This window comes from Candidatus Micrarchaeota archaeon, from assembly GCA_028866575.1.
Taxonomy (GTDB): Archaea; Micrarchaeota; Micrarchaeia; order Micrarchaeales; family Micrarchaeaceae; genus UBA12276.
The window spans coordinates 1-83,619 of the sequence record JAGWHU010000005.1 but is presented as its reverse complement, the minus strand read 5'-3'; the positions used below and the strand labels follow the sequence as shown (position 1 = coordinate 83,619).

Below are 83,619 nucleotides of genomic sequence, written 5' to 3'. Positions count from 1 at the left end.
TTCTGGACTGCAGGGTACAGCAACGGAAGTGTTGGTCCAAGAGACGAGAAAACATTGCAGAATTACATACGAAAACAAGATATATCTATGCAAACAACACTTACCTGAATGATACCACGACCTTTAGGTCGTGGAGAAGGTCATTTTATAAATGCCGGGATGGCGGAATCCGGTAACGCGCCGGTCTCGAGATTCGTATCTCAAGAGCTGATCTGTGATGCAAACAAGGCAACCGGTTTCCTTCGGGAATTTAGGGTTCAAATCCCTATCCCGGCGAACCATAATCCAGGAACTCCTCCAGCAGCACCGTGGCATAGGACCCTGCGGGCAACGAGAATCGCATCTCCATGGTATCGTCTCTGCAGACATAGCCAATATCCTTGTACGGGGCAAACATGACCCTGTAGGTTCCGCGCGAGTTCAATTCATTGAGACCATTGACCTTGAACGACTCTATCCCTATCCCTAGCTCGTCAAGCAGCCTCTGCTCCGTTTCGGTAACTGATTTTGTGTCGTATCCTATGATGTTTCCCACCGCGAACTGCGCATTTCTGTCCTTGTCATACGGGGTAACCTCCTTCAAGTCCGGGAATCCGAATTCATTTGCCTTGCATACGAGGTCTTTGCTTTCCGGCTTTGATGTGCCGTTGGCTATCCTTTCCTCAAGGACCCTGTTGAATATGTACGCCTCTACCGAGTGTACAAGCATCAGGGATATCGACCTAGGGAGCTTCCTTATCGCATTTGCGTAATTGTTCGGATACCTGGAAAGGTATTCTATCATCAGCCTTTCGTATTTCAGATACTGCGGGAAATATCTAATCGCATCCTTGAAGTCGCGCTCCTCTGCAAGCCTCTTCCTTGATTCCATTGCATCCTCGTTTGTCTCGTTCTGCGTCTCCGTTAGAAAGCTCATGGCCGCGCCCTCAAAATCCCCTTTCAGTATTGCTACTCCAATATCCACGTTCGCGCCCCTGTTACCGAAGCGCTGCTCCCCGAAATAATTTGGGAAAGTACCGTGGAGTTCGGAAATTATCCCTTCCATTCCGCTGCAATCGCGCGCATCCCTTGCGAGGATCCCGAACCTGTTGCCCATCAGGTCGCCCATCTCTATTTTTGAATTGCTGTACCATGCGCCGTTGATGCTTATGTCCTTTATGTGCACCGAGCTAATCTGCTCCGGCCTTACCCCGAAAATGCTGCAAAGCTGCGTTGAAACCGAAGTCCTGTCCTTGGTGCCGGCGAAAGCGGTAGACTTTATGCCCCTCCTGAACTTCCTCGCTATGGCCTTCAGCGCCTGTGAGGTATTCCATCCGGTTTTCTGCATCACAAAAATGGAGAATTTTCCATCCGCCTGCGCCCCGATCCCGAGCATTTCCGGGGAATATTTTTTTCCTATCTCCAGGACGACCCCGCCTGCCGTTATCTCCTCTACCCTGAAATCGCCCGGCATGCTCTTTATCATACCATGGGCCCTTCCGCCCTTGGACAGCCTCAACATCTGCAACAACTAGTTAAATTTCGTAGGATTCCCCGTTGCGCGGCACTATCGCCTTGTACTTCCCCGATATGCTGCTCCTCAAGTCCTCTGACTTGCTCTTTTCCCCGTGCATTATGAACACGTTCTTGAGCCCGCTCACCTTGCCTATCATCGTCTCCAGCTGCCGCCTGTCAGCATGTGCTGAAAGGTGGTGCGACTCGACCGAAAGCTTCACCTCCACGTTGTACTTGTCAAGCTTTATCCTCTTGACGCCGTCCTGCAGCTGCCTTCCCGGCGTTCCTTCCGCCTGGTAGCCTACAAGTATTACCTTGTTTGTAGAATTGCCCGCAAGCTTCTGCAGGTAGTATATTACAGGACCGCCCGTAAGCATTCCGCTTGTGGTGACTATTATGCAGCTTTCCTCCTCATTCACTATCTTGCTCCTCTGGCTCTTGCTGTCCACCGGCACAAAATTGCTGCTCTTGAACGGATCGTAATCGCTCATGAGTATTCGCATCTGCAGCTCCTTCCTGCAGAATATGACGTTGTGCCTGTGTATCCTCATCGCCTTGTTTATCATGCCGTCTACGTAAATCGGCACCTTCGGCAGCAGCCCGGAATTAACATAATCGTCAAGCATGAGCAGTATCTCCTGCGCCCTTCCGACCGCGAACGACGGTATTATGACCTTGCCTCCGATGCTTAGGGTTTCCTTTATGCCCTTAAGCATCTTTTGCGCAACCACTCCCTCTGCCGGGAAGATATCATTCTTGCCGCCGTAAGTGCTTTCTATTATCAGGCTCTTCGCCGCAAGCCCCTTCATGTCAGCTCCCTCTAGCAGCTTTGTCTTTGCCAGGTTCAGGTCGCCGCTGTATATCAGCGTGCTCTTGCCGTCGCTTACGCTTATCATCGAGCTTCCCACTATGTGCCCAGAAGGCAAAAACCTGACTGTAAGGTCGTTGATTTTTACATCCTTCCTGAAGTCGCATACCTTGTAGCTCTTCTGCAGCCTGTTCAAGCCCTCCTTTGTCACGTCCCTCGGATTGGATATGTGCATGTAGTCGCTTATCAGCACGTTGGTAAACTCCATGGTCGGCTTTGTCGTGTATATGCTACCCCTGTAACCTGCTGAATATATGTGCGGCAGATAGCCTATGTGGTCCAGGTGCGAATGGGATATGAATATCCCGTCTATGCTCTTGAGCTCCTCGTCCTTTATTGTCGGGTGCTCCTCGACCTCTCCGAGCTTGATGCCCGCATCAAGCAATATCTTTGTCTTCCCAGTGCTTATCAGGACGCAGCTTCTTCCGACTTCCTGTGCGCCTCCAAAAAAAGTAACTTTCAATTATTCACCTATTTGTATATTGTTTTTCTGTTTTCTATTTGTCATTTATTTTTGCATCTTTTTTCTTTATTACCGCTATGTCCTCGAGGTTGACCGTAGGCTCTTCCGCAGACTGCGCCTTCCTGTGCCTCTGCGGCTTGCTCTGCCAGCTCCCTATGCCGAGAATCTTCCTCAGGGAAACGTATAAACCATCGAGCCTTGAGTCCAGCTCGACTATCTTGGAGTTTATCTCTGTCACGTTCTTCTTGTACTCCTCGATGTCCTTGCTTATGAAGCCGATCTTGCGCTCGAACCTTACCAGCGCAAGCGCCTCGTCGAGCTCCTGGTTTATCTCGTTTATCTTTCTGATTATGTCCTTCTCCTGCGCAAGGGACGATGCCTCCGTGGATATCTTGAATTCAAGCCTGGATTTTAGCCTTTTCAGGTATCCTATCCTTTTCCTCTTGCTCCCGTCCTTGTCCTCCTCCTTCTTCATCTTCAAAAGCCTGTCTATCGCCGCGGATTCCGCCTCCTTGTAGTTAAGCCTCCTCCTGCAGTCCTTGACCTGCGTTATGAGCTTGCTCCTCTCCTTCCTCAGGTTGTCTATCTCGTCCTTCAGCTTGACGGCTTCGGGATTATTAGACTCCTTTATCAGCACGTTCAGCGACTGCCTGTTGCTGTCGACTTTTTCGCCCCTGCCACCATGCTGGTTAGGATTTGCTCCTCCGGGCTTTGCCGGGTCTGTATTGTTTATCTGTTTCTGTTGATCTTTGTTTTCCAGTAAATCGCCTTGGATATTACTAAAAGTTAGTGTGATTATGAACTTTCATTATTTAATATTCTTCTGTATAAGTCTAGTAGGTCGGTAGTCGTATTCTCTATTGAATACCTTTTGGCCGTAATTCTCATTTCTTTATAAGAGTCAATATTATTTATAACCTTCTTTATTTTTTTTGCACAATCCATGCTGTCGTTAGGCCTGAATTTCTCCCCGTTCTTGCCGTCCTTTATGACGTCCCTGAGCGCCAGGTAATCTGCCCCTATGACCGGCTTTCCGGATGCCATCGCCTCCAGGGACACAACCCCCTGGGTTTCGAACGTTGAGGGTATGCAAAAAGCGTCGCACGCTGCATAGTACCTCGGCAATTCAGAGTTGTCTATGAATCCCGCGAATTTTATCCTGTCCTGGAGGTGCATGCGCTCCACCATGCTTTGATAATGCTCCTGGGCTGGCCCAGCCCCTACGATTGCGAACCTTATCCTCTCTTTCTTCAGCGCTCCGGCAGCCTTTATCAGCGTTTCAAGCCTCTTCTCCTTGCTTATCCTGCCAACATACATCACGAGCTTCTCGTCGCCCTTTGCAAACCTTTTCCTTATTGTGTATCCGCTTACTTCAGGATTGAACTTCCTTATGTCAACGCCGTTTGCTATGACATCCACATTCCTTATGCCCTTGCCGTTTAGCATCCTCCTTATCGCATCGCTCGGCGCTGCAACCCCGTCGCACTTGTTGTAGAACAGCCTTGCGTACTTCCATGAATACTTTATTATGGTGTTTGTGACCCTCCTGTTGCCTACAACATACTCCCTTATTACAGACCTGTCCGTGAAAAGCGTATGGAACGAACCAACTACCGGGGTTTTGTCGAACTTGGACAGCAGGAGCGCATGCATGCCCATCATGAATGGGGTATGCGCGTGGTTTATGTCCATCCTTAGGTTCATTGTCCTTAGCCTTGAGCCGAGCGGGAAGAGCGCAACGCTGTACTGCGGGTATCTCCTGAAGCTTACGCCCCTGACCACGACTATGTTCTTGTATTTGCCAGCCATCTGCCTTGTCTTGCCGGTGCCGCTGGCGTATACGTATACCTCATGGCCCCTCTTCTCTAGTTCTCTCTTGAAATTGAGTATGGATATAACGACCCCGTCAACAGCTGGCAGGAACGTATCGGTATAAAAAGCAATCTTGAGGGATTCAGACATTAACTTGCCTTAATTAGATCTTTACGGCATCGCCGCCAGAACTCTTTATCTTTTCGATTGCGGTCGCGGAAAAGCCGCTTGCCTTTATCGTTATGGCCCTGCTCAGCGAGCCGTTGCTCAATACCTTGTAGTTCTTGAGCTCAATTACGTTGTCCTTTGAATCTGCCAGCATCCTGTCAACGTTGCGAAGGGTTATCTCCTTGAGCCTGCTCCTGCTCCATGGCTTGAAGCCAACGCTCCTTATGAGCTCCGGGGTCTTTGCGGTGACGTAGGTCCACTTGTGCTTTTTGCCGCCCTTTCCTACCCCGCCGCGGTCGCCCTTTCCTCGGGCGTTCTTTATGTTGCCGGCCCCCCACCTGCGAGTTCCAAGGTACTTCCTGTCTCTTTTTTCCCTTCTGACAACCATTTTTACACCATGCGTATTATGAGCTTGTTTATTTCCGCGCCCATGTATCCTAGGGAGCCTCCCTGCTTGAAGTGCAGCTTGGTGCTCTTGTAGCCGTGCCTGGGCGGATGCAGCCTGAAGGGCAGATGGCTCCTTACCTTTTCCGCATCGTATTTCCCGTCAAGCAGTTCCTTGGCGTTGAGCTCCTTGGCGTGCTTTTCAAGCAGCTTTGAGAGCGTTGCCTCGTCTATCTCGCCGTATGCGACATAGTTGGTGCACTTGTTTAGCATTCCATTGTAGGAGTCCGTTACCTTTACCAGCGTGCAGTTGCTTACCCTCTTGAGGTTTAGCCTGTTGAGCGTCTCTGTTATGTCAGACCTAACGTTAACCCTGCCCCTTATCCTTACTACTGCCACTAATTTGTCTTTTAATTGATTCTTTTTCATAAAAATTCGAACCTTAGCTTTCTTACATTAAGGGATTAAATATTACATATCTATTATGTTGGAATAGGTATATAATCCTTGCTGTATGCTCTGAATCCCATTTGTATATTATGCTGCTGGAAGGCAGTGCATGCGCGTTACAAAGCATGACGATGCAACATCTCTGCCTGCAATGAGTCCAGATGTGAGCGCATATTCCCTATCCGAAAAGCGCCTTCTGCCTGCTTTCGCCGCTTTCCGGCTTCCTCTTCCTGTTCAGGAGCTCAAGCTCACCGAACACACCGTCATACCCTGGTATTATGGTTATCCTGTTGGCCCTGACGTTGGCTATCGCATCTGCTATGTCCCCAGAGGAGTTTTCTCTTATGGTTTCAAGGTCTGCATTAGCAAGTATGTCGAATTCCTTTCCTATGGAGAGGAGCTTCCTGTACTCGGATACTACGCCAGGCGTGTATATGCTCTTCCGCATCACGTATGCTATGATCTCTATAAGCGGCACCAGGCTGGTATAAGGTATTGCGTTTTTAGGCCTGTACCCTATCGGCCTGTCGGCCAGGTCCTTCACCCTGTGCAATACGCCTATTGTGAGCCTTTTGCCGCACACCCTGCAAACAGCAAGGTCGCTCCTCGTCGGATCCACAGAAAACTTGCACTGCCTATGGCCGTCAAAATGGTATTTGCCCTCCTCTGGATAGAATTCAATGGTGCTTTTCAGACGCCTGACGTCCTTATTTTCTATTGCTCCTATCACTTCACCGTAGGAAAAGTCCTTTTCCTCAAGCTCCAACACGTTCGCCTCCCTTCCCAGCTTCGGAAGCGAGTGCATGTCGCTGTTGGAAAGGAGCGTGTACTTGTCAAGGCTGGAAACCATCCAGTTCATCTGCGGATCGCTTGACAACCCTGTTTCCAGGGCGTGTATGTGCTTTTCCTGGTCTTCATAAGCTTCCTTTATGGAATTGAACCCGGAAAGCGAGCCGAGAACCCCGAAGTACGGGGTCCAGGCATGGGCAGGAAACACCATAGACTTGCTGCTTACCTTGAAAACCTCCTCTACGAGTTGCGCCGCGCTCATGGAAAGCTGCGGCCTTCCATCGGACTCCAGGTTGCCATGCCTGGAAAGCGCCTCCCTTAGCATATCCACAGAATCAAAATCCGGAAGCGTTATTACATGATGGACCTTCTTTACCCTGTTGTCGCCTCCTGTGAATATTGTTGATACTTCGCCGCTCAAAATGAACCTGACTCCAGAGTCCGATCCATTTACCCTGAAAAGACCAGTGTCACCCACCTGCTCTAGGTTTGCCTTGAGCTCAGAAAGCCAAAGCCCATGCACGAAATCGCTGGTGCCTATGAGCCTTATCCCCTTTTCAAATGCCGCAGTTTCCATTCCTTTGACGGTAATCTTGGAGCTGCACGCCATGGCGAACCTTGAATGCGTATGAAAATCAGCTATTATCTGCATATGTCAAAGCCTCTTTGCAACCCCGTTCTTTGGGCATATGCCTTCAACCGGGCATTTGCTGCAGTAAGGCACCTTCTGGCAGATGGCCTTGCCGTGCGCCTTGAGCACGTACCCGAACTTGCCCCAATACTGCCTAGGTATCCTTTTCTTCAGGTCGTCTTCTATCTTCTCGGGGTTGCTGTTCAGGCTGAGTCCCAGCCTCTGCGACAGTTTTATTACCCATGTATCTACAGGTATGCCCTCAACTATGCCGTACGCGTTTATCAGTATCGTGTTTGCCGTCTTCTTTCCTATTCCCGGAAGCTCAACAAGCTCCTGCATCTCCTTCGGCACCTTTCCCGAATGCCTTTCCTCAATTGCCCTGAAGGTATTGATTATGTTTTTGGCCTTGTTGCCTGCAAAGCTCACGCTCCTTATCATCCCGACAAGCTCGCCTGGATTTGCATTGGCATAATCCTTTGCGGTCTTGTACTTCTTGAACAGGTCAGGGGTTATCCTGTTGACTACCTCGTCCCTTGTCTGCGCAGAGAGTATTGCAGCCGCGACAAGATCCACCGGTGTCCTAAAGTCAAGGTAATAATGCGCGTCGCTGTAGCGCTTGATCAGCCCAGATGCAAGCTTCCTGGCGCTATCATCATCCAAAAGCCTTGGAGACCCCATGAATATAATTTAACAATGATATTTATTTAAATCTGAGAATGCAATGTATATACTCAGCACTTTAATGGCACGGCATGGATGCTAATTTTAGGCGCTAGGATGGACAACTTCTGCCCCAATTGCAAGATTATGATTTTTCCAAAGGACTACGGGAACGATGTGTACGTAGAATGCATGAGGTGCGGATACAGGAAGGAATTCACCAACTGGATAGAGCACGAATGCCCGGAATGCGGCCACGGCAAGGCCATTGTTGTACTGGACCAGATGGTAAGGGGCGATGAGGGAATGACTACAATACTCAAATGCCTAAATTGCGGGAACGTTGAGAAGGAAGGATACAAGGGGTACTAGGCGATGGAAGCCAAAGCATATGCAAACGAGATCCTCAGGAGGCTCAAGAGAAAATACCGCAGCGAGATGGAAACTTCGCTCAGGCATTCAGGGGAATGGGAGCTCCTGGTGGCAACCATGCTATCGGCGCAGGCGCAGGACAAGCAGGTGAATAAGATAACCGCGCGGCTGTTCAGGAAATACGGATCAATAGGGGATTTTGCAGAATTGCGGCCGCAGCAGCTGTATCCTTACATAAAGAGCATAGGCCTATACAGGGCGAAGGGCAAGAACATAATAAAGACCGCAAGGGCGCTGAGGGACAAATTCGATCTTAAGGTGCCTGATACGCTCGAGGAGCTAACTACGTTGAGTGGCGTGGGCAGAAAAACGGCAAACGTAATACTTGCAAACGCCTTCGGGATCAACGAAGGCATAGCTATAGACACTCACTGCATCACAGTTGCCAACAGGCTAGGCCTGGCAAGGACGAATAACCCTTACAAGATAGAAAAAAGGCTCATGAAGTTAATCGATAAAAGGGACTGGGGCAACCTGACGCACCTTTTCATAGCACTTGGAAGGGACGTCTGCACCGCAAGGGCAAAGCACTGCGATAGGTGCGTGCTTAGGGACATATGCCCCTCCAGCACTGCGAGATGATGGATTTGATGGCATGCCTTTTTAGTGGTGGAAAGGACTCCACTCTGGCTCTGCACAAAGTGCACGATAAGGGCAACGGCGTAGAGCTCCTGATAACGATGGTCTCCAAGAACGACTTCAGCTATATGTTCCACAAGCCAAACATAAACCTGTCATCGATGCAGGCCGAAGCGCTAGGAATAAGGCAAGTTGTGTACGACACAAAGGGCGAGAAGGAGGATGAGCTTAAGGACATTGAAAGGGCCCTAGTTGAAAACAACGTGACTGAGCTCGTGACTGGAGCTGTTGCCAGCGTTTACCAAAAGGAAAGGATAGAGGCCATATGCAGGAAATTATCGATAAGCGCCATATCCCCTATATGGCATATAGACCCGATGGCTGAGCTGTCGGAGCTTGCAAGAAATTACAGTGTCATAGTCACGCAGGTAGCCGCGGAGGGCTTTGGCAAGGACTTCCTCGGGGCAAGCATAAACGATGAGATGATCGAAAAGCTTTCGTCATTGCATAAAAAATACAGGATCAACATGCTGTTTGAGGGAGGAGAGGCTGAATCATTCGTACTTGACGCGCCTCTGTTCAAGAAGCGGATAGAGATAACCGAAAGCCATGTTGAGTTCTCCGGCAGCGTGGGCAGGTACGTGATAGATACTGCGCATCTCGCAAGCAAATGAATCCGAAAGGGATATCTAGATTGTTATACAAAATAGAATAGCTTTTTGTAGGTGCTAATGGGGCCTGTGGTCCAACGGTTAAGATATCAGCCTTACACGCTGAGGATCGGAGTTCGACTCTCCGCGGGCCCATTTCCGGTTAATGCAGCCTTTTGGACGGGAATAAACCCTATTCTTGATAGATGTTTTATATATTATGCTCCAAAGGATAGTGATTGGATGTCTGATCTGGAAAAGGTCGTTGATAAATTTTCCGGCTTCATAACAAGGGAGCAGGCGGAATACATACTGGAAAACACGAACCATCAGGCAACGAAGACGAATTTCACAATAAAAGAGCTGCTAAGCTCAATCGATGCCAAGAGGGAAAACAACACCGTAAACATAAAGGACAAGGTTTACAGGATTTTCAACCCTACAGGCAACGGCAGCGTTGCAAAGAAGAGGATCATGATACTTGGTGAGGAAGGCTCGACGATGGCGCTGAGCCTAGACGGCAAGCTTTCGGAGTCCGTTGACATTAACCCATTCGAGCGCGGCGACAATGTGCTTGTGAGCAACGCAGTTTTGGATCTTTCCAGCGGGTTGAAACTGACCAGTACAAGCAACATAAACAGGATAACCCAATCAAAGGTGGAGCCCATAGCCGACTATTCTTCAATAAAGGAGGAGCTGCGGAAGGTTGATGTTGCCGGAAGGGTCGTTGAGATAAGCCCGATAAGGTACGTGAACAGGCTGGGCAGCCAGGGTCAGATAGCGGTTGCTTCATGCGTAGTTACCGACCTTGCCAATACGATGAATGCTTCATGCTGGGGCTCGTCAGCATTGGTGACTGCGGGCCTCAAGGCAAACGATTTCGTGAAGATGGAGTTCTGCGACGTGAGAATGTGGAACGGCAAGTTGCACATATACGTCAACGACGATTCAAGGATTTTCAAGAGCAACTCCATGGCGGGCAGGCTGGTGCAAAACAGGAAGTAGCTATCTCTGCCCGTACTTGTCCAGGAACGCCTTGTACGAATTTACCAGGGCATCGGGCGCGGAGGGCTTGAATTTCTTTATTATCTCCTGCAGGCTGGCCATTGCTATTTCAACCTCCTTGCCGGTGCTCACGCTCTCGTTAAGCGCCTTCTGTTTCGCTTCCCTGCATATGTTGGCTATGTCGGCACCGGTATATCCCTCAGTCTCCTTCGCCAGCTCGTTGAAGTCCACATCGCCGCCGAGAGGGACGTTCTTTGTGTAGTTTTCAAACATCACCGCCCTGTGCTTCTCGTCAGGCGGCCCTACGAATACCAGCTTGTCGAACCTTCCCGGCCTAAGTATTGCAGGATCGAGCGAGCTGGGCCTGTTGGTAGCGCATACGAGCACAACTCCCTGCGTTTCCTTGAGACCGTCCATCTCCTGTAGGAACTCATCCGTGAGCTGGACGCCCTTTTCAGTTGCATGCTTCCTTTTCGGGGCTATCCCGTCTAGCTCGTCTATAAACAATATGGACGGCGCGTTCTCCACGGCGCGGTTGAATATGTCCTTTATCGCAGCGGTTGCCTTTGCTGAGCTCTGCTGGCCTATTTCCGCACCGTTTATATCAAGCATAGTAACGCCCTTCAATTCGTTGCTTATAGCCCTCATGAACATCGTCTTTCCTCCTCCCGGGGGCCCGAACATCAATATGCCCTTTATCGCCTTGACGTTGTATTTTTTGACCAGCTCCGGATGCTCCATCGGCACCTTTATTGCATCAACAACCGAATTCTTCGCATCATCAAGCCCGACTATGTCCTCTATCGCGGTTTCCTTGTACTTCTCTATCTTTTCCTGCTTCAGGGTCCTCCTTTCAAAGTCAATCTTGAACTTCTCGTAATCCTTCAGCTGCGAGAGCGAAGTTGACGGCTTGGTCGCCAGTATGAAGCTCTTCAGGTCCTCCTGGGTTATTTCCAAAACCCTGTGCTGGCTTGCGGCCTCCTGCGCTATCTCCTGCGCGACGTTGTCGCAAAGCGTCTTTATATCAGCTCCGGTGAACCTCTCCGTCATCTTGGCTAGGTCGTCTATCTTCACGTCCTTCGATACTGGTAATCTGCTAAGGTATATCCTGAAAATCTCTTTCCTTCCATTGAAGTCCGGCAACGGCATGTATATCGCCTTGTCGAACCTTCCCGGCCTCAGGAGCGCCGGGTCTATCAGGTTTGGCACGTTGGTAGCACCTACCACTATTACGTTCCTCAGTTGCTGGAACCCGTCCATCTCTATGAGCAGCTCCGAAAGGATCTGCCTGTGCACCTCGTCCACGTTAACCTGGGACCTGTTCCTAGCTACTGAATCGATTTCGTCGAAGAACAGCACGCAGGGCGCATTCTTCTTTGCGGTTGCAAATATATTGGCAAGCCTTCTTTCAGTGTCACCCGGCGAAGAAGAGATGAGGCTCGGTGCCTTAACCAGGAAAAACCCTGCCCTTATGTCGTTTGCTATGGCCCTCATGAGAAGGGTCTTCCCGGTTCCAGGGGGCCCGAACAGAAGTACGCCCTTTATGGGCTTTATGTTATACGCCCTGGATACCGCCTTTTGCTCTATCGGGGAGATTATGGCGCTCCTCAGCTCCCTTTTTGTAGCCTCGTAGTCCCCTATGTCTGAGAATTTATCGGAGGTATTGCTGTATATCAAGTCTTCAAAGGCCTCCCCGAACTTTAGCCTGAGGTCCTCCTTCCTAACGTCAAGTGCCTTCACAACGTCAATCTTGTAAAGCTCCAGTATGTATATGAATGCCGGTGCTATTATGAAGCTTCCAAGGGGGAGTAAGTACGTGAAGCTGTTCCTGAAAGAGAGGGATACTGCAAAATATATCAGCGGATAGCCTATTCCTATGAGGCTTGCCTCGGCGCCCTTGTATGCGGATCTGCTGGCTACCGCAGTGGTATCGATAAACATCACAATTATGACTATTCCTATGAGGTCAATCATGTACTGCAGCGGCTGCACCTCCAAGGCCATGAAAAGGGCCGCGAACTCCGAATACATGTAGCTCACTATGTTCTGATTCCCGATATTGGCCGTTACCACGCCCACGTCGCCAGGGAACGTTAGCATGCTTGCCCCCTGCTTGTTCGGAACGGAATAATTCAATGCCGGAGTAGTGGCCAGTTTATTGTGCGCTATCTGGGCATTGTAGGATATGTAGCCGGTGTTCTGCACGCCGGTTACCCCTGAAAGCATGACGACGCCGAGGACGAACAGCACGCCCAGAAATGCCGAGCGCCTGTAGCCTACTATGAGAACGCCTATTATCAGCGTGGGTATGGCGAATATGTATCCCAAAGGCGACAGCGCCAGCGGAAGGAGAATGGCTGCGAATATGAATGTCCTGTAATGCCTGTATCCAAAGACCAGGCCTATGGACATTATCATGATGAAGATATATGCCAAAGATGGGGTTTGGTACATGAGCATGGGGAATATGACGGCCATGAGTACTATCAGGCCCAGGAATGCATGCCTTAGCGTCACTATGAAAAGGGCAAATGCGATCAGCGCAAGCATTATTATCGGATAGAAGGGGAATGCGCCCCCGAAAGCTATCAGAGCCGCAATCACCAAAAGGGAGTCTACAAAATTGGGGTTTGTCGTTACGTCGGCATATACGTCCTTGATGCGGTAAAGTGCCATAGGTGCCCTATGATACTTCCTTATCACGTCCTTGGATATATTGCTCCTTATGGAGACATTTTCATCATTCTCCTGTTGGACCATTTAAATCAATCAAATCATTAATATTTTTACAATACCAAATCCATAATCAATTAAACATTAATAATATTACTTTTTATAATATCCAATGCGCTACGGCGAATTTGGTGCGTCTATAAAGAATATTAAATATTAATGCTTAAATAATCAATATCCCGTTGTAGCTCAATGGCAGAGCGGCCGCCTGTAGTCTGTTATGCTAACAGGAAAATGTTAGAAAGCGGCAGGTTGTGTGTTCAATTCACACCAACGGGATCTTCCAAAATCAAGCCGATGACAAAACCAATCAAAAAATTAATATATTACTGATTTTATAGTATCAATGATAGTATGGCAACTACACTTAAGAATAGAACAGAAGAAAAAACAAAATTTCATGTGCAGTTCGGCTACAGTACTAGAAAAGGATATACAACAGCGATATTAGGGAGTCCAAAGGTAACATTCAGCGATGATGATCCCCATAAAATTCTACATATGTTGCCAAAGAACGTTCAATCATTTCGGTTTTTCCAAGTATCTCCGCCCCTACGATCATTTGAAGAAATGACGGACGAGGCTAAAAAACCTGGAAGAGGTATGTATTACATAAATGGAGAAATAATGAGCTTAATCGAACTTGTCCGTAAAATGCCGGAACAGGCCAAATTAGCAAAAAAAGTAATTAATGATTATAATAAAACCGCGGGCAGTATATCTGGAGAACCTAAAGCAACAAAAATAGCAATAACAAGGACTGGCGCACTTGTGGCTGCTTTCGATAACGATACGGTTATGACGCTTTCAGCCGAAGAGATCAAGAAGATTGGTGTTGATTACAATAAAAATTTACGTTCGCAATGAGCGAATGTATCAAATACAATAACATATAAAACAGTATGTAGTAGACTGAAACTATAATTAGATTCCTTGTGATAATGGTGGCGGAGGAGGCTAAATTTGAAATAGGCATAAAGGCCCTGATTTTAAATGACAGAAACAGGATACTTGTACTTAAGGCAGGCGAAGAGGAGCTCAGGTACGAAAAACAGGACTTCTGGGACCTTCCAGGGGGGAGGATACAGCTAAATTCCGACATAGAGGAAACGCTGAGAAGGGAAATTAACGAGGAGCTGGGCATCCCCGGCAGCACCTTGAGGATAAATGGGATATTTGATGCCTCAATATCCAATTTTAAAATAACAAGGAAGAAGGAAAAATTGTCCCTCATGCTGATAACTTACGAGTGCGGATTATCGGCGCACAAGGAATTCAAGATCAGCAAGGAGCACTCGGAATACAGGTGGATGCCCGTCAACGTTGCCGCAAGGCATCTGGGTAAAAAATTCCCCAAGGCATTCGTAGACAAGCTCAGAAAACTGTAGAAATCCGATATGACAGAAATTCATAGTATGTTCGGTATCAGCATTTTTGTTTTCCTTGCGTAATTCTCGTATTCTTTGCCGAAGTTCCTCCTCAAGGCACTCTCCTCAAGATATATGCGATAAGAGTATGCGAGGAGGATTATGCCTGCCGCTGCTACCACGCCGATCCACGAGCGCACCACAAATCCGAATGCCATCACTATCAGCAATCCCCCAAGGTATGACGGGTGCCTTATATACCTGTATGGGCCCCTCCGCACCAGCCTATGGCCTTTTAGCACCATTACCGGATACGTGAAGAACCTTCCAAGCGTGTATTCGCTCCATAGCCTCATGAATATGCCAAGGAAGAGCACAGCCAGCCCGAGGTAGAAAGTCCATACCGGCATTCCGCCAAACCCTGTGGAAACCCTCAGGCCACCAAGCCAGCCTACGGTATACAGTATCGCGATGTAGCCGATATATATGGCCACTATGGAAAATTTGTCGTTCTTTATACTTACTTTTGCATTCCTGTTCCGGAATGTGGCAAATACCTGGTTTATTATGTCAAAGTAAAACCAGATGAAATATGATATTACAAAGATGAATTCCCCCATTCCCGAAGGGAACAGCGGCGATACCGGGAACCTTAACAGCGATGGTATGTCAAAATAAACAAGCACGGAATTCACTTCGCGACTTAGTGTCCAGTATTAATCCGACATTCAGCATAAAAAGGTATTGCACATAATATATTATTCTGCAATTAGCCCATTGCGCATGATGAGTTTATGATGAGGACGCACTTGATAAGCGAGCTTAATGAAGGGATGGACGGCAAGCACGTTGTACTGGCAGGCTGGGTTCATGAAGTAAGGGACACCGCCAAGATCACGTTTCTTATACTGCGCGACAGCACGGGCCTGGTCCAGGTCATAGGGAAGAAAGGCGAAATTAACGAACAAACCCTGAAGAATATGATGCTGCCGAAGGAGAGCGTGATAGAGGTAAAAGGCGTAATAAAAAGGAACAGCGAGGCAAAGAAGGGGTTTGAGGTAATACCGGAGGAAATAACGGATTTGAATCCGCTTTCAAGGCAGATACCTTTCGAGATAACCGGGAAGGTGCCCGCAGATATCGATGTGAGGCTGAACCATAGGTATGTGGACCTAAGGAGGCTGGAGTGCAGGGCTATATTCAAAATAGAATCAACGATACTGCAGAGCTTCAGGGATTTCTTTGCGGAGAAGGGATTCACCGAGATAAGGACCCCGACAATAGTAGGCGAGGCGACAGAAGGGGGTGCGGAGGTGTTTCCGGTTGTGTATTTTGAGAAGGAAGCGTTCCTTGCACAGTCGCCACAGCTGTACAAGCAGCTTGCCCTAGTCGGGGGAATGGACAAGGTATTCATGATAGTTCCTGTATTCAGGGCGGAAAAGTCGAACACCACATACCATTTGACGGAGGTAACGCAAATGGACATAGAGGTGGCGTTCGCCGATGCGGATGACGCGATAGAATACCTCTCGGGATGTGTAGTGCACATAATAAAGAGCGTAATGGAGAAGAACCAGGAGGACCTGAAAACCCTCGGTTCGGAGCTGAAGGTCCCTGAAGTGAGGGTAACTACCTACGGCGAAGCTGTCGCTGCGCTTAAGAAGAAGGGGGTAACAGTTAACGAGGGAAGCGACCTGTCAAGGGAGAACGAGGAAAAGCTTCAGGAGATCTACGGTGACGCGGTAATAGTCAAGGATTATCCGACTGCTGTTAGGGCATTCTATAGCATGCCCAAGAGCGATAATCCGGAGCTTACGAACAGCTACGATTTCATATACAAGGGGCTTGAGATAAGCAGCGGCGCACAGCGTATCCACAAGCCCGAGCTGCTCGTAGAGGCGCTCAAGAAAAAGGGCCTGAACCCAGACAACTTCGCGTTCTACGTGGATGCGTTCAGGGTTGGCGCGCCCCCGCATGCTGGATGGAGCATAGGCCTGGAAAGGCTCGCTATGAAAATTATCGGGCTAGCGAACATAAGGGAGGCCTCGCTCTTCCCAAGGGATAGGAAAAGGCTGGCTCCGTAATGGCTTGCTACATGCTATGCTTTATCCAAAGGGCCTCCCCTATGATGCCCATGCCTGTGCTCACGACGGATTGGGTCTCCATCATCTTTACGGCTACCGACTGATTGCGCTTATGCGCCTCAACATTCTGGTATTGTGCCTGCCTTCTTGCCAGTTCCTGCTGTTGCTCCTGCCTATATTCGCTTCCCTGGACTGCCATGTTTTGCCTGTCCTTGGCAAGCCTATCCAGGTATTGGTCCATCTGCCTTTCCTGAGAAAAGTGAAGGCTTGCGATGTTCTCGACATCCTTGATTATGATAGACGTGGTCTGCGATGTGGACAGCTTCTTGCCCACTATTAGCTCGACGTTGCTTTCCACCGTTTTCTGGTATTTGTTGTAGTAATCCTGCTGTTTTATCCTGTACGTTTCGATTTCAGAGTTCTGTTTCCTTGCGATGATTGCAACTTGCGGGTTTGCCTGCGCCCAACCGATAGTCAATTTGTCAAACAGGCTCTTCATCTGCTTTTGCTGGGCAAAATGCAACTCTGACATGTGCTCTATGTCTATTTTTATGATGGATACCGTCCTGGCCTGCGGCAGTTTCTTTCCGACTATTGATTCGACGTTATTTTCAACCTCTTTCTTGTATTTGTTGTAGTAGTCGTCCTGCGCCCTTTCGTATACCGCCATTTTGTAAGCCGCTTGCGAATTTATGCTTTGCGCATACCGTGTCCCTTGAGTAGGGCCTTCCGCGAAAGACTTTGAAGGCGTGCCCGAAAGGAGTGCAAAGCCAAGCGCCCCCATGGCTATGTACCTTTTCAGCCTTGATGGCTTCCCTCCGCTGCTCTTGCTTCCTGTGCTTTCATTTTCGTAAGCTTCCTCATGGCTTTTCGGCACGTTCTTATAATTGTTTTCAATGAAGGCGTTCACCGTCGCGCCTACTGCTTGTCTTTGCTCATTGGTTCCTGTCAGCTCGAAGAACTCCTTCAGGCCCTCAAGCCCCTTGCGCGTAGTCTCCGTGGATGCCCTCCCCTCTTTAAACAGCTCCAGCGACCTTTCGATCTTTTTGGCCGCTGCCTTTATCTGCAACGATGTGTGCCTGTCTTTGCCTTCATAATTGTAGTTTCTTACAATATCCAGCAAGTCATCGGTTGTGTAAGTCCTAGAATCCTGCTGTGCCTTCGAACTCTTGGTTGCATTGACCATTAAACCACTTGCAATAATATTGAAGTTGGCACTCTAAAAATGTTTTGGATTTATGGAATAGCGGGAATATGCAAGGCGAAACTGCAGAATATCGAATATACAGAATATTTAAATAGCTGAAATGAACAACTAATTCAGGCAGTGCTAAAATGGTAGAATACTGGAAGATAGACAAGGAGCTTGTTGAGCACATAGCCCTTATATCAAGGCTTGACCTTACCGAGCGGGAGAAGGAGCTCTATACGAAGCAGCTTGGCGAGGTCATAAGCTCGTTCAAGATGCTCGACGAGCTTGATAGATTCCTCCAGAACGAGGATACCGCGTTCCATGCAATCAATTTCGAGAACATATGGAGGGAGGACAAGCCTAAGAGGGTAAACTGGGACCCGCTGTCTAATTCTATCAGCAAGGAAGATAACTATTTCAAGGGACCCAAGATACTATAGGTGGTTACATTAATACAAACTGTTAGCGAACACGTGAAGGCGGCAAAGGATGGAAACGTAGACATAACAGAGTTCTTGCATAAGACCATCGAGGAATCGAAAAGAATACAGCTGGAATACTCTCCTTTTATAACTCTGAACGAGCATGTGGAAATGCCGAAGAGCGAAGGCATGCTCTATTCGCTTCCTGTGTCTGTCAAGGACTGCATATGCACGAACGGGATAAGAACAACCGCGGGATCCAAGGTCCTTGATGGGTATGTGCCTCCTTTCGATGCGACATGCGTGTCTAAGGCAAAGGATGCCGGCGCGTTCATACTGGGCAAAACAGCCCAGGACGAGTTCGGGTTCGGCACCTTCTCGATAAACTGCTCTTATTCCGTGCCAAAGAACCCGATAGACAAGAGCAGGACCTGCGGGGGAAGCAGCGGCGGCGCCGCATGCCTTACGGCAGCATCAAGCTTTCCCCATATGGCGATAGCCGAGTCTACAGGAGGCAGCATAACCGCTCCAGCCGCATTCACCGGCACCGTGGGGCTTACCCCTACATACGGAATTGTATCCAGATACGGATTGATAGACTATTCCAACAGCATGGACAAGATAGGGATAATATCAAAATCCGTGGAGGACGCAGCGCTCGGGCTATCCATTATCTCCGGGTACGATCCATTGGATTCCACAAGCGTGGAAAGGCCGTCTGAAGACTATACGAGATACGTGCATGAAGACGTAAAAAAATTAAGGGTAGGCGTCCCGAAGGAATATTTCACCGAGAACGTTGACGAGAGGATATCGAAGCTGGTGCTCAAAAGGCTGGAGCAGCTGCAGTCTCTCGGCATACAATGCAAGGAGACGTCGCTGCCTCTTACGAAATACGCGCTTCCTGCATATTATCTTATCGCGATGAGCGAGGCTTCCACGAACCTTGCAAAATACTGCGGCCTGAGGTACGGCAAGCAGGAGCAATCAGAGGACAATTTTGACTCATATTTCTCAAGGATAAGGTCCGGCGCATTCGGCGAAGAGGCCAAAAGGAGGATAATACTTGGAACATACGCACGCATGGCAGGATTCAGGGATGCATATTACCTGAAGGCATTGAAGGTGCGCTCCCTGATCATAAAGGAATTCAAGAATGCATTCAAGGATTTCGACGCGCTGATAACCCCATCGATGCCGATACTGCCGCCGACGTTTTCTGATATAGGGAAGCTCACTCCGGCGCAGACATACGCGATGGACGTGCTCACAACTCCAGCAAACCTCGCGTGCATGCCCACGATTTCGGTGCCCATAGGGCTCGCCGAAGGGCTTCCTGTAGGGATCCAGATAATATCCAATCACTTCTGCGAGGGGAAGACAATTGCATTGGGCAGTGCAATAGAGGGATTGAAATGACAAAGATAGGATTGGAGATACACTGCCAGCTCAACACGCGTACAAAGCTGTTCTGCGCGGATCTTACCAGCTCCGGCAACGCGAAACCCAACGAGAACACATGCCCCATATGCCTCGGATTCCCGGGTTACAAGCCTAAGATAAACAAGATGGCGATAGACTACACGATAATGGCTGCTTTGGCGTTGGAATGCGGAATAGCTGAGAGGTCGCTTTTCTCAAGAAAAACCTACTTCTACCCGGATCTGTCGAAAAACTACCAGATAACGCAGTACGAGATGCCCATCGCGGAGAACGGCCAACTTGCGATAGGTGAAAAGAAAATAAGGATAAGGCGCGTGCATCTTGAGGAGGACCCTGCGCAGATAGCATATGTCGGAGGCGGAATAACAAACGCAAAATACACGCTCATAAACTACAACAGGTCCGGAACCCCGTTGATAGAGATAGTGACAGAGCCGGATTTCGAGTCGCCAAGGGAGGCAAGGGACTTCCTCGAGAAGCTGTCCTCGATCCTCGAGCACATAGGAATCTACGAGCCCACCAAGGAGGGCTCCATAAGGATAGATGCGAACGTATCGACACACGGGGAGCGGGTCGAGCTCAAGAACATAACCGGATTCGAGAACGTGGAGAAGGCGCTCAACTTCGAGATAGTGCGGCAGAACGGGCTGGCAAGGATGCAGGAGGAAATAAGCCGCGAAACAAGGCACTTTGACGCCAATACTAATACTACTAAGAAGCTCAGGTCCAAGGAATACGAGGAGGATTACGGCTACATATTCGATCCTGATCTTCCGATGCTGAAAATAGACAGGGAATGGGTTAGCAGGATAAGCTCGACTATGCCTGAGTTACCGGACATAAGGATTGCAAGATTCATAAAGGAATATGGAATTGACGAGTATACGTCCAAGGTCATGATATACTACGACAAGAACATCGCTGATTTCTTCGAGAAGTGCTGCAAGATGTACCAAAACCCTAAAACCGTGGCAAACTGGATATCAAATTACCTCATGAAAAGCCTGAACTGGCGCTCCGAGCGCATAAAGGATTCCAAGGTTAAGCCGGAAATGTTCGTCGAGCTTCTTCAGATGATGGAAAGCAAGGAAATAACCGAGCGATACGCAAAGGAGCTGATAAAGGAATATGTCGATACCGGAATTTCTCCGAGGGAGCTCGCAAAAAAGAATTCGATACACATAAATAATGATGAATTAAGAAATATTGTAGTCAAGGCAATAGAAGAAAACAGGAAGGCAGTTGAAGATTTCAGGAAGGGGAACAACGATGCTCTGCAGTTCCTCATAGGCGTAGTGCTGTCGCGCACAAAGAAGCAGGGAGATCCAATCGTAATAAAAAGGCTGATAACGGAACAACTGAATGGCTAATACGTGCCTCGATAGCTCAGCAGGTAGAGCGATCGGCTGTTAACCGATAGGTCGCAGGTTCGAGTCCTGCTCGGGGCGCCATTAACGTATGATTATTAAATAATCACAGCAAAATAATATCGTGCCTTGGTAGTGTAGTGGTCAGCATACGGCCCTGTCACGGCTGCGACTCGGGTTCGAATCCCGACCAAGGCGTCTTCTTTTATTAATTTATTTCTCTAAATTAATATTGGTGATTTAATAGTATCAAAAAAACCAAAGATCACAAAAGCATGGGCTAGGGGACCATCTGTCTCTGCGTTGCGGCCTCTTGCACCTCTGGTAGGCCATTGGAAGACTAGAATCCGCTGGTCGGAGGAAACCTATAAACTTGCTGGAGGACAAGGACCTAGAGAGTTCAACTCGTCAGCAACCTTTACGTGGCTTGCAGATGAACAATTCCTCGTAGGCAAGCTTCGAATCGGATTTCCTACTTACTGGGTCATTGGTGGAGATGACTCCTCGCATAACTTCACAGTCTTGGGATCGGATACACGTGGTGTATCTCGCATTTATTCGATGAGTATGAAGTCGCAAATCTGGAGGATATGGAGGGCAGCTCCAGGATTCCATCAGCGCATGGAGGGCAGATTAAGCAAAAATGGAAAACGCATGACTGTCTTATTCGAAAGATCGGCTGATGGCAAGAAATGGATTCGTGATGCGGATGCGGTGTTTACAAGAAAATAGGTGCTGGTGAAAATATGGCTTTAAGATGGTATAATGGAAAAGTATGACAAAGAGTTTTTGGACTACATGGAGAAAAAGTACAGGATTACTCTGGAAAAAGCAACGCGTGGAAGAGAGGTAGAGATAATAACTTTTGCGGTTGCCTGGAATGTATGGAAGCAGGCAAAGAAATTATACTTGGGCAGTCCTTCAAAAAGAAAGTGATTTCATGAGAAACAAAGCTCTTAGTCTAAGGGAAGAGGTTAAAAGTGGTCAGCATACGGCCCTGTCACGGTTGTAACCCGGGTTCGAATCCCGGCCAAGGCGTATTACTTGTAGTCTGAAGCCTTTAACCCCTTATATATAAAGGTTATCATAAGGTATAAATACTCGTCTTTTTATATATAAGAGAGGTGTTTTATATGGAACTAGCGGATGCTCTCCGTTACTTTAAAGGCTACAAAAAGGAAACTGCCAGTGGGCAGTCGAGCATAACAGTTAATCTATCAAAAAGCAACTATAAGGCTGTTGAGGATTTTACCCAATTCTTAATAGCATCAGGAAAGAACAGGAAGACTATACTGAGGCATTTATACTGTTTGAGAATATTTACCCAGCTTTATGGTGAGAAAAAAGACTATAAATCAGCAACAAGGGCTGATATTCAAAGTGCTATACTAAAAGTAGAAACTGGAGATTACGCAGAGAATACGAAGTTGAAAATACGCATTACTACTAAATATTTCTATAAATACTTGATGGGCAGTATTGAGGATAATTATTATCCAAAACAAGTATCTTGGATTAAGACATTCCTACCATCAAATCACAAGAGAATTCTACCTGAGGATATACTTACGCCAGAAGAAGTTTTGAAGCTTATTGATGCCTCAAAATACACAAGGGACAGAGCAATTATAGCCCTTCTTTATGATAGTGGAATTAGAGTGGGTGAGCTAATGCATTTGAGAGTAAAGGACATCAATCTTGAGGGCAGTTTAGGGCATATAATGGTCGGAAATAAAGAGTATAAAGGTAAAACTGGTATGAGAAAAGTAGGGATAATGATGTCGGTTCCTTACCTTGTTAATTATCTAGAAGAAAACAAATACTTGAAACCTGATGATAACCTTTGGCGAGCATTAGGCAATAATAGAGAAGAGGAAAAGAATGGTGTAGTCAAGGGTGCATCTATAAGACGAATGCTACAGAGGCTTAGTAAAGAAGCTAAAATCAATAAGCCTGTGCATCCTCACGCTTTTAGGCACGCGAGAGCGTCTAATTATGCTAACCAATTAACAGAACAACAATTAAAAAAGCACTTTGGCTGGACTCAATCCTCTAAAATGGCTGCTGTTTATGTGCATCTAAATGATAAAGATATGGATGAGGCTGTTATGCGAGCAAACGGAGTTAATCCGCAGAAAGAGGTTAATACGCCACCAAAATTGCCCTATAAAGAGTGTCAAAGGTGTAAAAATCAGAATAAATTAACTGCTGTTCACTGCGATAGATGTGGTGCTCCTCTTGATACTTACATAGCTATCTCTGATGATGAGAAAATAAACAAGCTGGGTGAGATGTTTGCTGCTGCATCGCAGGACCCTAGATGGCTTGCTAAATTACTTAAATCAGCACAAAAATATAAAAAGAAATGATTAGGTGATTTTATGAAGAAAAACGAATACGAAGTAAAAGCACATAAGGACAGGAATGGTTTCTACAGCGTAGAAATCCCAAAGGCGGTTTATGAGAACAAGAGCATAAAGATTGTTGCCAAAGGCAAGTATAAACAGGGGATGATTAAGGATGAGGTTAAGGTTATGGTTGATGATATAAACAGGCAAAGGAATAGGCTTAATTTTAAGTAAATCTCTCTATAAAGGGGTTATAACCCGCTTATCCTGATATGGCTCTGTAGAGAGCCTTAGAACACGCGAAATAAGGCTCTGGCAGACTCTTTAAGTTAAGATAACCTATAAAACCCCGTTTCCACGCTGGAATTAACGTGTATAAGACGATAATTGAGAGGTCTTATAAAGATAAGGGGCTGGAGGGGTGACCTTCCAAGAGAAGTAGCGTTTTTGACAACCTTTTTAAGCCTTATTAGAGTATATCTTCTATGGCTAAAGAAATACCTAAAAAACAAGGCAATAAGAAACTGATATTCGGTTTGGCTGTTCTAATTATTGCTATAATTGCTTTGGCAGGTTTTATTCTTTTTAATCAAAAACCAGCTAATAAACTGCCTCTTACTTTTATCCCTTCTTGCAATTCTAACAATAATTGCACAGAATCAGGATGCCCTGCAACATCTTATTATAATTCGTCATTAGGGTATTGTTATTGGAATGCTAGTATTTACTTTAGTGGTAGTGGTGTAAGACCTAACTGTCCTCCTGGTGCAGTATACCAAAATAATTCTAATTGTAAAGCAGAGGGCTCACAATTAGCAGGTGCTTTAGGGGTAAATAATAGTAATTGTGCTGCTGGTTATGTCTACGATAAACAGAACGGTTTATGCGAGCCACTACCCGACTCTTGCACAGCCGGATACTCTTTATTCTCACAGAACGGAAAAGAAGAATGTGTATTATCGAATGCCTGTGGTAATAGTGGTCAATACAGCCTAACATTCAATACAAGCATAAATCAGTTCTTATGTGTAAGACAATCATAAAGTCTGTAAGTCCTATGCTGATTCTATGATGTGTGTAAAAACAAAAATCAGACAATCTAAAATACACGGAATAGGGCTTTTTGCTGACCAGAATATCAAGAAAGGAACTATTGTATGGCGATTTACACCTAATTTTGATTTAAGATTCACTAAGAAACAAATTAAAAAACTCCCAAATCAAGTCCAAAAATACCTTGAAGAATATGTTTGGTTAAGTAAGAAGAGCGGTAAATATTGTTTTTCTTCGGATAATGGTAAATACTTCAATCATTCAGATAGTCCAAATGTCTTGAGTGCTTATTATAAAGGCGAGGAAGAAGTTATAACTAAAGCAATTAGAGATATAAAAAAGGGAGAAGAAATAACTGATGATTATCATTCTTTTGAAAAGAACTTTAGAAAACCAAAGACCTACAATTGAGATGATTCTATAAAAATACGACCAATAAGAAAAGAAGAAGCAGATATGGCATCAAAAATAGTCGGCATAAATTACTCTAAACTCTATCAAAAGAAGTCAAAGCTAGAAATAGAGGCTATGTTTAATAATTATGTGTATAATCCAAGATACTTGGTAGCAGAAGATAATAGTAAAATATTGGGTTTTGCTGGTTACATTCAATCGTGGATGGATTACAACTTCTATCAAATGTTCTGGGTTAATGTTTTACCCGAACATCAAGGTAAAGGAATAGGAACTACACTTGTCAAAAGAATTATACAACTAATAAAGAACAAGAAAGATGCATACTTTATCTTATTAACTACAACAAAGCCTAAATTTTATGAGAGATTTGGGTTTAAAATTATGATGAAATACAGAAATAATTATGTGCTTATGATTTTAGACCTAAAGAAGAAATAGAAATTACCCATACATCTTCTCATACCTATAGCCAAAGTAATATGCTAATGCTATCATCACCATAAAACTAATCAGTCCGATAGCTCCTGAGGATAAGGTTCTAAGTTGTGGGAATATCAGCAATAAAAAGCCCTCAAATATTACCAAGAAGGTCGCTATTGATACAGGGACAGATAAGTAATTGTAATAGCCTACTCTTATTCGATTGTATGTATTATGTGCAGTTTTCTCAATATGCTTGACCTTCATTTTACCACTTAATCTTATCTTATGATTTATGAGAGATGACACTTTACAGCGGTAAAAATAACGCTTACATTTAAGCTCCAAGGCTCGTATTCTTGACGTTTAATATAAGAGTTAAGCCCCTGACATCGTTTGTTCCAAGTTAAATGGAGCGTTATTCAGGCAGTCCATACAATAGAAGTGCATTAGATTTTGTTCTTTGAATATGGGATCCAGGATGGTTTATTTATCATCTTTGAATAAGGCTGTTAGCAGTTCTCATACTTACGCTCAGTTTATTTAAAGTCCTTAACCCTTTAAACATCATTAAGGGTTTTTAAAATATCAATACCGACTTTAAAACGTTAGAATATGTTGCTCATTAAGAATAGGATAAATACTAATACAGCAATTAAGGCTGGGGCTATGTAACTAGTGTTATTGTCTTTATACGACCATTGCCTTCGTTTATTACCATAAAGTATCAAGGCGGTAAATAATAAAATTATCTCAAAAATTATCCATACTGGGATACCGATGACACTAACACCATACGCATATTGTAAGTCTAAAATTACTGGTGAGTTGGTAACAGCGACTGCCACTGGCGTTATTATGGTATTAGATATGGTATTGGCTACTGCTGTTATTGTATTAGAGAATGGTGAGCCTCCCCCACCACCTGCACCACCAGAAGTTCCCGGAGTGCTTGATGATATTGTGGCATTTACTGATATGTTAAATGCTGAATATGATGCAGAATCACTGACTAAAACATTAGCTACATATCCACCATTCTGATTTATACCTAATGTTACAGAGTTGCTAGTGCTACCAAATGCTTTGTAAGCTATGCTACCATCAGGAGCAATAACTAACCAATTGTAAGTGTATGGTTTAGTCCCACCTGTTACTGTAGCAGTTAATGTTGCTGATGCTCCCGGAGTAGAAGGCTGGGTAGATGGTAATATTACAGCACTTAACATAGCATTTACTGTTATGGTATTTGTTATTGAATTAACAACATCATTAGCTGTTGTCCCATAATCCGTAGCCACAGCATTAAATGTGAAGCTGTTTGAATTGACTGGGCTATTAACAATAAAAGATACTGTATTAGTTCCACCAGCAGTTGTTATTATTACGTTTGAACCCTGCTGTTTTGAGCCTGTAACATTATACAACTCAACAGTGAATGGTGAGGTTCCACCACTATCAGATATTGTATATACCTCTAACTGATTTGAGTCTATAATTTCATTTGATGGGCTTATTGTTATTACTGGTATTGAATTAACACCAAAAGTGTTAGTTGTTATCAGTTGAGTATTTGTAGTTGCTGAGTCCTGCACATTTGCAGTTATGGTGGTTAATCCTGTGGCCATAGAAATAGGTAACTGTAGAGTAAATGAGTTAGTTGTCAGTGTGCAACCAGTATAAATCTTATTGCTTGTTTCCGAACTTGCCGAATCAGTTATAATAAAGTTGTATGTATATGGCTGTTGTCCTCCAGTTATTTTATAAGTGAAAGTTTCAAATTGACTTTTATCAGCAATTGTGTTAGACGATACTAGAGAGGTTAATGTTAATGCGGGATTAGTTGTTTCAGAATCACCTGATGAACAGGCAGTGTTAGCACTTAATGAAGCAGAATCAGTTACCTGATATGCGTAAGCATTCGAGGTTGTGGGTGATGCAAAATAAGTGCTTGATGTTGCTCCACTTATGGCATTACCAGTTCCAGAGCAAGTAACAGTAGAACCATAATTCGTAAACCACTGATAAGATACATAAGGTTGAGTTCCTTGCGATGGGTTAGCGGTCTGTAAAGTCTTTTGTCCTACATCAATTATACTATTTGATTCTGTAGGTGAACCTACTAAGAACACAGAGTTATATCCGAAATATACGAATACCGAATTAACAACATCAGACGAGCTATCCGTAATAACTACATTTGCGTGGAATATGCTATTGCCAATATAAAGATTACCTGAAGGCTGCCAGAACCAAGTGTTCGATGTATAAGAATTGCTTGTAAATAACATATTTGCTATTAGCGTATTTGATGAGGTTTGAGAATTGTATGCATAAACATTATACGCATAGCTATACGGCTGCCCACCAAAAGAAACTCCTGCTGTAAATAGTATTCCTTGACCTTGGTCTATCAGAGTATTACTTTCTATTAATGTAGGATTTGAGAGTGAAATCTGAACTGGATTAAAGGTAGCAGCTGGCATTATGCTGTTTGGTGGTAGTGTTCTTACTCTAAACCACTGGTTATAGTTTTTGAAATTGCCAAAACTTCCCATATAAATTCCTGCATAAACCGCATTACTTGTTACTGTATTAGAAGCTGTGTTTGTTAATGTAAAAACTGTAGTATAATTTGTTGCGAAACTTGACGTTATGCCATTAGACGGTATCGCTAATGACAAAAGAAAATTTGATGCAGAAGATGCAGTTATATGACCATAGTTGAAAAGAGGAGCAGGATTTACTATAAACGAATTTTCCCCAATACCGATACTCCAAATATATCCACCAATTATGCCATTATTTCCTAAGTTTAATCCCTCAGTATCAGATGCTGAAAAGGATAATCCTGTGCTGTTAGCAGATGCTGTATGTGTATTTACATATCCCATTAAAGAATCAACCGATTTACCTAAGGGATTATATAATGTATTCCAAGATAATGCTTGTCCAGATGAATCAGTGCCTACGGTAGTTATTCCGTTTGAAACCACTTGACCAGATAGTGTGTTTGTATCCCAGCCACTTGATATGGTCTGTCCTTTAAAATTATCATAAACAGTAAATATAGAATTTCCATCATCATATTCCCCATAAATCCCCTGAACCCCATTACCTTTACTGCAAGAAGCGGTTGCTAATGGATTTGAGCAGGTTAATTGTGGTGCTACTCCTACATTAGCAGTTAAACTCAATAGTAGATTGCTAGTTGTAGCTGTATTACCCGCAAAGCCAAGATATATGGTATTAGTTAATGGTGTTCCAGTGTTAGCTCCTATCCAAGTGTAAGCAGGTGTTTTAAACCAAAACAAAACGGAGTTTGAGGTGTATAATGTATTTGTTTGCTGTTGCTCATTAAGATAGTTTCCTTCAAGCCAAGATGGTGCTATAGTTCCATTTGCAAAGAATAGCTCCGTATTGTTAAGCGTATTTGTTTCGTATTGCTGATATGCAAGTGCATTAAACGTAAATGATAGTGGTGTTCCGGCAGTTACAGGATTACCTTGATTATTTGTAAATGTAATTGGGATATATTTTACTATATTTGTCGGGGGTGTTACTGCACTATTTACTCCCATAAACAACAGAAACATCAGTGCTACCGCTAATATTGGTATTATTTTTCTCATCAAATCACTTAGTAATTATATTCATTCTTGATATTCTGAAACTTTGACTGCTTGTTATAACAGGCACTAATTCTTGACTACCTGAATTATTGCTTATACAAGGAGAGCATCGCCACACATCTTTTGACAGATTATAAAGATTCTCTTGTTTATTGTTTATTGTAGCACTAACATTTGTGAAATTTGTTGAATTGAAAGAACCCATCTTTATGAGTTGATTAAAAATACTAGGATGTTCTACTACATAATCAGCATATATTGGCGTATAATAAGATGAAAGATTAGTGGGTGATGAAGCCCAATCTATTGTGTGTAAATCAGTAATGTTTTTGATAAAAACAACATTAGATGTGGTGTCATTAATTATTATGGTGAAATTACCCAGCGATGTTTCTTTTATAACTCCCGATATGTTATCACCAATATGAGCCACAAGAACAGATGTATAAGAGTTTTCGGGAAAATATTCCCACCAAATTGTAGCCGTCCCATCCTCATTACTTTGTGTGCCAGCTTGCAGTATATTCGTGTGGTTATCTTCTAGACCAATCCACTGAGCCATACTATTATTAGTTACATTTTGAACTTTCCACTTTGCACTTACGCTTGTTACGTTATAAACAGAACGATTAGAGTAAGTTGTATTCCTGTGTAAAAATGTAGTATAATTTATGAATTGCATAACAGTTATTCCAGCCCAATTAGGAGTTTCTACTGTTACATTTCTTATTGGTTTTATTGTTGTAGTCGTTAAAATACTTGTCGTAGTAGTTGGTGAGGTAGTAGAACTTGATATAATACTTGTTGTTGATATTGTTGTTTTTGTTGTTACCAGATTCGCTTTATTACCGCTACTTTTAACTGGGAATAAAAGACCTACTCCTATAATGAATATAAACAAAGCTGATAGGAGCAATTCGCCTCTGTAGTTATTTACATTTATCTTTTTGTTTTTCATCTATACACCTATAAATATCAGGTGTGTGGTCGAAAGCCATTTGAAATCCCACACACCATCCCAAATGTCGTTCACCAAATTTGGAAGAAAAGGTGCAGCATTTAGCGTAAAAAACGATAGAGGTTGAGTAGAAAGTGATAGCGAACTACTCAACATATCGTCGTATTCTGTGGTTCTGGATATTGGCATCTAACCTCTGCAATATTGCCCTATAAAACGCCAATAATATCAAAATTAATCTGTATTTGCTTTGAAAATTAACCCTTTCATTTGACTTTAAACCCTTTTTATTTGATGGTGTTTGAACTGGGAAAAGTCTTGTTTCTCATTTGTGAGGTTATCTCAGGTTTTTAAATATCACAGTCGTCAAAATCTCTATTACCTGTTTTGAAGCACATTTTCATCCTTTAATTCTCCTTTATAAAACCCTGACTTTATTAAACATCAATCCTCTTTCTCAAAACCTTGCCGAGGCAACTTATCTGAGGTCTTTGGAACGATAACTAAGCTTTACCTATCGGATAGATTAAAATTTAACCTGACTGATTTGTTTATGGACTTCTGGTTGAAACACTGTTAAGTAAATCATCGTGTCCTCTATATTTCTATGCCCCATAATCACTTTCAAAGTGTTAATCAACACTCCATTCCTCAAACAATTAACAGCAAATGAGTGCCTAAAAGTATGCAAGTGTATCCATTTTGGCAGCATTACTCTTCTCAATACGTGCTTTAACGCTAAATGTGCTGCTTGAGGTGTCATCTTAAACAATCGTTCATTAGGATTTAATTTATGAGTTGTGATGTATGTTGATAATGCGGTTTCTAACTCTGGTTGAATCGGTATCATCCTTTCGGCTAAATCATTTTGTTTTACTGTAAGCATTCTGATTTGATGCTCTCGCCAATCAATATCACAATATCTTAATGATAGTGCTTCAGATATTCTTGCTCCTGTCATCCATAAAACTAAGAACAAAAGTCTATACCTGTCCTTCTGTGCTCCATTTATGATTGTCCTTATATCATCAGGATAAAGAAACTTTGGTGGCTTACGATTTGCTATTCTCATCAATTCCTTTCTTCCTACTACTTGCAGTTGTCCCAAATTAACCACACTCTAGTCCTCATCTTCTGCAGCTTTTTCTTCTAAAGCATTACGGATATACCCTAACTCATCATTCATAGATTTTAGATACTTGGATATTTTCTCAAACATCATTATCTTGTAGCATTCTCTATGATAAACATCTGTTTTCTTCTCTTTCTTATGGTATCTACCAATTCTCGCATCATTATCTACAACAGCAAAGCCACAAAACTCACAAAGTTCTGCCATTAAATCATCTCGCTTTATGTTCCAAGAACGATTTTAACTGATTCTCATTCTTGAATTGTTTATTCGTTGCCCATATCACTTCTTTTTTACAGCTACCATCAAGGCTCTCACCAGTAGGATTTTTCTTAACTAGCCTCAACTTTTTACTTTTACTATCCCTTACTACTCTCACATTACACCTATTGCATAATTCTTTAAGACTAGTTTTTTCTTTTCTTTTGAATAACGAAAAACCTTCTTTGCTATCATCTTCTTCCTCATCATCCTCGCTTTCTTCGGTTTCCTCAGTTTCCTCCTCATCATCTAAGTTGTTTGACATACACTCACTGTTACTTTCCTGCAACAGAAAGTTATCACACCAGTGATTTCTGGCATATTTAAAGAAAGGCAGCATTACGGAGCTAAATATTTGCCAACTGCTGTTAGCCCATTATAGATATTTGTTAAGAAAGTTGCTACTCCGATAATGTAATTATAAATTATCGGTATCCAGCCGAATACAGCAGCAAATATTAAAAACATCAACAACATACCTGCAAATACATAAGCTATTGCTCCCATAAACTCACCAGCTTATCCAATTCTTACTAAATAAATTCTGTAGCCAAGTAAAGAATTGCTGTAATATATTTTGACTACCTGAAGAACTTTGTTGTATTGTTGTAGTTGTTGATTGTGTTGTAGATTGACCTACTATTGTGCTGGTTGTTGATGCTATTGTGGTTACTGTTGAAACAGAAGTCGTTGATTGCTGATTATTAAACGCTATAGCGCTGTTTATAATTGCTGCTGTTTCAGTGCTAGCTTGTATTCCCAGCAGTTCTACTGAACAAGTGTTGCTATTAAAACCACAGGAATTATCAGCCGAGTTTTGCTTTAATTGTGCTTGTGTTTGGTTTAAAGCTAACATAACTGTTTGTAGTTGCATTTGGTTATACTGATTTGAAGCAGATATAAGCGAAGCTGTTCTTGTTGAAACTACTCTTATTGATGCACTTTGTGCTACTCCGGGATATGGTGCTCCAGTAGATGGGTTGTGATTAACGTAATACACAAAGCTATAGTTGATATAAGCAGGTGTTAATGAGCTATTCTGATATTGAGCAACGCAAGACACTATTGATATGCCTGTTGATGAATACCCTGTGCCTTCACTGCCAGTTGCATTAGCTCCACTATAAATTGCTGGAGGTAGTGGTGGACAGCTACTAAAAGATAATAGATGAGAACTAAACAAGAACCCCAAAACTATTATTATAAGAAATATAGCAACTATTCCATACAGCAAGTTTCCATCCTTTTGCTTCTCACTTTTTACTCTTCTTGGCATAAAAACACCTTTAAGGCAATTTCGCACTTATAGGGACATTTACAACAGGTTTGCTCAGAATATTTGTTACTCCCGATATTGACAGATATCCACCAGCCCCTAATATCACAAATACCAGTAGAATTATCAATATAACGACTAGTGCTAATGCTAAGTTGTTATTGTTTTTTCTCGACATATCCATCACTCTACTATATATCCCGGATAGAACAGTTTCTTAACGAACTTTATGATACAGCCACTATTTCTTAGCTCGCCAAGGTCTTTCTTTAGATTCTTATCCCGTTCAGCTATTACAGGTTCTTCTTCTACACCCACATAAAAATATTTTGCTACTTTCTTTGGCTTTTCTGCAAGAGTTTCACCATCTTTGCCCAAATAGGTAATGATATACCCAGCTTTGGGAAATTTAGTGAAGGTCATCAAATCACTTACTCTTAATATGATTGTTTTTATTGACATAATTATCAAACCATTTTTTAGTAATTTTTTCTTATAAGTAAATGCCTTATAAACCCACAAATTGCATCTTTCGGCTTTATTGGACATCATCAAAACCTTCTAATTTACTCTCTTTAAAACCATATTTTTATTTTCAAAATAAATAATTGATTACGTCGTCAAACAGCCATATTTTTATATTTTTATATCTTTTACTTAAAATAAAAAATATATATTTATAAAGTTAAATAGCGTAAAAATATAAAAGATATAACCTTTTGACGTCATAAATCATATTTTTATAACCGAAAATAAAATATTGATTTTTCACCTTTTCCTATCATCGTTCATATTTTTATTTAAACCGAAAGTTCGTGGTAGCCTTCTTTTAATGTCAATTTTATGCCTTGCTAAAGTATCATTTGGTAAACTCTTTATCTCATCATCTGAAAGTTGTCTAATATCTCCACGCCCCACTGCTGCCTCTATTTTTCCTTTTCCATCGGTATACGGGGTTCCTGAGTATGTCCAGCCGATTTGGTTAAAAATCTCTTCCATAGTTAGTATCTTATCTGGTGAATCGGCTATAGTTCTCTTTATGGTTTCAAAGTATGCTTCGTATGATTCTACGGGCTTGATTCTTGGTTGTGTATACCATTCTTTTAACATTTCATCAAATGAGTCTAAGTGTCTATTTACCTTGTCTATTGCCCACTGTGCGTCTTCTACTCTTACTTCTAGTTTAATCTCATCTTTAGCATTATGCACTTCTATTGTGTTATACTGGCTACTAATTGCCTTCAGGGAAGATAGTTTTAATACTGACAATAACGACCTATCTAAATATGACTTTTTGATGTCGCTTTCTTTGCCTTTATTTACTCTTTCAGATATTGTGTTATCAAATTTGGTTATTAGTTCAGCAGCTTTACTCTTTGGGTTTATCTCTACTGTCAAGTTCTCTAGTTTATCAATATTATAGAGCATCTTAGCAAACTCTACTATTTTATCCGCTCTTAGTCTATGGATTTGCGTATCACCAAAAAGGTCGGTAATGTTCCTTACTGGTCTATCTATCTTATAATGCTCGAACAGTATTCTATTTCCTAGTCCCTGAACGAAGGCACTTTGTTCTAAAACAGAATATATGTATGGTGTTGCTGCTCCTATCAAAGTAATATAGCAGTCGTCTATATCGTTTAAACCGTGAGCAAATGTAAATCTCTTGTCTATCTTGCCATCATACATATTGCTCATAATCTCTATCATCTGAGCAGTATAGCCCTTGCCTGAAGTTTCCTTGAACAACTTTGATATCTCATCCCTTGCTATAATGCCATAGGATTGTCTTTTCAGATAATCTACTATTGATTCCGGGCTAAAACTCGAAGGCAATTTATAGTCTGCTTTTGTATATTTCTCTAATTCCTTTAAGGTCGGCTCTAAGAAATGGTTAAATGGTGCACTCTTTACTCCTCTGCCACTTGGAGCAATTGCTATATGCCATACGTTGAGCCTAAACTGCCCTATTCTACTGTATGCCTTTACTTTACTGCAACAGGTTGATAGCAAGCTGGTTGCTATGTCCTCTGCCCAGAAGTTATAGGTTTGTATGTCTTTTAGTATAGTTTGAGTAAATTGTGTTATAAAATCACCATCATTTTTTGTTGTTCCGTCCAAAGCTTCTTCAACAGTTCCATTAGTTACCTTTTCTTCTACCATCTATATCACCTAACAAACATATCTTCCTTGATACTCTCTATAGTATCAATTGCGGTCAATTCTGTTTTGCCATTTCTAAACAACAATTCTACAAAATTATTATCAGCATTCGTCAATTTTCCAAACTTTTTAAATCCGCTTCCTTTGAGCCTAACTACAACATTTTTCCCTATAAAATTACTGTAAATACTCTCTACCATCTATATCACCGAACTGAATCAATTATAACATCTTTTGGGCATCCATCATCCTTTTCTCAATAACATCAAGCAATAAAGCCAAAGTTCTGTCATTTTTTCTTATGAGGTCTTTATTCTCCAAACCCCATAGCAACAGCTCTACGTCCTCATCGCTGGGCTCCGCTAAGGGTTTAGATTTATTTTCCATCAAATCACAAGAAAATTACTTTTCAGAATTAGGCATCTTTACGTTATTCTCATCTGGGTTAAGCCCGTATTTCGTAACGTCAAATCCGTATTTTTTGGCGATAGCTATAACTCCAAGTCTGAGAACCTGCTGACGATTGAAACCTGCCTGTTTCATTTCCTCTAACAGTTTTAATCGTGGTTTATCAATATGGAAACTAATCTGTGGCATACAAATTCCTCAAAGCGTTACAGAAATATACCTATAGAACACAGTTGAGCAAAAGTGAAGGGTTTTTGCAACCCCAAGCATATTTTTTAACGCTTTATTATATCATTAAACTTAAAGGTATAATAACCTTTTGTCGTCGAAAATATACCATTTATTGACGTCTAACAACCTGTATGTTTAGTCTGCACTGTGCAGTCCTTCTATAAAAGAAAAATGCTTTTTGGAGTCCATAATAATCTCTACTAGTATCTATGCTTTGATTTGCTATCATTTTCTACTTATTTTAAATTCAGAGAGCGGATTTTACAGACCTTACCTATACATATTGTTGTAATCGCTTCTGTCTTGTGCGGAAGACGATTTCTTTAATGTTGGTATAATTGTTGAATCTATCTCTTTTATACCATCACCTTCAATCATACCCCGTTGTATATAAACAGTCGCCATACTATTGAGCGATACGTCATCAAGAGAATTAAAGTGGGACTCGCTGCCGCAACCGACTTTTAACGGCAATTTATTTTGCCTAATATATTCCTCCAATCTGCCTTGAAGATATAATGCAAAATTCACAGGAAATTTAGCCCATAGCGAAGCATTACTAGAAAGTAGTCCCTCCTTACATTCCTCTATTTTCTCTATTATTTCCTGCACTATTTCTTCTTGAGTTCCTTTAATCCCGAACGAGATTGTCTTTTGCTCATTTTTTGCGTTTTGTTTAGTCATATTACCCACCATCATTTTACACCTTCAGCCGTAACCTTGCTCATATATTCATCTGATTTTGCCTTCTCTGAAAGCATTTGCTTAACAACAACATCAAAAAGTTTCTCTACTTCATCTATAGATGCTGTCTTCAGGCTGTCATAAACCTCTTTGTTCTTATTACTAAACTCAAAAAATTCCTCAGTCGGTATGCTGAAGTCATTACCCATCCTTTTAATCCATTCACTAGCTGCATCTTGGAGACGAATAGCCCACAATTTTGAAAAGAATTCGTGCTTTATAGCTTCTATCGCCAACTTCCTGTTTGCTTGAACCTCGTCTGAGGTCCTATTCCTTTGTCCCTTATTTTCGTTTTGGTTTTCCATAAAATCTACCAATATAATGCCTGCTCAATTCAGCGGGAATCTGGTGATTATATGAAAACAGGTCTAGACCAAACCTATTCTAATTCCCTTTACTGCGAGCAGGCTCGCGCTAACCTTTACATTCTACAAAAACTGAATGGCTCGCGCTAATTACTCAATTAACAATCTGTAAAAATCGTTGATTTTGGCAGATTTGCCAAAATGCAAAAGCTAAACTTTTATTTTTTAATTCAAAATACGTGATGGGTGCGCCTAGCGGCTGTTTTGGACGGTTTTATCCCCGGACATCTCGTTCTTATGTCGCACCACTCGTAAAAGAAAAATGGGTGCTTGAGGTTTATTAACCACAAGTATTGGAATAATAAATTATTTAAAACCATATGTCAATAAATTAGTGTTGAGGCTTCTATAAGAAAACTTTACACTCGACGACATCCTTATAAGGCTTCAGACTGGAAGTTTGATTATCGGCCAAGGCGCCTTTTATGTGTTTTCATTTATTCTATTAACTGGGTGATGCATCTATGGACAGCAAATGGCGTGCAAGGATAAGGCGAGCAGCACTCGGCATACTTGTTTTTTTAGTTATACAGTTCGTCCTGGGAATGACCATGAACCTGTTTACCAGCTTTCCAACTTATCCTGGAAATGCTGTCCAGCCTGCCGATTACGTCCCACTGCTTGCAGGGCATCCAATACTGTTGGCTCATTACGTAATCGGAATACTGGTTTTCATAGGCTCGATAGCCGTGGTGGGTATGTCGTTCGCGTCAAAAGACAGGAAACTATCAGCCATAAGCGCCATAGGGTTCCTTGGTATGCTCATTGCGTTCGCATCGGGAATACAGTTCCTGGTTACTGCATTTACCAATGACATATATTCGTACACCATGAGCCTGGGATTCATTGTGGCTGTGGTTGCTTACTTTGCAATGTTCTACTTCACCAAGCAAGCTGGTTAGAACATGCAAATGCATGATAAGAATTAAGGTTAATTCTACTAATGTTAACAATACTATGATCTTGGTTCCAATCCCGGCCAAGGCGTCAGAATACTTTCTCTAGGTCAAGGTAACCGTGTCGTTAGGATTGTAGACGTTGAAGTTGCACGGGTTCGCATCCCTGTAAGCTCTTGGTATTATAATATCGCTCTGGTTCACGCCGACAGCATTGAATTGGGAATGATGATTATCCCAATCATCAATCCCTTTCCTAATCCCATGCTAATACATGACGAGGATGTTTTATATATGTTTTTGTTCCTGCATCAATCGTCTTGAAATGCTGAAATCTTTTTGCAGGAAGCCAGCGTCCCGGATATGGAATTGTCCTTAAATCTTGTATGATTCGTAAGGATCGAAACTGCACACAAGGTTCTTATCGGGCTTATCGTTGATATAAAAATCTATATTTCTTTATATCAATTAACTGTTGGTGAATATATGTCAAACTATGAGGTCAAGAATATATCTGGTTCCGAAGAAGTTAGAGAGTTAGGTCGTGCCAAGCTCGAATCCGTAAACGTCGGGGGCGCAAAGGTCGCGCGTTTTGTATTGGGAAAAGGGTGGAAGTGGTCTGTCGATATCAAACCTTTGGTCAAAACAGAATGGTGCGAGGCTTCGCACTTCCAATACCAGATTTCCGGAAAATTACACATCAAGTTGAAAGACGGGACCGAATTCGAAATCGGGCCCGGAGACGTGTCTTCTGTCCCATCAGGACATGATGCCTGGGTTGTCGGCGATGAGCCCGTAGTTGGTATCGAATGGACTGCAACAGAAATTGTCAATGAGCTATCAAAAGGGGACAAAGATTAGCCGACTTTGGTTTACGGGATTCAGCGATAAAAAGAGGGGTTCTTAATGCAAAAAAGCATGGCATCCAAAATGGAACTCATAACTAAAACGGAAAACTACGTCAGAAAAGAGCTCCTTGGGGAGGGCTCCGGACATGACTGGTGGCATATATTGAGGGTAAGGAACAACGCGATGCAAATAGCTTCAAAAGAGAGCGATGCGGATACGCTTGTAGTGGAGCTCTCCGCGCTCCTTCATGACATAGCCGACTGGAAGTTTCACGGGGGTAATGACAAGGCAAGCTCCGACGCAGCAAGGAAGTGGCTCAAGGGCCTAAATCTGGATGCCGCAACAACGGCAAAAATATGCAATGCCATAGATGAGGTTTCGTTCAAGGGTGCAGGCGTAAAGACGACCCCAACGACCCTGGAAGGCAAAATAGTCCAGGATGCCGACAGGCTTGACGCGATGGGCGCGATAGGCGTAGCGAGGGCATTTGCATACGGTGGTAAAATCGGAAGGGAGATGTACAATCCTGAAATAAAACCGGAAATGCACGAATCTTTCGAGAAGTACAAAAGCGGCAAGGGCCACACGATAAATCATTTCTACGAAAAATTGCTATTGCTGGAGGACCGTATGAATACTGAAACTGCAAGAAGAATTGCCAAGGGGCGCCACAAATACATGCAGGAATTTCTTGAAAGGTTCTACAAGGAGTGGGACGGGAAACTGTAATAAACGCTTAAATAGCTTTAATACCAACGAATTTTGGAGGTAATGATCTTTGGCTGTGGCAAGAGTTTCGCTGTTCGAGGCGCAGAAGGAGCGCATAGAGCACGTAAACGGTAAATTAATCTACAAATTTGCCAGGAACGGAGGCAGCTCTTATACCATGATATGCACTCCTATGCCAAACACCGAGAACTTGAAGGAGTTTAAATCCTTCTTTTTCGATCTGCAGGACATTTTGAAAGCGCGCACGCCATTTAAGGGGGAGCAGGAGCCGTTCTACAAGGACGAAAGCGGCTCCCATAGCGTATTGGTAATACCTGCGTTGATGGTTGAAATGGAAAAGTCCACGTTCAGCATATATCCGTTTCCCATGGACAGGGTCGCAAGCAAGTACTTCAGGGCAGCATCCGCGCTGACGATTAACATAGGCACAGATGATTTGTACAGGTATAAAAACTGGGAATTTTTGGCGGAAGACAGGTCCCGGCCCTACAAATCGCGGGAAGTGATTGAAGAAACAATACGTAGGCTGAAGAGCAACAAGGACCTGTCGGGGCTGTTCAAGGAGAGTCCCGCCCATAGTAATTTCTACGAGCTGTTCGTGAGGAGGATAGCCAATCCCTATAACCCAAGGGATCTTTCTATGGCTTGGGATGAGGCGTTGTCCAGGAGCTTCGCAAGAAGCAACGACGATGCATCGAAAGCTGACGAGAAATTCGAGCGCGTTGTAAGAGGAATGCCCATACCTGAGGAAGTTATCCAGAAGGCTGTGGCTTACAGGGCCTTCAAAAAAGAGAGGATAAATGAGATGAAAAAATTCGTCAGAAATTACGGAATGAATTAAATCCCTTAATTGCGCTTCTATTTACAATCGCTTCATCAAATGGTGAGTTAAATGAGTACAAAAGAGATAGGCTTGATAGGGCTGGGGAATATGGGGAAGAACATAGCGGACAAGCTGCATCACAGCGGCTATTCGCTTGTTTTGTACAACAGGACCGACGAGAACTACCCGCACTTCAAGGACAGGGAGCGCATATACCTGTCCAGAGGGATAAAGGAATTTGCGGATCGGCTCAATGCCTCGGAAGGAAGCTCAATAGTATGGATGATGATTCCGGGAGGCAAGGCAACCAACGACACCATAGCGGAGATTTCTGCAATGCTAAGGAAAAACGACATTGTCATAGACGGATCCAATTCAATATATGAGGATTCCATCGCCAACTACAACAAGCTGAAAAAATTCGGCATATCATACCTGGACGTCGGCTGTGCAGGAGGGCCGGGCGACCTTCTTGACGGCGTCGCATTGATGGTCGGCGGGGACAATGATGCATATGAAAGGGCAGAGGACGTATTGAAGGCAGTATCCGGCAAAGGCACCTACGGCTACGTCGGCGCAAGCGGCTCCGGGCACATGGCCAAGCTTGTGCATAACGGCATATTCTATGGCATATTCCCTGTGTATTCGGAAGGTGTTGATCTGATGCTCGCAATGAAGGGGAAGCAGCCCGAAATGAACTTCGACATAAAGGAGGCGCTCAGGCTGCTCGGCTCCTGCCCTCCAATAACTACGGGAATAATGAAGGCGATATACAGCGCTGTCGAGGAGCACAAGCTTCCCGAGGATGCTCCTGTCGTAAAGATATCCGAGATGGTGAGCTGGGAAGTGGAGAAAGCTGGAAAAATGGGCGTAAGGCTAAGCATAACCAAGGCCATACTTGAGGGGTATTCGTCAATGTCTGAGGGCTCCAGGAGGATATATGCCGGAGCGAAGAGGATCCTAACAGGGCATTGAGAACGCACGCTACCTTTCGCCGTATTTATCCACGAATGCCTTGTACTCGCTTAGCACCGAGTCCGGCGCGGATGGCTTAGTTGCCCTTATCGTGCTTAGGAGTATTTCCATGGTTATCTTGCCGTCGGATCCGGTGCTGAGCTCCCGCTTAAGCGCCTTTATCTTAGCCTCCCTGCACACGTTTTCTATATCTGCGCCGGTGAAGCCTGCGGTTTCAGAACCCAGGACGCCAAAATCTATGTTCGGCTCCAGCGGAACCTTGCTCAGGTAGATGCTGAAAAGTTTTGACCTTTCCTGCTGCTCTGGCGGCCTCACGAATATGAGCTTGTCGAACCTTCCCGGCCTCAGGAGCGCCGGGTCTATCGCCGATGGCCTGTTGGTCGCCCCTATTATTATGACGTCTGTAATCCCGTTTATCCCGTCTATCTGGCTCAGTATCTCGCCTGTAGCAGAGCTGCCATCGTTGACAGAGCCCCTCTTCGGTGATATGCTGTCCGCTTCATCAAGGAATACTATGGCCGGCGCGTTCTCCCTTGCCCTGTTGAATACCTCCTTTATCTTTGCCGTTGAGCTGTCGGAGCTTGCCTTTGTCAGTTCTGCGCCGCTAAGCTCCAGCATCGTGACCCCTTTCATGCTGTTGCTTATGGCTTTCATGAGCATCGTCTTGCCCGTTCCAGGGGGCCCGAACATGAGTAGCCCGTTTATCGGCTTTATGTCATATTTTTTGGACAGCTCCGGATTGAGCAGAGGTATCTCGATTGTCTCCTTTATCACCCTCTTTGCCTGTGTATTTCCTACTATGTCGTCCAGGCTAATGTTCTCTTTCGCCTCCTCTCCTGCTTCCTGGAATATGCTCCTTTCAAAGTCCAGCTTGAATTTTTTGTAGCTCTCAAGCTGGGCAATGGATGTTGAGGGCTTCGTGGCCTTTATGATCTTGGAAAGCTCCTGCCTGGTTATTTTTACTGTTTTTCCTGCGCCAGGCACAAGCTTTGCAGCATTCTCGCACACCGCCTTTATGTCTGCTCCGGAGTACCTCTCTGTTTTCTTTGCAAGCTCGTTGAGGTCCACATCATCAGAAACCGGCAACCTGCCAAGATAGATCTCGAATATCTTCCTCCTCCCTTCCGCATCCGGGAGCGGCATGTATATTATCTTGTCGAACCTTCCCGGCCTTATTATCGCCTTGTCAAGCAGGTCCGGCCTGTTGGTCGCGCCGACTATTATCACGTTGCCAACTTTCTGGAACCCGTCCATCTCGACAAGTAGCTGCGACAACACCCTCCTGTGTATGTTGTCTATTCCCGCGCTCTCCCTGCTTATCGCGAGCGAGTCTATCTCGTCGAAGAACAATATGCAGGGTGCATTCCTCTTTGCGGTGTTGAATAGGCCAGATATCTGCCGCTCGGATTCGCCGATGTTGCTCGAGACAAGAGTTGTAGCCTTCACATAATAGAAACCGGCATGTATCTCGTTAGCAAGGGCGCGCATCATCATAGTCTTGCCTGTTCCCGGGGGCCCGAAGAACAGTATGCCCTTCGCGGGGTTTACGCTGTAAGTCCTTGATGCGTTCTTTTCCTCTATCGGGGATATCACCGTTTCCTTAAGCTCCCTTTTTATCGATTCATAATTGCCTATGTCGTCAAAACTTTCATAGGCGTTGTTTTTTATGTCGCTGAACTGCTCGCCGAACTTCATCCTTATGTCGTTCTTCTTTACCTCTAGCGACAATACGGTGTTGATGTTGTAGTACTCAGCAAAGTAGAGCGCCAGCGGGGCTACAATAAAGCTGAGGAAAGGCATGAAGTAGTCAGTACCTATGCCTATGAACCCGGCCAAGGCTATGAATGATACGGGATAAACGATCCCGAACAGGCTTGCAACAGTTCCCCTGTATTTCGACCTGCTTGAATACACATACCAATCTGCTGCGAATATCACCGCGGCAATAAGCCCTATCTGGATTATGTATCCAATCGGATTTGCAATCAGTATCCTTGCTATCGAGCTGAAGAAATACGCAATCTGCGAAGTGACTTGATCGCTCATGAAGCCTGACAGGGTTGCAGCGATCCCTGGGCCGAAATTAAATACCGTGAATCCCTGCTTTATTCCCAATGCCTGGTTTTCGTATATGCCTGCAATTGCGCTGTGCCCGCTACCGGCGTTATACGCTATGTAGCCTGTGTTCTGCACCCCAGTAACTGCCGAAAGCATCAGGACGAGCACGAAAGTCACCACGACGACAATCGCGGTTCTTTTGTTGCCTATTATGAGTATGCAGAACAGCAGCATCGGAATCTCGAATATGTATCCCAATGGGGAGAACGCAAGCGCAGTCAGGGCGTATATGAACGCCGCAACCCTGTAGTGTATGTACCCGTATATGAGCATGAACGCGGCACCAGCTAGAAAAGCCCACGCAAGCACGGGCACCTGGTACATGTATATGGGAAAAGCTATGAGCGTAAACAGGATAAGTCCCAGGAATGGCTTGCGAAGCGTCACCGCAAACAGCGCTATTATCAATATGAGGGCTATTACTGCAGGATAAAACCCGAATGCCGTGACAGTTGCCAGGAATGCCAGGGCTATGAGCGCTGCATCAAGGAAATTGGCATTGGATACGACATTAAGCGCCCTGTTGAGCAGCGGATACTTACTGTTCAGCTCCCCGTTGTACAATCTATCCAGAACGTCCAAGACTTTCTTGCCTGGGGGCTCCCCGTATCCTATGATTTCTACTGGCTCGTCTGATTTTTTAGCATTTGCCATCCAAACATTAGCATGGATAATGATATATTTATATCGTATGCCCTGCAATAGCGGCACAATCTTGCTTCCATTGAAAAACGCCCCGGGATCGCTCCTTGTGGCTCATATGGCTCCTATGAAATGTCCTATCAGGTATCCTGCAAAACCTGCAGTCAACCCTATTATCAGCATGCGCATTCCGCTGCGCCATACAGATCCTACCGTCTTCTTTGCCTCATAATACCCTATCATGAAAAGCACGCACCCGCTCAAGGCCACGGATACAATCGCGCCCAGAAGTATGTGTTTGGACAGGAATATGAACGGAATTATGGGCACCATGGAGCCGAAAATCGTCGATACCAGCACTATCGCGAAGCTGCGCATTGGCGCCCCATCCTCAACAGGCTCCATCTTGTGCCCGAGCGACATGATGAACTCCAGCGATGCCTTGGGATTGGAGGATATGCTTGCGGCTATCCTGTCAATCTCCTTCCCGCTGTAGTTCCATCTACCGAGTATCTTCCTTATCTCCTTCTTGCCGTGCTCTGTGGTACTGTCTGACTGCTCCATCACCTCTTTGGTTTCCCTGATGTACTGCATGCGCCTAGCCATTGTGGAGGTGTATGCAACTGCGCCCATGGATATGGATTCGGCCCCGAGCGCCGCAAGCGCGCCTACGAATATTATCCGCACATCCGTTGTAGCAGCGGCAATTCCCAGTATTATCCCAAGTACATTGACAAGCCCGTCCTGGCTCCCGAGTATGAAGTCCGACAGGAACGTTGAGTGCACATGCCTGTTGCCATCGCCGGATTTTGATTGTGACAAAATTTCGCACCTTAGCGAATAAGCTGTTATATTTAACCTATATAGAGCTTACTGTGGCTCCCATGCCTCAGATAAGAATAAATACATTGATATCAATATAGTTACGTCTAATTTCTAGGGGTGTTTTAAATGGACGACAAAGAGCTAGCTGAACTTATGGACCAAATAAAGCGGCAGATGGATTTCCTGCTAAACGACACCAGCGTTCCCAGGAACGTTAAGAGTGCAATAAAGACGGCAAAAGATCATCTTGATGCGCCCGAGGCTGACTACGTGGTCAAGGTTTCCTCTGCAATATACAGCATAGACGCCATAAGCAACGACATAAACCTGCCGTCGCAGGCCAGGACCTCCGTATGGAGCATCCTAAGCATGTTGGAGTCTATAAAGACGGAAACCAGTAATTGACATGGCTGGCGAAAATACCGAAGATCCAATCAAGTATCTTGTGAAAAGCCTTTCAAAGTTCGGCGTCCTCGTAGCTGCAGACGTGAATCCCGGGGTCTTGGAGGGGTTCAAAATAGACGACATAGCGTCGAGGATAATAGAGAGGAGGGTTTCTGATCCTGAGCTTAAGATCGTGAACGATTCTGTAATAAAGGGGATAGTCAGCGACATGCTTCTGGAGAAGGCCCCCCGGCCGATAGAGATAGTGCCTAAGCCCGATTTCAGGGCCAGCGCGGCTGATGTCGAAGCAAATTACAGCATAAGCAACCACGAGATGGAATACTCGAACGGCAGCATTGACGGATTCGTATCGCACTTCAGGAGCAGGATGCAAAAGCTCAGGGATATAATCGAGCAGCACAGGGGCACGTTAAGCGGGATGATGTCCAACCTCGAGGGGCTTAAATCATACTCCAGCGGTCGCGAGGTCGCTGTTATAGGCATAATACTCAACAAGATAACCACGAAGAACGGCAACATAATGGTGGTCATAGACGACGAAACTTCAGAGGCAAAGATAATGTTCATGAACGGAACGTCGCAGCAGGCGAAGCTCCTGTTCGAAAAGGCAAGGCACCTGGTCAACGACGAGGTGGTAGCCATAAAGGGGAAGATATCAGGACCGTTCGTCATAGCGACCGAGCTTGTATGGCCCGACGTGCCGATACACGAAAGGAAGCGCGTGGATGACGATGTGGCAATAGCGTTCATATCCGATATACAGATAGGGAGCAAGCTTTTCATGGAGAAGAACTTCGCCAACTTCATAAAATGGATAAACGGAAACTACGAGGACAAAAGGGACGTCGCCGGGAAGGTGAAATACCTTGTCGTGGGCGGCGACGTTGTAGACGGGATAGGCGTTTATCCAAACCAGGACAGGGACCTTGCGATACTGGACATATACGCGCAATACAAGCTGTTCTTCAATTTCATGAGCATGATACCCGAGCACATACACGTGTTCGTCATACCTGGCAACCACGATGCGGTGCAGAGGGCCGAGCCCCAGCCTGCCCTAAACAGCGAGCTCGTCGGCGACTTCAAGTCCGATACTGTCCACATACTCCCAAACCCAAGCTTCCTGACACTTCACGGGATTGACGTGCTCGCTTACCACGGCACTTCATTGGATTCAATAATAAGGTCAATCCCTGGTACTAGCTATGCGAACCCCGAGAAGGCGATGATAGAAATACTGAAAAGGAGGCACCTCTCGCCGATATGGGGCGGGAACATAATAGTGCCGAGCAGGGACGACAATCTTGTAATAGACAAGGTTCCTGACATACTCCTGATGGGCCATGTCCACAAGAACTGCATATCCAACTACCACGGCGTCGATATAATAAACAGCGGGACATGGCAGGCAACAACAGAATACCAGCTTGTGCAGGGGCACATACCGAGCCCGTGCGTCGTGCCTGTGTACGAGGCAAAGTCGAACAGCTTCATCACAGTTAACTTCAACAAATGATGCTATGGACACCTCCGGTTACTTCGGCAGGCTCAAGACGGATTTCGACGCTGCTTACTCAGTTGCCACAGGCGCAAGGGAGAGGGGCCTTGACCCTGAAAGGTTCGTTGAGATTAAGCCCGCTCCTGACCTCGCATCAAGGGTTGAGGGAATAATAGGCATAGAGGGCCTTACGGGGATGATAAAGGGAAAAATGGAGGGAAGGGGAAGGAAGGAGCTTGCATTCGATATGGTGAAGGAGATATGCACCGGGAGCGCATTCTCCGGAAAGGATGTAGAGGAAAGGCTTACGATAGCTGTCCGCGTGGGGCTTGCAATACTAACCGATGCAGTGGTCGTGGCGGCTACCGAGGGCCTGCAGGCAGTGGTGCTCCACAAGAGCGCCGACGGTTCCGATTACATCGCAATAGTGTATGCAGGGCCGATAAGGGGAGCGGGCGGTACGGGCGCAGCGATGTCCGTTGCGCTCGCAGATTACGGGAGGAAGCTGCTCGGGATAGGCGCATACAGGGCGCAGCAATCAGAGGTGGAAAGGTGCATAGAGGAGATGCAGCTGTACCATGCAAGGATAGCAAGGCTGCAGTACTACCCCCCGGAAAGCGACATGAGGGTCATACTGGAGAACCTTAGCGTATGCGTTGACGGGATGCCCACGGAAAGGATAGAGATAAACATACACCGCAACATAAAGAGGCTTGACAAGTCCGGCAAGGAGGAAATGATAACGAACAAGGTGCGCGGCGGGATAGGCCTAGTCATATGCGAGGGCATAGCGCAGAAGGCGAAGAGCGTGCTGAAGTACACCAAAGCCTTCGACCTTGACTGGAACTGGCTCAACAGCATCATAAGATTCGACAAGAGCCCTGCAAAGGAGGATCCAAAGGAAAAATCCAAGACAAGCGCGGTATTCCTGCAGGAGCTGGTAGCTGGAAGGCCGGTCATCGCATACCCGAACAGGAACGGCGGGTTCAGGCTGAGGTACGGCAGGTCGAGGATAACCGGAATAGCCGCGAAAGGCTTCAACCCAGCAACAATGATAATACTAGACGATTTCATAGTCTGCGGCACCCAGCTGAGGGTCGAAAAGCCCGGAAAGGGATGCGTTGCCGCGCCGGTAGACAGCATAGAGGGCCCGTTCGTGAAGCTTGACACTGGAGAGGCCTTGAGGATAAGCGACGCAGAAACCGCACGCGCGCTCAAGGGCAGGGTCACGAAGATAATATCAGTCGGTGACATACTAGTAACGTACGGCGACTTCAAGAAGTCGAATACGCCGCTGCAGCCAACGAGCTACGTTGAGGAGTACTGGACTGAGCAGCTCAAGGCATCGGGTGCAGATGCGCCCGGAAAAACTGGCTTCAGGTCTGCATACGAATTGTCGCAGAGGCACGGGGTACCTATGCACCCCCAATACATATACGACTATTCGGACATAAGCACGCAGGAGCTTGGCATCCTGTCCGAATGCGTTTCCATGTCTGAGGTGGAGGGCGCTCAGGAAGGCCTTTTCGGGGTAAAAAGGATAACCTTCCCCAAGGCGCACGGGGACGACTCCATAGTGGAGGTCATGGAAAGGCTTTGCATACCCCATGCCGAGGGGGAAAGGTCCATTACTGTCGATGGCGAGCATGCGCAGAGCCTGCTTGCGTCGTTGGGCTTTTCCAAGGACGGTGCGCTTGACATGTCCAAAACCCACGAATATGACGAATCCAAGACATCTCTAGAGAATGTCAACTCCGTGGCGCCGTTCAAGGTCATGCGCAGGGCAACAAGAATAGGCGGAAGGATAGGAAGGCCGGAAAAGGCAAAGGAAAGGCTCATGAAGCCCTCGCCGCATGTGCTGTTCCCTGTTGGCGAATCAGGCGGCAAGGAGCGAAGCATAACGAAGGTATACAGCAACGAGAAAAACAAGTTCGGCAACAGGGGCATAAGCGTGGAAGTTGCAAAGTACAGGTGCAGGTCCGGTAGGGAGGTGCTCTCCCAGCCGTATTGCAGCAAGCACGGCTCCTTCGCGCGCCTTGAGCGAACCTGCGCCAGTTGCGGAAGGGTAACGGAGAAGCGCGTATGCCCAAATTGCGGCGGCAACGCATACGCGAAGGAGCAGAGGAGCATACACATAATGGAGCTGATAGAATCCGCAATGTCAGGGCTCGGCGTGAATTCGCTAAGCAAGAGCTTCAAGGGCGTCAAGCTCCTCATGAACAGGGACAAGATACCAGAGCCAATGGAGAAGGGGATATTGCGCGCCATGAACAACGTGCACATATTCAAGGACGGCACTTCCAGGTTTGATGCCACGGACATGCCGATGACACACTTCTATCCAAGGGAGGTGATGGTTCCTGTGGAAAAGCTAAGGGATATGGGTTACGAGAGGGACTGCTACGGCAAGGAGCTTACTGGTGAGGACCAGCTCGTGGAAATGTTCCCGCAGGACATAGTGATAAACAGGGACGGAGCGCAGTGCATGCTCAACGTCGCGAAGTTCATAGACCAGCTGCTCGTGAAATTCTACAAGATGGAGCCGTTCTACAACATAAGCTCGATGGAAGACCTGGTTGGACACTACGTGATAACGCTCTCCCCGCACACTAGCGCAGGCGTGCTTTGCAGGATAGCAGGTTTCACCGATGCGCATGTGGGCTTTGCGCATCCGTACGTAATCTGCGCCAGGAGGAGGAACTGCGACGGCGACGAGGACACGATGATGCTGCTCATGGACGCGCTGATCAACTTCTCAAGGAGCTACCTGCCCGTGACCATAGGCGGCACCATGGACGCTCCGCTCATACTTACTACAAAGCTGGACGTGAGCGAGATAGACGACGAGGTGCACGAGATGGAAGTGGTAACAAGCTACGGCCTGGACTTCTACGAGAAGACCAACCAGTATGCGTCCCCGTCGGAAGCAGAGGTGTGCATAGTAAGGGACAGGCTCAAGGAAAGCCACGAATTCTCGGACATAATGTTCACCCACCTGAGCGGCATAGACGCGATAAACGGCTCGCCGCACAAGAGCATATACACCAGGCTGAACAGCATGAAGGAAAAGATAGAGGCGCAGTTCAGGCTGATAGACATGCTCTACAGCGTAGACAAGGCGGATTCCGCAAAGCGACTGCTCCTCAGCCACTTCATACCGGACCTGATAGGTAACATGCACTCGTTCTCCAGGCAGAGCTTCAGGTGCGTCGCATGCAACGCCAAGTACAGGAGGGTCCCATTGATAGGCAAATGCACGCGGTGCAACGGAAAGCTGGTGCTCACGATCTCAAAGGGCAGCATAGAGAAATACCTTACCATGGCCATAGACCTGGCCGACAGGTACGACCTCGAGCCCTACATAAAGCAGCGCCTTGTGCTGATAAAGGAGGAGATAAGGGACGTATTCGGCACGGACGCCGAGCCCAATGCTCCTGTAAAGCAGTTCAACCTCTCAAGGTTCATGTAGCGGATTTCTCCCTTTTCCTGGACGAATAGGACCTTATGTCAGTCACTCCCTGCCACACCACTCCTGTAATCAGGCCTATGGTGAGCAGCGCAGCACCCATTTCCGGGTTCGTTAGGGACATCTGGTGCTGCAACGGATTCGGCGCGGTAAGTATGCCGTTTATGCAGGAATTTATGCTTGGCATGTAATTGTATGCTGCGCCAGAGCCCACAATCCCCACTGCCCCCAGGGCCAGCTCGCTGGCCTTCAATTCGCCCCTCCAAAGGTCCTTCACTACTTTTGGTATGTATGTAAGCCCAACACCTGCAGCGATGTATGCGGATTCCATGCCTATGTTGTTCCTTATGCTGATTCCGTTGAAAAGATTGTCAACACCGTGCGCCAGCAGCTCCGTGCCTGCCCAAACAGACCCGGCAATCGCTATTCCCTTGACTGCACCCAGCGCCTTTTTGGTGTAATGGGCCGCAATAGGCATTGCCACGTGCTTCCCAAAAAGCCTGTGCGGCTTGTCGTATAGGCTCAATTTACCACTGTTAGTAAAGCGCATTTCCTAATATTTATATGTTATCTGGATGTACGTCATTCGCGCAACGGCAAAACAGTCAGGCCAATTCCTTCATCAGGCGCTTCAGCGGCAGCGTGCTGATTATCCTGTCCTTGGTGAGCCAGCCCCTTCTTGCCGTGCCGACCCCGTACTTCATGAATCCGAGGTGCGAGGTCCTGTGCGCATCAGTACCCAATGAGAAGCTTACCTTGTAGTGCGACGCCTTCATTATGTTGGTGTCGTTGAGGTCAAGCCTGTTCGGGAATGCATTTATCTCCAGCGCCACGCCGTTGCGCTCCGATGCCTCGAAAACCCTCTCGATATCAAGCGGGTACTGCTCCCTTATGTTTATCTCCCTTCCGGTAGGGTGCGCGAGTATGTCGACAAGGCCTGTATCCAGCGCCTTGATTATCCTGTCGGTCATCTCCTTTTCCGACATCTTGAAGGATGAATGTATGGCTGCAACAACGCAGTCCATGGATTCCAGGCACTCCCTTGACAGGTCCAGCCTCCCGTCCTTGAGTATGTCGACCTCAGCGCCCTTCAGTATCGTTATCTTGCCATCTAGGGATTCGTTTAGCTTGTCAACGCGCCTGAAGAACCTGGCGAACTGCTTTTCGTCCATACCCCTTGCAATGCCGAGGCTCTTGGTGTGGTTTGTAGTGGCGAAGTACTCGTGCCCTGCATTTATAGCTGCATCAGCCATCTCCTCTATGCTGTTTGCCCCGTCGGTATCGTTGGTGTGCGTATGCATGTCGCCCCTCACGTCCCTCAGATCAACCAGTTCGGGTATCTTTCCAACTTGGGCAAGCTTTACCTCGCCCCTCGCCTCCCTCATCTCCGGGGGCATGTACTGCATGCCAAGCCGCTCGTATATCGCGCTCTCGTCCTTTGTGGGTATTATCTTGCCCTTGGAGTCGAACAGCCCGTACTCGTTCAGCTTGTAGCCCTTGTTTACGGCTATGGTCCTCACCTGCACGTTGTGGTCCCTGCTCCCTGTGAAATACTGCAGCGCAGCGCCGAAGCTCTCTGGCGCTATGACACGCAAGTCGCAGTTCAGGCCTATCTCTAGGTTTACCGTTGTCTTGGTCCTGCCCTTTGCCACTACACTTGAAACCTCTGGAAGCCCGGAGAAGAAATCCATGACCTTGGAGCTGTCGTCAGCAAGCGCGAGTATGTCTATGTCTCCTATAGTCTCGCGCATGCGCCTGAGCGATCCCGCTACCATTACAGTATCGACAAGCTTGCTGCCAGCCAGCTTGCCGGCGATGCGCTCTGCAACGGGGAACGCATCACCCAGGAGCATCCTTCCCTTCCTTGCTTCCTCGAGCTTTATGTTCTTCCCTATTGCGCTTTCGCTCTTCTCCCCGAATCCCGGGAGCTTGCTTATCCTGTGCTCCTCGACCACCTTCTTCAAATCCGCTATGCTCCTGACGCCAAGCTCCTTGTAGAGAGCAACCGCCCTCTTGGCCCCAAGCCCCTCTATGTTGGTCAGGCCCTTCATGTCTATCGGGTACTTCCTCTTGAGCATCTCGTATTTCTTCATGTGCCCTGTCTTGATGTATTCCTCTATGGAGCCAGCTATTCCCTTCCCTATGCCCGGAAGCTCCATCAGCCCCTTCGTACCTTCCTTCCTGTATATGTCCTCGACCTGCTCCTGAAGCGTTCCCACGGTAAGCGCAGCCTTCCTGTAGGCCCTGACCTCGAACCTCGAGCTTTGCGTCTCCTCTATGCTGAGCATGGATGCGATCTCGTCCAGCATGTCGGCAATAACCCTGTTCTCCAAGACCACCACCAACTATAAGTATATGAGAAAAGGGATAAAAATTGGTAGGGATTGCTTTGCAAGGGAAAGCCGGAGCTGTATATGCGCGCTTACCTTGCATTGAATGTTACAGACATAGGCCCGACGAACGTGCTGTTCGGCGTCCTAAGCTGTATCTCTATGTACTGCGTCGATCCAGGGGGCAGGTGGAGCGGCAGCGCTGGAACTGTTTTGTTCACCACGAATCCAGGCGTTGTTGAATATATTCTAGTTATCGTCAGGTTGCATCCGTAGCTGTATACTGTCTGGTTCATGTAGAACATAGTGTTGCCTGTAAATATCCTCTTCGCGTAAAGCACCTCTGACCTTGCGGCCTGCCCGCAGAACTGGCTGCCCTCGTACGAAGGCCCGCTGTAATTGTAGAAGGCATTTATGTTGTCTATGGTGATCGTTGCTGGCGGAGGGGGAAGTATAGTCGTAGTGCTCGTGTTTACTGTGGTTGTCCTTACTGTTGTTGTTGAGGTGCTGCTGCTCGTGTTCTTTATTGTGGAGCTGCCGCCTGGCAGGAGAACTATGGGCTTTGCTGTTGAGGTCTTGCCCTGGGAGCTCTTCTTGGCATTGCCGTATATGCTTACCACACCGAATATCAAAATGCCTATCACTGCTACGAGTATTACCGGGAGTATTATCTTCTGGAGCACCTTCTGCCTCTCCTTTATCTGGTATTTCACTATCTTCTCGTTGGTCTCGTCGAAGAAGAAATCAGCATCGAATTCCTTGCCTTGCAGGACAAGGTTTATCCAGTACTTGTCATCGGCCCACATCTCGTAATACGGCACTTCCGAAACCGCAAACCATTTTGCCTCCCCTTTTATGTTGGGCTTCAGGTCGCCGCTGAAGAGCTTGGTCGAGAATACGTGGATCCTGTAGCTGTATTCGTTCTTGCCGTTGAGGAAAAGCCTTACCGTGCCGTGGTAGTTGGCCTTGCTTACGTAAAGCCCGGTTTGCTGGAACACGTGGCGCATCGCGCTCTTTACCGGGGCTTCTCCCTTGGCGATCTCGCCGTTCGGGGCGTTCCACTTGCCCTTGCTTACTCCTTCGTCTGACTTTATGAGCAGTATATTGTTACCTCCCTTTATAACGTGGCACAGGGCCATTTCTGTTACTGTGGCCTTGGTTTCTGCCATTCTATCACGACTAAATTAGCGCATCTCCTCATATATAAATGTATCTTTTTCCATATCCACAGAAAATGGTCCAATAATTGCTGATAATGTGACATTTTTTGCGCCGATAGCTCTTTAAAAGGCATGCCCGTAAGTACAGAAGCTATTTTTATGCTTCGCAGCAATTACTATAATGGTAAAAATGGAGGGTTCGTCCGAAAGCCCTGCCGAGAGGGAGCAGAGGCTGAACCAGATATATCTAGCTATAATATCAAGGTACAAGGAATACATCGAGGAGAAGGAAAGCCTGTCTGTCGCGGAGTTGCCGACGCTTGTCACGCCAGGCAACGAGCGCGTCGCGCAGAAGGCCAAGGAGATAAGGGAGCGCTTCCTGAATTACGACTACGAAACCAATTTCCAGGAGGCCGCATCCATGGCGCACGAGTTCGTGACGAAAAGCATAACGGACATAGTGCTGCCGCTCCAGTTCTGGCTCACCCCCGAAGAGACTCTTACATTCATGATGGGTGACACAATGGACAAGGGGATACTCCTGTGCAGCATACTTGTCAACCTGGGAAACCCATCGGCTAAGGCGCTGATACGCACCGTCGAGGCATACAGGGACGTGTTCGTCTACTACGAGCTAAAAAACAGGGTCTACGTGATGGACGGCAGCGGCATAAGGGAATACGAGGACAAGCAGAAAATGCTGGATTCGCTGGAAATAAACGAGAACATATCTGCTTACGAATTCAACAACCAGATGTATTCCGACCTATACTGAGCTATCTTTTCTTGAGGAGCTTCCTGTGCGGCCGCCTGAGCCTCTTCAGTTTCTGCTTCTTCCTGTAGGACTTGCCTATGCGCTTTGTCGATCTTTTTACCTTTATCTGCATATATTCACACCTGCCTTACAATTGCTGGCTATACTATCTGCTTAAAGCTATATAAATGCTATTTCAGCCAGCTGCCTATACCTTTCTGGTTCGTGCTGGGCTTCGCCTTCGCAAGCCTTTCCGCTGTCTTTGCTATCCTTTCCTCTGAGAACCCGTGATCCCTGCACATGAAATCGACGAGCTTCCCCTTGTCGTAGCTTCCCTTGAGAAGCGACTCGACCGCATCGCCGTCCATCTCCCGCACTTCAGGATTGGTGAACAGATCCTCCACTTCTCTTATGTCCAGCTCGAATTCCGTCTTGAACCTTTCCATTATTGCGCCCTTCACATCATCTATGCTGCTTGAGTTCCTTGCTATCCTGAGCGCGGTCTTGGGCCCGGCGCCCCTTATGCCGTTGTTGAAGTCCGTGCCCAGCATTATGCCGAGCCATATGAGCTGCCTCTGGTTTATGCCGAGCGAGTTGAGCGTGTCCTCCAGGCTCACCATCTCCGGCTCGACGTTGATGTAGACGTTCTTCCTTGGCAGCTTCCTCCTTCCGCTGAAGGTGAGGTTCCTGACAACGTTCCTCGAGCCGAAAAGGAGCGTGTCATAGTCCTGGCTGGCAACAGCATAGACCAGGCCCTCCTTGCACATGTAGCTTGCCTGGGCCTCGCCCTCCCCTGGGGCATTCACGTATCCTATTCCCATGTACTTGAGGAGCTCCTTTGAGCTTTCAACAACCTCCTTTGTTATCCTCGTGCTGGCCATCGCATGCATGCGCATGGCCTCTACATCCCCGGATTCCTTGGCCTCCTCCCAGGCCTTCCTCGCCTCATCCCTCCTCTTTATCCTTGCCATTGTGGTCTTCTGCTTGAGTATTGACGGTATCCCATCGAAAACGTATATCGGCCTTATCCCGTAGTCCAGGATGTCTATGGTCCTGTAGAATATGCCGGAGAGGTGGCTGGTCACGTTGCCCTTGAAATCCATGAGCGGGGTGCCGTCCTGCTGCCTTATTATCGAAAGGAACTGGTAGATGACGTTGTACGCGTCTATGGCTATGCTCCTGCCTCTCAGCTCCTCGAAGTTGAGCCTTCTTTTGCTGACTAGCTTGCTTAAGTCCACAGCCATAAAAGCACTGCCTACCTGTTATCCTTTATGAAGTCACCTAGGGTTGCCCTGTCCCTGCTTCCCCTTGAAGCTCCCGGATTCTCGCCCTGCTGCCCCTTTTCCATGAGGCGTATGGCAAGGGCCTTCTCCAGTTTCTTGGTGAGCTCAACCGATGGCAGCGTCCTCTGCTGCTCGATCCTTAGCAGTAGGGTTTCCTTCTCGTTGAGCATTTCAGCAAGAACCTTGAGGGGTATCTTCATAGCCTCGCGCGCGCTGTGTATTGCGCTGCCGTAGTTCTCTATGAGCTGCGGCTCATCCTCGTTGCCTTCCGCAACGCGCTTCCTGCCGAAGCCCGGCCTTTCAATTACTTGGGATACGACCTTCTTGCCCCTTGCGCACTTGGTGCACACCCTTAATTCAACGTCCTCCACGTCCACTATGTATATGTCGCCTGCCTTGATTCCGCATATCTCGCACTCCTCCATCCTATCCCCTATAATAAATCTCATATAAGGTTAAAAATACTTTGCAGGGATAAGCAAGGCATCGCGCCGGTTTCGGTTTTTGTGAAAGCTATATAAAATCTGCACATGATAATATCTAGCTAGAATGATTTAGATGAGGGAATCAACATCAAAGGCAGTAGTCGCAATCCTGATTGTGCTTTCCGTAATCGCGCTTTCGCTGCTGTACCTCGATTCGAGTGCAAGCATAGTGCTCCGAGTGGTGCTCGCCATAGCATTGCTAATATCTACAGGGATGATAATACAGAGGCTGCTCTCGCTCCAGGGAGGATACGGATTTTACATGATGGGAAGCAGGAGGGGCCTTGCGACGATAGACAAGACCTCAAGGAAATACGGCAGGTTCTGGGACGTAATGGCCGTGTGGGGCCTGACCCTTGGATTCGGCCTGCTCACATACCCGTTGCTGAAGGGCAGGATCGACAAGCGCGTATACGCATTCGGCATAATATCCCTTGCCGTTATATTGCTCTTGGTGCTTCCATACGTATACACCTACGGATTCCAGTTCATAAACATATCGCAGTTGCAAAACGCGGTATCCTCCAGGTCCTCCGGAAGCACAGTCACCAGCGCATTGCAGTACATAGGCACCGCGGTTACAATAATAGGTGGATTTTCAGGCTCCATACTCTTCTCGCTTTTCGCCAACACCGAATCCATACTCTACAGCATCGTGCTTTACATAACGAACCCATCCCTCGGAGTTGCGGGATCCGGTATTGGGTCGCAGGTCCCGGGAGTCGCTCCTATAATACCGGGCATAGACATACCGCTGTTTGCAGGAATAATATCCCTGGCGCTGCTGCTCATGGTGCATGAGTTCTCGCACGGCGTACTTGCAAGGAAGGCGAAGGTGAAGCTGAAATCGATAGGCATACTCGTAATAGGGTTCATACCAATAGGCGGCTATGTCGAGCCGGACGAAAAGATGGTGGAGAAGCTTGGCAGCGCAAAGCAGACAAAGATATTCTCCGCAGGGATAGCTGCGAACTTCGTGGCGATGCTGGTGTTCTTCGCGCTTATGCTGCTCACAGTGACTTTCGTGGCGCCGACCGCATTCCACTACAGCGTAGTGGTTACAGGTACAATACCTAACTATCCCGCAAACGGCATACTCAAAAGCGGGATGCAGATACTGGAGTGGAACAACCACACGATAACGAGCATGAGCAGCCTGACCGCAGCCAGCGCCGGAGACGCTCCGAACAGCACGATTGCCGTGCTTACAAACCAGGGCCTGTACAGATTCAAGTCGATAGCAAGCCAGGGCAACTCGTCAAGGGGCGTCATAGGCGTCCTGCTATCGTACGAGCCGGTAATATCGACGCCGTACGCAAAGGCCGTGTACTTCATCTATTCCGTATTCGCGCTTTCAATGCTGCTCAATTTCCTTGTTGCTGTCGTCAATCTGCTTCCGATACCCGGGCTTGACGGATGGCGCATATACCATGTGAACGTAAGGAGCAAGCGCCTCATAGGTACTATAGGCGCGTTCGTCATAATCCTTCTCATAATAAACGTATTGCCCTGGCTGTTCTATGCATGAGCAAGCTTCCTGAGGTTGCCTATGGCTCCGAAGTCGAGCGTGGAGCCGTACCCGAAGGCTATTGCATGCACCTTTCCCAAGTCCATCTCCTTCAGCACCGGGGAGAGCAGGCTTCCCTCGGGGCGCAGGTTTATGTCGGTACCGGTGGCAAAGTAACTTATCGCGGGAAGCACCAGCAGCCTTGTTTTCCTGTATTCTCCCAGAAGGAAGCACCTGAGCCTCTCGGTCCTTCCGGAAAAGTTCACTATGCCTATCGAAGGGTGCTCGTGCCCTGATATCAGCATCTTCGGCTTTTTGCCGGTAAGCTTCGGCAACTTGTCCCCATGGAAGAATAAATAGTCACCTATCATCGCCTCGCCGTTGTACGTCTTCAGTTTCAGCGGATCCCTGTACCTGTCTATGAAGTTGTCATGGTTGCCCTTCACGAGCACGAGCTCAACGTTTGCGCCTCTGCAGAACTTGATTATCTCGTAAAGCTCGTTGAACTCGTCCTGCTCAACGCTGGAAAACTCGTTCTTTATGTCTCCCACGACTATTATGCGCTTGGCCCCTGTCCTGGCAATCCCGTTGTTAAGCTCCTTGAGTATCTTGCCCAGGTTAGCCTTGGGTATGAAGACCCCGCTCTTGGCCATGTGGCTCTCGTACCCGAGGTGCAAATCAGCGACTATGATCGCATTGATGCTTTTTATGTACGCTATCGGAAGCCCGTCAAGAAGCTCGATATCCTTGCCTATGTGCATAATACGATAATGTATCCGAAAATATTATGCGTTGCGGTACATATTCGTGTGCCATATTAAAGTATATATATTTGGACAAGCGTAATACACTTTAGTCGAGATGTAACTAATGGTAACAAAAACTCACAAAATAAGCGACTTCCTTGACATGGAGCAGCTAAAACTGCTAAGCGAAAAGTCGGTCCTTGTCGGCGGCTCGGCAATAGCAATAATGCTCGGTCCTGAAAAGATTGCATGTGAGCGTTATCCGCGCTCTTCAGATATAGACGTAGTTATGACAGATCGCGAAGCTATCAAGCTAAGCGAGTCCCTGCAACATGAGCTTGTAGAGGACAACATGGTGGACCGCCATGCAATAAAATTAGGCGGCGGAATGTCGCTAAGTGGCGAAGAGATAAATTACAGATCTCCTTTTACGCTGATGCGCATAAATGATTACAAGATGGACATATTCACACCATCGACAGGGATTGGGCCGATAAGCATAGATGAGCGCGTGCTTGGCAACTCTGTGAAATGTAATGTAGAAGGGCTTGAGCTAAGGCATGCATCTCTTGATTACATAATAGCTACAACGATAAATCCTCTTGCGGCAACAGAAGCAAGGATCCAGAGGTCTTTCCTCGTAATATCCAAGTACGTCCAAGAACACGGCAGCGAGAAGTTCTTTAGGGATGTGCTAAAACCAGCCATAACATATATGAAGGAAGGCTCAAGGAACCTGAAAAAAGTTATAGCAGAAATAGAATCTGGAAAATACCAGAGGGGAAATGTAAGGAGAGCATATTTCAACCACATATTCAAGCAGCGGAAAAAGATATACGTTGGATATGAAACATACATAACGAAAACAATGCCCATTAGGTTGGAAGGGGAAAAAACAAAGATTTCAGGTTTTGTTACCCATTTTGGCATAGGCACTAAAAACGAGAACACTGATATAGTTGCTGACGTGGCGAAATTCATGAGAAAGTCGTAGGTCAAAGGAATGCGGCTCTAAAACAAGTCTTTTTAGTCTGATTCGACAATTATTACTGTGGTTCTACGGAAGCAAATCTTGCGGATAACGTTGACGTCAGCGTCCAGACGATAATGACCGGAAGGGGCTGCGTGATAGGGCAGAGCGGATCCGGTAAGTCTTTCCTTGTTGGGGTAATTGCTGAGGAGCTCTGCAGGCTGAACATGCCCTTCTGCGTGATAGACACGGAAGGCGAGTACAGGTCCCTGAAAAGCCTGACAAATGTGATTGTCGTAGGGGCCGACGGGGACGTAAATTCAGATGTCGATTTCCCGAGGCTGTTCAGCGCCAGCATAGAAAACGACATACCTGTGGTAATCGACGTATCGGAAGTTGTCGACAGCAGGGAGCTGGTGTTCAAGGCCCTCGAGTCATTGTACTTGCTGGAAAACAGGCTAAGAAAGCCGTATCTCGTAATGGTTGAGGAGGGGGACAAGTTCGCACCGCAGGTAATAGGCAAGAGGATAAACGTTATAGAGGAAATAAGCGTAAGGGGCAGGAAAAGGGGCATAGGGCTTCTCATAGCAACGCAGCGTCCAGCCAACATAAGCAAGAACGTGCTCTCGCAATGCTCCTACGGCTTCATAGGCAAGCTCACGATAGAAAACGACCTTAACGCCATAAAGATACTCTTCGAGGACAGGAGCAGGCTTGTTGCGATAACAAGACTGGGGGTGGGTGAATTCGTGACTTTCGGCATAGGCGCGTCAAAGGGCTTCAAGGTCAAGGGAAGGGTTGCAAGGCACATCGGGATGACCCCCGAAGTTGGGAGCTACAAGCCCCAGTCAAACAAATTGTCCTCGTTGATAAGGGAACTCAAGACGGGTGCAAAATCCAGGCCGCAAAGCGGTAAAAGCACTGGCATTGTCACCATAGATGCGATTCCGGCCTCATTTCCGGAAGGAGACGCAAGGGCATACGCGCAGAGGATTGCAAAAAAAAGGTTCGCGGTGTTCGGCAGCGCCACCGAGAGGGTAGAATCGATAGAGTTGCAGTATATTCCCGCAGGCGAGCTCACGTTCAGGATACCTACTGGAAAAAGGAACGAGTTCCTCGAATACCACATGATGATGTACGGCAAATGCAATATGGTGGACATGGACAAAAGGGTAAGTTTCATCGGAGCCGGTGAAAGCCCAAACAAGCACAGGAAGCGCCTCGCTGGGACTAGTCCAGATATTGAAAGCGTAGACGTGCAGAAGGATAGCATAATGAAAGGCACGCTCAGAGAGAAAAATGCATCTGCATGCCTTGAAAAATTCTTCCCGAATTCGTTTTTGACGGAGTTCCGGGTTGTTCACCTTCCAATCTATAGGATAACGCTGAAAAAGGGCAACACCGTAAGGGTATTCAAGATAGACGGCATATACGGCAAGGAAATAGAGCTGCCAACTTAAGCGGAGCGCAAATGTGCGACCGCGGTAAAAGGCACCAGGCATCCAATTCTTATATAATCCGGATTAATTTGGATAAAGTGATTTTATGGCAGAGATAATAATTTTCTCCAAGAAGGACGGGTCGAACCACATAATAGTAAACGGCGAAATCAAAGCCAAGCTGTGCAGGTGCGGACACTCGAAAAACAAGCCGTTTTGCGACAGCACGCACAGGGAAATCGGATGGATTGCCGAGGAGAAGGAGACAAGGATTGAAGTCTCCTGATTCAACCCTTGCCTATCCTTTTCATCACGTTCTTGTGCAGCTTCTGCAGGTACTTGTGCCTCTCCTTCATCAGTATCGCATCCGCATGCCCGAAAGTCATCATGGAATGAGAGAAGGGCGACGGCATCGGCGTCTTTATTATCTTGTACATCACCTTCCTGTCCCTCAGGTTCGAAATCAGCTCGCTAGCCCTGGGAAGATCCATCGTCTCGTTCATTATCTCCCTGTAGGTTTCCTTTATCACCGGGAAGTTGGGGTCTATCTCCTCAGCCGCCTTGAACACCAGCTGCGAATTGACCTGCTGCCTTCCCACAGGTATCTTGTAGCCCTTGTAGTTCCTGAGTATCATGAAGCTCCTCGCGGCTACGTGCCTGAACTTCCTCCGCATCAGCTCGGTCCTCCTTATGTTCCTCTTCAGCAATAGCGATATCCCGCTGGTGCAAATGTCGTCTATCATGTCCTTCATCTCCCTGCCCGTGAGGCTCACCGGCTCCTCGGTCTTGAACACGAATCCGTTGTCGTTCACCATTATGTCGACGTCTATGTCAAGGTTCTCGGACATCTGCAATGCGAACGCCCTTGATATCGCGTCGTTCACCCTCCTTCCGAAAAGCGAATGGAAGACAATGTAATTGCCCTCTCCGGAAATGTCCCTGGTTATCTCTATGAGGAGCAGCTTGTTGGTTGGAACCTCTCCTGCAAAGAGCATCTGCTCCATGAAATACCCGAACATCGCCTTCTTCGAGTTCGAATCAACCGGCAGGGCAGAAAGGTAATCGTCTATCTCCTTCGGCATCTTCATGGATTTTCCGATGCCGCGTATCCTGTTCTTTGCTATATGGTCCCTCAACATCGCCGAAAGCCTCGCCCTGAATTCGCCAATCTCGTTCGCGAGCTCGTAGCTCAGCGGCAGCTGCTCGGAGAACCAAGGCGGTATCGTTGGTGCAGTTGCATGCGCTGGGGTTACGAACGCCTTCATGCCCTTCGCATATTCGAACCTGTACAGCCTTCCCCCCAATGAAAATATGTCCCCGACCTTCAGCCTCGTCAGGAATTCCTCCTCGATGCTGCCTATCCACTTCCTGCTGGTGTCAAGGACGTTGACCGCAACTTCGTCGGGTATCGTGCCCAGGTTCAGCATGTATATCACCTTGGCGAGCTTGCCGCGCCTCCCGAAAATGCGCTCCTTGTCGTCATACCATATCTTCCCGTACACCCTCCTGCTTTCAAGCCCCACGTAGTTTCCCGCAAGGTAGTTTATCAGCGACATGTAATCGTCCTTTTCCAGGCTATGGTATGGATAAACGCCTTTTATCAGATTAAATGCGTCGTCGACGTCCCACTTCTTCGTGAGGGACATGCCTATTATGTGCTGCGCAAGGACGTCAAGCGCATTCTGCGGGACAACGAACGCGTCCAGGTGCCTTTTCATGGCCGCGTCAAGAAGTATGGCGCACTCAACGAGGTCGTCCCTGTTCAGGACCACGATCTCGCCCCTTGCGGTGGCTTTGTACGAATGCCCGGCGCGCCCTATCCTCTGCACCGCCCTTGTCACGCTCTTCGGCGATCCCAACTGCAGGACGTTGTCTATTGCCCCTATGTCGACGCCAAGCTCAAGGCTGGTTGAAGATACGACGCATCGCAGCGAGCCCTTCTTGAGAAGCTCCTCAACCTCCAGCCTCGATTCCCTTGAAAGAGAGCTGTGGTGCGCGGCTATGTCCTCGCCGTACTTGTACCTCTTTTTCAAATTGAAAACTACGCGCTCCGTGCCGCTTCTCGTATTGGTGAATATGAGCGTGGACTTGCTCCTCTTTATTATGTCGTTTATCTCCTTGTACATCGCGTTCTCAACTTCCTCGTCCTTCGTGTATATCATGTCCTTGACAGGGCTCAGTGCCCTGACCTCGAGCTTCTTGCTCCAGGACGCATCCACGACAATGCAATCATTGGGCCCATTCCCCTTCCATCCTACGAGGAACTTTGCAGCTTCGTCAAGCGGATAGAGCGTTGCGCCGAGGCCTATCTTCGATGTGCTGTGCCCTATTATGCTCTCAAGCCTTGCGATGCTGAGGGAGAGATGAACGCCGCGCTTGTTGTTGGCAAGCTCGTGTATCTCGTCTATTATTATGTACTCGAGGCCCTTGAAGTGCTCGACGAACTTCTCGGAGTTTATGAGTATGGCAAGGCTTTCTGGGGTTGTAACAAGGATGTTCGGCGGCTTTACGAGCATCTTGTGGCGCTCCTGCTGCGTGGTGTCACCTGTCCTTATGCCTATCCTTACCTGCTGTATGTTGTTCTTTATTATGTCGGTTCCCTTCTCCTTCTTTATCATTTCGTATATCTCCTCAAGCGGCCTGGAAAGGTTGTTGTATATGTCGTTGTTAAGCGCCCTCAAGGGCGATACGTAAAGGCAGTATATCTTATCTTCCAGCTTGCCCTCAAGGCTGTAATCGAACAGCCTGCTTATTATTGACAGGAATCCCGACATCGTCTTGCCGCTGCCGGTCGGCGCGGTAACCAGCACGTTGCTCCTCTCGCTTATGAGCTTGAAGGCGTATTTCTGCGGAGGCGTAAGCCCGTCGAAGCTCTTGGTGAACCATTCCCTTACGTACTTGTTGAGCACGCCAAGGCTCTCCGAATCGCTGAACGGCTTCTTGTCTGCGTAAGTTATCATGGAAATCACAAGTAGTTGCAGTAGGGCGCACCGCTCCAATGCGGTACCCATTCTCAATTAAAATCTAAAAAGGATTGCCAGCAAAGCTGGCATATAAAATACGGTGAATTAAAACGGCTATTTGTATATCGAGTCGTACCTTACTCCAGAGTCGTCGGTTATGTGTATGCACTCGCCTTCGCATTCTATGAGGCAGGCCTGGCACAGTATGCACGCGCTCCCCTGCACCGCAACTGAAAGACCCCCGCTCGTGCCGTCGTTCTCGTCAGCGAAGTGCTTGTGGCCGTCCTGCACGTTGGCCCACTTCTCATGGACTGCGGGCTCGGTGGTGCCCTTCCATTTAGCATCCTCCGGTGCCGTATCCGCGTTCGCCTTCTCCATGTCCTTCCTGCTGTGCATCTCGAATACTGCGACAGGGCATACGTCCTTGCAGTGCTGGCAACCTGTGCATTTGGTCTTGTTCACGTAAACGTCCATTGACAACCCCTACACTATAACATTCCGCCAACCTATATATTGCTTGCTGTTCCGGATTTTACGTAATCTACAAAAAAACCCGGAATTCCGCAATATTCAGCCTCCGAACAGGCTGGCTAGCCCTCCTGCGGCCTCCTCCTCCTTCTTGGCCTCTGCCTTCTCGTCCTTGTGCTCCTTCTTCTCCCCGTGCGCGGACGGAGCTGCGGCCCCTGCTGCTGGCGCTGCGGCAGCCTGCACCTGCATTGTCTGGGCGTTCTTTATGACGTCCTTTATGTTCACTCCCTTCAGCGAAGCGGTTATGGCCTTGGCCTGTGCCTCGTCAGGCGTGAATCCTGCTGCCTTGACTACCTCCTCTATGTTCTTCTCGTTTATCTCCTTTCCTGCAGCATCCAAAAGAAGTGCAGCGTATACATATTCCATTTAATTCACCTTTTAGCATAAATGTCTCATTTGGCCTCCTGCCCTGCCTTGCTGCCCAGGGCGGCAGCCTGAACCGCAGCGCTTGAGAGCAGAAGCTCGACTATTCCCGAGTCGAGCGCCTTGGCCTCCAGCCCAACGTGCAATGCGTTGTTGTAAGCCCTGGTTATGAAGCTTGATATGGTATAAGCGTTTACTATGTTAAGCTCGAGGCACAATCCCAATGCATTCCTGAAGCATACCATCATTTCATTGGTCGTCCCTTCCCTGCTTATGCCAAGAACAGCCTTGCTGAACGTCATATTGTCAGCAAAAAGCACAGTTGGCTCCATTACCGCCTTGAAAGGCAGTATCTCAAGTGTGTGAAGAGCCTTGGCGACCTTCGAGCCTATTACATCGCCCTTCTTGACCAGCACCTTGTCCTTGGCTATGACGACCTTGCCCTTCTGTATCTGCACGTCTATGCCTGCGCTCTTCAGGTCTGTTACCGTCTGGCCCGGCTGTATGCTTGTCTCCCCAGCAAGGACGTTGACGTCCTCAGGTGCTGTCTGCCCCGGCTTTGCAGAAAGCTTGAGGCTGTTTGACTTGAATTTGCCGTAAAGCTCAAAGGGATCGTCGTTGCTGAGTATTATCGCAGAGGTTCCCGTAAGCTCACCTGCAAGCTTCTTCGTCTTTTCGCTGCTTTCCAGTATCTTCTTGAGCAGGGTCTTCCTGCCCATTATGAACTTCACTTCGGACCTGAGCTGGTTCTTCGTCGACTGGAGCAGCCTGTCCGGCACGCCGCTTAGCTGGACTATGCCTACCACTTTGTAGGACTTGAGCATCCTCTTGTGCTCGTCTACGAAACTTACCTTTTGGGTTTTTGTAAGCATAATCACACCATTACATGAGCTTTATCGGCTTGCTCATTGTGAGCTTTGCGTATACCGATTTTATGTGCTCCTTCCCCACTTTCTTCATTACCGCATTCATTACCTCGTCTATGTTCGCTGCTATGGCACTTGCGTCCATGCTTTCCGTCGCGACCATGCAGTGCACTGTAGGCAGGTACTTGCCCTTGCTCCTTATGTAAACGGACCTTGCTGTGTCTTCCACGGCCTTGTTTATGTCCATCCCTATGAGCGGCTTGGGCATCTTGTTCCTAGGTCCAAGGAACTGGCCGAGAGCCTTCGCAACCTGCGGCATGAGGCTCGGCTGCGCAAGCAGCTCGCTCTTGAGCAGCTCGTTCATCCTCTCCTTGTCATTGGATATGGACGCTATCTCTGAGCCCTGTATTATCTTGGCACCTGACGCCTGCGCCTTGCTTCTTATGTCATCATCGTCAGCGAACACTATGACCGCGTGCTTCTTGCCCTTGGGGTTGGGAAGCTTTATCTCCAGGTTAAGCCTGTTGTCCTGCTTGCTTATGTCTATGCCGGTTAGGTTTATCGCAAGCTCCACGCTCTGGTTGAACTTGCGCTTGCCCTTGTTCTCCTGAATAAAGGCGTTGAATTTGTCTAACGATTCCTTGTTCATGAAATATCCCTCCTGCACAAGTGCAGTTATGCCGGGAAAATCAGCATATCTATTCTTCCTGCTAAATTTATAAACGTTGCTGCTCTTATCCTTGCCAGCAGTAAAAGCCGATCCGGCCAATAGGCCGCACAGGCTGCTTCCGGATGCCGGCCTAATGCCTCAAAGAGCAACGTTGCCGTCATGGCAATGCATCAAAATAATAGCGGGCCTGACGGGATTTTCATGGCTTTGGGCAGCGATCTGCCAAAAAGCCCAATTTGAACCCGCAACCGCCTGGTCCGAAGCCAGGCGCGCTATCCAAGTTGCGCCACAGGCCCTTGTAGACTAGATTGTCATACAAGATATTAATTAGTTGCACAATCAGAAGCTCGTTAGCTTTGTTTGCTTTATCCTGTCCATTGTTATCCACCTGTGCCGTATGTGCTCGTCAAGTATGCCTGTCCTCAGGTTCCTCCTTATGGCGTCAATGGTCTTGTAGTCTGACGGATAGCCTGAGCCTATAGGTATCTTAAGCGATCTCTCGAGCTTGGCTATCTCCCTGTCCCTTGTGACCTTTGCTATTATGCTTGCCGCGGAAACCAACGGATATCTGCTGTCGGCCTTGTGCTCCGATACTATCCTGACGTACTTGACCCCCTTCTCCCTCTGGGATTTAACCCCAGTGACAACTGTAGGCTTGCTGCATGACATCTTGAACCTTGTCCCGAACCTTTCCGGTATCACATCCGGGGAATCAAGGTAAACGGAATTGACGCCCTTCCCTATCCTGTCGAACAGCGCGGCGAAATGCTTGGCCTCGAGCTCGTTCAGCGATATGTGGTTCTTCATCGCCTCATTTATCTCGCTAGGGAATATCTTCTCAACCTGCATGTCAGAGGCTATGGTTGCTATGTCGTCATACAACGAGTTCCTGCGCTTCTCCGAAAGCATCTTTGAGTCCCTTACCCCTATGTCAGACAACTTGTGCAGGCTGGTGCTCTTTACAACTACCATGCCTATGACAAGCGGACCCAGTATGGCTCCACGTCCAGCTTCGTCCCCACCGCACTGTATTGACAAGACCACACCAGATAGGCCCACAACTGCAAGAAGTTAGAGATTCTTCCTGTCAACAACTATGTAGTCGTTAACAGCCATAACGGAATTATAGGGAACTTTTATCTGATCTTCATCGCTCTTTATCTTGTTGGCCAATGAGCTGTCAGGATCCGGCTCAACTAGCAAATTGTTGAGTTTGCCGGTTACCTTGCTTATCTCCGCATCCACGAACCTTCCCAGATCAAAACCATCGTTTGTTATCACTTTCTTCCCTACAAGCTGTTTCGCTATGATGAATTTTACCATACAAGCCACCTTTAGTCGTACTGAATATTATTCAACGGATAGATTAATAATCTTATGTTTTGATCCCTCAGATAGGCCAAACCTCTCGTCACACAAAACTGATTATCAATATAATGTAAAGGTATATAAATCTATTCTATGTGCCCACGGTCTGGTGCGTCAATCCAGAAATTGAAGCCCATAAAGCGCCCAAATACCCGTAAGGCTAGCGAAAATCGCTTATACGTCATATTATGCCATTTACATAAAATAATTTAAAAGTTAACAGTCTATTGTAGTTGATGACCTATCCGAGGAAGTATGCTAATATTGTATGGCTTTTATTGCCAATTTTACTTATAATAATACAAAACGCAAGCGCAGTAACGGTACCTTCTGGTATAGTTGTCTATGTTCCAATAACCATAAACAACATACAAACATCAAACGTTCCTTCGCCGTTCCAGGAAATGATAACGGTAAACAGCATGAATTATACGTCGATAGAGTCGGCAAACCTCCAGAACATCGAGTTCTTCAATTCAACCGGCAACATAATACCATCATGGCTGGAAAGCAACAACACCAACACATCCACGCGAACGATCTACTGGGTCGAACTTACAAACTCAATACTAGGAAGGGGCAATGATGCTAACAGTATGCTACCCAGCAGCAATGTAATCATATACATGGGCTTTGCACCATTGGCGACAAACCTCTTCAGCAACACGATTACTGGAGAAGCACCCCAACTATCATCAACATACGCGCAATACGACACCGGCGCCAACGTATTCACGTTCTACGACATCCTACACCACTACCGGCAGCACGACAACCACTACAGCACAGTCAACCTCCTCAACGTCATATCAGACAACTACAATCCCGCAGACATCAACAACGACAACCGCATCAACCTCATCGGTTTCCTATACAACGACAATACAATCAACGACAACAGGCCCGTCAACCTCGTATTCTACAACAATATCAACTACTTCTACCACCACGACCACATCCGCATTGTCCACGCCTTCCACGACGATAACGCTTAACACGACAACGCAGCCCACTACGGTAAATACCACGGCATCAACCACTTCTGTCAATACCACTACCACGTCTGTAAACACAACTATATCATCAACGTCCATCATTCCGGCAAACACCTCGACGACTTCAATCAACACTACCACATCAACAATCAACACCACGTCCACGACTGCGACTACTACAGTAATTCCGATATCGGAGAACGTGTCGGTTGTGGTATCAGCCAACAACAGTACTAGCGTTGAAGTGCTGAACGGCGCGCTCTCGTTGAACATCAGCGGCAACTTCTCGGCTCCTAGGATGATCAACATACTAGTAAAGAACGAGAACAACAGGGTGCCCCCGCCTGCAAACTACTCGGAGCTATTCGAGTTCTACCTCAGCGCCTCGCCGGGAAACAATGTAACTATAAACGTGACAGAGAGATATGACTGCGGGGTAAACTCCCAACAGCTTGCACCATTCTATCTATCCAATAATACATGGGTGCCTATATACAACAGCTTCGCGATTCAGAGCACCTGCACCATAACATTCAGCGCCCCGAACAACCATGTTGTCGGACTGTTCAAGTACTCACCTTCTGGAACTGGCCGGAAATCTGGATCATCTCCTACGCCTGCGGAATACATGACCCTTGCGGCGCTGATCGTGGTCATAGTGGGCCTCGCATCCTACATGGCATACCTGCTCGTATTCAGAAGGCATGTGTGAGTGCACGTATTGTTGCCATTTTCAGAGCCTCCCCCTGGATTCGCCTGTGGACACCCCTCTTGCGATTATGTGCGCCACCCTTAGCGCCTCAAACGCACTTTCCGCGAATTTCCTTATGTGGTGCTTCTCAAGTCTGCTTTGTATGTACAGGCCGTTAACCCTTACGGGTTCCACATTGGAATAATCCCTTACTATATCCGCCCTTTTTGATGTGTCTATTCCAGTAATCCTTGAAAATCCATCCAGAGCCTTTGTTAGCTCCTTTGGATTCTGCCTCCTCCTGTTCAGGATGACGATACCAACTCCAAGTGCCTTCTCAATCGCGTTTGGATTTATTACGTTAAGGCCTGCAAGGGCTATTCCATTGAATAAAATCATCCTTATTTGGTCCCTGAACCTCGACTTCCTTACCATCTTAGTTATCTTTCCCGTTGCGTCTGTCCCATCCACGGTTATCCTCGTGGACAGCAATCCTTCAATGTACCCGTTGCGAAAGACTATGCCTATGAGTATTGTATCCTTGCGGTTTTTTATCGGCCCGCTGGCTATTGCAAGATACCTTATCCCGCTTTTCATAAGGTATACTTACCACTAGCTAATACATATATTTTCAGTTCCGAGCATGGAACCCAAAATAGTAAAAACAGGTTATTTTGCCTTCTTCTTGGACGAGGAAATCTGGGACTTCAGGTCTGCGAACTGCTCGTCAAGCCTTCCGATTGCCTTCAGCAATTCCGTCTTTGCTGTTTTCTTGCTCTTGAGCACCAGTACCGCATTCCCAGTTTCGGGATGGTCCTTGGATACCCCTGCGAACTCCGTATCATCCTCGTTCACCAGCGCATTTGCTATGAGGTCCGGTATTGTAAGGTCCTTAGTGTCGAATTCTATCATTAGCTCCTTGCTCTCATCCTTCAATACTTTTATTTTCAATCAACCACCAATCATGCAAATAGTTTTTGTATCTCCGCGGGCTTGTTGTAGAGCTCGCTAAGCTTCCTGCGCTCCTTGTGACTGCATTCAGTGCAGGAAAGCAGTCCTTCTCCTTTTTGCTCGACCTCCCCTCCGCACAGCTCGCACCTGGCGTATATGACCCCTGTTTCCCTCCCGAAAAGCGAAAGCGTATACGAATCCTTGTCGTTGTACTGCACCCTTGCCAATATGACGTCGCCTACGCCGCATGGCTTTTCCCTTTTCTGCTCGCTGAACTTGTTGTCATCGAACCTGCCCCTGGGGCCCCTGTCGAAGCGGCCCATCCTCGGTTTCGGCGCGACTATCTTCCCGTCCTTCAATGCAAGGTAGTCCTTGCGCTCTATGTTTATGTCGTCAAGCTTCACGAACGTCACGTTCTTCATGTCATCGGTTACAATCCCGATCACCAGCGTATCCTTACCTATGAGTATTATCTCCCTCGCCGCTGTTGAGACTCCTACGGACCCCTCCGACTTGAGCACCTTGCCGACAACAGCAGAATATATCATGCCATTCTCAACGTAGGTGTTGCTTCCTGCGGCGAATTCCTCCTCTGTTGCGATCTTTTCCCCAGGCGTAACAAATATTCCATTTTCCATAAAATCATTCCACAAGGCTTTCAGATATGTTCTTCATCTCGTTTATGCTGCCAAGCGCCCTGTAAACTGCTACTACCGTATTGTAACGGGCCCTTGTCCTGCCCTTTGAAAAAGTCCATGCATCCTTGACTCCCGCAAGCTCCAGCAGCCTTTTTACCGGTGTGCTTGCAACTACTCCAAGCCCTCTTGGAGCTGGCTTCAGTATCACGTCGACGCTCCCGCACCTCCCGCTTACCTTGAACGGAAGGCTGTGCTTGGTGCCGCAGTTGCACTGCCACGAGCCGCACCCCATTATGATCGGTATTACGTTGCTCTTCGCGTCTATTATCGCGCTTTCTATGGCTGCCTTTACTTCCGCGTCCTTTCCGGAGCCCACTCCGATGTGCCCCTTTCCGTCCCCGACTATCGCAGTTGCGCGGAATTTCTGCTTCCTGTTGTTCTTCGTCATTCGCTGGACGCTAGCTATCTCTATTACCTCATTCTTGAGGTCCGGGAGCAGCGCGTCTATTATCTCCGGCTCCTCTATCACCTTCCCGTCATGGAATATCTGGTCTATTGATGTCACGGTCTTCGACTTTACCTCCTTCCCCAGCTCTGTCTTGGGCTCCCATGTCTCAACGCTCATCCTTATGCGCTCCCTCTCCCTTTCCGCATTGCCCCCTGAATCGTATCTTTTTCTTCTTATCAAAATATCACTTGCTTGCCAGTTCCTTCTTCACGGATTCGAACTTCTTTGTTATGTCCTTTGCATCGAACCCCGATTTAGCGTAAGAGGAGAACCTCTCCTTGTATTTCTCTTCCTTGAGGCTCCCAGCATAATCGGAAATGTGCTTTCCTGACAGCCTTCCGCTGTCAAATTCTATGTTAGCATGTAAATTGAGTCCCGCATCGCTGTCCTTGAACCCCTTTGCAGCGGCGAATATGACAGATCCCTTTACCGGCCTGTACAATCCTATGTCAAGCACGAAATCCGGTATCCTGTCCTTCCTGGCGCCCACCTTCTTGGCTAGCAGCATCCCGGTAAGGTAAGCTGTGGGTGTGTTGCACCTGGGCTCCCATCCAATGGCCTTCAGTTCACGTGAATTGGCGCTCGCAACTACCTTGTCTCCGCTTATGCTGTACTCGACCACCTGCATGCTTATCGCCTTGTTGCTCTTCCTTACCACTACCCTGTCCATTCCCCCCTTGAGCGAGGCTATCCTTTTCCTGTAGTTCGTCCTTGCCGATTTTCTCCTGTGCCTTATAACCTTGTGCATCAATATCACACGTGTCTCAGTTCTTTCGCCTTATCCTCGCTTATCTCAAGGCCCTCGTTGCGTATGTGGCTGAGGAGCGAGGCCTTGCTCGCGAAGTTGCCCCCCTTGACCAGGGCGTAGTACTTCTTGAACCTTTCGTTTTCTATGAGCTTTTCACCCTTCAGGGCCTTCAGCATCCTCCTCTGCCCGCGCACCTTCTTCTTGTATTCAAGGATGCCCCTGGCTGATTTCGTACCCTTTCTCCTTCCCATGCCTCTCCTTCTTCCCTTCCTCCTCTTTTCGTTGAGCACCTTTGAATAGGCGCTGATGTTGTGCTTCTTCTTTATGACATAAATGCCTCCGCTCTTCACGAGGGCCCTTACATCCTCCCTTGTTATCGCCTTCTCCGCCTCCTTTATGGAGTCCGGCTTTATCCTTACGTTGCTCGTGCCCCTTCCTAGAAGCTCGCTTGCTATCCTTTTTGTCAGTCTAACGCTCATTTGTAGGCACCGTTGGTTATGTTTACCTTCTCCTTTATGGCGATCTCGGTTATCGCTATCCTCTTCCTTGCAGAGACGCTCTTGGCTATGGTCACGTCATACCCGCCAAGCATCTTCTTACCTATGAGCATCTTCAGCTCCTCCGGGTTGTGCACCAGCATTATCCTCCTGCCGTTTGCCCTCACGCCCTGCAATGCGTCGGGGTTCTTGTAGCCTATTGTGGGCTCGGCCCCCATGAAGCTCTTCTTTATCCTCTTCTTGTTGTCTATCCCTCGCTGCTTCCTCCACCTGGGCAATACCCTCTTCCTCTTCTTTGCCCCGTAATTCGGTATGCTGAATGTCGGATGCCCCTTCTTTTTTATTTTCATGAGTATCACTCTATCTCGTAGTAAAGCCCATCCTGGAATACCCTGCTGTCCTTGTTGCGTATCCTGCATGCAAGCCTTATGTTAGCCGCTGTCTGGGACACGTCATCGATGCTGGTTCCGTATATCCTGACGTTCTGGCCCTTGGATTCTATCTTGGTGCTGCCCACGATCTTCGAAACCCTCGGGACCCTTTCGCCTATTATGTTGTTTATGTTGAGCCTGTCCCCCTTGACCTCCACGTTTATCGGGAAATGCGCGAAAACCATCCTCATGTTCCTCTCGAAGTACTGGTTTACGCCCTTCATGTCGTTCTCCAGCTCCTTCCTGAACGCGTTTTCCACTTTCTGCGCCTTCTTCACCAGTCCCCGCTCCTTCACCGTTTCCATTACTATCTCGTTGCCTTCCTTCTTGACCTTGATGAGCGAATCGTTGAATCTCCTGGTGTTGGCGCCCAGGCTGCCCTTGATGATTATGTCGTTGCCTTTTACCTCTACCTCTACGCCCTGCGGTATTGCTATTTTTATCGGTTTGTTTTCAGTAGACATATGCCAACAACCTTCCTCCTATGCCCTTCTGCCTCGCCTCCCTGTTCGTCATTATGCCCTGCGGGGTAGTGAGTATCAATATCCCGAAGTCCTTGCTCGGTATGTACCTTGCCTCGTATTTTTGTATCATGTCGCTATGGACAGAGTACCTGGGCTTTATGACTCCTATGCTGTTTATCCTGTTGGATAACGCGACCTTTAGCTTCTTTATCCTTTTCTCCGAGTATTCCTCGTAGCCGTTTATGTACGATTCCCTCTTCATTACCTCGAGCACGGTCTTGAGGAGCTTTGTTGAGTACAAGCTGCACTCCATCCTTCCTATGCGCTCGTTGGTCTTTATCTTGTTTATAGCGTCAGCGAACCTGTCCATTAAAATCAACCATACTTCTTGAATCCGATGTCCCTTGCCACTTCCCTGAAGCATCTCCTGCATATGTAGAGGTTGTGCGACCTTATGAGGCCTCTCGCCCCTCCGCATATCTTGCACTTGCGTATTCCCTTGCCCTTGAATTTTTCTTCCAATCTAACTTTCATCAGCTCACTTGCTCGATCTGCTTCACGTTGAATTCATCTTTAATGTAATCAAGTATCTCCTCCCTTGTTACCATCCTGTGCCTTGCGGGTATCTTCGCCCTCTTTATCTTCTTCTGCGCCACCCGTATGCCCCTCCTCTTGAAGGAAACGTTGACGTTCATCCCGAGCATGCCCACGCTCGGGTCGTACTTGACTCCGCTTATGTCTATGTATTCGGGTATTCCGAAGCTCAGGCTGTTGCTCGTTACGGATTCCAATTTCACCTTGTTGTCAACAGCATCGAACAGCCTCTTGGCAAGCCTCTTCGCATCCTCTCCGCGCACAGTCACGAAAGCGCCTATCTTCTGCCCCTTCGCTATCCTGAACGACGGGTTCCTTGTCCTTGACAGCTCGTCCGCAGGCTTCCTTCCGGTTATCGTCTCTATCAGCTTCCTTGCGCCCAATTGCATCTGATCATTGCTGCCGGTGCCTATGTTTATGACTACCTTGCTTATAATCACCTCCTGCATTACGTTCTTGTGATCCATCTGAATCATTCCACTATTATTATGTTCTTGACTAGCGTCTCGAACTGCTCGCCGCTCTGCGGCTCCACGCTCACCGACTTCTGCTTGTGCATGTTGCCCTCGCTTATGCCCTTGATGGTGCCTATTGTGCCGACGTGCACCCCGTCTATGACCTCGCATCGCGATCCGATCCCAAGCTTCATCACCTTGGAGATACCGCCGTTTGATAGCATTACCGAATCGTTCACCTTCGCATCAGCGCTTCCCTTTATCGACTTCCCGTCATGAAGCCTGAGCATTATCTGCTTGCCCTTGCTCATGTACTTGCCTATGACCTTGTAAACCTGAGCCTTGGGCTTGTCCATCTTTTCAAGCTGCACGTGCCCCTTCCTGTCGATCCCGATCATGTAGGTGCTTTCCGCAGCGCTTATAACGTCATTGAGCCCGACCGGGAACTTTGGCTCCCTTACCTGTTTGCCGTTCACGCTTATGTTGCCCTCGCCTATTATCCTGTTGGATTCGGATCTTGTCCCCGCAAGCTCCATCTTGTTTACAAGCAGCGAAAGCGCCACCGATTTCATGAGCGTGTGCCTCCCAGGATTCTGCTTTATCACGTACTTGTGCTCCTTCCTGTGTATCGCGAAGTACTTTGGCGCGTCGAGCCTCTTTATGTGACTGCTACTACCTTTTTTTGCCATGATATCATTTTTTTAGCGTTTCACTCATAGTGTGTGGCGCATGCTGCTGCACCGGCTTTGCCTCCTTGGTCTCCTCTTCGGGCTTCTTCTCGATCTTTGCCTCCTTTACCTCGGGCTTGGAAACGACCCTAGCCACGTTCAGCTTCGCGGCCCTTACCTTGTCGTTGAGGTTCAGTTCCGTTATGTAAACGCTGCTGGCGCTTATGGGTATGTTGAACTCCTTGCCCTTGGCGTTTTTCTTCGTAAACGTGTCTATGCTCACCTTGCCTGTCCTTAGGTTCACCCTTATGACCTTGCCGCTCTTGCCCTTGTTCTTGCCTGCCATTACCTTTACCGTATCCCCTTTTGATATCTGCACCGCAGACCTCTTGATGCTAAGCCTCTTCCTGAGCTGCTTGTCAATGTGCGAATGCAGGAAATGCTGCCTCACGTGCAGCGGCGCATTGAACCTGAAGAATCGCTGCCTTTTAGGCTTGCTGCTCCTTATCATCAAATCACCCTGGAAGCTATCCCTGCGAGCTTCACGTACCTTTCTACTATCTCCCTTGCCATTGCTCCTTTGACTTCTGTGCCCACTGCAAGGTTCGAATCCGTCACGAGTATGCCTGCATTGTCCTCGAACCTCACGCGCATGCCGTTAGCCCTCCTTATCGGGGACTTTTGCCTTATTATCATGACCCTTACCTTCTTCTTCACGTATTGCGGGGTGCCTGATTTTACGCTTGCTATGACCACGTCCCCGAGGCCAGACCTGGAGTACCTTCCCTTCCTCCCCCCGCCCTTGCCTATCCTGTTTATTATCATCAGGGTCCTTGCGCCGCTGTTGTCCGCGCACCTGAGTACAGTCCCGGGTACCATGACTCTTGATATCTTTGTTGACAGGCCCTTCATTTCTATTCAGCTCTCTTTATTATTTTTGTCACTACGAACGACTTTGTCTTGCTGAGCCGCCTCGTCTCCGATATTAGCACTGTGTCCCTTGTCTTTGCGCTTATGCATTCCGGGTTGTAAGCCGCAATCCTCGATGTCTTCCTGAGCGACCTCTCGTACTTGTGGAGGAAGGTTGTGTATGCGTGCTCGACTATTACCGTCTTCTTCGCCCTGTCGCTTACCACTATGCCCTCTACCTCGTTGCCCCTAGTCTTAAGCATCCCGTGCACCGGGCATTTAGGATCATTGCATTCCAAACAATCACTTCAGAGATCTTCTCTTGTAGAACTTAAGCGCCTTCTCGGTGCGCTCATGCGCTCTAAAATTTATCTCCTTTCCGTCCACTACAAAGCTGCTGCCGTTGTGGGTGAACCTGAACTTGGAGATTTTCTTAACTACTTTGCTTATTTTCGAACCATGCCTCAGATATAGAAGGTTTTTTGTCTCGTTTATTACTTTTCCTCTTGTTTTTATCTGTGAGCGGTCAGAGCAGTCTATTACAACGGCCTCAAGACCTATCAGCTCATGAAGGACAATGTTCTTATTATTATAGCCGTGCATGAATTTAAACCTTTCTTTTGGCGATTTACACTCACATATACGGTTTTCCAGCAAAACGGATTGCCGCGCAGTTCCGAGTGTTCATAATTTGCAACGCACAATATAAAAACACGATTACCTTATCACTACCCTGTCCGAAACCCCGGTTATCCTGTCGACGTCGTATTTTATGACGCTGCCGTAGTCAGTCTTGACGAATATGAAGCCGCGCTTGGAGTCTATGTCTGTTATCCTGCCTATGTATGCCCCTATGTCGTTTATCACGCGCTTGTCCTTTATCTTTGCATGCCTTATCGCCCTCCTCTTCAGGAATGCGCTGAACAGCGAGAGCCCGTATCCGGCAAGGAGCGCAGCCATGCTGAGCACCAGGAATTCCCAGAAGTATATCTGCCCCACCATCCAGGAAGAGGCGATGTAAAGCATTGCTATCGCTATTATCGAGTAGCCCACGTATGTGCCCTGCGATATCGCCCTGTAGCGCATGCGCTTGTTCTCAAGGTCTATGACCCTCCCGACAAGGTAGAGCACCAGGCTCACCGGGAACAGGGTAAGGAACCCCTCGACGGCCTGCGACCCCAGTATGAGCGAGTTGCTTGTCGTTGCAAGCGTTGCCGAATAGGTGCCATACGCTATTATCAGGCTTATCGCGAAGAATATTATAGAGCCTATGTAGAACACGAAGCTCAGCCTTTCAACGCTGAAGCCTAGCCCCCTGAAGGAGTTTATGAGCGCATCCTCGAGGCCGAACGCCTTGGTTATCAGGTATATTCCTATCAGCGCAACCGGGAGCTGCCAGCCGAAGTTGAAGTAGTAGCTTGCAGCGAACAATATGAACAGCACGGCAGGTATGCCGAAGACTATCCTTGAATAGTGAGGCTCCTTGAGCTTCTCCAATATGGTGAAGTACGTGTTCTCCAGGCCAGGCGCCTGCTTCATACGCACTATGTCCACGCTGTTGACCTTTATCCTGTTCTTAAGCAGCGGCAGCACCCTCTCGTCGCTACTCCCATCGGTTACGAGCACGCAGACGTCGCTCTTGAGCCTTTCCAGTACCATCTCTACCTGCCTTACGAGCTCAGTGTCCGCGACGTAGCCCTCCTTCTCCGCCCCTGTAACAGTGGCTATGTTTGCAGAATTCCCCTGCGACTTGAGCTCGTCGTATTTCCTAACCGCTTCAAACATCGTGTTGGCATCTGTATCCTGCGGATCTGCAAGGGCTAGGGCTGCGGCTGCCTTCAGGTTGTCGGACCTGCCAATGACCGGACCTGTTATCTTCGTCTTCCTGTACAGGTCGTTGTCGATATCTACCGCAAGTACCAGTATCCTGTCAGCCATCCTCTCATCGTATAAATTTGTCCATGGAAAGGATAAAAAGCCTATCACTGACAACTTTTAGAAGAAGTTAACCGATGCAACCCCTTCTAGCGTTGTCAGGAATGACTCATATGCCAGCGCGACCTTTCCCACCAAGCAAATTGGGCTTTTCCTGTATTTATAGGCTTTTTTACCGTACGTCTAAAGACGTATGCCCCTTGCATTCAAATAAATTTAAGTAGATGCGTTTGGAATATTGCCATATGGCGAAATCAGGCGAATGCCTCATACTGTCAATGCCGACGCACGATGGAAGGGCCGTGCCGAAAAGCGTTATGGACCTGATGGGCGTTGCCTCGATACTGAAAAGGAGATTCCTGCTCAACGCGCAAACGGGAACCGGGTTGGCGAACACGAGGCAGAAGTGCATAGATGCGATAAGGGAGATGTTCCCCGGGGAAAATGAAGCGTACATGTTCTGGCTTGATTCGGACATGGTGCTGATGGAGGATCCAAAGAGGATCGCAGGATACATAACGGAAGCGGAAAGGATCGGCGCGTCCTTTACAACAAATTGCCGGAGCATAGACGGCAATACAGGCAAGATATCAAATACGATCGTGAAAGGCGATCCAGGGAATTACGAAGCTTACACCGACGAGGAGCTCAGGAACGCAAAGCCCCTTGAAACCAGGTGCGCATACTCCGGGCTGGCGGTGTGCTACATAAAGACGCCCCTTGATTACAGGTTCAGGACTGAGGGGCACGACCTCGAGGACTTCCTCTTCTTCAAGGATAACAGGATAGACCTGAAATATGCGCCCATATCTAACATGCACATAAAGTCGATAAACCTCTCATTCGACCATACGAAAATATGATCAGGCGAGGTGCGCCAGCCTTTTGAGCATCAAGTACGCAGCGGCGTACCGCGGCAATGTCACTGTGCTGTTTGAATACGGCCCGAATTCTTTGTGGCGCATGACGAACTTGGGCGCGTTATCAACGCTTACCGATACTGGCTCGTCATCAAACGCTATCGCGTCGTTCATTGGTTCGAACCTATCCAGGTCTTTCAACGATTTCACGCCCCTTGCTACCAGCCCGGTGTCGCCGTGTATGGTCTCCGGAAGCCTTATAAGATGATAGATGTCGGTGCTGACGTTCTTGTCTATGGCATCGCTCTGCCTTATGGCTATTCTTTTCAATACGTTGCCCCAGAACTCCGCCTTTTTCGGTATGTTTATCTTGTCCCAGTTGCCTGTTGTTATGCCAAGGCGTATCTCAGCGCTTTTTCTTGTCAGCATCTCCGCTGTCCTTTTGTCAATTCCCAAATCCATCAGGCCGCTTGTTCCCTCTCCCAGCGCCTTTATAACCCCGTTTGCAAGCTTGCCCCCCCATCCGTAATCTGTTGGTTTAGGGCCGTCAAGCCTGACGCCCCTCCTACCTAGCGTCGGGAAGAAAGAGTTGAGCTGTATGCCGTTGCCCGTTATGTAGTCGCCTATGCCCTTCCTTGCATTGCTGTCTAGCTTGAACGTCATCTCGTTGTATACGTGTATGTGGTAGCCGCGGTTGCCGCTGAAATTCACGCTTATCTCCTTCTCGGAAAAGCCGAAATCAGGGATCAGGAAGTCCTCGATAAGCTTTGTGGTTTCCTCCTTTGCCCCGTCAAGGCATTTGCCGCATACCCACGAGCTTGAGTGCTCCTTCTTGCACTTGAGGTTCAGGTCGCTCGCATCTATGTCGAAGATGAGGTCGCCGCCTAGCCACTTTTTGCTTTCCATGGGCCTTCCGTCAGGCCTTTCGTATTCCGCAAAGGAATAGGAGACGAATGCGGGCGCTTCCTTCACAAGATAAGACCTGAGCGAAGCCTCGTCCTTGAAGCTGTAATGCCTGTATGATATCTTCCTTTCGAAGTCGCCGAAGCCGAACTCCCTCCTTGCCACGTTTCTTGGGGCTATGTTAGCCCTAGCCTCGTAGAATCTTTTCAGAAGGCCCTTTACCAAACGGGATTCCTTATCGCCAAGCAACAGAGCACCAGTATTAATTATATTGTTGCGCTATTAATCTATAAATCAATATTGGAATGTTTTCATGCTCAAGGAGGAGATAAAGCAGGTAATAATCGTAAGGACGGACATAGAGATGAGCAGGGGAAAGACTGCGGCGCAGGTGGCGCATGCGTCGCTGATGAGCTATTTCGAGGCTGAAAAATCAGACAGGGGCGTTGCGAAGGAATGGCTCGATACGGGAGAGAAGAAGATAGTCCTGAAGGTTAGCGACGAGGAATCATTGTCCAAGCTCTACAAGGCCTTCGAATACAAGAAAATACCGTGCGCTCTTGTGAGCGACGCCGGACTAACGCAGCTCCCTCCCGGCACAAAAACGGCGCTTGGCATAGGCCCATGGAAGGCATCAGATATAGACCAGTTCACAAGGGGATTCAAGCTCCTGTAGAAATGTCCAATTCCCCTGCTTAGTGCCCTCTAAAATTTACTATTTCTACATCAGTTTTTGAAAAGTGAGGGTCATCTGTTACAACTTTTGCCTCAACCTCGCTTGCATTTGCTGCTATAAGAGCATCTGCAAGGGGTATTGCTCTGGTTTTGTACTTTCCAGCCAAAAGTGAGGTACTTATGTCTACTGGGAGTATCTTAAGTTTAGATTTTACGATTGTTTCTATTACGTCTTTAGCTGTTGAACCTTTGGTCTTGGCGTAAAAAATATAAAAAAGCTCAGTTAAAGTAATAGTGCTTACAAAACCTTCTGAAACCCCATGTTCTATGCCTTCAAGAAGCTTTTTAACAAAATCAGCTCCTTTCTCTTCATTAAAAAAGGCGATCAATGACGAAGTGTCAAAAAGATACCTCACTTAATCACCTAATTCTTAACTTTCTTCTCCATTGCCAAGATGCGAGCAATCCAGGCCTTGTCGTCTTCTGCCCTCATATTTTGAAGTGCTGTTGTTCCACTAGGTATCTTGTATTTTCCTAACATAGTTGAAAGCTTTACAATTGGTTTGAGTAATATGCCACCTTTCTCCTCTGCTATGATTAGCCTATCTTTCGTTTTTAGTCTCATTCTTCTTCTTAATCTAGCAGGTATGACTATTTGCCCTTTTGAAGATACAGTTACGGTTTCCATGGTCTCACTATATTATAATGTAAGAAAAGATATTTATGCCTTACTTTTAGTTGTTGTCTTACTTTTATATATAAACCTTTCTTTAGTAATATATGTCAAAAACTCTTGAGTAACATTCTTATTTTGTAGGTTTTCAATACCAACAGCCCTGACTATCCATTGTATTTTCCTCCCTCCTCAAGACCATGGCCAGTTGCTTTGAAATAATATCGCATATCTCATCATTTCTCGCAGATCCTTTGCCCTCTTCAACTTGTTTAGCAATCCTTACAGTGCTATCACCTATTGATTTGTTACCAAGAGCTGCCTTTAATATACTCACATCTTCAGTAGTTCTGGGTCCGGGCCTAACAATAAGAGTCGCAACTATCTTATTCAAAGTATCTCTGTCACCTGTTTCGTTTGCGATTTCAAGCAGCAAGCTAGAATACCTATTATTTGTAGTCTGTTGTGTTGCCATTTATATCACATAAATATTACGAAATTCACAATATATAAGCCTTTAGAGGCACTTGCAGAGAGAAACCGACGTTAAAAAAAATACCCTGACCAAAAAGTCTTTTAAAAGGGTCTTCAGGCACCAAGCCTGGAAGCATAACCGGATAATAAATTCCCGGATGAATGTCACGGCAGCAGCTTCTCGTTCCTTATGAGTTTATCCGAATACATCAGGAAAACCAACGCAACTGCGGCTATGGCAACCGCGATTCCCAGATCTACATATACGCCTATCGCGAACGGAACTACGAACGGCACCAGATAAGCTGGGACTGTGCTGAGAACTCCTACAAGCAGGCCAAGGGGCTGGTTGCTTCCTGCCCTTGTTTTCTGCAGCGCGCTGAACGCCATCATGGCCATAATCATGAATGCAGTTATGGCTAACGAAAAAGGAATTGCGAGCAACGGGATGGGGATGATTGTCGCAACAGCGCCTGCTCCGTACAATAAATAGCCGTACGCAAAATCAACCGTAACAAATAATATTTCGAATATAAATACGAGCAGCAGCGCCGCTTTTAGATATCGCATGTATATGTCGCGCTGCGTCATTCCCAACGATAGCATATACTCCAGCACGCCGTTATTCTTGTCGTAGACAAAGAGCAGCACCACCGGGGTTAGAAGCATAACTACCGGGATCATATCGAGCGGCAAGGCCAGCAGCGGCACCCCAGAGCCTGCCTTGGAGCTCTTGCCGGTGAGTATCGCATTGCTTGCTACAGTATTGACTGCCAAAGTGTTTGATATGGTGCTGTTGGAAGTGTTGGTGTTGACGTTTATGTACATGACACTGCCCCACAGGGCAATCGCAAGCACCGACATGAAAATTGTCGCAGCTACATATGTCTTTGAGATGCCGAACGCCCTCCTGGCAGTGACAAGCGTCGGAGCGTCCATAATTCCCTTTTTCCCATTCTCTTTTACCGGCATATAAGTTCACTTCCCATCCTTCCCGAAAAGCTCCTGCAGCGGGTTGTCCATCTCCCTCATCTCTGTCACTAGTATGCCTTTCTCTATGATCTTTTTGAGGGCCACTCCGGCCTCCTCGGGGTTTGACACAGTCATTATGTAATAGCCGCTAGCATCCTTCTTCGCGTCAACTATCCTGGTAATGTCCTTGGACGCCCTAATGCCTACCCTGTAATTACTGGACCTCACATTTGCTATCTTGTCGAACATGGCAAGCTTCCCTCCTTTTATCAGGATTAGGTTGGTCCCTATGTCGGTCGCCTCGTAAAGATTGTGCGACGAATAGAGTACGAGCTTGTCCTTGCTAAGCTTCAGTATTATATCCCTAATTTCCTTGGATAGCCCCGGATCAAGGTTTGCGGTTGGCTCATCCAGCAGGTATATGTCCCTGTCCCTGAGGAATACCTTTGCTATCGACACGCGCTTCTTCTGCCCCTGCGAAAGGTCAGAGACTTTCTTGTCCCTGAGTTCATCAAGATCCAACAGTTTTATAACCTTCTCAGGATCTCCGCCCTCCATGTCGGAGTAGAATTTGAGCGCATTATGCACTGTCATCTCTTCCGGAAGCGCGTTGTAGTGCGATAGGTAGTTTATGCTGCTTCTAAGCTCCTTCGAGGAGCTTATATCCTTGCCATTAAGCAGAATCTTGCCTGATAAGGGCTCCAATATGCCAGCTATCGTCCTGAAAAGCGTTGTCTTGCCTGCGCCGTTGGGCCCGAGTACAACATATACTGATGATTCCTTCGAGGTGAAGCTTATGCCATGTATTACGGCATTCCCGTTATAGCCCGAATTCACGCCTTTAAGCTCAAGGACTGGCATTTTCCCACTAGATAATACTAGGGGTTAACGTATTTATTGCTAGTTGTAAAATCAGTAAAAACAAAATGCTTCAACTGTGTTTCCTTGCAAGGTTCTTCAGCCTGCCTGCCGCGCTTTCCTGTATTCCTCTCGGCCTCCTGTACGAAAAGCTCAGGCCGTCCATATTGGACATCAGCTCCTCTGTCGTATTTACTTGCTTGCCATCTACTTCTACCATCCCGTTTCCCGAAAAGGTTATCGACATCGCCTTTGTAACTTCCCTCGGGTTCCTGAAATTTCCGACATCTACCGCCACGAGAACGGTATTTTCCTGTCCGTGGATGCCCTCACGCACGAGACGCTTCAACTCGCCCAGGGTCGGGTTGGTCTTTCCCTCGATTTCTATTCCCTTTTTTGATATTGTAAAATCTCTCTTGAAGCCGAACCCTGCGCTCATCGACATATTACCACATCAAATGCTTGCGGCGATTATAATATATAAGCTTATCGTGCAGCTTCGGGCGCAAAGCCTGTGTCCAATAATTCCACTATTTCCTAGGGGTTTATAGAAACCCCCAGGCATGTTTGTTTTGGCGACAAACATGAACGACCTTAGGAATTGGAGAGATATAAACCAGCGGTTGGTAAACCGTGGACGAACGTCAACATACCTCAA

99 protein-coding genes and 6 tRNA genes are annotated in these 83,619 nt (G+C 47.0%); 38 read left to right on the top strand and 67 right to left on the bottom strand.

Annotated elements, in window-relative coordinates; translation table 11 throughout:
• Nucleotides 1–153 precede the first annotated feature (153 nt).
• A tRNA-Ser gene (locus KGI06_04015) sits at nt 154–276 on the top strand.
• Here the strand turns inward: KGI06_04015 and truD are convergent.
• From truD to KGI06_03975, 8 genes are all read right to left on the bottom strand, one after another.
• Nucleotides 266–1,501, bottom strand: a complete 1,236-nt coding sequence (gene truD, locus KGI06_04010) for a tRNA pseudouridine(13) synthase TruD (GenBank protein ID MDE1871376.1) — start codon at nt 1,499–1,501, stop codon at nt 266–268. The two genes, KGI06_04015 and truD, sit on opposite strands and share 11 nt — an antisense overlap.
• Before the next feature lie 13 nt (nt 1,502–1,514).
• Nucleotides 1,515–2,825, bottom strand: coding sequence for an MBL fold metallo-hydrolase (locus KGI06_04005; protein MDE1871375.1), 1,311 nt, complete (start codon nt 2,823–2,825; stop codon nt 1,515–1,517).
• Between the two features lie 34 nt (nt 2,826–2,859).
• Nucleotides 2,860–3,462: a hypothetical protein gene (locus tag KGI06_04000; GenBank protein ID MDE1871374.1), complete on the bottom strand. Its 603-nt coding sequence runs from the start codon at nt 3,460–3,462 to the stop codon at nt 2,860–2,862.
• A gap of 158 nt (nt 3,463–3,620) precedes the next feature.
• A complete protein-coding gene (locus KGI06_03995; protein MDE1871373.1) occupies nt 3,621–4,787 on the bottom strand; it encodes a glycosyltransferase in 1,167 nt (388 codons plus the stop codon).
• A 13-nt stretch (nt 4,788–4,800) separates the two neighbouring features.
• Nucleotides 4,801–5,193: a mitochondrial large ribosomal subunit protein uL15m gene (locus KGI06_03990; GenBank protein MDE1871372.1), complete on the bottom strand. Its 393-nt coding sequence runs from the start codon at nt 5,191–5,193 to the stop codon at nt 4,801–4,803.
• A gap of 2 nt (nt 5,194–5,195) precedes the next feature.
• Entirely contained in the window at nt 5,196–5,618 is a 423-nt protein-coding gene (locus tag KGI06_03985) for an uL30 family ribosomal protein (GenBank protein MDE1871371.1), read from the bottom strand.
• A 199-nt stretch (nt 5,619–5,817) separates the two neighbouring features.
• The gene (locus KGI06_03980) at nt 5,818–7,080 is read right to left on the bottom strand and encodes a DNA helicase UvrD (protein MDE1871370.1); all 1,263 of its coding nucleotides are present in this window, start codon (nt 7,078–7,080) and stop codon (nt 5,818–5,820) included.
• A gap of 3 nt (nt 7,081–7,083) precedes the next feature.
• Nucleotides 7,084–7,722, bottom strand: coding sequence for an endonuclease III (locus KGI06_03975; protein ID MDE1871369.1), 639 nt, complete (start codon nt 7,720–7,722; stop codon nt 7,084–7,086).
• A gap of 117 nt (nt 7,723–7,839) precedes the next feature.
• Here KGI06_03975 and KGI06_03970 point away from each other — a divergent pair, with 117 nt between their 5' ends.
• The 5 genes from KGI06_03970 (at nt 7,840) to KGI06_03950 (ending at nt 10,388) form a co-directional block, all read left to right on the top strand.
• Nucleotides 7,840–8,094, top strand: a complete 255-nt coding sequence (locus KGI06_03970; GenBank protein MDE1871368.1) for a hypothetical protein — start codon at nt 7,840–7,842, stop codon at nt 8,092–8,094.
• 3 nt (nt 8,095–8,097) lie between these two features.
• Nucleotides 8,098–8,736, top strand: coding sequence for an endonuclease III (gene nth, locus KGI06_03965; protein ID MDE1871367.1), 639 nt, complete (start codon nt 8,098–8,100; stop codon nt 8,734–8,736).
• Between the two features lie 8 nt (nt 8,737–8,744).
• Nucleotides 8,745–9,407 carry a diphthine--ammonia ligase gene (locus KGI06_03960; GenBank protein MDE1871366.1) on the top strand — a complete coding sequence of 221 codons (663 nt, stop codon included), beginning with the start codon at nt 8,745–8,747 and terminating at the stop codon, nt 9,405–9,407.
• A gap of 60 nt (nt 9,408–9,467) precedes the next feature.
• Nucleotides 9,468–9,539 (top strand) — tRNA-Val (locus KGI06_03955).
• Between the two features lie 87 nt (nt 9,540–9,626).
• Nucleotides 9,627–10,388, top strand: a complete 762-nt coding sequence (locus tag KGI06_03950; GenBank protein ID MDE1871365.1) for a hypothetical protein — start codon at nt 9,627–9,629, stop codon at nt 10,386–10,388.
• Here KGI06_03950 and KGI06_03945 read toward each other — a convergent pair whose 3' ends face one another.
• Entirely contained in the window at nt 10,389–13,148 is a 2,760-nt protein-coding gene (locus tag KGI06_03945; protein MDE1871364.1) for an AAA family ATPase, read from the bottom strand.
• 151 nt (nt 13,149–13,299) lie between these two features.
• Here KGI06_03945 and KGI06_03940 point away from each other — a divergent pair.
• The 3 genes from KGI06_03940 to KGI06_03930 all read left to right on the top strand — a co-directional run bounded on the left by KGI06_03940 (nt 13,300) and on the right by KGI06_03930 (nt 14,509).
• Nucleotides 13,300–13,400 (top strand) — tRNA-Tyr (locus KGI06_03940).
• Between the two features lie 75 nt (nt 13,401–13,475).
• A complete protein-coding gene (locus KGI06_03935) occupies nt 13,476–13,988 on the top strand; it encodes a hypothetical protein (protein ID MDE1871363.1) in 513 nt (170 codons plus the stop codon).
• A 77-nt stretch (nt 13,989–14,065) separates the two neighbouring features.
• Nucleotides 14,066–14,509 carry an NUDIX hydrolase gene (locus KGI06_03930; GenBank protein ID MDE1871362.1) on the top strand — a complete coding sequence of 148 codons (444 nt, stop codon included), beginning with the start codon at nt 14,066–14,068 and terminating at the stop codon, nt 14,507–14,509.
• A 20-nt stretch (nt 14,510–14,529) separates the two neighbouring features.
• Here KGI06_03930 and KGI06_03925 read toward each other — a convergent pair whose 3' ends face one another.
• Nucleotides 14,530–15,174, bottom strand: a complete 645-nt coding sequence (locus KGI06_03925) for an isoprenylcysteine carboxylmethyltransferase family protein (protein ID MDE1871361.1) — start codon at nt 15,172–15,174, stop codon at nt 14,530–14,532.
• A 108-nt stretch (nt 15,175–15,282) separates the two neighbouring features.
• On the opposite strand from KGI06_03925, the gene aspS reads away from it, so the two are divergent.
• The gene (aspS, locus tag KGI06_03920) at nt 15,283–16,572 is read left to right on the top strand and encodes an aspartate--tRNA(Asn) ligase (GenBank protein ID MDE1871360.1); all 1,290 of its coding nucleotides are present in this window, start codon (nt 15,283–15,285) and stop codon (nt 16,570–16,572) included.
• A 7-nt stretch (nt 16,573–16,579) separates the two neighbouring features.
• Here the strand turns inward: aspS and KGI06_03915 are convergent, their stop codons facing one another.
• The gene (locus KGI06_03915) at nt 16,580–17,758 is read right to left on the bottom strand and encodes a hypothetical protein (GenBank protein ID MDE1871359.1); all 1,179 of its coding nucleotides are present in this window, start codon (nt 17,756–17,758) and stop codon (nt 16,580–16,582) included.
• 149 nt (nt 17,759–17,907) lie between these two features.
• Here KGI06_03915 and gatC point away from each other — a divergent pair, with 149 nt between their 5' ends.
• The 11 genes from gatC (at nt 17,908) to KGI06_03860 (ending at nt 25,252) form a co-directional block, all read left to right on the top strand.
• Nucleotides 17,908–18,204, top strand: coding sequence for an Asp-tRNA(Asn)/Glu-tRNA(Gln) amidotransferase subunit GatC (gene gatC, locus KGI06_03910; GenBank protein ID MDE1871358.1), 297 nt, complete (start codon nt 17,908–17,910; stop codon nt 18,202–18,204).
• On the top strand, nt 18,205–19,605 hold the full coding sequence (locus KGI06_03905; GenBank protein ID MDE1871357.1) for an aspartyl/glutamyl-tRNA amidotransferase subunit A: 1,401 nt from the start codon (nt 18,205–18,207) through the stop codon (nt 19,603–19,605).
• Complete coding sequence (gene gatB / locus KGI06_03900; protein MDE1871356.1) at nt 19,602–20,999, top strand: Asp-tRNA(Asn)/Glu-tRNA(Gln) amidotransferase subunit GatB; 1,398 nt, start codon at nt 19,602–19,604, stop codon at nt 20,997–20,999. Before KGI06_03905 ends, gatB begins: the two co-directional genes overlap by 4 nt.
• A 5-nt stretch (nt 21,000–21,004) precedes the next feature.
• Nucleotides 21,005–21,080 (top strand) — tRNA-Asn (locus tag KGI06_03895).
• A 42-nt stretch (nt 21,081–21,122) separates the two neighbouring features.
• Nucleotides 21,123–21,194, top strand: a tRNA-Asp gene (locus tag KGI06_03890).
• 567 nt (nt 21,195–21,761) lie between these two features.
• Nucleotides 21,762–21,932, top strand: coding sequence for a hypothetical protein (locus tag KGI06_03885; protein ID MDE1871355.1), 171 nt, complete (start codon nt 21,762–21,764; stop codon nt 21,930–21,932).
• A 197-nt stretch (nt 21,933–22,129) separates the two neighbouring features.
• Entirely contained in the window at nt 22,130–23,365 is a 1,236-nt protein-coding gene (locus KGI06_03880; protein MDE1871354.1) for a tyrosine-type recombinase/integrase, read from the top strand.
• A gap of 12 nt (nt 23,366–23,377) precedes the next feature.
• Entirely contained in the window at nt 23,378–23,578 is a 201-nt protein-coding gene (locus KGI06_03875; GenBank protein ID MDE1871353.1) for a hypothetical protein, read from the top strand.
• A gap of 251 nt (nt 23,579–23,829) precedes the next feature.
• Entirely contained in the window at nt 23,830–24,387 is a 558-nt protein-coding gene (locus tag KGI06_03870) for a hypothetical protein (protein MDE1871352.1), read from the top strand.
• Between the two features lie 25 nt (nt 24,388–24,412).
• Nucleotides 24,413–24,808: an SET domain-containing protein gene (locus KGI06_03865; GenBank protein MDE1871351.1), complete on the top strand. Its 396-nt coding sequence runs from the start codon at nt 24,413–24,415 to the stop codon at nt 24,806–24,808.
• Nucleotides 24,809–24,853: 45 nt separating this feature from the next.
• Entirely contained in the window at nt 24,854–25,252 is a 399-nt protein-coding gene (locus tag KGI06_03860) for a GNAT family N-acetyltransferase (GenBank protein MDE1871350.1), read from the top strand.
• Between the two features lie 3 nt (nt 25,253–25,255).
• On the opposite strand, the gene KGI06_03855 is transcribed toward KGI06_03860, so the two are convergent.
• From KGI06_03855 to KGI06_03780, 16 genes are all read right to left on the bottom strand, one after another.
• Nucleotides 25,256–25,501 carry a hypothetical protein gene (locus KGI06_03855; GenBank protein ID MDE1871349.1) on the bottom strand — a complete coding sequence of 82 codons (246 nt, stop codon included), beginning with the start codon at nt 25,499–25,501 and terminating at the stop codon, nt 25,256–25,258.
• A 341-nt stretch (nt 25,502–25,842) separates the two neighbouring features.
• Complete coding sequence (locus KGI06_03850; GenBank protein MDE1871348.1) at nt 25,843–28,866, bottom strand: hypothetical protein; 3,024 nt, start codon at nt 28,864–28,866, stop codon at nt 25,843–25,845.
• Between the two features lie 4 nt (nt 28,867–28,870).
• Nucleotides 28,871–29,824 (bottom strand): hypothetical protein, encoded by a 954-nt coding sequence (locus KGI06_03845; GenBank protein MDE1871347.1) that lies wholly within the window; start codon nt 29,822–29,824, stop codon nt 28,871–28,873.
• 526 nt (nt 29,825–30,350) lie between these two features.
• The gene (locus KGI06_03840) at nt 30,351–30,932 is read right to left on the bottom strand and encodes a tyrosine-type recombinase/integrase (GenBank protein MDE1871346.1); all 582 of its coding nucleotides are present in this window, start codon (nt 30,930–30,932) and stop codon (nt 30,351–30,353) included.
• A gap of 12 nt (nt 30,933–30,944) precedes the next feature.
• On the bottom strand, nt 30,945–31,163 hold the full coding sequence (locus tag KGI06_03835; GenBank protein ID MDE1871345.1) for a hypothetical protein: 219 nt from the start codon (nt 31,161–31,163) through the stop codon (nt 30,945–30,947).
• A 4-nt stretch (nt 31,164–31,167) separates the two neighbouring features.
• A complete protein-coding gene (locus tag KGI06_03830) occupies nt 31,168–31,482 on the bottom strand; it encodes a hypothetical protein (GenBank protein MDE1871344.1) in 315 nt (104 codons plus the stop codon).
• A 74-nt stretch (nt 31,483–31,556) separates the two neighbouring features.
• Nucleotides 31,557–31,724 (bottom strand): hypothetical protein, encoded by a 168-nt coding sequence (locus KGI06_03825; protein ID MDE1871343.1) that lies wholly within the window; start codon nt 31,722–31,724, stop codon nt 31,557–31,559.
• A gap of 4 nt (nt 31,725–31,728) precedes the next feature.
• Nucleotides 31,729–32,493: a hypothetical protein gene (locus KGI06_03820; protein ID MDE1871342.1), complete on the bottom strand. Its 765-nt coding sequence runs from the start codon at nt 32,491–32,493 to the stop codon at nt 31,729–31,731.
• Nucleotides 32,494–32,503: 10 nt separating this feature from the next.
• Nucleotides 32,504–32,671: a hypothetical protein gene (locus KGI06_03815; GenBank protein MDE1871341.1), complete on the bottom strand. Its 168-nt coding sequence runs from the start codon at nt 32,669–32,671 to the stop codon at nt 32,504–32,506.
• A gap of 5 nt (nt 32,672–32,676) precedes the next feature.
• Nucleotides 32,677–32,955 carry a hypothetical protein gene (locus tag KGI06_03810; GenBank protein ID MDE1871340.1) on the bottom strand — a complete coding sequence of 93 codons (279 nt, stop codon included), beginning with the start codon at nt 32,953–32,955 and terminating at the stop codon, nt 32,677–32,679.
• 306 nt (nt 32,956–33,261) lie between these two features.
• Nucleotides 33,262–34,656: a hypothetical protein gene (locus tag KGI06_03805; protein ID MDE1871339.1), complete on the bottom strand. Its 1,395-nt coding sequence runs from the start codon at nt 34,654–34,656 to the stop codon at nt 33,262–33,264.
• Between the two features lie 5 nt (nt 34,657–34,661).
• Complete coding sequence (locus KGI06_03800; GenBank protein MDE1871338.1) at nt 34,662–34,856, bottom strand: hypothetical protein; 195 nt, start codon at nt 34,854–34,856, stop codon at nt 34,662–34,664.
• Nucleotides 34,857–34,878: 22 nt separating this feature from the next.
• Entirely contained in the window at nt 34,879–35,043 is a 165-nt protein-coding gene (locus KGI06_03795) for a hypothetical protein (GenBank protein MDE1871337.1), read from the bottom strand.
• A gap of 15 nt (nt 35,044–35,058) precedes the next feature.
• Nucleotides 35,059–35,253, bottom strand: a complete 195-nt coding sequence (locus tag KGI06_03790; GenBank protein MDE1871336.1) for a hypothetical protein — start codon at nt 35,251–35,253, stop codon at nt 35,059–35,061.
• A 312-nt stretch (nt 35,254–35,565) separates the two neighbouring features.
• Nucleotides 35,566–35,979 carry a hypothetical protein gene (locus KGI06_03785; protein MDE1871335.1) on the bottom strand — a complete coding sequence of 138 codons (414 nt, stop codon included), beginning with the start codon at nt 35,977–35,979 and terminating at the stop codon, nt 35,566–35,568.
• An 11-nt stretch (nt 35,980–35,990) separates the two neighbouring features.
• Nucleotides 35,991–36,344 carry a hypothetical protein gene (locus KGI06_03780; GenBank protein MDE1871334.1) on the bottom strand — a complete coding sequence of 118 codons (354 nt, stop codon included), beginning with the start codon at nt 36,342–36,344 and terminating at the stop codon, nt 35,991–35,993.
• 524 nt (nt 36,345–36,868) lie between these two features.
• Between KGI06_03780 and KGI06_03775 the strand changes: the two genes are divergently transcribed.
• The 5 genes from KGI06_03775 to KGI06_03755 all read left to right on the top strand — a co-directional run bounded on the left by KGI06_03775 (nt 36,869) and on the right by KGI06_03755 (nt 40,676).
• Nucleotides 36,869–37,306 (top strand): hypothetical protein, encoded by a 438-nt coding sequence (locus KGI06_03775; protein ID MDE1871333.1) that lies wholly within the window; start codon nt 36,869–36,871, stop codon nt 37,304–37,306.
• Between the two features lie 480 nt (nt 37,307–37,786).
• Nucleotides 37,787–38,161, top strand: coding sequence for a cupin domain-containing protein (locus tag KGI06_03770; protein ID MDE1871332.1), 375 nt, complete (start codon nt 37,787–37,789; stop codon nt 38,159–38,161).
• A 57-nt stretch (nt 38,162–38,218) separates the two neighbouring features.
• Nucleotides 38,219–38,878: an HD domain-containing protein gene (locus tag KGI06_03765; protein MDE1871331.1), complete on the top strand. Its 660-nt coding sequence runs from the start codon at nt 38,219–38,221 to the stop codon at nt 38,876–38,878.
• A 49-nt stretch (nt 38,879–38,927) separates the two neighbouring features.
• Nucleotides 38,928–39,719: a hypothetical protein gene (locus tag KGI06_03760; protein ID MDE1871330.1), complete on the top strand. Its 792-nt coding sequence runs from the start codon at nt 38,928–38,930 to the stop codon at nt 39,717–39,719.
• A 51-nt stretch (nt 39,720–39,770) separates the two neighbouring features.
• Nucleotides 39,771–40,676, top strand: a complete 906-nt coding sequence (locus KGI06_03755; protein MDE1871329.1) for an NAD(P)-binding domain-containing protein — start codon at nt 39,771–39,773, stop codon at nt 40,674–40,676.
• 9 nt (nt 40,677–40,685) lie between these two features.
• On the opposite strand, the gene KGI06_03750 is transcribed toward KGI06_03755, so the two are convergent.
• Entirely contained in the window at nt 40,686–43,448 is a 2,763-nt protein-coding gene (locus KGI06_03750) for an AAA family ATPase (GenBank protein ID MDE1871328.1), read from the bottom strand.
• Nucleotides 43,449–43,550: 102 nt separating this feature from the next.
• Nucleotides 43,551–44,258, bottom strand: coding sequence for a VIT1/CCC1 transporter family protein (locus KGI06_03745; protein MDE1871327.1), 708 nt, complete (start codon nt 44,256–44,258; stop codon nt 43,551–43,553).
• 129 nt (nt 44,259–44,387) lie between these two features.
• Here KGI06_03745 and KGI06_03740 point away from each other — a divergent pair, with 129 nt between their 5' ends.
• Genes KGI06_03740 through KGI06_03730 form a run of 3 tightly spaced genes read left to right on the top strand, consistent with a single transcriptional unit; the run spans nt 44,388 to nt 49,633 of the window.
• A complete protein-coding gene (locus tag KGI06_03740) occupies nt 44,388–44,666 on the top strand; it encodes a UPF0147 family protein (GenBank protein ID MDE1871326.1) in 279 nt (92 codons plus the stop codon).
• Nucleotide 44,667: 1 nt separating this feature from the next.
• Nucleotides 44,668–46,182, top strand: coding sequence for a DNA-directed DNA polymerase II small subunit (locus KGI06_03735; GenBank protein ID MDE1871325.1), 1,515 nt, complete (start codon nt 44,668–44,670; stop codon nt 46,180–46,182).
• 4 nt (nt 46,183–46,186) lie between these two features.
• Complete coding sequence (locus KGI06_03730; GenBank protein MDE1871324.1) at nt 46,187–49,633, top strand: DNA polymerase II large subunit; 3,447 nt, start codon at nt 46,187–46,189, stop codon at nt 49,631–49,633.
• Here KGI06_03730 and KGI06_03725 read toward each other — a convergent pair.
• The 3 genes from KGI06_03725 to KGI06_03715 form a co-directional block, all read right to left on the bottom strand.
• Nucleotides 49,626–50,156, bottom strand: coding sequence for a hypothetical protein (locus KGI06_03725; GenBank protein MDE1871323.1), 531 nt, complete (start codon nt 50,154–50,156; stop codon nt 49,626–49,628). The genes KGI06_03730 and KGI06_03725 overlap by 8 nt on opposite strands.
• Before the next feature lie 79 nt (nt 50,157–50,235).
• Entirely contained in the window at nt 50,236–51,963 is a 1,728-nt protein-coding gene (polX, locus tag KGI06_03720) for a DNA polymerase/3'-5' exonuclease PolX (GenBank protein MDE1871322.1), read from the bottom strand.
• A gap of 89 nt (nt 51,964–52,052) precedes the next feature.
• The gene (locus KGI06_03715; GenBank protein MDE1871321.1) at nt 52,053–53,129 is read right to left on the bottom strand and encodes an NUDIX domain-containing protein; all 1,077 of its coding nucleotides are present in this window, start codon (nt 53,127–53,129) and stop codon (nt 52,053–52,055) included.
• A 172-nt stretch (nt 53,130–53,301) separates the two neighbouring features.
• On the opposite strand from KGI06_03715, the gene KGI06_03710 reads away from it, so the two are divergent.
• On the top strand, nt 53,302–53,895 hold the full coding sequence (locus KGI06_03710) for a hypothetical protein (GenBank protein MDE1871320.1): 594 nt from the start codon (nt 53,302–53,304) through the stop codon (nt 53,893–53,895).
• Nucleotides 53,896–54,065: 170 nt separating this feature from the next.
• Here the strand turns inward: KGI06_03710 and fen are convergent, their stop codons facing one another.
• Both fen and KGI06_03700 read right to left on the bottom strand, forming a co-directional pair.
• On the bottom strand, nt 54,066–55,118 hold the full coding sequence (gene fen, locus KGI06_03705; GenBank protein ID MDE1871319.1) for a flap endonuclease-1: 1,053 nt from the start codon (nt 55,116–55,118) through the stop codon (nt 54,066–54,068).
• A gap of 11 nt (nt 55,119–55,129) precedes the next feature.
• The gene (locus KGI06_03700) at nt 55,130–55,582 is read right to left on the bottom strand and encodes a TIGR00270 family protein (GenBank protein ID MDE1871318.1); all 453 of its coding nucleotides are present in this window, start codon (nt 55,580–55,582) and stop codon (nt 55,130–55,132) included.
• Nucleotides 55,583–55,715: 133 nt separating this feature from the next.
• On the opposite strand from KGI06_03700, the gene KGI06_03695 reads away from it, so the two are divergent.
• Nucleotides 55,716–57,170 carry a site-2 protease family protein gene (locus KGI06_03695; protein ID MDE1871317.1) on the top strand — a complete coding sequence of 485 codons (1,455 nt, stop codon included), beginning with the start codon at nt 55,716–55,718 and terminating at the stop codon, nt 57,168–57,170.
• Here the strand turns inward: KGI06_03695 and KGI06_03690 are convergent.
• Nucleotides 57,161–57,910 (bottom strand): metallophosphoesterase, encoded by a 750-nt coding sequence (locus KGI06_03690; GenBank protein MDE1871316.1) that lies wholly within the window; start codon nt 57,908–57,910, stop codon nt 57,161–57,163. The two genes, KGI06_03695 and KGI06_03690, sit on opposite strands and share 10 nt — an antisense overlap.
• Before the next feature lie 109 nt (nt 57,911–58,019).
• On the opposite strand from KGI06_03690, the gene KGI06_03685 reads away from it, so the two are divergent.
• From KGI06_03685 to KGI06_03675, 3 genes are all read left to right on the top strand, one after another.
• Complete coding sequence (locus KGI06_03685) at nt 58,020–58,889, top strand: hypothetical protein (GenBank protein MDE1871315.1); 870 nt, start codon at nt 58,020–58,022, stop codon at nt 58,887–58,889.
• A 113-nt stretch (nt 58,890–59,002) separates the two neighbouring features.
• Nucleotides 59,003–60,325 (top strand): DUF87 domain-containing protein, encoded by a 1,323-nt coding sequence (locus KGI06_03680; GenBank protein MDE1871314.1) that lies wholly within the window; start codon nt 59,003–59,005, stop codon nt 60,323–60,325.
• A gap of 85 nt (nt 60,326–60,410) precedes the next feature.
• The gene (locus KGI06_03675; protein ID MDE1871313.1) at nt 60,411–60,590 is read left to right on the top strand and encodes a CDGSH iron-sulfur domain-containing protein; all 180 of its coding nucleotides are present in this window, start codon (nt 60,411–60,413) and stop codon (nt 60,588–60,590) included.
• A gap of 1 nt (nt 60,591) precedes the next feature.
• On the opposite strand, the gene KGI06_03670 is transcribed toward KGI06_03675, so the two are convergent.
• The 8 genes from KGI06_03670 to KGI06_03635 all read right to left on the bottom strand — a co-directional run bounded on the left by KGI06_03670 (nt 60,592) and on the right by KGI06_03635 (nt 67,017).
• Nucleotides 60,592–63,264, bottom strand: a complete 2,673-nt coding sequence (locus KGI06_03670) for an ATP-dependent helicase (protein ID MDE1871312.1) — start codon at nt 63,262–63,264, stop codon at nt 60,592–60,594.
• Nucleotides 63,265–63,381: 117 nt separating this feature from the next.
• The gene (locus KGI06_03665; protein MDE1871311.1) at nt 63,382–63,741 is read right to left on the bottom strand and encodes a 4Fe-4S dicluster domain-containing protein; all 360 of its coding nucleotides are present in this window, start codon (nt 63,739–63,741) and stop codon (nt 63,382–63,384) included.
• A 96-nt stretch (nt 63,742–63,837) separates the two neighbouring features.
• Entirely contained in the window at nt 63,838–64,161 is a 324-nt protein-coding gene (rpl12p, locus tag KGI06_03660) for a 50S ribosomal protein P1 (protein ID MDE1871310.1), read from the bottom strand.
• Between the two features lie 26 nt (nt 64,162–64,187).
• Nucleotides 64,188–65,030, bottom strand: a complete 843-nt coding sequence (rplJ, locus tag KGI06_03655; protein ID MDE1871309.1) for a 50S ribosomal protein L10 — start codon at nt 65,028–65,030, stop codon at nt 64,188–64,190.
• A 10-nt stretch (nt 65,031–65,040) separates the two neighbouring features.
• Nucleotides 65,041–65,793 carry a hypothetical protein gene (locus tag KGI06_03650; protein MDE1871308.1) on the bottom strand — a complete coding sequence of 251 codons (753 nt, stop codon included), beginning with the start codon at nt 65,791–65,793 and terminating at the stop codon, nt 65,041–65,043.
• A gap of 83 nt (nt 65,794–65,876) precedes the next feature.
• A tRNA-Arg gene (locus KGI06_03645) sits at nt 65,877–65,990 on the bottom strand.
• A gap of 43 nt (nt 65,991–66,033) precedes the next feature.
• Nucleotides 66,034–66,732 carry a ribonuclease HII gene (gene rnhB / locus KGI06_03640; GenBank protein MDE1871307.1) on the bottom strand — a complete coding sequence of 233 codons (699 nt, stop codon included), beginning with the start codon at nt 66,730–66,732 and terminating at the stop codon, nt 66,034–66,036.
• 33 nt (nt 66,733–66,765) lie between these two features.
• On the bottom strand, nt 66,766–67,017 hold the full coding sequence (locus tag KGI06_03635; GenBank protein ID MDE1871306.1) for a PRC-barrel domain-containing protein: 252 nt from the start codon (nt 67,015–67,017) through the stop codon (nt 66,766–66,768).
• A gap of 323 nt (nt 67,018–67,340) precedes the next feature.
• Between KGI06_03635 and KGI06_03630 the strand changes: the two genes are divergently transcribed.
• Entirely contained in the window at nt 67,341–68,057 is a 717-nt protein-coding gene (locus KGI06_03630; protein ID MDE1871305.1) for a hypothetical protein, read from the top strand.
• Nucleotides 68,026–68,769, top strand: coding sequence for a hypothetical protein (locus KGI06_03625; GenBank protein ID MDE1871304.1), 744 nt, complete (start codon nt 68,026–68,028; stop codon nt 68,767–68,769). Before KGI06_03630 ends, KGI06_03625 begins: the two co-directional genes overlap by 32 nt.
• A gap of 21 nt (nt 68,770–68,790) precedes the next feature.
• Here the strand turns inward: KGI06_03625 and KGI06_03620 are convergent, their stop codons facing one another.
• From KGI06_03620 to KGI06_03540, 17 genes are all read right to left on the bottom strand, one after another.
• Nucleotides 68,791–69,345 (bottom strand): DUF99 family protein, encoded by a 555-nt coding sequence (locus KGI06_03620; GenBank protein ID MDE1871303.1) that lies wholly within the window; start codon nt 69,343–69,345, stop codon nt 68,791–68,793.
• Nucleotides 69,346–69,417: 72 nt separating this feature from the next.
• Nucleotides 69,418–69,699: a hypothetical protein gene (locus KGI06_03615; protein ID MDE1871302.1), complete on the bottom strand. Its 282-nt coding sequence runs from the start codon at nt 69,697–69,699 to the stop codon at nt 69,418–69,420.
• 11 nt (nt 69,700–69,710) lie between these two features.
• A complete protein-coding gene (locus KGI06_03610; GenBank protein MDE1871301.1) occupies nt 69,711–70,337 on the bottom strand; it encodes a hypothetical protein in 627 nt (208 codons plus the stop codon).
• A 4-nt stretch (nt 70,338–70,341) separates the two neighbouring features.
• Nucleotides 70,342–70,962 (bottom strand): 30S ribosomal protein S5, encoded by a 621-nt coding sequence (locus KGI06_03605; GenBank protein ID MDE1871300.1) that lies wholly within the window; start codon nt 70,960–70,962, stop codon nt 70,342–70,344.
• A 67-nt stretch (nt 70,963–71,029) separates the two neighbouring features.
• Complete coding sequence (locus KGI06_03600; GenBank protein MDE1871299.1) at nt 71,030–71,593, bottom strand: 50S ribosomal protein L18; 564 nt, start codon at nt 71,591–71,593, stop codon at nt 71,030–71,032.
• A gap of 5 nt (nt 71,594–71,598) precedes the next feature.
• On the bottom strand, nt 71,599–72,072 hold the full coding sequence (rpl19e, locus tag KGI06_03595; protein MDE1871298.1) for a 50S ribosomal protein L19e: 474 nt from the start codon (nt 72,070–72,072) through the stop codon (nt 71,599–71,601).
• Nucleotides 72,069–72,440, bottom strand: coding sequence for a hypothetical protein (locus KGI06_03590; protein ID MDE1871297.1), 372 nt, complete (start codon nt 72,438–72,440; stop codon nt 72,069–72,071). Before KGI06_03590 ends, rpl19e begins: the two co-directional genes overlap by 4 nt.
• Nucleotides 72,441–72,445: 5 nt before the next feature.
• Complete coding sequence (rplF, locus tag KGI06_03585; GenBank protein MDE1871296.1) at nt 72,446–72,985, bottom strand: 50S ribosomal protein L6; 540 nt, start codon at nt 72,983–72,985, stop codon at nt 72,446–72,448.
• Complete coding sequence (locus KGI06_03580; protein ID MDE1871295.1) at nt 72,975–73,364, bottom strand: 30S ribosomal protein S8; 390 nt, start codon at nt 73,362–73,364, stop codon at nt 72,975–72,977. Before KGI06_03580 ends, rplF begins: the two co-directional genes overlap by 11 nt.
• Nucleotides 73,361–73,519: a 30S ribosomal protein S14 gene (locus tag KGI06_03575; protein ID MDE1871294.1), complete on the bottom strand. Its 159-nt coding sequence runs from the start codon at nt 73,517–73,519 to the stop codon at nt 73,361–73,363. Before KGI06_03575 ends, KGI06_03580 begins: the two co-directional genes overlap by 4 nt.
• The gene (locus tag KGI06_03570; protein ID MDE1871293.1) at nt 73,519–74,046 is read right to left on the bottom strand and encodes a 50S ribosomal protein L5; all 528 of its coding nucleotides are present in this window, start codon (nt 74,044–74,046) and stop codon (nt 73,519–73,521) included. Before KGI06_03570 ends, KGI06_03575 begins: the two co-directional genes overlap by 1 nt.
• A 5-nt stretch (nt 74,047–74,051) precedes the next feature.
• A complete protein-coding gene (locus KGI06_03565) occupies nt 74,052–74,723 on the bottom strand; it encodes a hypothetical protein (GenBank protein ID MDE1871292.1) in 672 nt (223 codons plus the stop codon).
• Between the two features lie 4 nt (nt 74,724–74,727).
• Nucleotides 74,728–75,213 (bottom strand): 50S ribosomal protein L24, encoded by a 486-nt coding sequence (gene rplX, locus KGI06_03560; GenBank protein ID MDE1871291.1) that lies wholly within the window; start codon nt 75,211–75,213, stop codon nt 74,728–74,730.
• The gene (locus KGI06_03555; protein ID MDE1871290.1) at nt 75,213–75,614 is read right to left on the bottom strand and encodes an uL14 family ribosomal protein; all 402 of its coding nucleotides are present in this window, start codon (nt 75,612–75,614) and stop codon (nt 75,213–75,215) included. The genes rplX and KGI06_03555 overlap by 1 nt, the downstream gene beginning before the upstream one ends.
• 2 nt (nt 75,615–75,616) lie before the next feature.
• A complete protein-coding gene (rpsQ, locus tag KGI06_03550) occupies nt 75,617–75,874 on the bottom strand; it encodes a 30S ribosomal protein S17 (protein MDE1871289.1) in 258 nt (85 codons plus the stop codon).
• 40 nt (nt 75,875–75,914) lie between these two features.
• Nucleotides 75,915–76,268: a ribonuclease P protein subunit gene (locus KGI06_03545; protein MDE1871288.1), complete on the bottom strand. Its 354-nt coding sequence runs from the start codon at nt 76,266–76,268 to the stop codon at nt 75,915–75,917.
• Nucleotides 76,269–76,328: 60 nt separating this feature from the next.
• Complete coding sequence (locus KGI06_03540; GenBank protein ID MDE1871287.1) at nt 76,329–77,549, bottom strand: DUF373 family protein; 1,221 nt, start codon at nt 77,547–77,549, stop codon at nt 76,329–76,331.
• A 242-nt stretch (nt 77,550–77,791) separates the two neighbouring features.
• On the opposite strand from KGI06_03540, the gene KGI06_03535 reads away from it, so the two are divergent.
• Nucleotides 77,792–78,409: a hypothetical protein gene (locus KGI06_03535; GenBank protein MDE1871286.1), complete on the top strand. Its 618-nt coding sequence runs from the start codon at nt 77,792–77,794 to the stop codon at nt 78,407–78,409.
• On the opposite strand, the gene priS is transcribed toward KGI06_03535, so the two are convergent.
• A complete protein-coding gene (gene priS / locus KGI06_03530; GenBank protein MDE1871285.1) occupies nt 78,410–79,558 on the bottom strand; it encodes a DNA primase catalytic subunit PriS in 1,149 nt (382 codons plus the stop codon).
• A gap of 64 nt (nt 79,559–79,622) precedes the next feature.
• Between priS and pth2 the strand changes: the two genes are divergently transcribed.
• On the top strand, nt 79,623–79,985 hold the full coding sequence (pth2, locus tag KGI06_03525) for a peptidyl-tRNA hydrolase Pth2 (GenBank protein ID MDE1871284.1): 363 nt from the start codon (nt 79,623–79,625) through the stop codon (nt 79,983–79,985).
• A 19-nt stretch (nt 79,986–80,004) separates the two neighbouring features.
• Here the strand turns inward: pth2 and KGI06_03520 are convergent, their stop codons facing one another.
• The 6 genes from KGI06_03520 to KGI06_03495 all read right to left on the bottom strand — a co-directional run bounded on the left by KGI06_03520 (nt 80,005) and on the right by KGI06_03495 (nt 83,406).
• Entirely contained in the window at nt 80,005–80,400 is a 396-nt protein-coding gene (locus tag KGI06_03520) for a PIN domain-containing protein (protein MDE1871283.1), read from the bottom strand.
• Nucleotides 80,401–80,408: 8 nt separating this feature from the next.
• Complete coding sequence (locus KGI06_03515; GenBank protein ID MDE1871282.1) at nt 80,409–80,672, bottom strand: AbrB/MazE/SpoVT family DNA-binding domain-containing protein; 264 nt, start codon at nt 80,670–80,672, stop codon at nt 80,409–80,411.
• Between the two features lie 133 nt (nt 80,673–80,805).
• Entirely contained in the window at nt 80,806–81,132 is a 327-nt protein-coding gene (locus KGI06_03510; protein ID MDE1871281.1) for a hypothetical protein, read from the bottom strand.
• A gap of 164 nt (nt 81,133–81,296) precedes the next feature.
• Nucleotides 81,297–82,103 (bottom strand): hypothetical protein, encoded by an 807-nt coding sequence (locus KGI06_03505; GenBank protein MDE1871280.1) that lies wholly within the window; start codon nt 82,101–82,103, stop codon nt 81,297–81,299.
• 6 nt (nt 82,104–82,109) lie between these two features.
• A complete protein-coding gene (locus KGI06_03500; GenBank protein ID MDE1871279.1) occupies nt 82,110–82,964 on the bottom strand; it encodes an ABC transporter ATP-binding protein in 855 nt (284 codons plus the stop codon).
• 70 nt (nt 82,965–83,034) lie between these two features.
• The gene (locus KGI06_03495; protein MDE1871278.1) at nt 83,035–83,406 is read right to left on the bottom strand and encodes a hypothetical protein; all 372 of its coding nucleotides are present in this window, start codon (nt 83,404–83,406) and stop codon (nt 83,035–83,037) included.
• Between the last annotated feature and the right edge of the window lie 213 nt (nt 83,407–83,619).

What these genes read in the sequence shown, in the direction of transcription:
- KGI06_03575 (MDE1871294.1), bottom strand. Translation starts at nt 73,519, where the DNA reads ATGAAAGTTAGATTGGAAGAAAAATTCAAGGGCAAGGGAATACGCAAG.
- KGI06_03985 (MDE1871371.1), bottom strand. Translation starts at nt 5,618, where the DNA reads ATGAAAAAGAATCAATTAAAAGACAAATTAGTGGCAGTAGTAAGGATA.
- KGI06_03695 (MDE1871317.1), top strand. Translation starts at nt 55,716, where the DNA reads ATGAGGGAATCAACATCAAAGGCAGTAGTCGCAATCCTGATTGTGCTT.
- KGI06_03980 (MDE1871370.1), bottom strand. Translation starts at nt 7,080, where the DNA reads ATGCAGATAATAGCTGATTTTCATACGCATTCAAGGTTCGCCATGGCG.
- KGI06_03790 (MDE1871336.1), bottom strand. Translation starts at nt 35,253, where the DNA reads ATGCCACAGATTAGTTTCCATATTGATAAACCACGATTAAAACTGTTA.
- KGI06_03690 (MDE1871316.1), bottom strand. Translation starts at nt 57,910, where the DNA reads ATGCACATAGGCAAGGATATCGAGCTTCTTGACGGGCTTCCGATAGCG.
- KGI06_03510 (MDE1871281.1), bottom strand. Translation starts at nt 81,132, where the DNA reads ATGGCAACACAACAGACTACAAATAATAGGTATTCTAGCTTGCTGCTT.
- KGI06_03865 (MDE1871351.1), top strand. Translation starts at nt 24,413, where the DNA reads ATGATGTGTGTAAAAACAAAAATCAGACAATCTAAAATACACGGAATA.
- KGI06_03850 (MDE1871348.1), bottom strand. Translation starts at nt 28,866, where the DNA reads ATGAGAAAAATAATACCAATATTAGCGGTAGCACTGATGTTTCTGTTG.
- KGI06_03565 (MDE1871292.1), bottom strand. Translation starts at nt 74,723, where the DNA reads ATGGCAAAAAAAGGTAGTAGCAGTCACATAAAGAGGCTCGACGCGCCA.
- KGI06_03835 (MDE1871345.1), bottom strand. Translation starts at nt 31,163, where the DNA reads ATGGCAGAACTTTGTGAGTTTTGTGGCTTTGCTGTTGTAGATAATGAT.
- KGI06_03795 (MDE1871337.1), bottom strand. Translation starts at nt 35,043, where the DNA reads ATGGAAAATAAATCTAAACCCTTAGCGGAGCCCAGCGATGAGGACGTA.
- KGI06_03495 (MDE1871278.1), bottom strand. Translation starts at nt 83,406, where the DNA reads ATGTCGATGAGCGCAGGGTTCGGCTTCAAGAGAGATTTTACAATATCA.
- KGI06_03715 (MDE1871321.1), bottom strand. Translation starts at nt 53,129, where the DNA reads ATGGCAGAAACCAAGGCCACAGTAACAGAAATGGCCCTGTGCCACGTT.
- KGI06_03810 (MDE1871340.1), bottom strand. Translation starts at nt 32,955, where the DNA reads ATGTCAATAAAAACAATCATATTAAGAGTAAGTGATTTGATGACCTTC.
- KGI06_03830 (MDE1871344.1), bottom strand. Translation starts at nt 31,482, where the DNA reads ATGTCAAACAACTTAGATGATGAGGAGGAAACTGAGGAAACCGAAGAA.
- KGI06_03825 (MDE1871343.1), bottom strand. Translation starts at nt 31,724, where the DNA reads ATGGGAGCAATAGCTTATGTATTTGCAGGTATGTTGTTGATGTTTTTA.
- KGI06_03555 (MDE1871290.1), bottom strand. Translation starts at nt 75,614, where the DNA reads ATGAAGGGCCTGTCAACAAAGATATCAAGAGTCATGGTACCCGGGACT.
- fen (MDE1871319.1), bottom strand. Translation starts at nt 55,118, where the DNA reads ATGGCTGTGGACTTAAGCAAGCTAGTCAGCAAAAGAAGGCTCAACTTC.
- KGI06_03500 (MDE1871279.1), bottom strand. Translation starts at nt 82,964, where the DNA reads ATGCCAGTCCTTGAGCTTAAAGGCGTGAATTCGGGCTATAACGGGAAT.
- rpsQ (MDE1871289.1), bottom strand. Translation starts at nt 75,874, where the DNA reads ATGCTTAAGACTAGGGGCAACGAGGTAGAGGGCATAGTGGTAAGCGAC.
- gatB (MDE1871356.1), top strand. Translation starts at nt 19,602, where the DNA reads ATGACAAAGATAGGATTGGAGATACACTGCCAGCTCAACACGCGTACA.
- KGI06_03885 (MDE1871355.1), top strand. Translation starts at nt 21,762, where the DNA reads ATGGAAAAGTATGACAAAGAGTTTTTGGACTACATGGAGAAAAAGTAC.
- KGI06_03990 (MDE1871372.1), bottom strand. Translation starts at nt 5,193, where the DNA reads ATGGTTGTCAGAAGGGAAAAAAGAGACAGGAAGTACCTTGGAACTCGC.
- KGI06_03700 (MDE1871318.1), bottom strand. Translation starts at nt 55,582, where the DNA reads ATGGAGGAGTGCGAGATATGCGGAATCAAGGCAGGCGACATATACATA.
- KGI06_03755 (MDE1871329.1), top strand. Translation starts at nt 39,771, where the DNA reads ATGAGTACAAAAGAGATAGGCTTGATAGGGCTGGGGAATATGGGGAAG.
- KGI06_03680 (MDE1871314.1), top strand. Translation starts at nt 59,003, where the DNA reads ATGACCGGAAGGGGCTGCGTGATAGGGCAGAGCGGATCCGGTAAGTCT.
- KGI06_03845 (MDE1871347.1), bottom strand. Translation starts at nt 29,824, where the DNA reads ATGAAAAACAAAAAGATAAATGTAAATAACTACAGAGGCGAATTGCTC.
- KGI06_03780 (MDE1871334.1), bottom strand. Translation starts at nt 36,344, where the DNA reads ATGGAAAACCAAAACGAAAATAAGGGACAAAGGAATAGGACCTCAGAC.
- KGI06_03860 (MDE1871350.1), top strand. Translation starts at nt 24,854, where the DNA reads ATGGCATCAAAAATAGTCGGCATAAATTACTCTAAACTCTATCAAAAG.
- KGI06_03875 (MDE1871353.1), top strand. Translation starts at nt 23,378, where the DNA reads ATGAAGAAAAACGAATACGAAGTAAAAGCACATAAGGACAGGAATGGT.
- KGI06_03765 (MDE1871331.1), top strand. Translation starts at nt 38,219, where the DNA reads ATGGCATCCAAAATGGAACTCATAACTAAAACGGAAAACTACGTCAGA.
- KGI06_03610 (MDE1871301.1), bottom strand. Translation starts at nt 70,337, where the DNA reads ATGGAAAATGGAATATTTGTTACGCCTGGGGAAAAGATCGCAACAGAG.
- pth2 (MDE1871284.1), top strand. Translation starts at nt 79,623, where the DNA reads ATGCTCAAGGAGGAGATAAAGCAGGTAATAATCGTAAGGACGGACATA.
- KGI06_03775 (MDE1871333.1), top strand. Translation starts at nt 36,869, where the DNA reads ATGGACAGCAAATGGCGTGCAAGGATAAGGCGAGCAGCACTCGGCATA.
- KGI06_03950 (MDE1871365.1), top strand. Translation starts at nt 9,627, where the DNA reads ATGTCTGATCTGGAAAAGGTCGTTGATAAATTTTCCGGCTTCATAACA.
- KGI06_03995 (MDE1871373.1), bottom strand. Translation starts at nt 4,787, where the DNA reads ATGTCTGAATCCCTCAAGATTGCTTTTTATACCGATACGTTCCTGCCA.
- nth (MDE1871367.1), top strand. Translation starts at nt 8,098, where the DNA reads ATGGAAGCCAAAGCATATGCAAACGAGATCCTCAGGAGGCTCAAGAGA.
- KGI06_03570 (MDE1871293.1), bottom strand. Translation starts at nt 74,046, where the DNA reads ATGGATCACAAGAACGTAATGCAGGAGGTGATTATAAGCAAGGTAGTC.
- KGI06_03730 (MDE1871324.1), top strand. Translation starts at nt 46,187, where the DNA reads ATGGACACCTCCGGTTACTTCGGCAGGCTCAAGACGGATTTCGACGCT.
- aspS (MDE1871360.1), top strand. Translation starts at nt 15,283, where the DNA reads ATGATGAGGACGCACTTGATAAGCGAGCTTAATGAAGGGATGGACGGC.
- KGI06_03665 (MDE1871311.1), bottom strand. Translation starts at nt 63,741, where the DNA reads ATGGACGTTTACGTGAACAAGACCAAATGCACAGGTTGCCAGCACTGC.
- KGI06_03750 (MDE1871328.1), bottom strand. Translation starts at nt 43,448, where the DNA reads ATGGCAAATGCTAAAAAATCAGACGAGCCAGTAGAAATCATAGGATAC.
- KGI06_03785 (MDE1871335.1), bottom strand. Translation starts at nt 35,979, where the DNA reads ATGACTAAACAAAACGCAAAAAATGAGCAAAAGACAATCTCGTTCGGG.
- KGI06_03675 (MDE1871313.1), top strand. Translation starts at nt 60,411, where the DNA reads ATGGCAGAGATAATAATTTTCTCCAAGAAGGACGGGTCGAACCACATA.
- KGI06_03970 (MDE1871368.1), top strand. Translation starts at nt 7,840, where the DNA reads ATGGACAACTTCTGCCCCAATTGCAAGATTATGATTTTTCCAAAGGAC.
- KGI06_03515 (MDE1871282.1), bottom strand. Translation starts at nt 80,672, where the DNA reads ATGGAAACCGTAACTGTATCTTCAAAAGGGCAAATAGTCATACCTGCT.
- KGI06_03815 (MDE1871341.1), bottom strand. Translation starts at nt 32,671, where the DNA reads ATGTCGAGAAAAAACAATAACAACTTAGCATTAGCACTAGTCGTTATA.
- KGI06_03960 (MDE1871366.1), top strand. Translation starts at nt 8,745, where the DNA reads ATGGCATGCCTTTTTAGTGGTGGAAAGGACTCCACTCTGGCTCTGCAC.
- KGI06_03820 (MDE1871342.1), bottom strand. Translation starts at nt 32,493, where the DNA reads ATGCCAAGAAGAGTAAAAAGTGAGAAGCAAAAGGATGGAAACTTGCTG.
- KGI06_03710 (MDE1871320.1), top strand. Translation starts at nt 53,302, where the DNA reads ATGGTAAAAATGGAGGGTTCGTCCGAAAGCCCTGCCGAGAGGGAGCAG.
- truD (MDE1871376.1), bottom strand. Translation starts at nt 1,501, where the DNA reads ATGTTGAGGCTGTCCAAGGGCGGAAGGGCCCATGGTATGATAAAGAGC.
- rpl12p (MDE1871310.1), bottom strand. Translation starts at nt 64,161, where the DNA reads ATGGAATATGTATACGCTGCACTTCTTTTGGATGCTGCAGGAAAGGAG.
- rplX (MDE1871291.1), bottom strand. Translation starts at nt 75,213, where the DNA reads ATGATAAGGAGCAGCAAGCCTAAAAGGCAGCGATTCTTCAGGTTCAAT.
- KGI06_03600 (MDE1871299.1), bottom strand. Translation starts at nt 71,593, where the DNA reads ATGCACAAGGTTATAAGGCACAGGAGAAAATCGGCAAGGACGAACTAC.
- KGI06_03605 (MDE1871300.1), bottom strand. Translation starts at nt 70,962, where the DNA reads ATGAGCGTTGAGACATGGGAGCCCAAGACAGAGCTGGGGAAGGAGGTA.
- KGI06_03670 (MDE1871312.1), bottom strand. Translation starts at nt 63,264, where the DNA reads ATGATAACTTACGCAGACAAGAAGCCGTTCAGCGATTCGGAGAGCCTT.
- KGI06_03505 (MDE1871280.1), bottom strand. Translation starts at nt 82,103, where the DNA reads ATGCCGGTAAAAGAGAATGGGAAAAAGGGAATTATGGACGCTCCGACG.
- KGI06_03935 (MDE1871363.1), top strand. Translation starts at nt 13,476, where the DNA reads ATGGCAACTACACTTAAGAATAGAACAGAAGAAAAAACAAAATTTCAT.
- KGI06_03770 (MDE1871332.1), top strand. Translation starts at nt 37,787, where the DNA reads ATGTCAAACTATGAGGTCAAGAATATATCTGGTTCCGAAGAAGTTAGA.
- KGI06_03880 (MDE1871354.1), top strand. Translation starts at nt 22,130, where the DNA reads ATGGAACTAGCGGATGCTCTCCGTTACTTTAAAGGCTACAAAAAGGAA.
- KGI06_03855 (MDE1871349.1), bottom strand. Translation starts at nt 25,501, where the DNA reads ATGAAGGTCAAGCATATTGAGAAAACTGCACATAATACATACAATCGA.
- KGI06_03740 (MDE1871326.1), top strand. Translation starts at nt 44,388, where the DNA reads ATGGACGACAAAGAGCTAGCTGAACTTATGGACCAAATAAAGCGGCAG.
- KGI06_03590 (MDE1871297.1), bottom strand. Translation starts at nt 72,440, where the DNA reads ATGAAAATAAAAAAGAAGGGGCATCCGACATTCAGCATACCGAATTAC.
- KGI06_03540 (MDE1871287.1), bottom strand. Translation starts at nt 77,549, where the DNA reads ATGGCTGACAGGATACTGGTACTTGCGGTAGATATCGACAACGACCTG.
- rpl19e (MDE1871298.1), bottom strand. Translation starts at nt 72,072, where the DNA reads ATGAGCGTTAGACTGACAAAAAGGATAGCAAGCGAGCTTCTAGGAAGG.
- KGI06_03945 (MDE1871364.1), bottom strand. Translation starts at nt 13,148, where the DNA reads ATGGTCCAACAGGAGAATGATGAAAATGTCTCCATAAGGAGCAATATA.
- gatC (MDE1871358.1), top strand. Translation starts at nt 17,908, where the DNA reads ATGGTAGAATACTGGAAGATAGACAAGGAGCTTGTTGAGCACATAGCC.
- rplJ (MDE1871309.1), bottom strand. Translation starts at nt 65,030, where the DNA reads ATGCTTACAAAAACCCAAAAGGTAAGTTTCGTAGACGAGCACAAGAGG.
- KGI06_03620 (MDE1871303.1), bottom strand. Translation starts at nt 69,345, where the DNA reads ATGAAAAGCGGGATAAGGTATCTTGCAATAGCCAGCGGGCCGATAAAA.
- KGI06_03635 (MDE1871306.1), bottom strand. Translation starts at nt 67,017, where the DNA reads ATGGTAAAATTCATCATAGCGAAACAGCTTGTAGGGAAGAAAGTGATA.
- KGI06_03915 (MDE1871359.1), bottom strand. Translation starts at nt 17,758, where the DNA reads ATGGTCAATGCAACCAAGAGTTCGAAGGCACAGCAGGATTCTAGGACT.
- KGI06_03735 (MDE1871325.1), top strand. Translation starts at nt 44,668, where the DNA reads ATGGCTGGCGAAAATACCGAAGATCCAATCAAGTATCTTGTGAAAAGC.
- KGI06_03805 (MDE1871339.1), bottom strand. Translation starts at nt 34,656, where the DNA reads ATGGTAGAAGAAAAGGTAACTAATGGAACTGTTGAAGAAGCTTTGGAC.
- KGI06_03870 (MDE1871352.1), top strand. Translation starts at nt 23,830, where the DNA reads ATGGCTAAAGAAATACCTAAAAAACAAGGCAATAAGAAACTGATATTC.
- KGI06_03685 (MDE1871315.1), top strand. Translation starts at nt 58,020, where the DNA reads ATGGTAACAAAAACTCACAAAATAAGCGACTTCCTTGACATGGAGCAG.
- KGI06_03800 (MDE1871338.1), bottom strand. Translation starts at nt 34,856, where the DNA reads ATGGTAGAGAGTATTTACAGTAATTTTATAGGGAAAAATGTTGTAGTT.
- rplF (MDE1871296.1), bottom strand. Translation starts at nt 72,985, where the DNA reads ATGTCTACTGAAAACAAACCGATAAAAATAGCAATACCGCAGGGCGTA.
- KGI06_03535 (MDE1871286.1), top strand. Translation starts at nt 77,792, where the DNA reads ATGGCGAAATCAGGCGAATGCCTCATACTGTCAATGCCGACGCACGAT.